94 protein-coding genes, 3 tRNA genes and 1 riboswitch (2 of these 98 only partly in view) are annotated in these 115,343 nt (G+C 72.9%); of the genes, 58 read left to right on the top strand and 39 right to left on the bottom strand.

Going from position 1 to position 115,343, the window contains the following annotated elements; genetic code table 11:
• The 5 genes from ACSTA4_RS07950 to mmsB form a co-directional block, all read left to right on the top strand.
• Positions 1 to 488: the 3' portion of an L-ribulose-5-phosphate 4-epimerase gene (locus ACSTA4_RS07950; RefSeq protein ID WP_444962996.1), read on the top strand. 205 nt of this gene lie to the left of the window's left edge; only the last 488 of its 693 coding nucleotides appear in the window; its start codon lies off the left edge, out of view; the stop codon is at positions 486 to 488.
• Between the two features lie 12 nt (positions 489 to 500).
• The gene (locus tag ACSTA4_RS07955) at positions 501 to 1,937 is read left to right on the top strand and encodes an L-fucose/L-arabinose isomerase family protein (protein WP_444962997.1); all 1,437 of its coding nucleotides are present in this window, start codon (positions 501 to 503) and stop codon (positions 1,935 to 1,937) included.
• Between the two features lie 115 nt (positions 1,938 to 2,052).
• Positions 2,053 to 3,147 carry a multiple monosaccharide ABC transporter substrate-binding protein gene (gene chvE, locus ACSTA4_RS07960; RefSeq protein WP_444962998.1) on the top strand — a complete coding sequence of 365 codons (1,095 nt, stop codon included), beginning with the start codon at positions 2,053 to 2,055 and terminating at the stop codon, positions 3,145 to 3,147.
• A gap of 44 nt (positions 3,148 to 3,191) precedes the next feature.
• Positions 3,192 to 4,721: an ATP-binding cassette domain-containing protein gene (locus tag ACSTA4_RS07965; protein WP_444964116.1), complete on the top strand. Its 1,530-nt coding sequence runs from the start codon at positions 3,192 to 3,194 to the stop codon at positions 4,719 to 4,721.
• Complete coding sequence (gene mmsB / locus ACSTA4_RS07970; RefSeq protein WP_444962999.1) at positions 4,718 to 6,016, top strand: multiple monosaccharide ABC transporter permease; 1,299 nt, start codon at positions 4,718 to 4,720, stop codon at positions 6,014 to 6,016. Before ACSTA4_RS07965 ends, mmsB begins: the two co-directional genes overlap by 4 nt.
• A 28-nt stretch (positions 6,017 to 6,044) precedes the next feature.
• On the opposite strand, the gene ACSTA4_RS07975 is transcribed toward mmsB, so the two are convergent.
• Both ACSTA4_RS07975 and ACSTA4_RS07980 read right to left on the bottom strand, forming a co-directional pair.
• Positions 6,045 to 7,682, bottom strand: coding sequence for a substrate-binding domain-containing protein (locus ACSTA4_RS07975; protein ID WP_444963000.1), 1,638 nt, complete (start codon positions 7,680 to 7,682; stop codon positions 6,045 to 6,047).
• 33 nt (positions 7,683 to 7,715) lie between these two features.
• Positions 7,716 to 8,888 carry a hypothetical protein gene (locus tag ACSTA4_RS07980; RefSeq protein WP_444963001.1) on the bottom strand — a complete coding sequence of 391 codons (1,173 nt, stop codon included), beginning with the start codon at positions 8,886 to 8,888 and terminating at the stop codon, positions 7,716 to 7,718.
• Positions 8,889 to 9,099: 211 nt separating this feature from the next.
• Between ACSTA4_RS07980 and dnaG the strand changes: the two genes are divergently transcribed.
• The 5 genes from dnaG to ACSTA4_RS08005 all read left to right on the top strand — a co-directional run bounded on the left by dnaG (position 9,100) and on the right by ACSTA4_RS08005 (position 18,145).
• Entirely contained in the window at positions 9,100 to 10,971 is a 1,872-nt protein-coding gene (dnaG, locus tag ACSTA4_RS07985; RefSeq protein ID WP_444963002.1) for a DNA primase, read from the top strand.
• Positions 10,972 to 11,090: 119 nt separating this feature from the next.
• Entirely contained in the window at positions 11,091 to 12,185 is a 1,095-nt protein-coding gene (gene rpoD, locus ACSTA4_RS07990) for an RNA polymerase sigma factor RpoD (RefSeq protein WP_444964117.1), read from the top strand.
• Between the two features lie 214 nt (positions 12,186 to 12,399).
• The gene (locus tag ACSTA4_RS07995; protein ID WP_444963003.1) at positions 12,400 to 13,719 is read left to right on the top strand and encodes a glycoside hydrolase family 18 protein; all 1,320 of its coding nucleotides are present in this window, start codon (positions 12,400 to 12,402) and stop codon (positions 13,717 to 13,719) included.
• A 273-nt stretch (positions 13,720 to 13,992) separates the two neighbouring features.
• Positions 13,993 to 16,956, top strand: a complete 2,964-nt coding sequence (locus ACSTA4_RS08000; protein WP_444963004.1) for an FAD-binding and (Fe-S)-binding domain-containing protein — start codon at positions 13,993 to 13,995, stop codon at positions 16,954 to 16,956.
• A gap of 301 nt (positions 16,957 to 17,257) precedes the next feature.
• Entirely contained in the window at positions 17,258 to 18,145 is an 888-nt protein-coding gene (locus ACSTA4_RS08005; RefSeq protein WP_444963005.1) for an endo alpha-1,4 polygalactosaminidase, read from the top strand.
• Positions 18,146 to 18,229: 84 nt separating this feature from the next.
• Here the strand turns inward: ACSTA4_RS08005 and ACSTA4_RS08010 are convergent, their stop codons facing one another.
• Positions 18,230 to 18,751 carry a hypothetical protein gene (locus tag ACSTA4_RS08010; RefSeq protein ID WP_444963006.1) on the bottom strand — a complete coding sequence of 174 codons (522 nt, stop codon included), beginning with the start codon at positions 18,749 to 18,751 and terminating at the stop codon, positions 18,230 to 18,232.
• A complete protein-coding gene (locus ACSTA4_RS08015) occupies positions 18,751 to 19,092 on the bottom strand; it encodes a hypothetical protein (protein ID WP_444963007.1) in 342 nt (113 codons plus the stop codon). Before ACSTA4_RS08015 ends, ACSTA4_RS08010 begins: the two co-directional genes overlap by 1 nt.
• Positions 19,093 to 19,247: 155 nt before the next feature.
• Here ACSTA4_RS08015 and ACSTA4_RS08020 point away from each other — a divergent pair.
• Positions 19,248 to 19,320: transfer RNA gene (locus ACSTA4_RS08020), tRNA-Asn, on the top strand.
• Between the two features lie 166 nt (positions 19,321 to 19,486).
• Positions 19,487 to 19,559: transfer RNA gene (locus tag ACSTA4_RS08025), tRNA-Asn, on the top strand.
• Positions 19,560 to 20,156: 597 nt separating this feature from the next.
• Here the strand turns inward: ACSTA4_RS08025 and ACSTA4_RS08030 are convergent.
• Positions 20,157 to 21,044, bottom strand: coding sequence for an SAM-dependent methyltransferase (locus ACSTA4_RS08030; RefSeq protein ID WP_444963008.1), 888 nt, complete (start codon positions 21,042 to 21,044; stop codon positions 20,157 to 20,159).
• 647 nt (positions 21,045 to 21,691) lie between these two features.
• Between ACSTA4_RS08030 and ACSTA4_RS08035 the strand changes: the two genes are divergently transcribed.
• Both ACSTA4_RS08035 and ACSTA4_RS08040 read left to right on the top strand, forming a co-directional pair.
• On the top strand, positions 21,692 to 22,396 hold the full coding sequence (locus tag ACSTA4_RS08035) for a RibD family protein (RefSeq protein WP_444963009.1): 705 nt from the start codon (positions 21,692 to 21,694) through the stop codon (positions 22,394 to 22,396).
• Positions 22,393 to 22,863 carry a dCMP deaminase gene (locus ACSTA4_RS08040; protein ID WP_444963010.1) on the top strand — a complete coding sequence of 157 codons (471 nt, stop codon included), beginning with the start codon at positions 22,393 to 22,395 and terminating at the stop codon, positions 22,861 to 22,863. Before ACSTA4_RS08035 ends, ACSTA4_RS08040 begins: the two co-directional genes overlap by 4 nt.
• Before the next feature lie 27 nt (positions 22,864 to 22,890).
• On the opposite strand, the gene ACSTA4_RS08045 is transcribed toward ACSTA4_RS08040, so the two are convergent.
• The 3 genes from ACSTA4_RS08045 to ACSTA4_RS08055 all read right to left on the bottom strand — a co-directional run bounded on the left by ACSTA4_RS08045 (position 22,891) and on the right by ACSTA4_RS08055 (position 27,339).
• Positions 22,891 to 23,235: a hypothetical protein gene (locus tag ACSTA4_RS08045; protein ID WP_274976818.1), complete on the bottom strand. Its 345-nt coding sequence runs from the start codon at positions 23,233 to 23,235 to the stop codon at positions 22,891 to 22,893.
• Between the two features lie 466 nt (positions 23,236 to 23,701).
• Positions 23,702 to 26,194, bottom strand: a complete 2,493-nt coding sequence (locus ACSTA4_RS08050) for a DEAD/DEAH box helicase (protein ID WP_444964118.1) — start codon at positions 26,192 to 26,194, stop codon at positions 23,702 to 23,704.
• Between the two features lie 155 nt (positions 26,195 to 26,349).
• Positions 26,350 to 27,339 carry a malate dehydrogenase gene (locus tag ACSTA4_RS08055; RefSeq protein WP_248774094.1) on the bottom strand — a complete coding sequence of 330 codons (990 nt, stop codon included), beginning with the start codon at positions 27,337 to 27,339 and terminating at the stop codon, positions 26,350 to 26,352.
• A 267-nt stretch (positions 27,340 to 27,606) separates the two neighbouring features.
• Between ACSTA4_RS08055 and ACSTA4_RS08060 the strand changes: the two genes are divergently transcribed.
• Both ACSTA4_RS08060 and ACSTA4_RS08065 read left to right on the top strand, forming a co-directional pair.
• A tRNA-Ile gene (locus ACSTA4_RS08060) sits at positions 27,607 to 27,680 on the top strand.
• A gap of 653 nt (positions 27,681 to 28,333) precedes the next feature.
• Complete coding sequence (locus ACSTA4_RS08065) at positions 28,334 to 30,253, top strand: GDSL-type esterase/lipase family protein (protein ID WP_444963011.1); 1,920 nt, start codon at positions 28,334 to 28,336, stop codon at positions 30,251 to 30,253.
• Positions 30,254 to 30,293: 40 nt separating this feature from the next.
• Here ACSTA4_RS08065 and ACSTA4_RS08070 read toward each other — a convergent pair whose 3' ends face one another.
• Both ACSTA4_RS08070 and ACSTA4_RS08075 read right to left on the bottom strand, forming a co-directional pair.
• Complete coding sequence (locus tag ACSTA4_RS08070) at positions 30,294 to 30,914, bottom strand: TetR/AcrR family transcriptional regulator (RefSeq protein WP_416024512.1); 621 nt, start codon at positions 30,912 to 30,914, stop codon at positions 30,294 to 30,296.
• Positions 30,915 to 30,999: 85 nt separating this feature from the next.
• Complete coding sequence (locus ACSTA4_RS08075) at positions 31,000 to 31,719, bottom strand: glycerophosphodiester phosphodiesterase (RefSeq protein WP_444963012.1); 720 nt, start codon at positions 31,717 to 31,719, stop codon at positions 31,000 to 31,002.
• Between the two features lie 245 nt (positions 31,720 to 31,964).
• On the opposite strand from ACSTA4_RS08075, the gene ACSTA4_RS08080 reads away from it, so the two are divergent.
• Complete coding sequence (locus ACSTA4_RS08080; protein WP_013151829.1) at positions 31,965 to 32,735, top strand: DeoR/GlpR family DNA-binding transcription regulator; 771 nt, start codon at positions 31,965 to 31,967, stop codon at positions 32,733 to 32,735.
• A gap of 103 nt (positions 32,736 to 32,838) precedes the next feature.
• Here ACSTA4_RS08080 and ACSTA4_RS08085 read toward each other — a convergent pair whose 3' ends face one another.
• Both ACSTA4_RS08085 and ACSTA4_RS08090 read right to left on the bottom strand, forming a co-directional pair.
• On the bottom strand, positions 32,839 to 33,306 hold the full coding sequence (locus ACSTA4_RS08085) for a VOC family protein (protein ID WP_047868282.1): 468 nt from the start codon (positions 33,304 to 33,306) through the stop codon (positions 32,839 to 32,841).
• A 108-nt stretch (positions 33,307 to 33,414) separates the two neighbouring features.
• The gene (locus ACSTA4_RS08090) at positions 33,415 to 34,668 is read right to left on the bottom strand and encodes an MFS transporter (protein ID WP_444963013.1); all 1,254 of its coding nucleotides are present in this window, start codon (positions 34,666 to 34,668) and stop codon (positions 33,415 to 33,417) included.
• Positions 34,669 to 35,001: 333 nt separating this feature from the next.
• Here ACSTA4_RS08090 and ACSTA4_RS08095 point away from each other — a divergent pair, with 333 nt between their 5' ends.
• The 3 genes from ACSTA4_RS08095 to ACSTA4_RS08105 are packed head-to-tail and all read left to right on the top strand — an operon-like array spanning position 35,002 to position 38,017.
• Complete coding sequence (locus ACSTA4_RS08095) at positions 35,002 to 36,612, top strand: sensor histidine kinase (RefSeq protein ID WP_444963014.1); 1,611 nt, start codon at positions 35,002 to 35,004, stop codon at positions 36,610 to 36,612.
• A 40-nt stretch (positions 36,613 to 36,652) separates the two neighbouring features.
• The gene (locus tag ACSTA4_RS08100; RefSeq protein ID WP_444963015.1) at positions 36,653 to 37,315 is read left to right on the top strand and encodes a response regulator; all 663 of its coding nucleotides are present in this window, start codon (positions 36,653 to 36,655) and stop codon (positions 37,313 to 37,315) included.
• Positions 37,316 to 37,360: 45 nt separating this feature from the next.
• Positions 37,361 to 38,017, top strand: a complete 657-nt coding sequence (locus tag ACSTA4_RS08105) for an HD domain-containing protein (RefSeq protein WP_444963016.1) — start codon at positions 37,361 to 37,363, stop codon at positions 38,015 to 38,017.
• 10 nt (positions 38,018 to 38,027) lie between these two features.
• On the opposite strand, the gene ACSTA4_RS08110 is transcribed toward ACSTA4_RS08105, so the two are convergent.
• Positions 38,028 to 38,309: a DUF4031 domain-containing protein gene (locus tag ACSTA4_RS08110; protein ID WP_013151835.1), complete on the bottom strand. Its 282-nt coding sequence runs from the start codon at positions 38,307 to 38,309 to the stop codon at positions 38,028 to 38,030.
• A 100-nt stretch (positions 38,310 to 38,409) separates the two neighbouring features.
• A complete protein-coding gene (locus ACSTA4_RS08115) occupies positions 38,410 to 39,192 on the bottom strand; it encodes an SDR family NAD(P)-dependent oxidoreductase (protein ID WP_444963017.1) in 783 nt (260 codons plus the stop codon).
• A gap of 86 nt (positions 39,193 to 39,278) precedes the next feature.
• Between ACSTA4_RS08115 and ACSTA4_RS08120 the strand changes: the two genes are divergently transcribed.
• On the top strand, positions 39,279 to 40,130 hold the full coding sequence (locus ACSTA4_RS08120) for a helix-turn-helix transcriptional regulator (RefSeq protein ID WP_444963018.1): 852 nt from the start codon (positions 39,279 to 39,281) through the stop codon (positions 40,128 to 40,130).
• 136 nt (positions 40,131 to 40,266) lie between these two features.
• Here the strand turns inward: ACSTA4_RS08120 and ACSTA4_RS08125 are convergent, their stop codons facing one another.
• Entirely contained in the window at positions 40,267 to 40,740 is a 474-nt protein-coding gene (locus ACSTA4_RS08125) for an Lrp/AsnC family transcriptional regulator (RefSeq protein WP_444963019.1), read from the bottom strand.
• Positions 40,741 to 40,948: 208 nt separating this feature from the next.
• Between ACSTA4_RS08125 and ACSTA4_RS08130 the strand changes: the two genes are divergently transcribed.
• The 5 genes from ACSTA4_RS08130 (at position 40,949) to ACSTA4_RS08150 (ending at position 46,420) form a co-directional block, all read left to right on the top strand.
• Positions 40,949 to 41,836 carry a tryptophan 2,3-dioxygenase gene (locus ACSTA4_RS08130; RefSeq protein WP_444963020.1) on the top strand — a complete coding sequence of 296 codons (888 nt, stop codon included), beginning with the start codon at positions 40,949 to 40,951 and terminating at the stop codon, positions 41,834 to 41,836.
• Positions 41,837 to 41,874: 38 nt separating this feature from the next.
• A complete protein-coding gene (kynU, locus tag ACSTA4_RS08135) occupies positions 41,875 to 43,113 on the top strand; it encodes a kynureninase (protein WP_444963021.1) in 1,239 nt (412 codons plus the stop codon).
• A 749-nt stretch (positions 43,114 to 43,862) separates the two neighbouring features.
• A complete protein-coding gene (locus ACSTA4_RS08140; protein ID WP_444963022.1) occupies positions 43,863 to 44,744 on the top strand; it encodes a hypothetical protein in 882 nt (293 codons plus the stop codon).
• 366 nt (positions 44,745 to 45,110) lie between these two features.
• Complete coding sequence (locus ACSTA4_RS08145; RefSeq protein WP_130396955.1) at positions 45,111 to 45,548, top strand: Lrp/AsnC family transcriptional regulator; 438 nt, start codon at positions 45,111 to 45,113, stop codon at positions 45,546 to 45,548.
• Positions 45,549 to 45,628: 80 nt separating this feature from the next.
• Positions 45,629 to 46,420 (top strand): PhzF family phenazine biosynthesis protein, encoded by a 792-nt coding sequence (locus tag ACSTA4_RS08150; protein ID WP_444963023.1) that lies wholly within the window; start codon positions 45,629 to 45,631, stop codon positions 46,418 to 46,420.
• Positions 46,421 to 46,888: 468 nt separating this feature from the next.
• Here ACSTA4_RS08150 and ACSTA4_RS08155 read toward each other — a convergent pair whose 3' ends face one another.
• The 6 genes from ACSTA4_RS08155 to ACSTA4_RS08180 are packed head-to-tail and all read right to left on the bottom strand — an operon-like array spanning position 46,889 to position 54,895.
• Entirely contained in the window at positions 46,889 to 48,112 is a 1,224-nt protein-coding gene (locus ACSTA4_RS08155) for a beta-ketoacyl-[acyl-carrier-protein] synthase family protein (protein ID WP_444963024.1), read from the bottom strand.
• Complete coding sequence (locus ACSTA4_RS08160; protein ID WP_444963025.1) at positions 48,112 to 50,259, bottom strand: ABC transporter permease; 2,148 nt, start codon at positions 50,257 to 50,259, stop codon at positions 48,112 to 48,114. Before ACSTA4_RS08160 ends, ACSTA4_RS08155 begins: the two co-directional genes overlap by 1 nt.
• On the bottom strand, positions 50,253 to 50,942 hold the full coding sequence (locus ACSTA4_RS08165; protein ID WP_444963026.1) for an ABC transporter ATP-binding protein: 690 nt from the start codon (positions 50,940 to 50,942) through the stop codon (positions 50,253 to 50,255). Before ACSTA4_RS08165 ends, ACSTA4_RS08160 begins: the two co-directional genes overlap by 7 nt.
• Positions 50,939 to 52,153 carry an SAM-dependent methyltransferase gene (locus ACSTA4_RS08170; RefSeq protein WP_444963027.1) on the bottom strand — a complete coding sequence of 405 codons (1,215 nt, stop codon included), beginning with the start codon at positions 52,151 to 52,153 and terminating at the stop codon, positions 50,939 to 50,941. The genes ACSTA4_RS08165 and ACSTA4_RS08170 overlap by 4 nt, the downstream gene beginning before the upstream one ends.
• Complete coding sequence (locus tag ACSTA4_RS08175; RefSeq protein WP_444963028.1) at positions 52,150 to 53,613, bottom strand: aminotransferase class I/II-fold pyridoxal phosphate-dependent enzyme; 1,464 nt, start codon at positions 53,611 to 53,613, stop codon at positions 52,150 to 52,152. Before ACSTA4_RS08175 ends, ACSTA4_RS08170 begins: the two co-directional genes overlap by 4 nt.
• A 19-nt stretch (positions 53,614 to 53,632) precedes the next feature.
• Positions 53,633 to 54,895 (bottom strand): glycosyltransferase, encoded by a 1,263-nt coding sequence (locus ACSTA4_RS08180; RefSeq protein ID WP_444963029.1) that lies wholly within the window; start codon positions 54,893 to 54,895, stop codon positions 53,633 to 53,635.
• A gap of 520 nt (positions 54,896 to 55,415) precedes the next feature.
• Between ACSTA4_RS08180 and ACSTA4_RS08185 the strand changes: the two genes are divergently transcribed.
• The 3 genes from ACSTA4_RS08185 (at position 55,416) to ACSTA4_RS08195 (ending at position 59,610) form a co-directional block, all read left to right on the top strand.
• On the top strand, positions 55,416 to 57,167 hold the full coding sequence (locus tag ACSTA4_RS08185) for an ABC-ATPase domain-containing protein (RefSeq protein WP_444963030.1): 1,752 nt from the start codon (positions 55,416 to 55,418) through the stop codon (positions 57,165 to 57,167).
• A gap of 350 nt (positions 57,168 to 57,517) precedes the next feature.
• Positions 57,518 to 58,444 carry a proteasome assembly chaperone family protein gene (locus tag ACSTA4_RS08190; RefSeq protein ID WP_212640897.1) on the top strand — a complete coding sequence of 309 codons (927 nt, stop codon included), beginning with the start codon at positions 57,518 to 57,520 and terminating at the stop codon, positions 58,442 to 58,444.
• Positions 58,441 to 59,610, top strand: coding sequence for a quinone-dependent dihydroorotate dehydrogenase (locus ACSTA4_RS08195; protein WP_444963031.1), 1,170 nt, complete (start codon positions 58,441 to 58,443; stop codon positions 59,608 to 59,610). The genes ACSTA4_RS08190 and ACSTA4_RS08195 overlap by 4 nt, the downstream gene beginning before the upstream one ends.
• 224 nt (positions 59,611 to 59,834) lie before the next feature.
• On the opposite strand, the gene ACSTA4_RS08200 is transcribed toward ACSTA4_RS08195, so the two are convergent.
• Positions 59,835 to 61,394 (bottom strand): polysaccharide deacetylase family protein, encoded by a 1,560-nt coding sequence (locus tag ACSTA4_RS08200; protein ID WP_444963032.1) that lies wholly within the window; start codon positions 61,392 to 61,394, stop codon positions 59,835 to 59,837.
• Positions 61,395 to 61,673: 279 nt separating this feature from the next.
• Entirely contained in the window at positions 61,674 to 63,254 is a 1,581-nt protein-coding gene (locus ACSTA4_RS08205) for a polysaccharide deacetylase family protein (RefSeq protein WP_444964119.1), read from the bottom strand.
• Positions 63,255 to 63,534: 280 nt separating this feature from the next.
• Positions 63,535 to 63,695: riboswitch (cobalamin riboswitch) on the top strand.
• Positions 63,696 to 63,860: 165 nt separating this feature from the next.
• Here ACSTA4_RS08205 and metE point away from each other — a divergent pair.
• Positions 63,861 to 66,161 (top strand): 5-methyltetrahydropteroyltriglutamate--homocysteine S-methyltransferase, encoded by a 2,301-nt coding sequence (gene metE / locus ACSTA4_RS08210; protein ID WP_444963033.1) that lies wholly within the window; start codon positions 63,861 to 63,863, stop codon positions 66,159 to 66,161.
• A gap of 323 nt (positions 66,162 to 66,484) precedes the next feature.
• Here metE and ACSTA4_RS08215 read toward each other — a convergent pair whose 3' ends face one another.
• Both ACSTA4_RS08215 and ACSTA4_RS08220 read right to left on the bottom strand, forming a co-directional pair.
• Positions 66,485 to 67,588, bottom strand: coding sequence for a DUF3558 domain-containing protein (locus tag ACSTA4_RS08215; protein WP_444963034.1), 1,104 nt, complete (start codon positions 67,586 to 67,588; stop codon positions 66,485 to 66,487).
• A gap of 453 nt (positions 67,589 to 68,041) precedes the next feature.
• On the bottom strand, positions 68,042 to 69,091 hold the full coding sequence (locus tag ACSTA4_RS08220; RefSeq protein ID WP_444963035.1) for a coiled-coil domain-containing protein: 1,050 nt from the start codon (positions 69,089 to 69,091) through the stop codon (positions 68,042 to 68,044).
• A 656-nt stretch (positions 69,092 to 69,747) separates the two neighbouring features.
• On the opposite strand from ACSTA4_RS08220, the gene ACSTA4_RS08225 reads away from it, so the two are divergent.
• From ACSTA4_RS08225 to ACSTA4_RS08255, 7 genes are all read left to right on the top strand, one after another.
• The gene (locus tag ACSTA4_RS08225; protein ID WP_150253816.1) at positions 69,748 to 70,704 is read left to right on the top strand and encodes a methionine ABC transporter ATP-binding protein; all 957 of its coding nucleotides are present in this window, start codon (positions 69,748 to 69,750) and stop codon (positions 70,702 to 70,704) included.
• Positions 70,701 to 71,441 carry a methionine ABC transporter permease gene (locus tag ACSTA4_RS08230; protein ID WP_047870942.1) on the top strand — a complete coding sequence of 247 codons (741 nt, stop codon included), beginning with the start codon at positions 70,701 to 70,703 and terminating at the stop codon, positions 71,439 to 71,441. Before ACSTA4_RS08225 ends, ACSTA4_RS08230 begins: the two co-directional genes overlap by 4 nt.
• Positions 71,442 to 71,512: 71 nt before the next feature.
• Positions 71,513 to 72,373: a MetQ/NlpA family ABC transporter substrate-binding protein gene (locus ACSTA4_RS08235; RefSeq protein WP_444963036.1), complete on the top strand. Its 861-nt coding sequence runs from the start codon at positions 71,513 to 71,515 to the stop codon at positions 72,371 to 72,373.
• Positions 72,374 to 72,583: 210 nt separating this feature from the next.
• On the top strand, positions 72,584 to 73,984 hold the full coding sequence (locus ACSTA4_RS08240; protein WP_444964120.1) for a GH1 family beta-glucosidase: 1,401 nt from the start codon (positions 72,584 to 72,586) through the stop codon (positions 73,982 to 73,984).
• Positions 73,985 to 74,232: 248 nt separating this feature from the next.
• A complete protein-coding gene (locus tag ACSTA4_RS08245) occupies positions 74,233 to 75,267 on the top strand; it encodes a LacI family DNA-binding transcriptional regulator (RefSeq protein WP_444963037.1) in 1,035 nt (344 codons plus the stop codon).
• Positions 75,268 to 75,411: 144 nt separating this feature from the next.
• On the top strand, positions 75,412 to 75,630 hold the full coding sequence (locus ACSTA4_RS08250; protein WP_026337935.1) for a hypothetical protein: 219 nt from the start codon (positions 75,412 to 75,414) through the stop codon (positions 75,628 to 75,630).
• A 43-nt stretch (positions 75,631 to 75,673) separates the two neighbouring features.
• Positions 75,674 to 76,339: a hypothetical protein gene (locus tag ACSTA4_RS08255; RefSeq protein ID WP_444963038.1), complete on the top strand. Its 666-nt coding sequence runs from the start codon at positions 75,674 to 75,676 to the stop codon at positions 76,337 to 76,339.
• Between the two features lie 302 nt (positions 76,340 to 76,641).
• On the opposite strand, the gene ACSTA4_RS08260 is transcribed toward ACSTA4_RS08255, so the two are convergent.
• Complete coding sequence (locus ACSTA4_RS08260; protein WP_444963039.1) at positions 76,642 to 77,892, bottom strand: D-alanyl-D-alanine carboxypeptidase family protein; 1,251 nt, start codon at positions 77,890 to 77,892, stop codon at positions 76,642 to 76,644.
• A 679-nt stretch (positions 77,893 to 78,571) separates the two neighbouring features.
• On the opposite strand from ACSTA4_RS08260, the gene ACSTA4_RS08265 reads away from it, so the two are divergent.
• From ACSTA4_RS08265 to ACSTA4_RS08325, 13 genes are all read left to right on the top strand, one after another.
• Positions 78,572 to 81,820 carry a sensor histidine kinase gene (locus tag ACSTA4_RS08265; protein WP_444964121.1) on the top strand — a complete coding sequence of 1,083 codons (3,249 nt, stop codon included), beginning with the start codon at positions 78,572 to 78,574 and terminating at the stop codon, positions 81,818 to 81,820.
• 232 nt (positions 81,821 to 82,052) lie between these two features.
• Positions 82,053 to 82,454 carry a roadblock/LC7 domain-containing protein gene (locus ACSTA4_RS08270; protein ID WP_013151865.1) on the top strand — a complete coding sequence of 134 codons (402 nt, stop codon included), beginning with the start codon at positions 82,053 to 82,055 and terminating at the stop codon, positions 82,452 to 82,454.
• Between the two features lie 98 nt (positions 82,455 to 82,552).
• Positions 82,553 to 82,969, top strand: coding sequence for a DUF742 domain-containing protein (locus ACSTA4_RS08275; RefSeq protein ID WP_223839293.1), 417 nt, complete (start codon positions 82,553 to 82,555; stop codon positions 82,967 to 82,969).
• A gap of 34 nt (positions 82,970 to 83,003) precedes the next feature.
• Positions 83,004 to 83,597 carry a GTP-binding protein gene (locus ACSTA4_RS08280; RefSeq protein WP_013151867.1) on the top strand — a complete coding sequence of 198 codons (594 nt, stop codon included), beginning with the start codon at positions 83,004 to 83,006 and terminating at the stop codon, positions 83,595 to 83,597.
• 121 nt (positions 83,598 to 83,718) lie between these two features.
• Positions 83,719 to 85,359: a DUF885 domain-containing protein gene (locus ACSTA4_RS08285; protein ID WP_444964122.1), complete on the top strand. Its 1,641-nt coding sequence runs from the start codon at positions 83,719 to 83,721 to the stop codon at positions 85,357 to 85,359.
• 965 nt (positions 85,360 to 86,324) lie between these two features.
• Positions 86,325 to 86,900 (top strand): HIT family protein, encoded by a 576-nt coding sequence (locus ACSTA4_RS08290; protein ID WP_444963040.1) that lies wholly within the window; start codon positions 86,325 to 86,327, stop codon positions 86,898 to 86,900.
• 502 nt (positions 86,901 to 87,402) lie between these two features.
• Positions 87,403 to 88,032 (top strand): phosphatidylinositol phosphate synthase, encoded by a 630-nt coding sequence (gene pgsA, locus ACSTA4_RS08295; protein ID WP_019606993.1) that lies wholly within the window; start codon positions 87,403 to 87,405, stop codon positions 88,030 to 88,032.
• 61 nt (positions 88,033 to 88,093) lie between these two features.
• Positions 88,094 to 89,395 (top strand): phosphatidylinositol mannoside acyltransferase, encoded by a 1,302-nt coding sequence (locus ACSTA4_RS08300; protein ID WP_444963041.1) that lies wholly within the window; start codon positions 88,094 to 88,096, stop codon positions 89,393 to 89,395.
• Entirely contained in the window at positions 89,392 to 90,597 is a 1,206-nt protein-coding gene (locus tag ACSTA4_RS08305) for a glycosyltransferase family 4 protein (protein WP_444963042.1), read from the top strand. Before ACSTA4_RS08300 ends, ACSTA4_RS08305 begins: the two co-directional genes overlap by 4 nt.
• A 310-nt stretch (positions 90,598 to 90,907) precedes the next feature.
• Complete coding sequence (locus tag ACSTA4_RS08310; protein ID WP_444963043.1) at positions 90,908 to 91,411, top strand: hypothetical protein; 504 nt, start codon at positions 90,908 to 90,910, stop codon at positions 91,409 to 91,411.
• Positions 91,412 to 91,593: 182 nt separating this feature from the next.
• Complete coding sequence (pdxS, locus tag ACSTA4_RS08315; RefSeq protein WP_378636349.1) at positions 91,594 to 92,505, top strand: pyridoxal 5'-phosphate synthase lyase subunit PdxS; 912 nt, start codon at positions 91,594 to 91,596, stop codon at positions 92,503 to 92,505.
• A gap of 137 nt (positions 92,506 to 92,642) precedes the next feature.
• Positions 92,643 to 93,251, top strand: coding sequence for a pyridoxal 5'-phosphate synthase glutaminase subunit PdxT (pdxT, locus tag ACSTA4_RS08320; RefSeq protein ID WP_444963044.1), 609 nt, complete (start codon positions 92,643 to 92,645; stop codon positions 93,249 to 93,251).
• Positions 93,248 to 93,997: a YebC/PmpR family DNA-binding transcriptional regulator gene (locus ACSTA4_RS08325; protein WP_212640880.1), complete on the top strand. Its 750-nt coding sequence runs from the start codon at positions 93,248 to 93,250 to the stop codon at positions 93,995 to 93,997. The genes pdxT and ACSTA4_RS08325 overlap by 4 nt, the downstream gene beginning before the upstream one ends.
• 8 nt (positions 93,998 to 94,005) lie before the next feature.
• Here the strand turns inward: ACSTA4_RS08325 and ACSTA4_RS08330 are convergent, their stop codons facing one another.
• The 4 genes from ACSTA4_RS08330 to ACSTA4_RS08345 form a co-directional block, all read right to left on the bottom strand.
• The gene (locus ACSTA4_RS08330; protein ID WP_444963045.1) at positions 94,006 to 94,878 is read right to left on the bottom strand and encodes an alpha/beta fold hydrolase; all 873 of its coding nucleotides are present in this window, start codon (positions 94,876 to 94,878) and stop codon (positions 94,006 to 94,008) included.
• Between the two features lie 300 nt (positions 94,879 to 95,178).
• Positions 95,179 to 96,438, bottom strand: a complete 1,260-nt coding sequence (locus ACSTA4_RS08335) for an NAD(P)/FAD-dependent oxidoreductase (RefSeq protein WP_444963046.1) — start codon at positions 96,436 to 96,438, stop codon at positions 95,179 to 95,181.
• A gap of 141 nt (positions 96,439 to 96,579) precedes the next feature.
• Entirely contained in the window at positions 96,580 to 97,638 is a 1,059-nt protein-coding gene (locus ACSTA4_RS08340; RefSeq protein WP_416024573.1) for a tartrate dehydrogenase, read from the bottom strand.
• 216 nt (positions 97,639 to 97,854) lie between these two features.
• Complete coding sequence (locus ACSTA4_RS08345; RefSeq protein ID WP_444963047.1) at positions 97,855 to 98,751, bottom strand: alpha/beta fold hydrolase; 897 nt, start codon at positions 98,749 to 98,751, stop codon at positions 97,855 to 97,857.
• An 84-nt stretch (positions 98,752 to 98,835) separates the two neighbouring features.
• Here ACSTA4_RS08345 and ACSTA4_RS08350 point away from each other — a divergent pair, with 84 nt between their 5' ends.
• A complete protein-coding gene (locus ACSTA4_RS08350) occupies positions 98,836 to 99,708 on the top strand; it encodes a LysR family transcriptional regulator (RefSeq protein WP_444963048.1) in 873 nt (290 codons plus the stop codon).
• 41 nt (positions 99,709 to 99,749) lie between these two features.
• Here the strand turns inward: ACSTA4_RS08350 and ACSTA4_RS08355 are convergent, their stop codons facing one another.
• Entirely contained in the window at positions 99,750 to 99,995 is a 246-nt protein-coding gene (locus tag ACSTA4_RS08355; protein ID WP_444963049.1) for a hypothetical protein, read from the bottom strand.
• Between the two features lie 10 nt (positions 99,996 to 100,005).
• Positions 100,006 to 100,431, bottom strand: coding sequence for a PPOX class F420-dependent oxidoreductase (locus tag ACSTA4_RS08360; protein ID WP_013151882.1), 426 nt, complete (start codon positions 100,429 to 100,431; stop codon positions 100,006 to 100,008).
• A 144-nt stretch (positions 100,432 to 100,575) separates the two neighbouring features.
• Between ACSTA4_RS08360 and ACSTA4_RS08365 the strand changes: the two genes are divergently transcribed.
• Positions 100,576 to 101,085 (top strand): hypothetical protein, encoded by a 510-nt coding sequence (locus ACSTA4_RS08365; protein ID WP_444963050.1) that lies wholly within the window; start codon positions 100,576 to 100,578, stop codon positions 101,083 to 101,085.
• 232 nt (positions 101,086 to 101,317) lie between these two features.
• On the opposite strand, the gene ACSTA4_RS08370 is transcribed toward ACSTA4_RS08365, so the two are convergent.
• From ACSTA4_RS08370 to ACSTA4_RS08385, 4 genes are all read right to left on the bottom strand, one after another.
• On the bottom strand, positions 101,318 to 102,796 hold the full coding sequence (locus tag ACSTA4_RS08370; protein ID WP_444963051.1) for an adenylosuccinate synthetase: 1,479 nt from the start codon (positions 102,794 to 102,796) through the stop codon (positions 101,318 to 101,320).
• Complete coding sequence (locus ACSTA4_RS08375) at positions 102,793 to 103,788, bottom strand: hypothetical protein (RefSeq protein WP_444963052.1); 996 nt, start codon at positions 103,786 to 103,788, stop codon at positions 102,793 to 102,795. Before ACSTA4_RS08375 ends, ACSTA4_RS08370 begins: the two co-directional genes overlap by 4 nt.
• Before the next feature lie 91 nt (positions 103,789 to 103,879).
• A complete protein-coding gene (locus ACSTA4_RS08380) occupies positions 103,880 to 104,974 on the bottom strand; it encodes a molecular chaperone DnaJ (protein ID WP_444963053.1) in 1,095 nt (364 codons plus the stop codon).
• Positions 104,975 to 104,991: 17 nt separating this feature from the next.
• Positions 104,992 to 105,783, bottom strand: a complete 792-nt coding sequence (locus tag ACSTA4_RS08385) for an NrtR DNA-binding winged helix domain-containing protein (protein ID WP_444963054.1) — start codon at positions 105,781 to 105,783, stop codon at positions 104,992 to 104,994.
• A gap of 298 nt (positions 105,784 to 106,081) precedes the next feature.
• Between ACSTA4_RS08385 and ruvC the strand changes: the two genes are divergently transcribed.
• The 6 genes from ruvC to ACSTA4_RS08415 all read left to right on the top strand — a co-directional run bounded on the left by ruvC (position 106,082) and on the right by ACSTA4_RS08415 (position 112,687).
• Positions 106,082 to 106,630, top strand: a complete 549-nt coding sequence (ruvC, locus tag ACSTA4_RS08390; RefSeq protein ID WP_212640868.1) for a crossover junction endodeoxyribonuclease RuvC — start codon at positions 106,082 to 106,084, stop codon at positions 106,628 to 106,630.
• Between the two features lie 50 nt (positions 106,631 to 106,680).
• On the top strand, positions 106,681 to 107,301 hold the full coding sequence (ruvA, locus tag ACSTA4_RS08395; protein ID WP_416024589.1) for a Holliday junction branch migration protein RuvA: 621 nt from the start codon (positions 106,681 to 106,683) through the stop codon (positions 107,299 to 107,301).
• Positions 107,302 to 107,319: 18 nt separating this feature from the next.
• Positions 107,320 to 108,471, top strand: a complete 1,152-nt coding sequence (gene ruvB, locus ACSTA4_RS08400; protein WP_444963055.1) for a Holliday junction branch migration DNA helicase RuvB — start codon at positions 107,320 to 107,322, stop codon at positions 108,469 to 108,471.
• Between the two features lie 320 nt (positions 108,472 to 108,791).
• Positions 108,792 to 109,157, top strand: coding sequence for a preprotein translocase subunit YajC (gene yajC / locus ACSTA4_RS08405; protein ID WP_249351987.1), 366 nt, complete (start codon positions 108,792 to 108,794; stop codon positions 109,155 to 109,157).
• Positions 109,158 to 109,366: 209 nt separating this feature from the next.
• Complete coding sequence (locus ACSTA4_RS08410) at positions 109,367 to 109,921, top strand: adenine phosphoribosyltransferase (protein WP_444963056.1); 555 nt, start codon at positions 109,367 to 109,369, stop codon at positions 109,919 to 109,921.
• A 588-nt stretch (positions 109,922 to 110,509) separates the two neighbouring features.
• Positions 110,510 to 112,687, top strand: a complete 2,178-nt coding sequence (locus ACSTA4_RS08415; protein WP_276578075.1) for a RelA/SpoT family protein — start codon at positions 110,510 to 110,512, stop codon at positions 112,685 to 112,687.
• A 133-nt stretch (positions 112,688 to 112,820) separates the two neighbouring features.
• Here ACSTA4_RS08415 and ACSTA4_RS08420 read toward each other — a convergent pair whose 3' ends face one another.
• The 3 genes from ACSTA4_RS08420 to ACSTA4_RS08430 all read right to left on the bottom strand — a co-directional run.
• Complete coding sequence (locus ACSTA4_RS08420; protein WP_019607014.1) at positions 112,821 to 113,288, bottom strand: nitroreductase/quinone reductase family protein; 468 nt, start codon at positions 113,286 to 113,288, stop codon at positions 112,821 to 112,823.
• 141 nt (positions 113,289 to 113,429) lie between these two features.
• Positions 113,430 to 114,620: an acyl-CoA dehydrogenase family protein gene (locus ACSTA4_RS08425; protein ID WP_248774153.1), complete on the bottom strand. Its 1,191-nt coding sequence runs from the start codon at positions 114,618 to 114,620 to the stop codon at positions 113,430 to 113,432.
• A gap of 177 nt (positions 114,621 to 114,797) precedes the next feature.
• Positions 114,798 to 115,343, bottom strand: the 3' end of a protein-coding gene (locus ACSTA4_RS08430) for a CaiB/BaiF CoA transferase family protein (protein WP_444963057.1). 792 nt of this gene lie beyond the right edge of the window; only the last 546 of its 1,338 coding nucleotides appear in the window; its start codon lies off the right edge, out of view; the stop codon is at positions 114,798 to 114,800.

A 115,343-nucleotide genomic window follows, 5' to 3' on the forward strand; every position in this document is an offset into this window, starting at 1 on the left:
CCGACATGGTCGTCTGCGACCTGGAGGGCCGCCTGGTGGAGGGGGAGCACAAACCCTCCAGCGACACCTCCGCCCACGCCTACGTCTACCGGGCCCGCCCCGACGTCGGCGGCGTCGCGCACACCCACAGCCCCTACGCCACCGCCTGGGCCGCGCGCGGGGAGGCCATCCCCTGCGCCATCACCGCGATGGCCGACGAGTTCGGCGGCGACATCCCCGTCGGCCCCTTCGCCCTCATCGGCGGCGACGACATCGGCAGGGGCGTGGTCGCCACCCTGGAGGGCCACCGCTCGCCCGCCGTCCTCATGCGCGGCCACGGCGTGTTCACCGTCGGAGCGGGTGCCAAGGCTGCGGTCAAGGCCGCCGTGATGTGCGAGGACGTCGCCCGGACCGTCCACATCGCCCGCCAGGGCGGACCCCTCCAACGCCTTCCCCAGGAGCACATCGACGCGCTCCACGACCGCTACCAGAACGTCTACGGCCAGTAAGGAAGTACCACCGTGCCCGTACCCACGCCCCCCGCCACCGAGCATCCCCCCGTGCGCGCCCGTGCCCCCCGCGTCGGCCTGCTCGGCATCATGCAGCCGCTCTACGACGACATGATCCCCGGCATCACCGAGCACCAGGCGGCGTACGCGGCCCGGGTGGCCGAACGCCTCTCCGGCGTCGCCGAGTGGACCGTGGCCCCGCCGGTGCGCGGGCGCGCCGACGCCGAGGAGGCGATCCGCGGCTTCGAGGCCGCCGGACTCGACGGGATCCTGGTCGTCATGCTCACCTACGGGCCCTCCCTGCGCGTCACCCGCGCGCTGGCCCGCACCCACCTGCCCCTGGCGCTGGCCAACATCCAGCCCGACCCCGCGGTCAGCCCGTCCTGGGACATGGACGACATGACCTACAACCAGGGCATCCACGGGGCCCAGGACACCGCCAACGCCATGGTGCGGGCGGGGCTGCCCTTCGAGGTCCTCACCGGCGAGTGGCAGAGCCCGGAGTTCGCCGCGCGCGTGGACCGCTGGGCGCGGGCCTCCCGCGCCGTCACCGCCCTGCGCGGGCTGCGGGTCGGCGTGTTCGGCTACCCCATGAACGGCATGGGCGACGCCCGGGTGGACGAGACCGCGCTGCTGCGCAGGCTCGGCCCCGAGGTCCACGTCATCGCGCCCGGAGCCCTGCACCGGACCATGGCCGACCTGCCCGAACAGGCCGTGCGCGACCTCATGGCCTGGGAGGACGGGGCCCTGGAGGTGGACGGCCGCCTGTCCGAGGAGGAGCGCGAGGACCACGCCCGCATGCAGCTGGGCATCGAACGGCTGCTGGAGGAGGCCGGGTGCGGCGCCTACTCCACCCACTTCGACGCGATCGGGGAGGACGGCCGCTTCGCCCGGCTGCCGATGGCCGCCGCCTCCACCCTGATGGCCCAGGGGTACGGGTTCGCCGGCGAGGGCGACGTCCTGGCCGCCTCGATCGTCTACGCCGGGCACCAGCTCGCCGGGGACGGCCACTTCACCGAGATGTACGCGATGGACTTCCCCACCGACTCCATCCTCATGAGCCACATGGGCGAGGGGAACTGGAGGGTGGCGCGCGATGACGAGCCCGTCCGGCTGGTCAAGCGCCCGCTGGGCATCGGCGGCCTGGGCGACCCGCCCACCATCGTGTTCCGCTACCGGCCGGGCCCGGCCACCCTGGCTTCCCTGGTCGCCCTCGGCGGAGAGGAGTTCCGCCTGGTCGTGGCCGAGGGCGAGGTCATCGACGCCCCCCAACTGCCGTCCCTGGAGATGCCCTACGGCCAGTTCCGCCCCGACACGGGCGTGCGGGCCTGCATGGACGCCTGGCTCCGCGCGGGCGGCACCCACCACATGGTCATGAACACCGGGGCCCGCGCCGAGGACTGGCGGGTCCTGTGCGAGCTGGCCGGAATCGAGTACGTCCGGGTCTGACCCGGACGCCCTGCGCCCCGGCGCGCCCCCGCCCCCACCGCCCCCACCAGCCGGAACCGACCGCAACCCCCCCGGCGCGCACCCGCGCCCGGACCACCCCCGGAAAGGCGAACGCATGACCCCCCACCCCCGACGCACACCCCTTCTGGCAGCCGCGCTGTGCGGCACACTCCTGCTCACCGCCTGCGGAGGCGTCGGCGACGCCGCGCGGCCCGAGGGCGACGCCGGCGTCGTCGGCATCGCCATGCCCACCCAGTCCTCGGAGCGCTGGATCAACGACGGCGAGAACATGGTCGCCGAGTTCGAGGCCCGCGGCTTCGGCACCGACCTCCAGTACGGCGAGGACGTCGTGGAGGACCAGGTCTCCCAGATCGAGAACATGATCACCCGGGGCGCCGACGTCCTGGTCATCGCCTCCATCGACGGCGAGGCCCTCGGCGACGTGCTGGACATGGCCGCCTCCAGCGACATCCCCGTCATCGCCTACGACCGCCTCATCCTCGGCAGCGAGCACGTCGACTACTACGCCACCTTCGACAACTTCCAGGTGGGCGTCCTCCAGGGCGAGTACATCGTGCAGGCCCTCGACCTGGAGAACGAGGAGGGGCCCTTCAACATCGAGCTGTTCGGCGGCTCGCCCAACGACAACAACTCCTCCTACTTCCTCGACGGGGCGATGTCGGTGCTCCAGCCCCACATCGACGACGGCCGCCTCGTCGTCCGCAGCGGCCAGACCTCCATGGAGCAGATCGCCACCCAGGAGTGGTCCGGCGCCATCGCCCAGGACCGCATGGACAACCTGCTCAGCGCCCACTACTCCGACGAGGAGGTGCACGCGGTCCTGTCGCCCTACGACGGCATGAGCCTCGGCGTGATCGAGTCCCTGCGCGCCGTCGGCTACGGCACCGAGGCCCGGCCCCTGCCCGTCATCACCGGACAGGACGCGGAGGCCGCCTCGGTCCGGTCCATCATCGCCGGGGAGCAGACCCAGACCGTCTTCAAGGACATCCGGAGCCTGGCCACCCAGACCGTGGACATGGTCGAGGCCCTGGTCCAGGGCGAGGAGGTCCCGGTCAACGACACCGAGAGCTACGACAACGGCGTCAAGGTCGTCCCCTCCTACCTGCTCGACCCCGTCTCGGTGGACGCCGACAACTACCACGAGGTCCTGGTCGAGAGCGGCTACTACGAGGAGGCCGAACTCCAGTGACGGCGGAGGAGAGGCGGCCCGCCCCCGGCGGGCCGCTCCTGACGATGCGCGACATCCGCAAGGACTTCCCCGGGGTGCGGGCCCTGGACGGGGTGTCGCTGACCGTCGGCCACGGCCGCGTCCACGCCCTGATGGGGGAGAACGGCGCGGGCAAGTCGACGCTGATGAAGGTGCTCAGCGGGGTCCACCCCACGGGCTCCCACAGCGGCGAGATCCTCATGGACGGGCAGCCCTGCGCCTTCTCCGGCGTGGCCGACAGCGAGCGCGCGGGCATCGCCATCATCCACCAGGAACTCGCCCTCATCCCGCAGCTGTCCATCAGCGAGAACGTCTTCCTCGGCCACGAGCAGGCCCGCTACGGCGTCCTGGACTGGGGCGCCACCCACGCCCGGGCCCGCGAACTCCTGCGCCGGGTCGGCCTGGACGAGAACCCGGCCACGCCCGTCTCGGCGCTGAGCGTGGGCGCCAGACAGCTCGTGGAGATCGCCAAGGCCCTGGCCAAACGGGTGCGGCTGCTCATCCTGGACGAGCCCACCTCCGCGCTGAACGAGGCGGAGAGCACCCGGCTGCTCGAACTCCTCCTGGACCTGCGCGACCAGGGCGTCACGTGCATCCTCATCTCGCACAAGCTCGGCGAGGTGGTGCGCGTGTGCGACGAGGTCACCATCCTGCGCGACGGCCGCGCCATCGAGACCCTCGCCGTGGAGCGCGACGCCGACGGCAACCCCTCCGTCGACGAGGACCGCATCATCCGCGGGATGGTCGGCCGCGCGCTGGACCAGCGCCACCCGCCGCGCACCGGCGAGGTCGGCCGGGTGCGCTTCGAGGTCCGCGACTGGACGGTGGACCACCCCACCCAGGCCGGGCGGCGCGTGGTGGACGGGGTCGGCCTGACCCTGCGCGCCGGGGAGGTCGTGGGCATGGCCGGACTCATGGGCGCCGGGCGCACCGAGTTCGCGATGAACCTGTTCGGCCGCTCCTACGGGCGCCGCGTCCGCGGCACCCTGCTCAAGGACGGCGCCGAACTCGCGACCGCCAGCGTCGCCGACGCCGTCCGCGGCGGCCTCGCCTACGTGCCCGAGGACCGCAAGACCCTCGGCCTGATCCTGGACGACGACATCCGCCACAACACCACGCTGGCGGCCCTGGACCGCGTGTCCGCGCGCGGCGTCCTCGACCCCGGCCTGGAGGCGGTGGAGGCCGCCAGGATGAGCGAGAGCATGCGGGTCAGGAGCCGGGGCACCACCCAGACCGTGCGCACCCTCAGCGGCGGCAACCAGCAGAAGGTCGTCCTGGGCAAGTGGATGTTCACCCGGCCCGAACTGCTGATCCTCGACGAGCCCACCCGCGGCATCGACGTCGGCGCCAAGTACGAGATCTACCTCATCATCCGCCGCCTCGCCGCGGAGGGCGCCTGCGTGCTGCTGATCTCCTCCGAACTCCCCGAGATCCTCGGCATGTGCGACCGGATCTACACGATGTGCGAGGGACGCATCACCGGAGAGGTCCCCGGTGAGGGGGCCGACCAGGAAACCCTCATGAGACTGATGACGCGAACCGGGGGACACCCGTGAAAGAGCCCACCGCAACCTCCCGACTCTCCCGGCTCGGCGGCGCGCTGACCCGCGGCAACTCCCGCCAGTACGGCATGGCCGCCGCCCTGGTGGCCATCATCGTGCTGTTCCAGATCCTCACCGGGGGCCTGCTCCTCACCCCGCTCAACGTCACCAACCTGATCATGCAGAACTCCTACATCCTGATCCTGGCGATCGGGATGATGCTGGTCATCGTCACCGGCCACATCGACCTCTCGGTCGGCTCGGTGGTGGCCTTCACCGGCGCGGTGTCGGCCATCATGCTCACCTCCTGGGGGCTGCCCACGGTCGTGGTCGTGCCCGTCGCCCTGCTGCTCGGCGCGCTCATCGGCGCCTGGCAGGGCTTCTGGGTGGCCTACGTGCGGGTCCCGGCGTTCATCGTCACCCTCGCCGGGATGCTCGTCTTCCGCGGCGCGACCCTGGCCGTCCTGGGAGGGGAGTCCGTGGCGCCGCTGCCGCCCTCCCTGCGCGACATCGCCAGCGGGTTCCTGCCCTGGCAGGCCGGGGACGGCCTCCACATGCCCACCCTGCTGCTGGGCGCGGCGGGGGCCGCCGCCCTGGTGTGGATCCAGTGGCGCTCGCGGTCCCGCTCGATCGGGTACGGGCTCCCGGTCCAGCCCGCGCCGGTCACCGCCGCCTCCTCGGCCGTGATCGTCGCGGCCATCCTGGCGTTCACCTACGTGCTCGCCGACTACAACGGGCTGCCCGTCGTGGGCGTGCTGCTCGTCGCGCTCATCGCGGGGTACTCGTTCGTCATGCGCTCCACGACCATGGGCAGGAGGGTCTACGCCGTCGGCGGCAGCGAGCAGGCCGCCGCGCTGTCGGGCATCCGCACCCAGCGCACCACGTTCTGGGTGTTCGTCAACATGGGCGTGCTCTCGGCGCTGGCCGGGCTCGTCTTCACCGCCCGGCTCAACGCCGCCACGACCGGCGCCGGGACCATGTTCGAACTCGACGCCATCGCCGCGGCCTTCATCGGCGGCGCCTCCGCCTCCGGGGGCGTGGGCACCGTCGTCGGAGCCGTCATCGGCGCCCTGGTCATGGGCGTGCTCAACAACGGCATGTCCCTGATCGGCCTGGGCGTGGACTGGCAGCAGCTCATCAAGGGGCTGGTGCTGCTCCTGGCGGTCGCCTTCGACATCTACAACAAGCGCCGCGTCAGCGCCGGGCCCGTCACCGTCTCCGTCCCCTCGCCCTCCTCCGGTGCGGGCAGGGGCGGTGACGGGGCCCAGGGGCCGCCGCCCACGGCGGACCGGGCCCGGGCCTCCTCCTGAGGAGGCCGTCTCCGGGGGGTCCGGGGCTTCACTGGTAGCCCCGGATCTCCCGGAAGACCTGCTCCAGCTCCTGCTCGCGGGCGTCGAACACCCGGCCGCCCGTCAGCTCCGCGAGCTCGGTCATCTCCGGCACGTCCGACTCGCCGAACAGCACCGTGAACACCGGTACCCGCGCCACCGACTCCGACCGCGCCGCCAGCGACTCCCGGAAGCCCTCCAGCCCCACGCCCCGGTTCACCTCGCCGTCGGTCATCAGCACCACCGACATCAGGGGTTCAGCGCCGTCCGAGCCCGTGTCGCCCTCCAACAGCTCGTACGCCCGCACCAGGGCGTCGTAGGCGGCAGTGTCGCCCTCGGCCTCCAGCTCCTCCACCGCCTCGGACAGGTCCGCGCCGGCCTCGTCCACCGAACCCGTCTCCACCACGAAGGTCCGCGGGTCGGCGGGCCACGTGGAGAACGGCAGCAGCGTCACCACCTCCCGCTCCTGGAAGGCCTGCGTGCTCCGGGCCAGCGAACCGCCGTCCGCGCCGGTCAGCGCGCCCAGGGCCGACTGGAGCTCGGCGAGCCGGTCGCCCTCCATCGACCCCGACACGTCCAGCACGTACACGGTGCGCGCCGGACGGCGCAGCGAGGCCGCGTAGTCCGCGACCAGCCCGTCCACGACCTCCCGGCTCGCCGGGAACGGCAGCTCCACCAGCGAGGGCACCGGCGGGGACAGCTCGGCCCCGGCCGTGACCGGGCGCCGCCGGGTCCGGTCGGCGATCTGCTGTTGGGTCCCCTCCGACGTCAGGTCCTCCACCAGCCGCTCGTACCCGTCCAGCGCCTGCTCGGAGGGGTCCGACAGCAGCGTCAGCGGGTAGTCGGCCGTCACCACGCCGTCGGCCGGGTACACGACCGTCAGGGGCTCCTCCAGCGCGCCGGAGGCGTTCAGCGACAGGATCACCGACTCGTAGTTGACCAGGCCGTCCACCGGCCCGCCGCTCTCCGCGCGCCGCACGAACGCGTCCGTGAGCCACCCCGAGGACCCAGCCGTCACCTCCTGGCCCGCGAAGAACTCCGCCAGCTCCGGCCCCACCCGCTCCACGTCCTCCGACCGCAGCGCCGCGCCCGTGTCGGCTAGCGCCGAGGCCACCCCGATCAGCGCGGAGAAGCCCGAGTTGGAGGCGCCCGGGTTGGTCATCCCGTAATTCAACCCTTCTTCCACGACCGCCCGGTGCACGTCCGACCAGGTCACCTCCGCGCCCCCGTCCCAGCCCAGCTCCCGCGCGCGGTCGGCGGCCACGCCCAGCACCACCGGGGAGACCATGACCGGCGTCTCCTCGTGCACCGCGGACCGGCCGTCGCCGTCCAGGTTGAGGTAGCGGTTGGAGGCGAACCACACCGCGTCGTACTCCCCGCCCTCGCCCCGCCGGTCGCCCGCGGCGATCCGGGCCATGCCGTCCAGCGTGCCGGTGTACTCCAGCTCCACGGTCACCCCGGTGCGCTCCCCGGCCTCCTCCAGCAGCGGCTCCAGGTCGGCGATCTCGCTCCCGGCCAGGATCCGCAGCGTCACGTCCGGGGCGGCCTCCGGGGCGGAGCAGCCCGCCGCCGCCAGGGCCGCCGCGAGCACCGCCGCGCACGCGCCGCGGACACCGCGGCCCCTCCCGGTCCCCGTTCCAGCCGCCATCGCCGTCCCGCCTCCGTGTCCGCGCCCCATGCTCTAGCCTCCGCTCCCGGCGCCGCCGTCGCGCACCGACGCGTCGGGGGCGGGCGGGCGCATCCCGTTGCTGCTGTAGGAGTCCTCGATCCCCGTCAGCAGCGTCTCCAGGACCTCGTAGGTGGGCGTGTTCACCACGTCCGCCACCCGGGTGCGCACCGGCAGCCCGTGCTCGGCCACCAGGTCCTCGAACTGGGTGCCGCCCTCGGTGCGGAATCCGTGCGCGGCGGCCAGCTCCTGGAGCCGCGGGTCCTCGGTGAGCAGGCGGCCGACCGCGTCGCCCGCCTCCGTGAACGGCACGACGGTGTGCACGGCGTACACGGTCGGTCCGGGGTAGAGCACCACCGCGTCGTCGGCGAGCGCGGGCCCGTTGACCATCGCGTCCACGTACTGCGCCTCGTAGGCCCACAGCAGCGGCGTGTGCCCCGACCCCAGGTCGCGGTACTGGTCGAAGGGCTGCTGGGAGGACTCCGGCGGCTGGCCCTGGGCCAGGAACAGGCGCGACAGCGTCCGGGTGAGCTCCTCGTCCACCCCGCCCGGCGCCACCACCTCCTCACCGTTGAGCAGGTAGGACAGGGCCGCCACGTGCATCGCCGCCGAGTTGGAGGTGCGCGGGTCGGTCGTGCGCACCAGCACCTCGTTGCGGTTGCTGGCGCTGACCGCGTCCCCGGGCAGGTCCCGCCAGCGGGTGCGCTCCTCGGTCAGCTCCAGGTAGGCGGCCAGGTCCAGCGACCACGTGCCGTCCCCGGCCTGTTCGGCGACCCCGGCGCCCTCCAGGGCGTCCACCATCGGCTGGTAGCTCAGCAGCACCATCGGGGTGCTGAAGGGCCGGTACTCGGCGGAGATCCCGTGCCGCTCGCGCACGTGCTCGGAGGCCGGGCCCGATCCGGGTGAGACGAAGTCGGCGCCCTCGGCGTCCTCGGCCATCAGGCGCGAGCCCCGGGGGCGCACCCGCACCTCGTACCCGAGTTCGGCGAAGCGCTCCACGACCAGCTCGTCCTCGAACAGCTCCACCTTCTCCGAGCCGACCACGCCCTCCACGAGGACCGTGCCGCCGCCGGTCAGGCGGTTGACCACGACGAAGCCGAGCGCCACGGCCAGGGCCACCGCGAGGACCGAGGCGACCACGACGAACCAGAAAGCGCCGCGGCCGGACGTGTGGGGGAGTCCGCGCACCTGTGCCGAGCCTCCTCGGGGAACCGGTCATCGGGGGGAGCCCGATGGTCCCAGAGCCCGCGGGCGCGGAACCGACCGGAAGGTGGCCGCCCGGTGGCGCGGCGGGAAACCCCGGCGCCGGGGGCGGAGGAGGCCGCGGGAACGGGCGGGCCCGAGGAACGGACTGCGGACGGCGGTCGCGGCGTCGGCGGGGCGAACTACCCTGGAGACCGTGGCAGGCCGGATCAGAGACGAAGACATCGCCCTCGTACGCGAGCGCGCGCCCATCGCCGACGTGATCGGCGAGTACCTCCAGCTCCGCAACGCCGGGGGCGGGTCGCTCAAGGGCCTGTGCCCCTTCCACGACGAGAAGTCCCCCTCCTTCAACGTCACCCCCTCCAAGAACCTGTTCTACTGCTTCGGCTGCGGGGAGGGCGGGGACACCATCTCCTTCCTCCAGAGGATCGACAGCCTCAGCTTCACCGAGGCCGTCGAGACGCTCGCCCGCCAAGCGGGCATCACCCTGCGCTACGAGGAGGGCGGGCGCAGCGCCGCCAGGCACGACACGGGCAAGCGCCAGCGCATGCTCGACGCCCACCGCGCCGCCGCCGAGTTCTACGCCGAACAGCTCCTCTCCCCGGGCGCGGTCACCGCCCGGCGCTTCCTGGACGAGCGCGGGTTCAACCGCGCGCACGCCGAGCACTTCGGCCTTGGCTACGCCCCCGCCGGATGGGAGAACCTCACCGCGCACCTGCGCCGCAAGGGCTTCACCGACGCCGAGCTGGTCGAGGGCGGCCTGGCCAGCCAGGGGCGGCGCGGCGCCTACGACCGCTTCCGCAACCGGCTGCTGTGGCCCATCCGCGAGGTCACCGGCGAGGTGGTCGGGTTCGGCGCCCGCAAGCTCGACCCCGAGGAGGACGGGCCCAAGTACCTCAACTCCCCCGAGAGCCCCGTCTTCCACAAGGGGCGGCTGCTGTACGGGCTCGACCTGGCCAAGCGCAACATCGCCCGGGAGGGCAAGGCGGTCATCGTCGAGGGCTACACCGACGTCATGGCCTGCCACCTGGCCGGGGAGGACACCGCCGTGGCCACCTGCGGCACCTCCTTCGGCGAGGACCACGTCAAGATCCTGCGCCGCATGCTGCTGGGCCGCACCAACCAGAGCGGCAGGGTCGTGTTCACCTTCGACGGCGACAAGGCGGGCCAGAAGGCGGCCGTGCGCGCCTTCGCCGAGGAGCACGGGTTCGCTTCCGAGACCTTCGTCGCCGTGCAGCCCGACGGGCTCGACCCCTGCGACCTGCGACTCCAGCACGGACCGCAGGCCGTGGTCGACCTCGTCAAGGACGCCGCCCCGCTGTACGAGTTCATGATCCGCAACGTCATGGAGAGCTACGACCTGTCCACCCCCGAGGGGAGGATGGCCGCCCTGGACGCCGCGGCCCCGGTGGTCGCCAGCATCCGCGACGAGGGCGTGCGCCGCGACTACGGCAGGAACCTGGACCGCTGGATCGGCATCCTGGACGAGGCCTTCGTGCTGCGCCGGGTCAACCAGCACATGCGTGGCGCCCGGAGCCGCGGTCCCGGGCCGCGGACGGCCCCCGCGCGGCCCGTGCCCACCCCGGACGCGCAGGAGGCGCCCTACAACCTGGGCGACCCCTCCGTGCAGCGCGAGCGCCAGGCGCTCAAGATCGCCCTGCAGTTCCCCTCGCTGGCCGTGGGCTTCGACGCGTTCACCGAGGAGGACTTCACCGTCCCCCAGCACCGCGCGGTGCTGGGGCTCATCACCGCCGCGGGCGGGGTGGCCGCCGCGCACGACCCCGCCGCGTGGGTGAACGGCCTGCGGGAGGCCGCCCCCAATGACACACAGCGTGATTTCCTCACCCGTTTGGTGGTGGAACAGCTGGAGTTCTACGGAGAACTCGACGAGCATTACGCCCGGCAAATACTGGGCACAATCAAGACTCATTCCATCAACCGGCGCGAGTCAAACCTGAGATCGGAACTGTCCCGCCTGGAGGGAACTCCGCAGGTGGAGGAGCAACAGCGGCTACTGACCGAACTCATGGCGCTCCAACAGCAAAAACGCGCTCTCCAGGAGATGTGACGGGGCGGTATGTAGCACCGGGGTGACAATAGTAGTTCTCCCTTCCCGGGTGCCCGAAAGGGCACAATGGGCGGGTGGCTCCAACAGTTGTGACCAACGAAACGCCGTCCATTCGACAGGTGGTCCGGCTGCTCCCCGACACGGGGCCCATCAGCCGTGAAGAGGTGGCCTCGGCCCTGGACCGGCTGGACGCGCCCCCGGACTACCTGGACCAGGCGGTCGCCCACCTCGCCCGGATCGGCGTGGAGGTCTCCGGCGCCGGCGACACCGGTTCGGAGGACCCCGGTCCCGTCGTCGACGGCGGCAGGCGCTCCGGGTCGGACCTGGTCCGCCTCTACCTGCGCGAGATCGGCCGGGTACCGCTGCTGAGCGCCGAGCAGGAGGTCGAACTGGCCAAGGCGATCGAGGTCGGCCTCTACGCGCAGCACTGCGCGCCCGCGGAGGGCGTGCGCACCGCCGAGGAGCTGGCCTGCCTGGTCGAGGAGGGGCTGCGGGCCAAGAGGAGCCTGATCGAGGCCAACCTGCGCCTGGTGGTGTCCATCGCCAAGAGGTACATGGGCCGGGGCCTGCTCCTGCTCGACCTCGTCCAGGAGGGCAACCTCGGCCTGATCCGCGCCGTGGAGAAGTTCGACTACGGCAAGGGCTTCAAGTTCTCCACCTACGCGACGTGGTGGATCCGCCAGGCCATCACGCGGGCGATCGCCGACCAGGCGCGCACGATCCGCATCCCCGTGCACATGGTCGAGACGATCAACAAGGTCGTCCGGGTCCAGCACCAGCTGCACCAGCAGCTCGGCCGCGAACCCAGCGTCGAGGAGATCTCCTCGGCCGCCGGGTTCGTCGGCCAGCGCGTCGTGGAGATCCAGCGCATCGCCCGGGAGCCCGTCTCGCTCCAGTCGCCCATCGGCGAGGAGGAGTCCGACTTCGGTGACTTCATCGAGGACTCCGACGCGGTCGCCCCCGTCGAGGCGGCGGCCTTCACCGTCCTCCAGGAACAGCTGGGGGCCATCCTCGGCGGCCTGTCCGACCGCGAGCGGCGCATCATCCGGCTGCGCTTCGGGATGGCCGACGGCCACCCGCACACGCTGGAGGAGGTGGGGCGCGAGTTCGGGGTGACCCGCGAGCGCATCCGCCAGATCGAGGCCAAGACCCTGGCCAAGCTCCGCCACCCCTCGCGGGCCGGGAGCCTGCGCGACTTCATCCGCACCGACTGAGTGCGCATCGGCTGAGCCCGCACCTGCTGAGCCCGCACGGGCTGAACGGCGGCACGGGGCGCTCGTCAGCGCCCGACCGAGTCCGGACGGCCGGCGGCCACCACCAACGCGTGGGCCGCCCCCGGGGTTCCCGTCCGGCGGACGGTCGGCCTGATGTGGCCGAACCGGTGTCGACCCACCGCATCCGACGCGCTCGGCGTCTACCGTCGTAGGTGTGAGAACCACGCCAGCCCCGCCGGACGGCGCGCCGCCCCCGCGGCGCCGACCCCTGCTCGTCCTGGGCGCGGTCGTGGCCGCCGCAGTGCTGATCACGGGGGTCTTCGTGGCCGCGACCGGAAGGAACCCCGAGCGCATCGGGTACTTCGCCGACTGGAACGTGGCCAACCGCGGCTACACCGTCAAGGAGCTCGAGGACAGCGGGGCCCCCGAGCACCTGACCCGCCTGATGTGGGCGTTCGGCGACATCAGCTCCGGGGGTCTGTGCCACATCCCGGGCACCCACGACCAGCCCTGGGAGCTGTACCAGCGGCGCTACGACGCCGACGAGAGCGTCAGCGGGCGGGCCGACGAGTACGAGCAGGGGCTCGCGGGCAGTCTCAACCAGCTGCGCCAGCTCCAGGAGAGGCACCCCCGTCTGCGGGCCAGCCTGTCCCTGGGCGGCTGGAACTGGTCCACGCACTTCTCCACCGCGGCCCGCACCCCCGAGTCCCGGGAGGCCTTCGTGGCCTCCTGCCTGGACCTGTGGCTGCGCGGCGACCTGCCGGTGTTCGAGGGCGAGCCGCAGGGCGGCGACGGGGCGGCCGCCGGGATCTTCGACGGCATCGACCTGGACTGGGAGTGGCCCGGGGGAGCGGGCCACGCGGACAACGCGGAGCACCCCGACGACGCGGCCAACTTCACCCTCCTGGCGGCCGAGTTCCGCCGCCAGATGGACGAGCTGTCCCGGGAGACCGGCGAGGAGTACGTCCTGTCCGCGTCGCTGCCCGGCGGGGCCGCGGCCAGCGAGGCCTACGACGCGCGGGTCTTCGAGTACCTGGACTTCGCCACCGTGCAGGGCTACGACTTCGCCGGCCCGTGGAGCGAGCGGACCGCCTACCACTCCAACCTGTACACCTCCGACGCCGACGCCAACAGCGTCGACCGTGCCGTGCGGCGCTACGTGGACCTGGGCGCGCCGCCGGACCGGCTCGTGATGGGCGTTCCGGCCTTCGGCCGCGGCTGGCGGCTGGAGGACCCCGCCGAGCCCGGGCCGGGGCAGCCGGTCGCGGGGCCCGCGGAGGACCGCTACGACGGCCCGACCATGGCCTTCTCCGAACTCCAGGAGATCGAGGGCCCCCGCGCCCTGGACGAGGAGGCGGGCGCCTCCTGGGTCCTGGACGGCGACGAGTGGTGGGCCTACGACAACCCCGAGGTGATCCGCCTCAAGGGCGAGTACGTGCTCGAACAGGGGCTGGGCGGGCTCATGGTGTGGAACCTGGACATGGACCCCCGCGGCGAGCTGGTGCGGGCCATGGACGAGTCCCTCGGGGGCTGATCCCCGGGGCGTACGGCGCGGGCACCGGCTCCGGAGGAACCCGGACACCGTCTTGACTCCCCGACCGGGTTCCCGACCAAGTTCCCGGCCCCGCACTTCCGGACACCGGCCCCGGCTTCGCGCTCCGGGCTCCCAGCCCCGCGCCTTCGACTCAGGGCTCCGGCCCCGCGCCTCCGGCCCCGCGCCCCCGGTTCCGGACGGCGCGGCGGGGCGGTGCGGACGGGCAGCGCGGCACGCTTGCGGCGCCGCGGCCGCAGCCGCCACGCTGGCACCATGGCCGACCCGCACAGCAGCACCACAGCCCGAACCGACGTCGCCGCCCTGCGCCGCGACCTGGAGAGCCGCGTCCGGGGCACGGTCGCCTTCGACGCGGGCACCCGCGCCCTCTACACCTCCGACGCCTCCAACTACCGCCGGGTCCCGCTGGCCGTGGTGGTCCCCGAGACCGTCGAGGACTGCGTCGCGGCGGTCCGCACCTGCGCCGAGCACGGTGCGGCGATCGTGCCCCGGGGCGGCGGCACCTCCATCGCGGGCAACGCCATCGGCACCGGCGTCGTCATCGACACCTCCCGCCACCTGCGCGCCATCGAGCGCATCGACCCCGTGGCGCGCACCGCCACCGTGCAGCCCGGCGTCATCCTCGACGACCTGCGCCGCGCCGCCGCCGAGCACGGGCTCACCTTCGCCCCCGACCCCTCCACCCACAGCCGCTGCACCGTGGGCGGCATGGTCGGCAACAACGCCTGCGGCTCCCACTCGGTCGCCTGGGGCACCACCGCCGACAACATCGTCTCCCTCGACGTGCTGCTCAGCGACGGGACCCGGCTCACGGTCGGCTCCAGCGGCGGCGAGGAGGAGCACCGCGCCCTGGCCGCGCGCCCCGGACGCGAGGGCCGGATCCACGCCGCCCTCGCCCGCCTCGTGGACGCCCACCGCGCCGAGCTGCGCACCGCGATGCCCGACTTCCGCCGCCGCGTGTCCGGCTACTCCCTGGACCGCCTGCTGCCGGAGAAGGGCCGCGACGTCGCCGCCGCCCTCGTGGGCACCGAGGGCACCTGCGTGTTCGTCCTCGGCGCCACCGTGCGCCTGGTCGAGTCGCCGCCCGCCCGCGCCCTAGCCGTCCTCGGCTACCCGGACGCCCCTGCGGCCGCCGACGCCGTCCCCGACCTGCTCGGCCACGGCCCGCTCACCGTCGAGGGCATCAACCACCGCATGGTCGCCTCCCTGGACCGGTTCGGCTCCGGCTCGCGCGTACCGCTGCCCGAGGGCGGGGCCTGGCTCCTGGTGGAGGTCGCCGGGAAGGACCCCGCGGACGCCGCCGACGCCGCGGAGGGCATGCTGGCCGCCCTGGCGGGCGCCTCCCGCCCCCGCGACGCCCTCGTCGTCTCCGACCCCGCCCACCAGAAGGCGCTCTGGCGCATCCGGGAGGAGGGCGCCGGGCTCACCCAGCGCACGCCCTCGGGGGCCGAGGCCTGGTCGGGCTGGGAGGACGCCGCGGTGCCGCCCGAGAACCTGGGCGACTACCTGCGCGACTTCGAGGCGCTCATGGAGCGCCACGGCCGCTTCGGCGTGGTCTACGGCCACTTCGGCGACGGCTGCCTGCACGTGCGCATCGACTTCGAGCTCACTACCGAGCGGGGGTGGCGCGAGTACCGGGAGTTCATGGAGGAGGCCGCCGACACCGTGGTCCGGCACGGCGGCTCCCTGTCGGGCGAGCACGGCGACGGCCAGGCGCGCTCGGAGCTCCTGGCCCGCATGTACCCGGCCTCCCTCATCCGCGCCTTCGGCGAGTTCAAGCGGATCTGGGACCCCGCGGGCCTCATGAACCCCGGCGTCATCGTCGATCCGCTGCCGCTGGACTCCGACGTCCGGGTGGCCGCCGTCCCCGGCCCCTCCGGCTCCGGCCCGGTGCTGCCGCTGCTCTCGCGGGCCGAACTGGCCTACCGCGAGGACGACGGCGACCTCGCCAAGGCGCTGCGCCGCTGCTCCGGGGTGGGCAAGTGCCGCCGCCAGGAGGGGCCGGGCGTCATGTGCCCCAGCTACCAGGTCACCCAGGAGGAGAAGCACTCCACCCGAGGCCGCGCCCACCTGCTGTTCGAGATGGCCAGCGGCGACGTCATCACCGACGGCTGGCGCTCGGAGGAGGTGCGCGAGAGCCTGGACCTGTGCCTGTCCTGCAAGGGCTGCCTGAGCGACTGCCCGGTCAACGTGGACATGGCCTCCTACAAGGCCGAGTTCCTGCACCAGCACTACCGGGGCAGGGTCCGACCGGCCGCCCACTACTCCATGGGCTGGCTGCCCCTCTGGGCGCGCCTGGCCTCGATCGCCCCGGCCGAGGCCAACCGCGCCGCCCGGGTGCCCGGGGTGTCGCGCCTGGCCAAGAGGGTCGCGGGCGTGGCCGCCCAGCGCGACCTGCCGTCGTTCGCCCGCACCACCTTCACCCGCGCGTTCCGGCGCCGCGCCGCGCGCGGGCGGGCCCGCGTCGGCGGACCCCGGGTGGTGCTGTGGCCGGACACCTTCGGAAACCACCTCAACCCGAACGTGCCCGCGGCCGCCGTGCGCGTGCTGGAGGACGCCGGGTTCACCGTGGTGCTGCCCCGGGGGCAGGTGTGCTGCGGCCTGACGTGGGTGTCCACCGGGCAGCTGGACACCGCCCGCGCGGTGATGCGCCGCGCGGTGCGGGCGCTGGAGCCGCTGGTGGAGGAGGGGCTGCCCGTGGTGGGCCTGGAGCCCAGCTGCACCGCCGCGCTCCGCCACGACCTGGTCGAACTGCTCCCGGGGGAGCGGAGCGAGCGGGTGGCCGCGGCCGTGCACACCCTCGCGGGCTTCCTCAACGAGTACGCGCCCGACTGGCGGCCGCCCCGGATCGCGGCCTCGGCCCTGGCGCAGGTGCACTGCCACCAGCACGCGGTGATCGGCTTCGACGCCGACCGCGAGCTGATCGCCCGCGCGGGGATCGACGGCGAGGTGCTGGACTCGGGCTGCTGCGGGCTGGCGGGCGACTTCGGGTTCACCGAGGGCCACTACGAGGTGTCCGCGGCCATCGGCGAACGCGAGCTGCTGCCCCGCGTACGCGGCACCTCCCCGGACACGCTGGTGCTGGCCGACGGCTACAGCTGCCGCACCCAGATCGAGCAGGGGGCTGGCCGCCGGGCGCTGCACCTGGCCGAGGTGCTGGCTCGGGGGCTGGCCGAACGCGATGCGCGGGAGTCGTCCGGGCGACCCGGCCGTGTGTGACTCCTGTCGTGTCCTGAGGCTCGTGTGACCCTGCCGACACCCCCGGCGGGTTCCCGCAGTTCCGGGCCCTCCGGGGAACGCGTCCGGTCGGTGGCACGGAGGCTGAGCCTTTCGCCGGATCGCGTCCGTGGCTAGGGTGACCGTGCGTTCCGGCGCGGGCCCCGCCCGTGACCCCCGGGTTCCGCGGACCGGACCCCGCACCGGGCGCGAGCACCTACCGTAGGCGTCGTCCCGCCCGCGCGGCGGGACCGCCGACCACCAGGCGGCGGAACACCCCACCGCCGCAGAACGGGGTTCCTCCATGTCCACACCCACCGGACTCCGCGCCGCCGCGGCCGTCGGCCTGACGGCGCTCCTGGCCGCGGGCTGCGCGAGCCAGGGCGGTGGCGAACTCGCCTCGTCCACCTCCTCCACCGCGGGCGCCGCCGACACCGCCGCCGCGTCGGCCGCCTTCGAGGGCTTCCCCGAGGGCACGCTGGACTACCAGCTCGGCGCCTCCTACGCCCCGCCCTCGGGCGTGGGCACGGTGGTGCGCGACTCCACCTCCGAACCGGCGGAGGGGACGTACTCCGTCTGCTACGTCAACGGCTTCCAGACCCAGCCCGGCGACCTGGAGTGGTGGCTGGAGGAGCACGCGGACCTGATCCTGCGCGACGCCTCGGGCGAGCCCGTCATCGACGAGGACTGGGACGACGAGCGCCTCCTGGACACCTCCACCGAGGACAAGCGCTCCGACATCGCGGCCATCCTCGGCGAGACCATCGCCGACTGCGCGGACAAGGGCTTCGACGCGGTCGAGTTCGACAACCTCGACTCCAACCTGCGCTCCCAGGGCCTGCTCACGATCGACGACAACCTCGCGCTGGCCGCCGAACTGGTCGAGATCACCCACGGACACGGCATGGCCGCGGGCCAGAAGAACGCCGCCGAGGACACCGAGCGCGGCAGGGACGAGGTCGGCTTCGACTTCGCCGTGACCGAGGAGTGCGCGGTGTGGAACGAGTGCGAGGCCTACACCGGCGTCTACGGTGACAACGTCCTGGCGGTGGAGTACCCCCACGCGCTGGAGGAGGCGGGGATGACCTTCGAGGAGGCCTGCGCCGCCCCGGGCGCGCCCTCCCGGATGATCCTGCGCGACCTGGACCTGGTCGGCCCCGACCACGGGGACTACGTCTACGACGTCTGCTGACCGGTCCCGGTCACCCGGTGCCGGGCGCGCGGGGCCTTCCCGCCGCCCGGCACCGGCGGACGGCGAGGGGCCCTCGGACGCGGCTCACACGCCCATCTGGTCGTGGAGGGCGTCCAGGGAGCGGGAGACGGCGTCGGGCAGGCGCGGATCCCGCTGGTCCACCCCCTCGCCCAGGTGGATGCGCCAGGCCACCTCGGCGCCGCCGGGCGCCCGCCGCGCCACCAGGCGAAAGCCCGTGGAGGAGTCCGGGTCGGGGAAGGGCACGAAGCGGTTGACCAGGATGGTCGCGGTGACCCGTTCGGAGACGGTCTCGGCCAGGCGGCGGTAGTCCACGCCGTCGGCGTCCGGGTCCGAGCGCAGCCGCACCGTGTGCTCGCCCGCGCCCTCCTCCAGGAAGGTGAAGGCGTCGGGGCTCCAACTGGCCCGGTCGATGTCCTGCCAGGGCACCGCGCGCCCGTCGGGCAGGTGCAGGGCCCGGGTGGTGGCGGCCAGGAGGGGCGCCGCCTCCCCGGCCGGAGAGGCGACGGGCGCGTGGGCCAGCACGCGCTCGCCCCGCTCCAGCCGGGCGCGCAGCGCGGCGGGCACGCCCCTGGAGAACAGGGCCACTAGCGTTTCCCGCCGTTGCCGGGGGAGCCGTTCTCGTCCGGAGGCTGGGTGCCGTTGGACCTGTGGTTCTCCCACTCGACGAGTTCGACCTCCTCGTCGGTGGGCCGCGCGAGGAAGTCGCGCACGGACGTGACCGGCATCTTGTCCACGGCCTTGTCGTAGACGGTGCGGCCCGCGTTGCTGACCTGGGCGCCGACCAGACCGGCGACCTCCTGGACGACCGGGCTGTCGGCCACCTTGCGCGCGGTGCGCGCGAGCTGCTCGTAGCGGGCCCTGCCCGCCCGTGCTCCCAGGACGTAACCGATGGCGAGTCCGGCGGCGAACGTGATCCGGTAACGCATGGTCTACCTCTTCACCCTTTGGAGACGATCGGCGTGATCCGTGCTCGACGTTACCCCGTCGCGTCCCCGCCACACATGCCGACACCGGTCACGAGCACTCCGCGGGGACGCTAGGCTTGACGTGTCACCACGGCCCGGCCGTGGGGCACACGCCATCCCGCGTAGCTCAATCGGCAGAGCAGCCGGCTGTTAACCGGCAGGTTATTGGTTCGAGTCCAATCGCGGGAGCGCCCGGAGGGCCCGTCGGAAGCATCCGGCGGGCCCTCGGTCTTTCGGCGGCCGGACGGGCGACCGGAGCCGGTGCGCAGGTGCGAAAACACGTCGCGAGCACCCTTCGGAACACGCTAGGCTAGGGGACGTCGCCGAGCCCCCGGGGGTTCGGGGACGGGTGCGATCCCGCGTAGCTCAATCGGCAGAGCAGCCGGCTGTTAACCGGCAGGTTATTGGTTCGAGTCCAATCGCGGGAGCAGCAGGACAGGGTCCTTTCCCGACAGGGAAGGGGCCCTGTCGTTTTCGTGCCCGGGCCTTCCGGCGCACAGAAAGCACTGGTGCCCACACAGGGCACCGCGGTCCCCGAAATCCCAGTCACCCCGGCTGTCTCGCGTGTTCGCGCGTCGGTGTTTTGTCGCCGCAGGTTTTCCGGAAAACTTCCGTTCCTTCCCTGGAAGTCCGCACGCGGCGAACGCGACGTGCGCCGTGCTCCGGTCGGCCGGTGCCGACGGGTCGGTCGGTGGTGACGGCACGCGTGGGAGCCGGATCCCCGGTCCACCGGGGGCGGCCGCGCCCGGTCATCGGCGAGGAGGGCGGCACCGGGTCCGCGCCCGTGCTCTGGGGCGTCATCCGTCGATGCCGGGGCTCTGCACCGGGGCGGCCGGGTCGCCCCGCCGGACATCCACCATCCGCGCCAGCGGTTCGGGACCGCGGGATTACTCCGAGGGTTCCCGTGGTCGGGACACGGGACCGCTCGGTGTCGGGGCCACTGGGCTGAGTGGCCTGGTGTGCGCGGTGGCGGACCTCGCCCGCTGCCGGTCCGGGCGGCTGCGACGCGGGGCGGAGGTGACGCCTCAGATTCCGGCGACTCCGCCGAGGAGCAGGCGGCGGTTGCGCTGGGGCATCTGGTAGCAGCCGGGTACCGGCGGGGCCACGGGCAGCGTGCGCCACCGCTGGACCTCGATCACGCCGGGTTCGGCGACGCGCCAGCCCTCGAAGAAGTCGAGGATGGCCCGCCGGGAGCGCCAGCGGCCGGAGCGCAGGCGCTCGGCGAACACCTGCTCCAGTTGCTCGGCCCGCGCCGCGTCCTTGGGGAAGACGGCGGAGTCGGGACGGCAGTAGTGGCTGAGGACCATGTGGCTGCCGGGAGCCAGGGCGTCGCGCAGGGCGGCGATGTGCTCGGCCGGGTGGTCGGCGTCGGAGGTGTGCGTGACGGCACCGGTGAGCAGCAGGCCGACGGGCTCGTCCAGGTCGAGGAAGCTCCGGGTCTCGGAGCTGTCCAGGAGCTCGTCCGGACGGGTGAGCGAGGCGCGCACCGCGGTGGTGGTGCGCCGGTCGCGGAGCAGGGCGAGGTGGTGGGTCAGGACCACCGGATCGTCGGTGGCGTAGACGACGCGCGCCCGGGGATCGCTCTCGTGCGCGATCTCGTGCGGGTCGCCCGGTGCGGGCAGCCCCGCGCCGAACTGGATGAACTGCCGGATGCCCAGGTCCGCGCACAGGTGGCGGACGGCGCGCTGGAGGAAGGCCCTCTCGCCCAGTACGAGGTCCTGGAACCCGGGCGCGGCCCGCTCCGCGCGGCCGGCCAGGTCCCGGTCCGCCTCGAAGTGGTCCTTGCCCTTGAGGTGGAAGGAGTGCAGACGGGCCACGCTGGGCCGGGTCAGGTCAACGGCGGGCGGTGGGTGGGCGCGGACGTGTTTGCCCCCCGCCTGCCTCAGGAAAAGGGGGGAGGTGAATCGAGACATCGCCGTCCTCTTGTCTGAGGTGGGAAGAGTGGTCGACCACTGGATTGTATTCCGCGTGAGCGGTGTTGTTAACCGAGTCACAGACTCCGGTCATAAAAATCGGTGTTCGCGGTGCCCGGGAAGTACTGCGGGGTGCGACGAAGGGCGGTCCTGGGCGGGCTAGGGGTTATACACCTAATGTCCATTATGAGAGGAATCGGGATGGGGGTCCGGAGCCCGCAAACCCGTGACTACGGGCTTCCCGGGTTTCGTGAGCGAGCGTGTGTGGCGGTGGAGACGTGTGGGTAAGGGTGGTTGTGTCCCGCCCCCGGAGCAGAGCCGCGGGCTCCTTCCCCGTGCGGGAACGGCGAAAAGCGTTCCCCGCGCATATCGGAGCGAAATTCCGCTCACGTAGTCGCCACCTGCGGAAATTCCTTGCCGTGCCCAGGAATGCGGCGCAACCGGTGAACGGCGGCGCGGCGGTCCGAAAACGCCGGAACACCGCTCGGACGCCGCCCCTTCCAGCCGTTGACCCTTCCGGTCGGGGGCTCTCGCGGAGGTGGACACTCCCCGGGCGCGGGCACTCCCCGGGCACTGACGGCTCCCCGTACGCGGGCACTCTCCAGGCGCGGACCGCCCGGCCCCGCGTCGTGGCCTAGCCTGGGGCCATGGACCGCCCGTACACCATCCTCAGCTGCGCCATGTCGGTCGACGGACGCATCGACGACACCGGGCCCGAGCGGCTGCGCCTGTCCAACGAGGCCGACTTCGCCGAGGTCGACGAACTACGGGCGGAGTGCGACGCCATCCTCGTCGGCGCTGGCACCCTGCGCGCCGACAACCCCAGACTGCTGGTGCGCTCCGCGCGGCTGCGCGAACGCCGCCGGGAGGGCGGGCGCACCGAGCACCTGCTCAAGGTCCTGGTCACCCGCAGCGGGAAGTTCGATCCCGCGGCCCGCTTCTTCTCCACCGGGGACGCGGGAGCCGTCGTCTACACCGGCGGCGCGGGTGTGGACACCGCCCGACGCGCGCTGGCCGACCGCCCCGCCGCCGACCCGCCCGCCGAGGTCGTGGACGCCGGGGACCCGCCCACCGCCCGGGCCGTGCTGGCCGACCTGGCCGCCCGGGGCGTCGCCCGCCTGCTGGTCGAGGGCGGCGGACACATCCACACCCTCTTCCTCACCTCGGGTCTGGTCGACGAACTCCGGTTGGCGGTGGCCCCCTTCCTGGTGGGGCAGGAGGACGCCCCGCGCTTCGTCGTACCCGGCGCCTTCCCGCAGACCCCCGACGCGCCGATGCGGCTGGTGGAGGCCAGGGCGCTGGGCGACGTGGCGGTCCTGCGCTACCGGCTGGACCCGGGGGAGCGGGCGTGAGCGCCGGTCCGCCCCCCGCCGAGGGGGAGTCCGACGCCCGGTGGCTGCGCCGCACCGTCGAGCTGTCCCGCTCCTGTCCGCCCTCGGACACGGCGTTCTCGGTGGGCTGCGCCGTGGTCGCCGCCGACGGCACCATCCTGGGCGAGGGCTACTCGCGCCGTGACGACCCGCACGACCACGCCGAGGAGGCGGCCCTGCGGGAGGTGGACGCCGACGACCCCCGGCTGGCCGGAGCCACCCTGTACTCGTCCCTGGAACCGTGCAGCTCCCGTGCCTCCCGGCCGCTGTCCTGCTCGGCGCTGATCCTGGCCACGCCCGTCGCGCGGGTGGTGTTCGCCTGGCGCGAGCCCTCCGTGTTCGTGGACTGCGACGGCGCCGAACGCCTGCGCGCGGCGGGCCGGACGGTCGTGGAGCGGCCCGACCTGGCCGGTGGCGTGCGCGAGGTCAACGCCCACCTGCTGGGCTGAGCGGGAGCCCGGTGGACGGCGGCCGCTTCATCTGAGGTTGCCCGCGTAGGAGTACAGGCGGCGCGTGCGGGCCTTGGTCTCCTCGTCCTCGTAGGGGTTGGTGACGCGGGCGTGCACCGCCCCGGAGAAGTCGTCCCACTCCTGGGCGCTCATCCGGGGCGCCCTGGCGTCGAGGTGGCGCATGGCGACGGATTCCTCCATCTCCAGGAGTCCGTCGAGTACGTCGCTGGCCGACACCGACCTGCTGAAGGAACCGGCTACCTCGCGAACCCTTCCGGCGAACTCCTCGTCCCTGGACATCCGGCGGGCGACGTAGGCGGCGGCCGCGGCGCCTCCCGCGGCGACGGCCCAGGCGATCAGGGGAAGGGGCATGGTCGAACCTCCTGTGTGTGAAGGTCCGCACGACCGCTGGAACGGGAGGGGTCGGCGGGCAGGGGAGCGGGTCCGGCGGCGCCGGACCCCGTGTCGTCCTTTCTACCCGCCGGAGGCGGCCCGACCCGGGTCGTCCACAGGCCGGAACCGGGGGTGGCGCCGCCCATGGCCGCGGGTGTCTGCTTGATACAGGGGGCCACCCCCCAGACGGCATGAGCGTGCCCGGAAACGGCCGCTCCCGCGCGGCCAGCGGTGCCCGCACGCCCAGCGGTGCCCGCGGCCGACCGCGTTCGCCGTGGTAGCCGGTCACACCCTTCAACTGGTCGCACCCGTCAACAGGCCATACCTGCCGACCGGTCGCACCAGTCAGCAGGCCATACCTGCCGACCGGTCGCGCCTGCCAACCGGTCGTACCCGTCAACCGGTCACCGTCCGCTGCCGCGGCCGGTACCGTTACCGCCCGCCCCTACAGCCGGTCCACGTCCGCCACGTGCACCACCGCGCGCCCCTCGGCGTCGGACGCGGCCAGGTCCACCTCGGCGCTGATGCCCCAGTCGTGGTCGCCCGCCGGGTCGGCGAAGACCTGGCGGACCCGCCACAGCTCCGGCTCCTTCTCGATGAGCAGCATCGCCGGGCCGCGCGCGTCCGGACCGGTCCCGATCGCGTCGTGCTCCTCGAAGTAGGCGTCCAGGGCCTCCTCCCAGGCCTCGGCGTCCCACTCCCCGTCCTCGTCCAGCCGTCCGAGTTCGTCGTGGCGGCGCAGGGCGGCCAGCTCCACGCGGCGGAACATCTCGTTGCGCACCAGCACCCGGAACGCCCGCTCGTTGGTGGTGACGGGCCGTACCTTCTCCTCGGCGGCGGCCGCGTCCTCCGGCACCTCCGCCTCGGGGTTGGTCAGCTGCTCCCACTCGTCCAGCAGACTGGAGTCCACCTGTCGGACCAGCTCGCCCAGCCACTCGATGAGGTCGCGCAGCTCCTCGGTCTTGGCGTCGTCGGGCACCGTCTGGTTGAGCGCCTTGTACGCGCTGGCCAGGTAGCGCAGCACGAGCCCCTCCGAGCGGGCCAGCTCGTAGAAGCCCACGTACTCGGTGAAGGTCATCGCCCGCTCGTACATGTCCCGGGCCACCGTCTTGGGACGGAGCGGGTGGTCGCCCACCCACGGGTGGCCGCGCCGGTACACCTCGTAGGCGTGGCCGAGCAGCTCCTCCAGCGGCTTGGGGTAGTCGACCTCCTCCAGCCGCTCCATGCGCTCGTCGTACTCGATGCCGTCCATCTTCATCTGCTGGACGGCCTCGCCGCGCGCCTTGTTGAGCTGGGCGCCCAGGATCTGCCGCGGGTCGTCCAGGGTGGACTCCACCACACTGAGCACGTCCAGCGGGTACGCGGGCGACTCCTTGTCCAGCAGGTCCAGCGCGGCCAGCGCGAACGTGGACAGCGGCTGGTTGAGCGCGAAGTCGGCCTGGAGGTCCACGGTCAGCCGCGCGGTGCGCCCCTGCGCGTCGGGCTCGGGGAGCGCCTCCACGATCCCGCCGTCCAGCAGCGACCGGTAGATGGCGATGGCCTCGCTGATGTGGCGGCGCTGCCTGGGGCGGTCGTCGTGGTTCTCGGTGAGCAGGTGCTTCATGGCCGGGAAGCAGTCGCCCGGGCGGGCGATCACGCTCAGCAGCATGGCGTTGCTGACCCTGAACCGCGAGGTCAGGGGCTCGGGGTCGGACTCGATGAGCTTGGTGAAGGTGGCCTCGTCCCAGGAGACGAAACCCTCCGGAGCCTTCTTGCGCACCACCTTGCGCCGCTTCTTGGCGTCGTCGCCGACCTTGGCCAGCGCCTTCTCGTTCTCGATGACGTGCTCGGGCGCCTGGGCCACCACGTTGCCCACGGTGTCGAACCCGGCGCGGCCCGCGCGCCCGGCGATCTGGTGGAACTCACGGGCGCGCAGGCGGCGCACGCGCACCCCGTCGTACTTGCTCAGCGCGGTGAACAGCACCGTGCGGATGGGCACGTTCACGCCCACGCCCAGGGTGTCGGTGCCGCAGATCACCTTGAGCAGCCCCGACTGCGCCAGGCGTTCGACCAGGCGCCGGTACTTGGGCAGCATGCCCGCGTGGTGCACGCCGATGCCGTGCCGCACGTAGCGGGACAGGTTGCGGCCGAACTTGGTGGTGAAGCGGAAGTTGCCGATCTCCGCGGCGATCGCCGCCTTCTCCTCCTTGGTGCACATGTTGATGCTGGTCAGCGACTGCGCGCGCTCGACCGCCTGCGCCTGGGTGAAGTGCACGATGTACACGGGGGCGTTGCCGCTGCCGAGCAGCTCCTCCAGCGTCTCGTGCAGCGGGGTGACCCGGTAGTCGTAGTAGAGGGGGACGGGGCGCTCGGCCGAGGCCACCACGGCGGTGGAGCGCCCGGTGCGCTTCTCCAGGTCCTCCTCGAAGCGGCTGACGTCGCCCAGGGTGGCCGACATCAGCAGGAACTGCGCCTGCGGCATCTCCAGCAGCGGCACCTGCCACGCCCACCCGCGGTCGGGCTCGGCGTAGAAGTGGAACTCGTCCATGACGACCGTGTTGATGTCGGCGTTCGCGCCCTCGGCCAGGGCGATCTGGGCCAGGACCTCCGCCGTGCAGCACACGATGGGCGCGTCGGCGTTGACGCTGGCGTCGCCGGTCATCATGCCGACGTTGTCGGTGCCGAAGATCTTGCACAGGTCGAAGAACTTCTCCGACACCAGCGCCTTGATGGGCGCGGTGTAGAACGCGCACTCGTCACGGGCCAGCGCGGCGAAGAGCGCGCCGGTCGCCACCATGCTCTTGCCCGAGCCGGTAGGGGTGTTGAGGATGACGTTGGACCCGGAGACGACCTCGATGAGGGCCTCCTCCTGGTGCGGGTAGAGGGTGAGGCCCCGCTCCTCGGCCCACAAAGCGAACGCCTCGAAGAGGGAGTCGGGTTCTGGTTCGGCCGGAAGCACATCGATGAGACTCACGGTCTCTATACTGCCTGCTTCCCGGCCCCCTTCGGGACGCTGGCCGCCGCGCGCGGGGACTGAGCCCCGCGACGGCGACGGGCGCACCCCGCCGGGGTGCGCCCGTCACGTCACCGGTGTCCCGGTGCGCGTCGCGGTGCTCAGACCAGGCCGAGCTGCTTGACGGTGTCGCGCTCCTCGACCAGCTCCTTGACGGAGGCGTCGATGCGGGCGCGGGAGAAGTCGTCGATCTCCAGGCCCTGCACGATCTCCCACCTGCCGCCGCGCGAGACGACGGGGAAGGAGGAGATGATGCCCTCGGGCACGCCGTAGGAGCCGTCGGAGGGGATGGCCGCGGAGGTCCAGTCGCCCTCGGGGGTGCCGTTGACCCAGTCGTGGACGTGGTCGATGGCGGCGTTGGCGGCGGAGGCCGCCGAGGAGGCGCCACGGGCCTCGATGATCGCGGCGCCGCGCTTGGCGACGGTCGGGATGAAGTCGTTCTCCAGCCAGGCCTGGTCGCCGACGGCCTTGGCCGCGTTGGCGCCGTTGACCTCGGCGTGGAACACGTCCGGGTACTGGGTGGCGGAGTGGTTGCCCCAGATCGTGAGCTTCTTGATGTCGTTGATCGACACGTCGAGCTTCTTGGCGAGCTGGGTGAGCGCGCGGTTGTGGTCCAGGCGGGTCATCGCGGTGAAGCGCTCGGCCGGGACGTCCGGGGCGTGGCTCTGCGCGATGAGGGCGTTGGTGTTGGCGGGGTTGCCCACCACCAGCACGCGGATGTCGTCGGCCGCACCGGCGTTGATCGCCTCGCCCTGGGGCTTGAAGATGCCGCCGTTGGCCTCCAGCAGGTCGCCGCGCTCCATGCCCTTGCCGCGCGGGCGGGCGCCGACCAGCAGGGCGACGTTGGCGCCCTGGAAGGCCTGGGTGGCGTCGTCGAAGATGTCGATGCCCTGGAGCAGCGGGAAGGCGCAGTCGTCCAGCTCCATCGCCGTGCCCTCGGCGGCCTTGACGGCCTGCGGGATCTCCAGCAGGCGCAGCTTCACCGGGGTGTCGGCGCCGAGCAGCTGGCCGGAGGCGATCCGGAACAGCAGCGCGTAGCCGATCTGGCCGGCGGCGCCGGTGACGGTGACGTTGACGGGTGCTTTGGACATGACGTGAACTCTCCCTGACGACGTTTCGCGACCCGCGATGCTCACAACGGGTTCGACGCGGCTTCGGTACCGGGCGCTGGGGGCCGTCCAGGCGCGCGCCGCACCTCACCACCCTAGACCGCGCGCTCCCGCGTGCTGTGACCCAGGTGCGCGGTACGTGTCTTCGCGCCGTCCCGGGTGGATGGCCGGGAGACCCTGTCCGGTAACGGATTTAGGGCGGGGAAACGTCGGACCCACCCTGTTAGGATGGCGTTTGCCGATCACGGCGGGCCGGTAGCTCAGTTGGTTAGAGCAGGGGACTCATAATCCCTGGGTCGCGGGTTCGAGTCCTGCCCGGCCTACCCTCTCCGAACACGAAAAAAGCGCCGCTGACCTGTGGATACAGGGCAGTGGCGCTTTCTTTGCCACGGGCCTGCGCCCGGAAACCGCCTGCGCGGTCCGTGGGCGCGCAATAGGCGCGCGAGTTCGTGCGGCGCACGGTCGGCCGCCGTTCCGCGGCGCGGCGGCCGACCGTTCCGGCCGAAGGCGCCGGACACGCGCGTCACGTGCTCCGCCGCCCCTCGGCACCCCCCGTGACCCGCCCTCTTTCGGGTGCGGGCCGGGGAGGCGGCGCCACGGGCCCGGGGCCGCGGCGTCCGTTTCTTTGTCTGTATTTTGTCTACTTATAGGGCCTTTGGCATGTTCTTTCCTTCCGGGGAAGTCCTCGCTGCGGTATCCGAATAACGGACGTCCGATTTTCCGGGCTGACATCGGGCGAATATGGCGGCACTCCTGCCCGAATCCGAAGCTCCTGCGCGTTTTCCCGTTCCGTGCAGGTCGCAGGCCATACGACCCGCCGTCCAGTACATCCCGGAACCTCCGCGACCGGCGGAGGCGGCTCGTTTACACTGGCGGCCGTTCCGAGGGGCGCGGTGGTCCACGTCTCAACAACCACGGCGCGCGCGGCGGCGTCCGACAGTCGGTGGACAGATGCATTCGGGGGGAGAGGCGAGCGTTGGGAGCGGACGGCACACGGCGGCGCGGAACCCACCGGCACGGGGCGGAGCTCCGTCCCCGCCTGCTGCGCGGCCTGGCCGCGGCGGCCGCGGCGGTACTCCTCGTGGTCGTGGTCAGCACCGCCGTCTCCCGGGACGAGGGCTCCGGGCCCTCCGAGTCCAGGGAGCAGACCGTCCCCGCGGTGAACGCCGTCCCCTTCAGCGGCCTCGTCGACCGGATCGGCGTCTCCCGGGACACCTCCGTCGCCACCGTCGACCTCGACGGCTCCGGGAACAGCCTGTCCTCGCAGGCGCTGGCCGCCGCCGGGTGGACGCCCGGCCGCGAGGTGGTCCTGCTCGGCACGCCCATGGAGCTGCCCGACTACGCTCCCGGCCGCCCCGACCACCTGGTCTCGGACGGCCAGTTCCTGCGGCTCGCGGACGAGCGCTACCGGTCGCTCACCTTCCTGGCCACCGCGACCCGCACCGACGGCGTCCAGGCCGAGGTCACCGGAACCGGCAGGGTGGTCTACGCCGACGGCCGGGAGCAGGAGTTCACCCTGTCGGTGCCGCACTGGACCGCCGGGCCCGCGAGCGAGGCCGCGCTCACCCTGCCCTACGCCAACTCCGCGCGGCACGCCGGTCCCAGCCCCGCCCTCGGCGCGGCACGCCTGTACGCGCGCGGCGTCACCGTGGACCCCGCCCGCGAGATCTCCCACGTGGTGCTGCCCGAGACCGCTGACCAGGCGGGCCGCATCCACGTGTTCTCCGTGGGCGGGCGCGCCGCGGACACGGAGTGGACGGGCACCTGGGCGCGCGCCACCTCCGGCTACATGGAGGTGGGCCCCTGGCAGGACCAGACCCTGCGGCTGTCGGTGCGCACGACCACCGGCGGCCACACGGTCCGCATCCGCCTGGACAACACCTTCGCCGCCGCCCCCGTCACCGTGGGCGCGGCCTCCGTGGCACTGCGCGGAAGCGGCGCCGCCTCCCGCGGCGCCGCGGTCCCGCTCACCTTCGGGGGGCGCTCCGACACCGTCATCCCGGCCGGGGGACAGGTGTTCAGCGACCCCGTCGAGATGCTCCTGCCGCCGCAGACCGACGTGCTGGTCAGCGTCCACCTGCCCGAGCGGGTGACCACCGCGCCGGTGCACTACGCCTCGGTGGACACCAACTACACCAGTGCGCCCGGAAGCGGAGACCTGACCCTGGAGACCACGGGGGAGCCGTTCACCGGCCGGGTCGCGCAGTGGCCCTTCCTCACCGCGGTGGAGGTCTCCGGGGGACCGGGCGCGATCGCCGCCTTCGGCGACTCCATCACCGACGGGATCCGCTCCACCCCCGACGCCCACGCCCGCTGGCCCGACGTGCTCAGCGCCCGGCTGTCCGAGCAGCCGGGGCTGCCCAACCCGGGCGTGCTCAACCTCGGTGTGGCCGGGAACCACGTGATCCGGGACGGCTATCCGGGCGAGGGCGTCTCCACCAACCCCACCGGGGTGGCGCTGACCCACCGGGTGCACCGGGACGTGCTGGCCCAGAGCGGGGTGAACACCCTGGTCGTCTTCGCCGGGATCAACGACCTGCGCTGGAGCACCCCGCCCGAGTCGGTGATCGCCGGGATCGAGGAGATCGCGGGGCTGGCCCGCGAGAACGGCATGCGGGTGTTCGTGGCCACGCTCGGCCCCTGCGGGGGTGAGACGCGCTGCACCGAGGAGGTCGACCGGGCCCGCCAACAGGTCAACGACCACCTGCGGGCGCAGGCGAACGACCCCTTGTCGCCCTTCGACGGCGTGTGGGACTTCGAGGCGGTCCTGCGCGACCCGCAGGACCCCAGCCGCATGCTGCCCGCCTACGACTCGGGCGACCACCTCCACCCGGGGGACGCCGGGCTGCGCGCGCTGGCCGAGTCGGTGGACCTCTACCAGCTCGTCGGCGGCTAGGGGCCCGGCACGGGGCACGGCACCCGCCGCGGCGGTCCGGTCAGCGCGGGCACCCCAGGTGGTGGTGGAGCACGAGGTCGACGTGGACGGCGCCGAGGTCGTCCAGGCTCAGCCCGGCTCCGGGGTCGTACCAGTGCAGCAGGGAGTCGAAGGTCGCCAGCACCTCGTCGGCGACCCGCCCGGGCTCGCGCACCCCGAAGTCCCCGCGGGTCACGCCGTCCAGGATGATGCCGCGCACGTGCTCGCGGTACGCCCGCGTCAGTGAGGTGACCTCGCGGTGTCGGGCCGGGTGGATGGCGCGCAGCACCGGAAGCAGCTCGTGTCCCAGCGCGGTCGCCGCCCGGTGCCGCCAGCCGGTCTCCACGTGCCGTCTGACCAGCGTGGACATGCGTTCCTTCGCGGGCCGGTCCGGCCGGTCCGCGGCCAGTTGCCCGTGCACCCGCTCCCGTGTGGAGCGCAGCACGACGGCGTAGGCCAGGTCGAACCGGGTGGGGAAGGCGCGCCTGAGCGCGGCGGGGTCGGCCCCGGTCTCGTCCGAGATCCGGGAGGTCAGTTCGGACATCGCCAGGCCTTGTGGGCCGTGCTGGGCGAACAGGTGCGCCGCGCAGTCCAGGACGGGTGCCGTGGTGCGGAGCGCGTGAGGGGATGTGTCGGCCGTCATGTGCTGTCTCATCGCTCGGAGTACGCCCCCGGAGGGGTGGGAGGGCGTGTGGTCTTTCACCGGATCGGTTCCGCGCCCCCCGCTCTCAGACCGGACCGGCGGCCGGTGCCCGCCGCTCCCGTCCGCTGGTCAGAGACACCAGGTCCTCGATCCGCTCGGTGGCGAGCGCGTCCACGCCCATGCCCACCACGCGCGCCATCTCGGGGAAGTCGTTCACCGTCCACGCCGTGACGCGGTAGCCGCGCAGGTGCATCTCCGAGACCAGTTCCCGGGTCAGCAGCGTGTAGTGCGTACCGAGGAAGGTCGGACGCAGGGTCCGCACCACGTCCTCGGGCGGAGGGCCCGGCTTGTCCCAGGCCAGCATCAGCCGGGCCTCGGAGCTGCGGTCGCGCAGGGCGTCGAGGGTCTCGGTGGAACCGGTGAAGAGCACCTGGTCGCCGAACCCGCGCGCCCGCAGCAGGCTGTCCGCCGCCAGCGCCGCGTCGGGCGCGCCGGCGTCCACGAGCAGGGGAGGGGGCGCGTCGCCGGTGTACTCGGCGAGCACCTCCATCAGGGTGGGCACGCGCCGCTCCACGTCGTCGCGGGCGGTGGCGATCTCGGCCAGGGTCAGATCCCCCACGGGTCGGGGCGGGGAACCGGGAAGGGCCACGAGCCGTTCGTCCACCAGGACGGGATAGCCGTCGGAGGTGAGGTGGACGTCGATCTTGACCAGGTCAGCCCCGGCACGCGAGGCTGAACGCAGGGCCGGGAGGGTGTTTCCCGGGAAGCGTGCGGTGTCTCCGCGCAGTGCGATGGACAACGTCATGTCGTCAAGGGTGGCAAAGACTTCCGCTTTACGTGGTGCAAACAGGAAAAACGCCCGCCGGGGGCGGGCGCGGACGGGCGTGCGTCGCCCCGCCCGGAACGGTGTTGCCGTTGCGTGGCGCCGCGATTGCGAGCGGACTCACGTCGTCGGGGACGCCGACGGGGTGCGGCGAGCTGGGAAACTTTGTTACACGGCGTCGTGACCGCACGGTGCCCCATGACCGTCCCTGGAGTGTGAGGCGAACGATGATTCCGGACCAGAGACGAGAGCACATCCTCAAGCTCCTTCAGGAGCGCCACGTGCTGAGCATCAACGAGCTCACGTCGATGCTGTCCGTGTCCCACATGACGGTCCGGCGTGACATCCAGGCGCTGGAGAACGACGGCAAGGTGCTGTCGGTCACCGGGGGAGTGCGGCTCGCGGCGCGGCTCAAGAGCGAGCCCTCCTACCTGGCCAAGGCGCAGCTGGAGGTGCCCGCCAAGCGGGCCATAGCGCGCGCGGCGGCCGACCTGGTCCGGGAGAACTTCACCATCTACCTGGACGCGGGCACGACCACGCTGCAGATGGTCCCGCTGCTCACCGACAAGGTCGGCCTGACCGTCATCACCAGCGACTTCAACGTCGTGGGCCACCTGATGGAGTACCCGGGGATCGAGCTGATCCACACCGGCGGGGTGGTCTCGCACTCCGATCACTCCTCGGTCGGGCGCTTCACCGCCGACTTCCTGCGCCAGGTGAACGTCGACCTGGCCTTCATCGCCAGCAGCTCCTGGGACGCCGAGCGCGGGTCGACCACGCCCTCCGAGGCCAAGGTGGTCGCCAAGCAGGCGCTGCTGCGGATCGCCTCCAAGAGCGTGCTCACGGTCGACAGCACCAAGTACGGCAAGTTCGGCACCTTCAGGGTGGCGAGCCTGGAGGAGTTCGACCTGATCATCACCGACGACCGGCTCCCGCGCTCGGCCGTGGACGACCTCGCCGAGCGCGACGTGCGCCTGAAGCTGGTCGAGGTGGAGTAGACAGGGGAGCCCGCCGGGCTTTCCGGAGGCTCGGGGTCCGAACCCGCTCCCCGCCCGGTCGACGGCGCGCGTGGACGAGGCCCGGGCCGCGGTTCCGCGCGGCTCAGTCCTCGTCGGCGTCGAGCTCCGCGTGGGCGAACAGGGCCAGTTCGGTGCCGTCCGGGTCGTAGAAGAGCAGGGTGGAGCCCTCCTCGCCGTGCATCACCGGGGAGTGCTCCACGTCCATCTCCGCGAAGCGCTCCTCCCAGGCCTCCAGTTCACCCAGGTTCTCCACGCCCAGGGTGAGCCGGTCCAGGCCGCAGTGCCTGCGGTCGAACCTGCCCTTGAAGTTGTCGCGGTGCTGGATGAGCGCCAGCAGCAGCCCGGAGGCCGGGTGCTGGCACTCGGTGCGCCGTGTGCCCTCGTGGTCGCGCTTGCCGAGGACCCGGAAACCCAGGACCGTGCGGTAGAAGCGCACACTCTCGTCGCGGTCGCGGACCGACAGGGTGACGCGGGCGAGCCCGTTGAGCTGGGGCACGGGCACCTCTCTGCGGCGGGGGCCGATGGTGGCCAGTAGATCGAGCACGATCATCGAGCCTAGGTCGGAGTCAGAATGATGGGTCCCTCTTTAACGCGGGTTTAACGCCTGATGTTCCCCGAATCACCCCGACACACCCCCTGACCTCCCCCGTCACCCCTCTCAGGCGCCCGGAGTGGAACGTGTCACCGTCGCCGGAGAGGACGGTTCGCCGCGCACGTACCAGCGGGCTCGCATCACCAGGACGGTCACCGCGAAGGAGAGCAGGCCGCCCAGCGTGGCCAGCACGAACGCCCCCTGGTGGCCGTACGCGTCGGCCAGGACGCCCGCGACCGACGACCCCAGCGCCTGCCCCAGGATCAGACAGCTCAGGACGACGGCCATCGACTGCGAAAGGCGGCTGGCCGGGGCGGCCCTCTCGATCAGCCCGAACAGGCTCACGATGTGCGGGCCGATCGCGGCGCCCAGGACGAAGATGGCCACCGCCAGGGCGGCCGCGCCGTGGGCCGCGTACAGCGGCAGGGTGAGCAGGAACAGCGCGCCCGCCGCGATCCGGGTCCGCGCGGTGAGCGGGAAGCCCACGGGGACGGAGGCCATCAGCAGGCCCGCGACGGCGCTGCTGGTGCCCATCACCGCGTACATCAGCCCGGACAGGTCCCCGTGTCCGGAGGCGGCGGAGAACGCGGTCACGCCGGTGGACATGCCGCCGAAGAACAGGCCCTGGCAGAACATGGGGACGGCCAGCACCAGCAGCGCGGGCGTGGCGATGCGGCCCCCGGCGCCCCGCACCGGCGGGGTCCCGGGCGGCGCGGTGGGGTGCAGGGCGAACACGGTCCCGAACACGCCGATGAGCACGGCCGCGCCCAGCACGCTCGCCGCCGGGGAGAGCGTCACGGTGAGCAGGCCCACCAGGGCGGGGCCCAGGACGAAAGCGGCCTCGTCCAGCACGCCCTCGACCGACATCGCCGCGGACACCGAACGCTCGCGCTCCTCGCCCCGGTGCGGCCCCCGCCGGATGAGCACCACCCAGCGCGTGCGCGCCATGGGGCCGATCTGGGGCATGCACAGGCCCGCCACGGCGGCCAGCACGGCCAGGACCGGGGCGGAGGCCTCCGCCAGGACGGCGCTCACGAGCACGGTGATGAGCACGGCGTCCACGAGCGAGGTGACCAGCACCGGGACGCGCTGCCCGCGCCGGTCGGCGAAACGGGCGATGACGGGCCCGCCCACGGTCTCCCCGAGCGCGAAGGCGCCGGTCACCGCACCCGCGGCGGCCACGCTCCCGGTCGTGGTGGTGACCAGGGTGAGCAGGCCGATCAGGGACATGGAGATCGGCAGGCGGGCGAGGAAGGTGCTCAGGAGCAGCGGCCACCCGGCGATGTGGTGCATGCGCCGCAGCGTGTCCAAAGGTGACATCCGGCCCCTGTCCGCGGTCGTGGTTGCCGACCCCCGGATCCCGGCACGGCCGTACGGCTCGGGTCATCGCGAAAGGGCCAAAATTCATCCCATGATATGGCCGTCGTCGGTGGGCGGGCCCTCGCAGCGCCCGCAGGGGGGTCTTTCGGGCCCCGGCGGGCCTCCCGGTACCCGTGCGGGGGCTTCCGCGACCCCGGCGGGCCCCGCGGCGTTCCCACCGGACGCGCCGCGCGGGGAGGGGCGGGCGCGGGCGCCGCCCGCCGGAAAAGGGGTGGCCCGACCCTGACTTTCGACGGTGCCGCCGACCCGCCCCCGATGTGTAGGTTCACCCGCATGGACCTCTCCGTACCGCGCGCGGGCCTTCGGCGTGCGCTGACCCCGCTCGGGGGCTGGCCCACCCGGGGCGCCGTCTGGCGCGACGTGCTGTTCGGGGCCGCGATCGCCGCCCTGTGCCTGGGGGAGATGCTCATCCGCTGGCGCGCCGGGGAGACGTCGGCCGCCGAGGCGCTCGCCACCGCGTGCGCCGCGGTGGCGCTGACCGCGCTGACCGTGGTGCTCTGCCGCCTCTACCCGCTGCTCGCCCTGACCGTGGCGCTGATCGGCTCGTTCTGGGTGTACGGCTTCGGCGTCCTGCTGCTGTGCGTCGCCTACCTGGTGGGCCGCCGCGTCCCCACGGTGTGGTCGGCGCTGGTGCTCTTCACCTCCGTGACCGTCCTGTGGACGGCGGTCGGAGCGCTGCTGTGGCCCGAGGTGCCGGCCGCGTGGCCCGCCACCGTGAGCACCGCCGTGTTCACCGCAGTGCTCCCCTGGCTGGTGGGCGTCTACCGGCGCCAGCACGTGGCCCTGGCCGAGGCCGGATGGGAGCACGCCCGCCAACTCCAGCGCGAGCACCGCCTCACCGTCGACGAGGCCAGGCTGCGCGAGCGCTCCCGCATCGCCCAGGACATGCACGACTCCCTCGGCCACGAGCTCAGCCTCATCGCCCTGCGCGCCGGGGCCCTGGAGGTCAGCCCCGACCTGGACGAGGAGCACCGCCGCTCCGCGTCCGAGCTGCGGATCACCGCGGTCGACGCCACCCACAGCCTGCGGGAGATCATCGGCGTGCTGCGCGCCGACACCGAACCCGCGCCCATGACCCCCGCGGGCGAGGGCGTCCCCGCGCTGGTCGAGCGCGTTCGCGACTCCGGCATGCGGGTCGTGCTGGTGCGCGACGGCGACACCGGCCGCCTGCCTCCGATGGTCGACCGCGCGGTCCACCGGGTCGTCCAGGAGTCGCTCACCAACGCCGCCAAGTACGCCCCCGGCGCCGACGTGACCGTGTGGCTGACCGCCAGCGGGGAGCGGGTGGAGGCCAGGGTCACCAACTCCGCGCCCCCGGGACCGTGCCCCGACACCGGCCCGGGCGGCAGGCGCGGACTCATCGGCCTGCGCGAGCGCGTCCGCCTTACCGGGGGCTCCTTCGCCGCCGGGCCGAACGGCGACGGCGGCTGGGAGGTCTGCGCGACCATGCCGCTGGACGGCACCGCCGGGACGGGGCCCGACGAGGACGGGGAGGCGGCCCAGATCGACCAGCTCCAGCTCGCCGCCCGCCGCCGGGTGCGCGGCTGGACGATGGTCCTGGCCCTGGTCCCGGTCACCGCCGCCGTGGCGATCGTGCTCGGGCTGGGCTGGATCGGCGTCACGAACATGGAGAGCAGCACCCTGACCCCCGAGGAGTTCGCCGACCTGACCGTCGGCGACCCCCAGGCCGAGGTCGAGGAGGCCCTGCCGCCGAACTCGGTGTACATGGACGCGAGCGTGCTGGCGCAGGACGCCGTCCCCCCGGGAGCCACGTGCAGCTACTACCGCAGCGATGGCGTGTTCTTCAGCGAGGAGACGTTCTTCTACCAGCTCTGCTTCTCCGAGGGGCGGCTGCTGAGCAAGGGCGAGGCGCCGCTACGGTGACCACGCGAACCCGCGACGGACACAGGGAAGAGGGACACACGTGATCAGGGTGCTGCTCGCCGACGACGAGGCGATGATCCGCGCCGGGGTACGGGCGATCCTGCGCAGCGATCCGGAGATCGACGTGGTGGCCGAGGCCGCGGACGGCCGCGAGGCCGTGGACCTGGTGCTCTCCCACCGCCCCGACGTGGCGCTGCTGGACATCCGGATGCCCCGGATGGACGGCCTCGCCGCCACGTCGGAGATCCGCAGGGTCGCGCCCGAGACCGCCGTGGTCATCCTCACCACCTTCGGGGAGGACAGCTACATCTCCCAGGCGCTCGGCGGCGGCGCCAGCGGCTTCCTGCTCAAGGCGGGCGACCCGCGCGAGCTGATCGCCGGGGTGCACGCGGTCGCCGACGGCGGCGCCTACCTGTCCCCCCAGGTGGCGCGCCAGGTCATCGCCCGGTTCGGCGGGCCCCGGGCCGCCCGGGAGGCGGCGGCCGTCGCCCGGGTCGAGGAACTCACCCAGCGCGAGCGCGAGGTGCTGGCCCTGGTGGGGGCGGGCCTGTCCAACGCCGACATCGCCGACCGGCTGTTCCTCGTGGAGGGCACCGTCAAGAGCTACGTCAGCGCCATCCTCAACCGGCTGGAGATGCGCAACAGGGTGCAGGCGGCCATCCTCGCCCACGAGGCCGGACTCGTGGACACCTCCGACACCTGACCCGGTGCCGGGCGGACCCGCCGCGACGGGGGGAGAATGGGGAGTATGGACGACGCGTGGCTGGAAGCCGCCTGGCGCGGACTCGCCGGGGACGGACCCGAGGCGGTGGCGGTCGGCGCCGAACTCCTGGGCCGCTGGAACGAGCCGCACCGCCGTTACCACACGCCCGCCCACCTGGAGGCCGTGCTGCGCGCGGTCGACCTGCTGCTCCGCGAGGAGAGGGTGCGCGACGCCGACCTCGTGCGCTACGCGGTCTGGTTCCACGACGCCGTCTACGAGGGGGTCCCGGGCCGCGACGAGCGCGAGAGCGCGCGGCTCGCCGAGCGGCTGCTGTCCCTGACGGGGATGGGGACCGCGCGGGTCCGCGAGGTCGTGCGCCTGGTCGGGGTGACCGCGACGCACCGGCCGGGCAGGTGGGACGCCGACGGCGCGGTGCTCTGCGACGCCGACCTGTCGGTGCTGGCCGCCCCGGCCGACGAGTACCTGGCCTACACCACGGCGGTGCGCGCCGAGTACCGGCACGTTCCCGACGAGGACTTCCGCACGGGCCGGACCGCGGTGCTGCGGTCGCTGCTGGAGGCGCCGCACCTGTTCCACACCACGGCCGGGCGGGCGCGCTGGGAGGCGCGGGCCCGGGTGAACGTGCTCGCCGAACTCGACCGGCTGAACGCCCCGCCCCCGGTGGAGCCGCCCCCGCCCTGAACCGGCCCGGTCAGGCCGTGCCGGTCAGCCGGGCGGCCTTGGGCCGCCGCAGCCCGGACGCGCGCAGACGCGTGACCAGTTCGCGCCCGCTGACGTGCTCGGCGCCCAGCTCCAGGGCCCGCGCGTGCAGGTGCTCGGGGATGTCGTAGTGGTCGCGCTCGAACGCCCGCGGGTCCACCCCGAGCGCACGGGCGAAGGCGTGCAGCTCCTCGTAGGAGCTGTCGCTGACCAGGTGCGCGAACAGCCAGCCGCGCGGCCCCGGCCAGACCGGGGTGTCGATGAGAACGCTCATCCCGAAACTGTAGGTCCTGTCCGGGCGGGACCGGTGCGGCCCGTCTCCGCCCCGGTCCCGCCCCGCCCACTCCGCCCGGCCCCGCTCCCTCCGACCCGCCTCAGGCGCCCAGACCCCCGTCCACGGGCACGATCGCGCCCGTCACCATCGAGGCCCGGTCGCTGAGGAGCCACGCGGCCACCTCGGCCACCTCGCGGGGCTCGGCCAGGCGGCCGAGCGGGGTCGCCGCCCTGTTGTGCTCGATGACGCCGGGGGACACCGCCTCCCACGCGTCGAGCATCTCCGTCGCGGTACCGCCGGGGGTGATGCCGTTCACGCGGATCCCCTGCCGGGCCCAGGTCACGGCGGCGGACTCGGTGATGCTGTTGAGCGCGCGCTTCATCGCGCCGTACGCGGGCAGGGCGGGGTTGGCGCGGCGGCTGCCGACGCTGGAGGTGTTGACGATCGTCCCGCCGCCGTTTCGGCGCATGAGCTCGGCCTCGGCCGTCATCGCGGTCCACTGCCCCCGGAAGTTCACCGTGAACTGCGTCTCGACGTCCTCCTCGCTCGTCGTGTCCAGCGGGCCGGGCTGCTGGACCGCCGCTCCGTTGTTGAACGCGCCGTCGAGTCGGCCGTGCAGCTCCTCCACGCGCCCGACCGCCGCGCGGATGCTCGCCCGGTCGGCCAGGTCCATGGTCACCGCCTCCGCGTCGCCGCCGTCGGCGCGGATCTCGGTGACGATCCGCCGGAGGGCGTCGGTGCCGCGTGCGGCGAGCACGACGGCCGCGCCCTCCCTCGCGAAGAGGCGGGCGGCGGCCGCCCCGATCCCCCGGCTGGCGCCGGTGATGAGGACGACCTTGCCGGTGAGCAGGCCGATGGGTGAGGTTTTGCTGTCGTTCGTCATGTTGACAGTGTCAGCTCGGCCTCCGGGCCGGATACAGGTACAGGCGGTACCAGGATCCGCCGCCGCGCGGCGGGCAGAATCGGGGTATGGACAGACGGGAACTCGGGGCCTTCCTCCGCAGCCGCCGCGAACGGCTGCGGCCGTCGGACGTCGGCCTCCCCTCGGGCCCGCGTCGGCGGACACCGGGTCTTCGCCGCGAGGAGGTGGCGGTCCTCGCGCACATCTCCACGGAGTACTACGTCCGGCTCGAACAGGCCAGGGCGCCGCGGCCGTCGGGCGAGGTCCTCGCCGCGATCGCGGACGCGCTGCGGCTCACGGACGCCGAGTCCGACCACCTCCACGTCCTCGCGGGCACCGCGCCGAACCGCACCCGGCTGCACCGGCGCGACGTGCGCCCCAGCATCCTCACCCTCCTCGAACGCCTGCCCTCGACGGCCGGGATCGTGATGTCCGCCGTGTTCGAGGTCCTCGCCTGGAACGACCTCGCGGCCGCGCTCATGCACGACTTCGGCGAACTCACCCCGAAGGAGCGCAACCTCGCGCGCCAGGCGTTCCTCGGGCCGACGCGGCCCGGCACGGCGCTGTACGGGGACTCCGACGCCGCCGGGTTCCGGCACCACGTGGTCATGGAGCTGCGCGCCGCCCTCGCCCGCTACCCGGAGGACCCCGCGGTGACCGGCCTCGTCGACGAGCTCCGCGAGACCAGCCCCGACTTCGTCCGGCTCTGGGAGCGGCACGACGTGCGGGCCGCGCGGACGCTCACCAAGACCTTCCTGCACCCGGTCGTCGGGGAGGTCACCGTCGACTGCGACGCGCTCGCGCTCACCGACCGCGACCAGCACGTGGTGCTCTACAGCGCGCCGCCGGGGTCCTCCGGCGCCGAGGCCCTGGCCCTGCTGGGCGTCCTCGGCGCCGGGTCCGGCGTCGGACCGCGGTAGCGCCGCGCGGCCCGGTGACCGGGCGATCGCGGCGGCCGAGCCGGGCGGCACCGGGGTAGCGCCGCGCGCGGGCGGGTGACCGGCCCGCCGCCGACGCGGGCGTCAGCGCGGGCGGTCGCGGCCGAGGCCCCCGCGGTCAGGGCCGCCCGGTCACCGGGGCGCTCACCGGGCGCCAGGGCACGGGGCTGGACATCACCATGGTGCTGGAGGGGCGGCCGTGCTCGGCGAGCTTGTCGATGACCTCCTCGAAGTGCTCCATGGAGCGGACCGCGATGAGCAGGACGCAGCAGTCGTCGCCGGTCACCCGGTGCACCTGGAGGATCTCCGGCATCTCCAGCGACGCCTCGTCGCGCAGCAGGCAGTGCGCGCCGAAGCACTCCATGCGCACCAGGGCGGTCACGGGCAGCCCGGCCGCGGCCGGGTCCACGTGCGCGTGGTAGCCGGTGATCACCCCGCGGTCGGTCAGGCGCCGTACGCGGTCGGCGACGGCGGGCGCGGACAGGTTCACCCGGCGGGACAGTTCGTTGAAGGACAGGCGCCCGTCCCGCTGGAGCTCGGCGAGGATGCGCTGGTCGACGCTGTCCAGCGGGGTTGCCAACCGTGAGGCCATGCTTTGCGTTCCCAAAGTCGAGAGTCACAACGACTTACGAATGCTAGGCCAATGTCCCCTTCGCGTGTGCGACGGCCCTTCCTGTTCGGGGCGCGGGTGCCCGATGATGTCACCTCACGCGCCCGGCGGCCGTGCGCGGGGGCGGACCCCTCCGCCCGAGGCGCCGCGGGCGCGCCGCCGTACACGCGATCGCGACAAGGGGTTTCGCATGCTCACCACGACCGCCCAGCAGTGTCCGTACGCCGGTGACCCCGGCGGGGCCGAGGCGGCCCGGAGCGCCGGGGACGACAGCCCGACCCTGTCCTTCGACCGTGCGACCCCCTACGTCGACTACGCCGGCATCGACACCCTGCTGTCCCTGCAGAAGCCGCGCACCGCCGAGCCCGCCGAGCCCTCGTTCATCATCGCCACCCAGGTCATGGAGCTGCTGTTCACCCTGGTCCGGGAGCGCTGGGAGGCCGCCCGCGACGCGCTGGAGGCCGACGACGTGCCCGGCGCCCTGGCCTGGCTGCGCCGCGCCCGCAACGCCCAGGACGTGCTCAACGACTCCTGGGGCCTGCTCGCCGACATGACGCCCACCGAGTTCAACCGCTTCCGCGACTCCTTCGGCGAGGCCTCGGGATTCCAGTCCTACGGCTACCGCAAGCTGGAGTTCCTGCTCGGCAACAAGTCCGCCGCCATGATCCGCCCGCACAAGGCCATGGACGGCGTCGCCGGCGAGCTCACCGCCCTGCTGGAGCGGCCCGGGCTCTACGACGCGGCGCTGCGGCTGCTGCACCGCCGCGGCCTTCCCGTCCCCGAGGACCGCGTCGAGCGCGACTGGACCCTGTCCTACGAGGCCAGCCCCGGCGTGGAGGAGGCCTGGAAGGCCGTCTACGCCCACGACGTGCCCGGCAACGAGCTGTTCCTGCTGGCCGAGGCGCTGCTCGACGTCGCGGAGCGGGTCACCCGGTGGCGCCAGCGCCACCTGGTCGCCGTCAAGCGCACCCTGGGCGGCAGGCCCGGCAGCGGCGGCTCCAACGGCCTGAACTGGCTGGCGCGCAACGCTGAGCAGGACGTCTTCCCCGAGCTGTGGTCCCTCCGCAGTACCGTCTGACCCGTTCCCACCCGCTGCCACGAGGAAGCAGGACCCCGATGACCCCCGCCACCCGCGCGGACTGTGTCGCGCTCGACGCGGCCGACCCCCTCGCTCCCTTCCGGGAGGAGTTCGTCCTCCCCGAGGGCCTGGTCTACCTGGACGGCAACTCGCTGGGCGCGCTGCCGCGCTCCACCCCCGGCCGGGTAGCCGACATGATCGAACGCGAGTGGGGGCGCGACCTCATCCGCAGCTGGAACGACGCCGGGTGGTGGGACAAGCCGCGCACCCTGGGCGCCAAGATCGCGCCGCTGGTCGGCGCGGCGGCCGACGAGGTGATCGTCGGCGACGGGACCTCGGCCAACCTGTTCAAGACCCTGGTCGCGGCGCTGCGCATGTCCGACCGCTCTGTGGTGCTGGGCGAGGCGGGCAACTTCCCCACCGACCTGTACGTCGCGGAGGGGGCGGCCTCGCTGACGGGCGCCACGCAGAGGCGCGCGGACCCCGACGGCCCCGCGCTGGCCCGGGACCTGGAGCGGGGCGACGTCGCGGTCCTGCTGCTCAGCCACGTGGACTACCGCAGCGGCACCCTGCGTGACATGCCCGGCATCACCCGCCTGGCCCACGAGCACGGCGCCCTGGTGGTCTGGGACCTGTGCCACAGCGCGGGCGCGGTCCCCGTCGACCTGTCCGGCAGCGGCGCCGACTTCGCGGTGGGGTGCACCTACAAGTACCTCAACGCGGGTCCGGGCGCCCCCGCGTTCCTGTACGCCGCACGCCGCCACCACGCCGCGGCCGACCAGCCCCTGAGCGGCTGGCACGGGCACGCGCGCCCCTTCGACTTCACCGCGGACTACGAGCCCGCCGAGGGGGTGTCGCGCTTCCTGAGCGGTTCGCAGCCGCTGGTGGCCGACGCCGCCCTGGAGGCGAGTCTGGACGTGTGGGCGCGGGCGGACATGGAACTGGTGCGCGCCAAGAGCCTGGCCATGACCGACCTGTTCCTGGAGCGCGCGGCCCGGGCGGGGATCTCCTCGATCACCCCGGCGGAGCACGCGCGGCGCGGCAGCCAGGTGGCCCTGGTGCAGCCGGAGGAGGGCGCCGGGTACCCGATCGTGCAGGCGCTCATCGCGCGCGGTGTGGTCGGCGACTTCCGCGCCCCCGACGTCATGCGGTTCGGATTCACCCCGCTCTACCTGCGCTACGTCGACGTGTGGGACGCCGCGCAGGCCCTGCTGGAGGTCGTGGAGACGGGGGAGTGGCGCCAGGAGCGCTTCTCCCGCCGGGGTCAGGTGACCTGAGACCCGGCGCCCGGCCCGGCCCGGGGCCGGGCCGCCGGACCCCGGACCGTCGTGGCGGCCGTGCCCGGCGGTCGGGCGGCCCTCCGGGGCTCCTTCGCCCGTGCCCGGAGCCGGCCGGAGCGGCGCTGACCGTTCCCGTATGTGTGTTTTGCGTGGTCTTGACCACGTTCGCCGGTAACCCGCATCCTCCCCGTCCGCCGCCGCGGCCCGGGGCGCGGGGCTCCCCGTGCCGCTCCACGGCCGTCCTCGGGCGGGTGGAGTCGAAACTATGACGAGGGCCACGGAAAGGCCCCTCCACTGTCCCGGGGCGGTCCGTAAATCCCCTGCCACCGGGGCTTTTCGCGTTTTCGGTCCCTCGCACGACCCGTTTCGTAGCGTATTGCGAGAGACACGCAAAGTCATTTTACCTCGGGGGATTGCGCGCTTTGCCTAAACGTGGGTTAGTGTCCTCGTGATCGGTTCGTTATTGCTGTTTGACGAACCGATGCCGAGCCCTTGACCGGCCGAGAGCCGCAAGGGAGTCGAGACCTCTTTCCCCGGGGACAGGGCCGCGCGAATCCACGCGCCTGCGCCAGCGGAGAAGCCGAATCCCATCGGTACATCCCGTTCCCGCCCGCCACTCGCCGCCAGCGACGCGGGAGAACCCTGCCTTGACCACGCCCTCGCGGGGGCGCACCGAGCGTGCCCGCACGCCGGGCGAGTCATGCCCGCGGTCTTCTCGGCCCTGTCGTCAACCTGGCTTCCTACTTATGAGCAACGACACTCCCATTCAGCACGGCGAAGTTACCGCGACCTACTTCTGGGACGACGGTTCCGGCATCAACGGGGACACAGGAGCCCCCGCGAGCGGGGAACCCATGCAGAAGGGCCTTTTCTCCAGCCCCAGTTGGCCGCTCGGCACCGAGGGCTATGTCGTCTACGAGGGCAAGAAAGCCGAGTTCTTCATCGGCGACCGGGGCCCGGGCGCCCCCTCCGAGGGTTGTGACGTCCTCCTCGACATGGACGGCAAGACCTTCGCCGAGATCACGGGCGAGACCTGGAACGACAGCGACTACACCGTCAGCGGCGGCAACGGCCACCTCGAGGTGGAGTACTACATCACCGAGTGGGGCGACGGCGCGGGCACCGAGGGCGCACCGCACCCCTTCCAGCAGCCCGGCAACAAGTGCGAGGACGCGGTCTCCCCGATCCCCGAGGACGCCCTTCCCGAGGAGGAGACCGAGGAGCCCGCCGAGGAGAGCGCGCAGAAGACCGAGCAGAGCGAGGAGCCCGCCCCGGAGAAGGCCGAGGGCGAGCCCGAGCAGAGCGCCGAGGAGCAGCCCGAGGAGGGCGCCGCCGAGGACGGGAACGAGGACGGCGACGGCGGCGTGACCGCCGAGACCGCGGCCAACGACCTGTCCGGCTTCCAGCTCATGGGCTCCGACGGCGTCATCAGCGGCACCGGGCTGCTGGCCCTGGCCCTCATCCCGGCCGTGCTGCTCGCCGTGCTCTTCGCCTGGACGCGCCGCCCGTCTGGCGCCCACGCCGGAGCCGAGGACGACGGCGGAAGTCTGACGGACGCGAGCAGCGGCCGCCACAGCCTGGGCACGCGGCTCAACTCCGTGATCGACAGGCTGCGCGGCGGGCGCTGACCCGCACAGGACGGCCCGTCGGCCGGGACACGTGTTCCGGCGCACCGCGGGGGCCACGGCCGACCGGCCGCGGCCCCCGTTCGCGTCCGCGGCAGGAAGGTCCGCACCGGCGGGCCCGCCGTTCAGGCCTCCCGCGGCCCGTGGGCCGGGGCCGGGCGCCGGTCCACGAGGCGCACCGGCTCCGCCGAGGGGAGTGGAGGAGCCGGGCCGGATCGCTCATCGGTGTGCTTCATGTCTTGAATATGAGGTGAATCACCCCATATTGTCGATAAGTCCATCCGGATACTGGACGAACTGCCCAGTAGTGCGGCGCGACGGCCCGGATGTTCTCCGTCGATGATCGTGTGAGCGGTACGAGGTAGACACATGGCCGTGCAGTTGGACGACACCGACCGTCGCATCATCTCCCTGCTCCGCGACGACGGGCGCATGTCCATCCGCGCGGTCGCCGAACAGGCGCACATCTCCCGCGCCAACGCCTACTCCCGCCTCGAACGCCTGCGCTCGGAGGGCGTCATCCGCGGCTTCACCGCCGTCATCGACCCCGAGAAGTACGGCACCGCCCTGTCGGCCTACGTGTCGGTGCGTATCGAGCAGCACTCCTGGGAACGCTTCCGCGGCTACCTGCGCGACATCCCCGAGGTCGACCACGCCGCGCTCGTCTCCGGGGACGTGGACCTGCTCCTGCTGGTCCGTGTCACCGACGCCGCGGCCCTGCGCACCTTCGTCCTCGAACGCCTCCAGCGCATCCCCGAGGTCAAGAGCACGCAGACCATGTTCATCCTGGACGAGCCGCCGCTCTAGACGGAGCCGGGGCGAAAGGGGCCACCGCCCCGCGAAGCGGCCCTTGGGGCGGTGCCGGGGAGGGTCCTAGTCTGGGCCCCATGCCTGAGTACCGCGTGGTCGACGCCTTCACCGACCGGCCCCTGGCCGGGAACCCCGCCGCCGTCCTGGTCCTGGACGAGGCCTACTCCGACGACTGGGCGCAGGGCGTGGCCGCCGAGTTCAACCTGTCCGAGACCGCCTTCGCCCGGCCCGTGCGGGAGTCCGGCGCCGACTACGAGCTGCGCTGGTTCACCCCCACCGTCGAGGTCGACCTGTGCGGGCACGCCACCCTGGCCACCGCGCACACCCTGTCCGAACTCGGTGTCCCCGGCCCCTACCGCTTCACCACCCGCAGCGGCGTCCTCACCGTCACCGAGCGGGACGGGCGGCTGTGGATGGACTTCCCCGCCGCGTGGCCCAAGCGCGTCGAGGAGCCCGAGGGACTGGCCGAGGCCCTGGGCTCGCGCCCCCTGTGGACCGGCCTGGGCCTCGGCGGCCAGGACCTGCTGGTCGAGCTCGCCGACGAGGAGGCCGTGCGCGGGCTGTCGCCCGACATCGCCGCGCTGGGGCGGATGCCGTACCACCTGGTCATCGTCACCGCCCGGGCCGACGAGGGCCCCGACTTCGTCTCCCGGGTCTTCGGCCCCAACGTCGGCGTGCCCGAGGACCCGGTCACCGGCAGGGCGCACACCGTGCTCACCCCGTTCTGGGCCGACCGCCTGGGCCGCAGCGAGCTGAGCGCCCACCAGGCCTCCGCGCGCGGCGGCGACCTGCTGGTGGAGGAGCGCAACGGGCGGGTGATCATCGGTGGCGAGGCGGTCACCGTGGCCACCGGCACGCTGCTCCTCTAGGCCCTGGCCAGCTCCGCGCACCCCCAGGGTGCGGGTTCCGGCTGTGCGGGCGGCGGGGCCGGGCGGGACCGAATGTGAGCGCGGGGACGGAGGAATCCGGGTTTCCCCCTCACGGGGCCCCGAGTTCCGGTAGAACTGGTCCGAGGCACCTCCCCACCCCTCCCGGGGAGGTGCCCGCCGCGGCCCCTCCGGCACACCCCCTTGGTATCGGGGGGCCGCGGCGCACCCCCCGGAAGACCGGCCCCGTCGCCCCAGCGGGGCCGGTCCTCTCCGGCGGACGGCCACCGTTGCGGCGTTGCCGGCGGAGCCGTCCCACCGGCGCCGCCCGCCCGGGCGGGCGGGACCGCGGGATTCAGGGCGCGCTGAACCTCCGGTCCTCGTCCGGGCGGGCGACGACCGGAGCGTCCGGTGCGGTTGTCCGCAGGCCCTCTGCGGCGGACCCGCGGAACACCCCCCGGGACGGCTCCCTCACTCCGCCCGGGACAGGAGGAGCGAGGAGTTCTGCCCGCCGAAGGCGAAGGAGTTCGACAGGGCCAGTCCGTCGGGCATCGGCTGCGGGTCCCCCAGGAGCAGGTTGAGGTCGATGTCGGGGTCCACGTCGTCCTTGCCCACGTTCAGGGTGGGAACGGCCACGCCCCTGCCGAGGCTGAGCAGGCACACGATCGCCTCCAGCGCGCCCGCCGCTCCGAGCGGATGGCCGTAGTACGACTTGGTCGACGACACCAGCGGCCGGTGCGGGAACAGGGACGCGATCGCCGACGCCTCCGTCCGGTCGTTGAGCTGGGTGGACGTGCCGTGCGCGTTGACGTATCCGACCTCGGACACCCCGTGGTCGGACCTCGGCGAGAACAGCCCCGCCATCGCACGGGTGACCCCGTCCAGGTCGGGGGCGAGCAGCGAACCCGCGTCCGAGGTGCCGTGGTAGCCCACCACCTCGCCGAGGACGGGCGCGCCCCGCCGACGCGCGTGCTCCCACGACTCCAGGACGAGGACCCCCGCGCCCTCCGCCATCACGAACCCCGAGCGGTTCCCGGAGAAGGGCACCGACGCGCCGTCGGGATCGGACGAGGACGTCATGGCGCCCAGCTTCCTGAACGGTTCGAGGACCTGGTCGATGACACAGGCCTCAGCGCCTCCGGCGACGGCCACTTCCAGATCGCCCGCGCGCACCCTCCGGAACGCCTCGCCGATCGCCACGCTGCCCGAGGCGCACGCGGAGGCGTAGCTGAGCGCCTCGCCCCGCAGCCCGAACTCGATGGAGATGTTCGCCGCGATCATGTTCATGAGCCCCTTGGGCACGATCAGGGGGGAGATCTCCCGCACCCCGTGGACGGCCCCGTCGCCGAACTCGGAGGCGAGGGTCTGCACGCCGCCGATCGAGCTGCCCATGAACAGGCCCGCCCCGTGGAGCACCTCGGGCAGATCGAGCAGGCCCGCACCGGTCAGGGCCTCCTTCGAAGCGCGCAGCGCCAGGCGGGTGACCCGGTCGGTGTGGCGGCGGACGCGGGTGGGGAACCCCTCCTCCCAACCGTCGGGCACCCGGGCGACGAGGGTCACGCCCTCGATGTCCGGTTCGGTGAAGTTCGTCCTGCCGTTGAGCAGCGATCCCCAGAACTCCTCCGTGTCAGCGCCGATCGGGCTCACCACGCCGGTACCGGTCACCACGACGCGTCGTTTCGTTTCGGACACCATCAACTCCTTCTCAGGCGGGATCGCGACCTGATGAGGACGACCGCGAACAGCACGAGCACGGTCGAGCAGGTCAGGGCGAACGGCAGATAGGACGTGCTCGCGGGGACGAAGGTGACGAAGGTGGACATGATCCGGTCGAAGAACGCCCGGACCACGGCCGAGGCGGCGAACGCGGTCAGAGCGACGAGCGACACGACCAGGGGGACCGTGTAGCCGAACACCGCCCGGTTGAGGACGCCGGGCGAGTAGCCGTTCATCCGCATGATCCGGACGAACTCCCCCTGGGTGGCGAAGGTGAAGCGGTAGATGGACAGGAGCATGATGGCCAGAAGGGCCACCGCGATACCGATGAGCAGCGACACCTGGATGTTGATGATCTCGACGATGCTCTCCCCCGAGGAGGCGATGCTCTCCCGCGAGACCGAGGGGACCGCGTCGTGCAGGTCGGGGTGGCGCGACCCGGTGAACGCGACCGGGACGGACGGGGCCCGCGTTCCGGAGTCCTCGATCCGCTGGTCCTCGGGGACGTACACCAGCGCGGAGGTCGCGTTGTCGGTGACGGCGCCGACCTCCAGCGTGTACTCGGCCTCGCCCTCGATGTCGGTGAACCGGAGCTCGCTGCCCTCGCCCACCCCGTACTTGTCGGCGAACGCCTCGGTGACGGTGGGTTCGTCCACCTCACCGAAGAAGCGCGAGTCCGACGGTACGGAGAACACCATCTGCGCGACGTGCTCGTCGTCGTACAGGGTGGTGAGCCGGGCGAGTTCGTCCTCGTCCCGTTCCAGGCCCGCTTCGGCCACGGCGTCCGACAGCACGTACATGTACTCGTAGTCGGTGTCCGTTTCGAGCATCGCCACGTACTCGTCCACCGAGATCTTCAGCATGAACGAGAAGTTCACGAAGAGGCTGACGATCAGCACGAGCGCGACCAGGGACAGTGGCTCCCGGGGGTTGCGCAGGGCCTTGACCAGCCGTAGCCGCAGCCCGAAGTCGGGGATGAACCGCAGCCCCGAGGTGGACACACGGGGCTCCCGGCGTGCCCTGCGGCGCCGGCGGGGCCTTCGGTGGACCATCCGGTAGCAGGCGTAGTCCACGAGGAGCAGCACGGCGAGGGTGACCAGGGAGACGGCGACCAGCACCGGGACGTCGACCGAGAGCGGCGGATAGTTGTAGAGCCTGCCGTTGATCGACATGATCGGTGTCGCCGCCACCGCCGTCAGGGCCGTGCACACGACCCAGGCCGCGACGAGTGTGAGCACCGTCTCGACCCGGTAGTGCCCGCGCAGGCGGGAGGCGAGCCCGAGCCGCTCGAAGGTGGCGATGTCGCGTTGTTCCCTCCTGCGCGTCTCGAAGTGGTACACGGACACCAGGGCGACGATGATGGCCGTGAAGATGACGAAGATGAGCGCGGCCAGGTCGCGCGGGGCGGCGGAGTCCCCGATGACCTGCTGGATCCGGGAGTTGTTGTCCGAGTCGCGTATGAGTGAGGGAGCGTACTCGTCGATGACGGACGCGACGTCGGTGCGCTCGTCGAAGGAGAACTGCCGGGTCGCCTCGTCGAGGAACTCCGCGTCGAAGGTGTCGCCGGTGACGAACGCCATGCCGAAATCGTCCGCGTTCGGCTGGAGGACCAGTTCGCTGCTCTTGGTGGTCATGTAGTCGGGTGCGGTCGCGAAGCCGACCACTTCGAGGTCGAGGGACCCGACGGTGACGCGGTCGCCGACCTCCAGCCCGTGGGCGTTCGCGTACTGCTCGTCGAGCAGCACGTCGTCGTCGGCCTCCAGGTCCCGTCCGGCGACCACCGCGTGCAGGTTGACCGACTCCCGGGGAGGGAACAGCCGCAGAGTGGAGTCGTCCGGTCCCGGCACGTCGGCGCTGAGCACCGACTCCACCCCGTCGGCCACCTCACCCCGTACCCGTTCCCCCTCCCCGCCGTCGGCGACGAGGAAGTACCCCTCCTCCTGGTTGTTCTCCTCGGCGAAGCGTTCGAGGTCGCCGAGCACGCTCGTGGACGCCACGAAGAAGGAGTTGCTCAGGGTGAACCCGATGACCGTGATGAGGAAGAGCGTCACGAGCTCGGGCCAGTTGCGTTTCGCTCGTCGCCGTACCCGCTTGCGCAGCGTGTCGCGGAGGGCGGGGCTCACCATGCGACCGACGAGGCGTCCACGGGTGCCAGGCCCCGGTCGTCGGAGACGACACGGCCGTCGTGCAGGCGCACGACCTGGTGGGAGATCCCCGTGACCAGCTCGTTGTGCGTGATCATCACGATGGTGACACCGAACCGCAGGGTCAGGTCCTGGAGCACCGAGAAGACCTCGCGGGTCGACACCGTGTCGAGCGCGCCCGTGGGCTCGTCGCAGAACAGGATCGCGCACTCCTTGTTGAGCGCCCTCAGGATCGCGCACTTCTGCCGCTGGCCGCCGGAGCACTCACCGGGGAAGCTGTCCACCACGCCGCGCAGGTTCCAGCCGTCGATCAGCTCGTCCACCTTCGGGATGAGCGGCCGGTCGAGCACGATGTTCTCGTGCAGCGTCAGGTCCCCGACCAGGTTGTACTCCTGGAAGACGAACGCGATCTCGTCGCGGCGGAAGCGGTCGACCTCCCGGCGCGACAGGGAGTGGACGTCGCGGTCGGCGACGGTGACGGTGCCGGAGTCGATCCCCTCCAGGCCGGACAGGCAGTTGAGGAGTGTGGACTTCCCGGATCCGGACGGGCCGAGGATGGTGCAGAGCGTCGCCTCCTCGATCTTCAGGGACACCCCCTTGAGCACGGTGGTGCCGTGTTCCCCGCCGACGGGGAACGACTTGACCAGGTCCTCCGCCGCGATCACGAGGCGCCCTCCGCCCGCCGCACGAGCAGGAAGTACGAGTAGTACATGCTGTCGGCCGGAACGATCTCCTCCACGGCCAGGCCGGCCTCCGAGAGCTGGTCCTGGAGTGTGCTCCAGTAGGCCACCGACCGGAAGTCCGACAGCACGCGGTTGAGGAGGGCCTCGGCCTTGACCAGGGAGTTGCCCACACCGGACAGGTAGAGCTGGGTGTTGGGCACCGGCGAGGTCGAGCGTACGAGGACCTCCTGGACGTCCTCGAAGTCGGGGAAGTACTGGCCGATGACGTAGGTGCCCGTCGGCGACAGGACCTCACGGACCCTGCGGAAGAACGGGACGCGTTCCTCCTCGGGCATGTAGAAGATCATGAAGCTGCTCAGGACCATGTCGAAGCGGTCGTCGGTGTCGTGGTCGGTGAACCGGACCGATTCCACGCGTGTGTTCGGATGCCCGGACAGCCGCTGGCGTGTGGCGTCGGCGACCTTCACCTGGGGTTCAAGGCCGACCATCCGGGCGGTGGGCAGGGTGGAGAGCACCGAGCTCATGTGCAGGCCGTCACCGCAGCCGATGTCCAGGACGGACGCGGGGGAGAGGCTGCGGCAGAGCCGTTCGAACGAGCGCTTCGTGTAGAGCTCGTAGGCCAGTGCCCCGAGGTCGGAGTAGAACTTCTCGGAGAAGGAGGGCGCGACCTGGGCGTCGAACCTCATGCCCTCCAGTTCGAGGATGTACCGGCTGAGGACGATCAGGTAGCGCACGTCCGGCCGGTGGAGCGGCCCGGACTCCCCGTCCGCCTCGGCCTTGCGGATGAGCCCTCGGACGAACACGTAGTCCTTCTCGGCCTCGGCGCGCGGGCGCGTGGCCGAGTCGCCGCCGAAGCCGGGGAACCCGGTGGTGTAGGCGGGTTCGGGGACGACGGCGCCGTCCACCCGTGCGGCGACGCCCAGTTCCAGGGCGAGCCGGAGGAAGTCGTCGAGGATCCGGGGGTCCGTGTCCGGGCGCGCGGACAGGTCGCCGTCGGGGAACTCCCGGTCCATGAGGGTGAGCACGATGTGCCGGAGGAACCCCTGGAGCTTGGACAGGAGGAGGAGCTGGAGCAGGGGTCCGCCGCGCAGGCCCAGCCCGTTCGCCGCCGCCAGCGCCGCGCGGACGACGGGCGTCTGCCGGGAGCGCAGCGCCAGGTTGTGCCGCCTGAGGGCGATCTCGCTGTGCCTCATCGGGCGGCCTCCAGCTCGTTCAGGGCCTTGAAGGTCACCTCGAGGTCCTCCTCGGTGTGCAGGCGGGACAGGAAGAAGCGGAGCCTGGCCTCGTCCTCCCGGACCGCCGGGTGCAGGATGGGCGCCACGTTGATGCCGCTGACGTGCAGCTGTTCGGAGAACCTCAGGGCGAGGGCGGAGTCGCCGGTGATGAGCGGGACCACGGGCGTGCCCCCGCTCTTGCCCGTGTCCAGGCCCATGTCCCTCAGGGCGCCGAGGAAGCGCTGGGAGACCTCGTGCAGCTCGTCGATCCAGTGGGGGTTCTCCTGGCACAGGCGGATCGACTCCAGGGCCGCCGCGGTGTTGGCGGGGGTCATACCCACGCTGAAGACGAAGCCGGGGAGGTTGTAGCGCAGGTACTCGACGAACCCGCGGCTTCCGGCGATGTAGCCTCCGCAGCTGTTGAAGGCCTTGCTGAGGGTGCCCATGTGGATGTCGACGCGGCGCGGGTCGACACCGAAGTGGCTGGCCACACCGCGGCCCGCGCGCCCCACGGTGCCGATCGAGTGGGCCTCGTCGATCATGAGGAAGGCGTCGTGGTGCTCCTTGATCCGCAGCAGCTCCGGCAGGGGGCACAGGTCGCCGTCCATGCTGTAGACACCCTCGACGACGATGACGACGTTGCGGAACCTGGGGCGCAGCCGTGCCAGCTCCTGTTCCAGGTTCTCCATGTCGTTGTGCTTGAAGGGCTTGCGTTTGGCGTCGGAGAGCAGCGCGCCCTGGATGAGGCTGTTGTGGGCCAGGGAGTCGTGGAGGATCAGGTCGTCCTCACCGAACAGGTTCCCCAGGATGTTGACGTTGGTGCTGTGCCCGCCGACCTGCACGAGCGCGTCGTCCACGCCGATGAAGTCGGCGATCGTGCGCTCCAGCTCCCCGTGGAGGCCGATCTCGCCGCCGATGAGCCTGCTCGCCGAGACCGAGGTCCCGTGCTCCGCGACGGCGTCGTCGACGGCCTTGCGGATACGGGGGTGGCCGTTGGTGCCGAGGTAGTTGTAGCTGGAGTAGTTCACGAACGTGCGGGCGCCGACACTGATCGTGTTCGCGGCGATCCCGCGGTAGGCGGCGAAGTAGGGCAGGTCCTCCTGTCCGCGGAGGAAGTCCCCGAACTGGACGATCTTCTCCATCCGTGCGATGCCCTCGGGAGCCGCGGGGGCGTCCGCCGGGGTGTCCTCGACCAGTGCGTGCAGACGGAGTTCGAGGTCGGCGTAGGTGATGTCGTCCTGGAAGTCCTCCCACGGGTCGATCGCGCGGATCTGGGGGTAGTTCTTGGCGAGGCTGGAGACGAGGTCCATGATCATGATCGAGTCGAACCCGAGGTCGTCGATCATGAGTTTTCCGGGGTCGATTTCGTGGGTTTCGTACGAGGCTATTTCGGCGACGGTTTTGAGCAGATCGGTACTCATGTTACTCGTGTGACTCATGGGGGCTCCAAGTCGTTCTTCACGGCTTCTGAGACACGTGTTCGTGAATGTGTTCCGCTGCTGATGCCGCCCCGTCGACTCCGGAGAGGAGTCCGCGGAGCTCCTGGGCACGGGAGCGGGTGTAGGGGTCTGTGAGGACCTTCTCCACGGCATTTCGGAAAGAGGTTCCGGAAACGTCCCCGGGAGAGATGGCGACGGCGTTTCCGAAGCGGACGCAGTCCGCCACGTTCCACCGCTGCTCCATCTGCAGACCGATTCCGACGAAGGGTTTTCCGGTCGTGACCGCGGTCTGCACGGTTCCCTCGCCCCCGTGGATCACGGAGGCGTCGATGAGGTCGCCGAGCAGGTGTGCGGGGAGAAGGTCGCGCACGTGGATGTTGTCCGCGACCTCGGGGAGGTCGCTCTCCTTGAGGTAGGAGGCGACGGGGGCGATGACGGTGACGGGCATCCGGGAGAGCTCGGTGAGGACCCGGAGCACCACCTCCCGGTTCCCCGAACTGCCCATGGCGAAGTAGACCACCGGGCGTTTCGCCCGCGCCGAGGCCTCGGCGACGCGGACCACGTCCGGAGGGACCTCCCGGTCGATCCGGGCGAAGACCGGGCCGACCAGGCGGTAGTTCGCGGGCATCCGGTAGGGGCGCAGGTAGCAGGAGAGGGAGGTGATCAGGTTGAGGTCGGCGTCGAGCGCCTGGATGGTGCGACCGGGCAGCCTGACCCCGTGCTCGCGCGCTACCGCCCGGAAGGCCGCGGGCTTGTAGGTGGTCATCCGGGCGGCTTCCCGCAGGAGGGCGGCGGCGCCGGTGTTGACCGCCCGGGGGAGCGCGCCGCCCCCTTCGAAGAGCGGCAGCGACCGCGTCTGGAGGATGTGGGGCCAGCTGTAGGCGAAGGGCTTGACGTAGACGAGCGGCACGCCGGCGGCACGGGCGGAGACGAACTGGCTGAGCGTCGTGCCGATCACGACCGCCGCCGGGCGGAGCGTGCCGATGAGGGCGAGTTCACTGGCGACGCGGGTGCGGAGCATCGCGGTGGTGAAGGGGTGCCGGACCGCCTTCCCCTGATCGACGCGGATCAGCTGGTCCGCGTCTTCGTCGGTCAGCGCGGGGGCCAGACGGTGAAACGTGAACCCGGCCTCTTCAATGAGACCCGAGTATCTTTCGGAATACCCGGAAAAGACGCATTCATATTTTCCGCGGAGGTGCTTCGCCACCTCGATGGACCGGGTTGTCTCCGCGAGATTGAATGTCTCGGGGGCGAACAATATAACGCGCACCAGTAAACGCACCTAAGCAAAATTTATGGGACGCCCACGAAAGTAGCATTGGCGAATATAAGCGTCAAATGTGACGCGGATCACACTAAAAGTCTCATGTTTTGGAGGGCCAGGTGAGGAAGGCGTGGGGCGGGGGTGTTCCGTCGAGCACGTGCGTGTTCCCTGGTGAAGGTTTTCCGTCCTCGGGGCGGAGGAATCGGTGGGTTCACGTTCTGCTGTCACTTCTTGCAGTATTTCGACCACGAAGAGAAGTGTTGGATTCGTGTTTCTCGCTTTTCTGCGGTCATGTTGCGCGCTTGTTACCGCGAGGCGGCTTCAGTGTGCCACTGCCGGGGCGCGGGGTGTTCGCACCGGTGCGCCGCCCGGGCGGCGGGCGGGACCGCGGCGTCCGGGGCGCGCCGATTTCCGTGTTCTCGTCCGGGCGGGCGTCGACCGGGGCGCCCGGTGCGGTTGTCCACAGGCCCTCTGCGGTGGATCCGCCCAACGCCTAACCTGGCCGGAACAGAGGAAACAGACGTCTGGGGGGACAGCGATGACGGGACGGTACGGGGGCGGCCGGGGGCGCCGGTACGGGGGCGGCGGAGGCCGCGGCGGCGGGCGCGGGCCCGAGCCCGAGCCGATCCGCGGCGTCCGCGACGGGGCCCGGCTCTCCGAGGAACTCCTGCGCATGGACGGCGCCTCCTACGGCCGCTACAAGTCCCTCAAGGGGGACTGGGACTTCGGCGACTTCACCCTGACCGTGCAGCGGGTCCAGGCCGACCCCTTCGCGCCGCCCTCGCGGGTGCGCGTGCTCATCCCGGACGCCGGCATCCCCAAGAGCGCCTGGGGCGACCCGGTGCGCCGCCGCGCCACCGCCGACTACCTGGGGCGGCGCGCCCGCCGGCTCCTGCGCGGATCGCTGCTCAGGATCGACACCGGCGGCCAGGAGGTGATCGAACGCTCCTCCTGCCAGCTCACCGACGGCGGCATCGACCTGCGCATCGGCATCGACCTGCCCGGCCACGGCCGCCGCATCGACGGCCGCACCGCCGAGCGGGAGCTGTGCCGCACGCTGCCCGGCCTGGTGGACGACCTGGACTGGGAGGAGGTCGACACCGAGGAGGCCGCGGCCTTCGCCGACAGCGTCGCCGACACGGTCGCCCTGCGCTCCCGACTGGAGGAGAGGGGTCTGGTGGCCTTCGTCGCGGACGGCGCCGTGCTGCCCCGGCGCAGCGGTGTCAGCGACGAACCCATGACCGGCGGCGCCGTGCCCTTCGCCTCCCCCGAGGGCCTGCGGGTCAGCGTCGACCTGCCGCACCGGGGCACGGTGAGCGGCATGGGCGTCCCCGAGGGCATCACCCTCATCGTCGGCGGCGGCTTCCACGGCAAGTCCACCCTGCTGCACGCCCTGGAGCGCGGTGTCTACGACCACGTCCCCGGCGACGGCCGCGAACTGGTGGTGACCAGGGACGACGCCGTCAAGATCCGGGCGGAGGAGGGTCGCAGGGTCGAACGCGTGGACGTGAGCGCCTTCGTGCGCAACCTGCCCACCGGCGCCGACACGAGCGACTTCCGCACCGAGAACGCCTCCGGGTCCACCTCCCAGGCGGCCAACATCTGCGAGGCGGTCGAGGCGGGGTCGCGCACCCTGCTGGTGGACGAGGACTCCACCGCCACCAACCTGATGATCCGCGACGAGCGCATGCAGGCCCTCGTGCACGGCGACCGGGAACCCCTGGTCCCCTTCATCGACCTCGTCCGGCCCCTGCGCCGCGACCACGGGGTGTCCACGGTCCTGGTCATGGGCGGCAGCGGCGACTACTTCGACGTCGCCGACCACGTCATCATGCTCGACGCCTACCACCCGTACGACGTCACCGAACGGGCCCGCGAGCTCGCCCACGAGCGCGTGGACGCGGACTTCGCCCTGCCGCGCCCCCGCGTGGTCGACCCCGCCTCCGTGGACGACAGCACCTCCCGGGGTCGGGGCCGGATCAAGCGCCGCGACATGGACGTGCTGGTGTTCGGCGACCACGACGTCGACGTGCGCGCGGTGGAGCAGTTCGTCGACCCCGGACAGATCACCGGCGCCGGGCTGGCCCTGCGCGAGCTGGTCGCCGGACGCCACCTGGACGGCGACCGCACCCTCGCCCAGGCGCTCGACTCCCTGGAGGAGGCCCTGGACAGAAGGGGCGTCACCCTGCTGGGCTCCGACTTCGGCGGCGACTACGCCCTGCCCCGCCGCTTCGAGGTCGCCGCCGTCCTCAACCGGTTGCGCTCGCTGCTGGTGGCCGACCCGCGCTGAGCCGCCGGGGCTCGGGCCGGGCCGGCCCGAGCCGGGGTGTGGCGGTCCTCTCATGCCCCGGTTGCAGGAAGCTCCCTCCGCCGGTCGGGGTTGGTAGGGGTGTGGGTGAGCGTCCTCGCACGGCTCAGCCGGTCGGGGGTCCTTGTCCCGCACCGACCGGCGGCGGTGGTGCCGTGGGGCGCGAGCGTCCTCGCGCGGCTCGGTCGGCGGGCTGGTGGGTCGGTATTCTGGAGAAGCAGGGCACAGCCTCCCAGGCGGTGCGAATCGGGCCTTCCCGGCCGTACCCCGGCGTCCGACCGCCGCGTGAGCGCGACCCTGTGACCCCGACCAGTTTTGGAGACGAGAACCCGGTGCGTGACTCCGCAGATCTGTACGAACTCCACCCAGGCTTCGAGGATGTCGCCGGACTGGCGATGCTGGTCTGTCTGGACGGCTTCGTGGACGCCGGACACGCCGGGCGCCAGATGATCACGTCGCTGTTCGACCGGTTCACCGCGGAGGAGGTCGCGACCTTCGACGCCGACCGCCTCGTGGACTACCGCTCGCGCCGCCCGACGATGACCTTCGTCGAGAACACCTGGACCGCCTACGACGCGCCCAAGATCGCCCTGTACCGGATGCACGACGACGAGGGCGCCCCCTTCCTGGTCCTGCACGGCCCGGAACCGGACCGCGAGTGGGAGGCCTTCGTCGCCGCCGTGGGCAGCCTCGTCGACCACTTCTCCGTCACGCTGTCCGTCAGCGTCCACGGCATCCCCATGGCGGTCCCGCACACCCGGCCGGTCACGGTCACCCCGCACTCCACCCGCCCCGAGCTGGTCGAGGGGCACACCCCGTGGATCGGCCGCGTCGAGGTGCCCGGCAGCGCCACCTCGCTGCTGGAGTACCGGCTCGGCGAGCGCGGCCACGACTTCGTGGGCTACGCCGTCCACGTGCCCAGCTACCTGGCCCAGGCCCAGTACCCGCGCGCGGCCATCGCCGCCGCCGAGTACGTGGCCGGGGCCACCGGCCTGGCCCTGACCACCACGGAGATGGAGGAGGTCGCCGCGGCGACCGACGTCGACATCGCCGAACAGGTCATGGCCTCCGAGGAGATCCAGCGCGTCGTGGCCAACCTGGAGCGCCAGTACGACGACATCATGTCCTCGCGGACCGACCCCCAGGAGCGCCCCACGCTCCCGCTGGCCGACGACGACGCCCAGCTGCCCACCGCCGACGAGCTCGGCGCCGAACTCGAACGCTTCCTCGCCGAGCGCGAGGGCGAGGGAAACGGATGACCGTGTTCTACCAGATGCTCTTCCGCTCGGTCCTGCGCCACATGGACGCGGAGAAGGTCCACAAGCTCAGCTTCGCCGCCCTGCGCGGCGTGACCTCCCTGCCCGCCGTGGCCTCCGCCATGAACGGTGTGCTCGGGCCGCGCGAGCCGGAGCTGACCGTGCACGCCCTCGGGCAGGAGTTCCCCGGCCCGCTGGGGCTCGCGGCCGGTTTCGACAAGAACGCGGAGAGCCCCTCCGGGCTGGCCGCGCTCGGCTTCGGCTTCGTGGAGGTGGGCACCGTCACCGCCCAGCCCCAGCCGGGCAACCCCCGGCCGCGCCTGTCCCGGCTGGTGGCCGACCGCGCGATCGTCAACCGCATGGGCTTCAACAACGAGGGGTCGGCCCTGGTCGCCGAACGCCTCCACCACCGGCGCGGCGGCCGCCGTCCCGTGCTCGGCGTCAACATCGGCAAGACCAAGGTCACGCCCGAGGAGGAGGCCCCCGCCGACTACGCCCTCAGCGCCCGGCGCCTGGCCCGCTACGCCGACTACCTGGTGGTCAACGTCAGCTCGCCCAACACCCCCGGGCTGCGCAATCTCCAGGGCGTGGAGCAGCTGCGCCCGCTCCTGGCCGCCGTGCGCGAGGCCCTGGCCGAGGCCGGCCGCCCGGACCTGCCCCTCCTGGTCAAGATCGCCCCCGACCTCGCCGACGAGGACGTCGACGCCGTCGCCGACCTCGCGCTGGCCGAGGGGCTCGACGGCATCATCGCCACCAACACCACCATCTCCCGCGAGGGTCTGACCACCCCCGCGGCGCAGGTGGAGGCGGCCGGTGCGGGCGGCCTGTCCGGCGCCCCCCTCAAGCGGCGCTCCCTGGAGGTGCTGCGCCGCCTGCGCGCCCGCGTGGGCGACCGGGTGACCCTGATCGCCGTCGGCGGCATCGAGACGCCCCTGGACGCCTGGTTCCGTATCCGCGCGGGGGCCAGCCTCGTGCAGGGTTACACCGGTCTCATCTACGGCGGCCCCCTCTGGCCCCGCCGCATCAACCGCGGCCTCGCCCGGCTGGTGCGGGCCTCCGGCCACCGCTCCATCAACGAGGTCGTCGGGGCCGACGTCCCCGCCCCGGTCGCCCCGGCGGCCGGTAACGGGCAGGGGTCGGACCCCGCCGCGGCGACCGCCAGGGGCTGAGCCCGCAGCCGGAGCCCGCACGCGCGGACCCGTCACAAGGGCGGGGTACGCGAACTCATCGAGCGCCCGGAATCCGCACGCGGACCCGTCACCGACGAGGCGGCTCGCGGCCCCGCCGCCCGGGGCCGCATCCGCCACCGAGGGGCGCGGCGCCACCGCACGGACGCGGCGGCCGGTGGGACACCCCACCGGCCGCCGACGCGCGTGCCGGTCCTCCCCGGACCTCAGGAACCGGCGGGCGCGGACAGCCCCTCGGGCGGGTAGCTCTCGCCGGCCTCCGGACCTTCGTAGACCTGGCTGACGGTCGCGAACTCGTACCCGTCGGCCCGCAGCCGCTCGATGATCTCGGGGACCGCGGCCAGGGTCGGCTCCAGGGTGTCGTGCAGCAGCACCACGCCCCCCGGCCGGGCCCCGCCCACCACGCTCTCCACGACCTCGTCGCGGCTCATGCCGGTCCAGTCCTCGCTGTCCTGGCTCCACAGGATCTCGGCCATGCCCTGACGGCCGATCTCCTCCAGCACCCCCGGCGAGCTGTCGCCGAACGGCGGCCGGAACAGTTCCACGGTGTGCCCCGTCTGGCGGCGCACCATCGCGCTCACCGCGGCCACCTGGTGGACCAGCTCCTCGCCCTCGAAGGACTCGGGCATGCGCTCGTGCAGGTGGTTGTGGCTGCCGATCTCGTGCCCCTCCGCGTAGATCTGACGCGTGACGCTGGGCCGGGTCAGCGCCGGGTTGCCGTTGAGGAAGAAGGTGGCCGCCACCTCCTCCTCCGCCAGCAGGTCCAGCAGTCGCGGAGTCGTCGCGACCGGTCCGTCGTCGAAGGTCAGCGCGATGCACTTGGCCTCGGCGCAGTCCAGGTCGGGGTCTCCCGCCGAGACCACCCCCGGCACCCGCGGCTCGGCCGGGGGCTCGCTGTCGGGCGCCTCCACGGTCAGCACGGGCTCCTCCGCCATGGCGGCCTCCCGCGCCCGCTCGCCCAGGCCGGACAGCAGGGGCGCGGCCTCCTCGGCGGGCACCACCGCGACCATCCGCCCCGGCGCCGAGGACGGGGGGTGGCCCTCCACGATCGGGGACAGGTCCCCGTCGTCGAACTCCACCACCAGGTCCCCGTCGGCGTTGAACCCCATCGAGTCGTAGGTGCGCATCACCGGGTGCAGCCCCTGCGCGTCCACCGCCTCCTCGTCGGCGAACGAGGCCCGGACGATCCCGTTGAGCTCCCGGAGCGCCGCGTCGTCGGCCAGCAGCTCCGTGGAGTAGGCGGTGTGGCCGGTGGACGCGTCGTACCAGTACGTCCCGTACCCCTGGCGCAGCCCGTGGAAGTCCTCCTCGGTGCGCACCAGGCGTACGCCCAGAACCCCGTTCCCGGCGGCGACCACCTCCCAGTCGACGCCCAGCTTCACCGGGTCCCGGCTGGCGCCCCGGTAGTCGCGCACCTCCTGGTCCACCCGGGCGGCCAGGTCCTCGGCGAAGGCGTCGGCGCCCGCGAACACGGGGTAGGCGACGTCGATCGTGAGCCCCTCGGGCTTGTAGGGGTGGTCCTCGAAGTCGGAGGCGTCCCCGCGCCACTCGGTGACCCCGTCCTCCGGTTCCGCCGCCACCACCGTGATCAGTTCCGGGTCCTCACCGCCCCCGGAGGCGATCCCCTCGGTGCCGCACGCGGCCAGGGGCAGGACCAGCGCGGCCAGCGCCGCCCCGGGCCACCGGGCTCTGCGCTCCCACGGTCGGTTCCCCCCTGCCCCGGGGCGGGGGGCGGCCTCGTTCGGGTGGACTCGAATCGACGACAACACCGGACTCCCTCATCCCTCAGCGGGTGGCCAACACGGCTGCTGCTGGGAGCAACATAGGGGACGCCCCCACCCGTCCCGGGGCGGTGACCACATGTGGTCACCGCCCCGGGACGGGCGACGCGCCGGAGACCGAGGACGCCCGTGCGGGGCGCCCTACCGGCACCGCCCGGTGCCCTCACACGGCTCCGCGTCCCGTGCGTCCCACCGGCCGCGGCCCCGAAGCCCTCCCGGGGCCATCCTCACCCGGACCGCCCGCCGCGCCGTGACGCCGCGCCCTCAGGCCCCCTCGGAAGCCTCCTCGGCCCCCTCAGCGGGTTCCCCGGAGGGCTCGGCGCTCTCCTCGGGGGCGTCGGGGACCCCGTCCATGTAGGTCTCGCCGGGGGTCGTGGTCCCCAGCAGCTGGGACACCGTGACCATGGTGTACCCCTGCTCGTGCAGTTCCCGGATCGCCGTGAGGGAGGCGTCGACGGTGGTGCCGTGGATGTCGTGCATGAGGATGATCGCCCCGTCCGAAGCGCCCTCCAGCACCCGGTCGTGGATCAACGAGGCCTTGCGGTCCTTCCAGTCGAGGGTGTCCACGCTCCACAGGATCTGGGCCAGGCCCATGTCCGCGGTCACCGAGGCCACGCCATCGTCGGTCGAGCCGTAGGGCGGACGCATGAGGTCCATGGTGTAACCCGTCTCGCGGTACACCAGCGCCTGCACGACGTCCAGGTCCGCGCGCACCCCTCCCGCGCCCAGGCCGGCCAGGTCGGGGTGGTTCAGGGTGTGGTTGGCGATCTCGTGCCCCTCGGCGTAGGCGCGCCGCACCGTGTGCGGGTGCTCCATGACGGGGTTGCCGGTGACGAAGAACGTGGCCCGCGCGTCGTACTCGGCGAGGGCGTCCAGCAGTTCGGGGGTGCGCCCGCCGGGGCCGTCGTCGTAGGTCAGCGCCACGCACTTGGTGTCGGGGTCGGAGCAGCCGACGCCGGGGTCCACCGCGGGCACCTGTCCGGGGACGGCGCCGTCCTCCCGGCCGTCCTTGTCGGCCCGGGGCGGGGCGGCGATGGAGAAGTCGTCCACGCCCACGGTCGCGGCGTCGCGCACGCGCAGGCCCAGCTCGGACAGCAGGCCCTCGGCCTCACCGGCGGCGACCACCGCGCGGGTGCGGCCCTCCCGCGCCGGGGCGACCTGCCCGGCGTCGAACTCCACGACCAGGTCCCCGTCGGGGTTGAAGCCCACCGAGTCGTACAGGGAGCTGATCGGGTGGATGACGTCGGGGTCGGCCGGGCCCTCCCCGCCCTCCCCGCTCCCGACGGCGCCGCGCACCAGTCCGTTGAGCTCCTCCAGCTGCTCCTGACCGCCGACCAGCGCGGCGGAGGGGTGGTGCGCCGCGGTCTCGGTGTCGTACCAGTAGGTGGTGTAACCCTCCCGGGACCCCTCGGAGTCGGTCTCCACCCGGGTCACGCGGACCCCCAGCAGGCCGTCGCGCGCCGCGGTCAGGTTCCACCCCGCCTCGAAGGAGACCGCACCGGGGTTGGCCGCCTCGAAGGCGCGCACCTCGTCGGACAGCTCGCGCTCCAGGAAGTCGGCCAGCGGCTCGGCGTTGGGGATCACCGGGTAGGTCACCGAGACGGAGATCTCCCCGTCGTAGGGCAGCTCGGCCTCCTCCACGCCCGCCACGGCGGCCGCGTCCACCTCGGTGAGCCCGTCGGGCTCGCCGGAGGCCGGGGGAGGCGGCTCGCCCTCGGAGAGCGGCGCTCCCTGCGTCCGCGGCCCGGGCTCGGGCTCTCCGGAGGAGCGGGTGGCAAACAACACCATGCCCGCCAGGATCGCCAGGGCTACCACGACCGTGATCAGGGGGTGGTCCGGTGCCATGGCGAGGCGGGACTGCTTATTCACGAGGGAATCTCCACGTTCATCGCTCAGACGAACGTCCGCGGGGAGCAGAGAGGGCTCACCCGCGCAACGCTTGACTTCGTGTGTGACGCCGACCGAAGGACGGGGGTTCTCACCGTCCGGGCCGGGCGCATGGGGCCGCACGCCGGGTACAGGGGCGAAGGGGGCCCTCCCTATACTTGCAGCCGTGGAAGGTACATGATCCACCCCCGCGTCCCGGGCCCGGCCCGGAACGAACGGGGCGGAACCATGTCGCAAGAGGGAACCCGGTGCGAGTCCGGGACTGCCCCGCAGCGGTATGGGGGAACGAACGTCGCCATGAGCACTGGTAGTGCCGGTCGCCGAGACCGGAAACCGGGAAGCGGCGGCCAGTAGGAGGAGCGGTGTCCGCACCGCCCGCGCCCCCGAGTCCGAAGACCTGCCTCCACCCGGCGACGCGCCCGCGGCGCCGGTGGTCCCGCGCCCCGAGGGAGGGCCGGAGGCGGTGGCAGGTCCGGTGCGCGCCCGCGGCGCGTCCGTCGGCGTGCCCGCCCCTCTTCTCCTCCCCGCGGCCGGTACCCGGCTTTCGACGAGGGAGAGAAGCTCATGACCACGACCCCCGCGCCTTCCGCGGCCCCGGGCGGGCCGCGCCCCTCCGTGCGCTCGACCGTGCACGGCTACCCGCGCATCGGCCCCGACCGCGAGCTCAAGCGCGCCTGCGAGTCCCACTGGAGGGGCCGCACCACCGCCCGGGAACTGGACGCGGTCGCCGCCGACCTGCGCCTGGGCGTCTACGCCCAGCTGCGCGAGGCCGGTGTCGACGACATCCCCTCCAACACGTTCTCCTACTACGACCACGTGCTGGACACAGCGGTCCTGTTCGACCTGGTCCCCTCCCGCTTCGCCCCGCCCGCCGCGGCTCCGGACCGCGAGGAGGAGCTGCGCCGCTACTTCGCGCTCGCCCGCGGCGAGCAGGGCGCCCCTCCGCTGGAGATGACCAAGTGGTTCGACACGAACTACCACTACCTGGTCCCCGAGCTCTCGCCCGGCACCCGTCCGCGCCTGGTGGGCGACAAGCCCGTCGCCGAGTTCCGCGAGGCCGCCGAGGCGGGCTTCCACACCCGCCCGGTCCTGGTCGGCCCGCTCACCTTCCTGCTGCTGGCCAAGCCCGCCGACGGCGCCCCCGAGGGCTGGGAACCCGTCCAGCTGCTCGACCAGCTCCTGGACGCCTACGCCCAGCTGCTCGGCGACCTGCGGGCCGCGGGCGCCACCGAGGTCCAGCTGGACGAGCCGATCCTGGCCACCGACGAGGGCCGCGCCGCCGTCGGCCACCTGGAGCGCGCCTACCAGCGCCTGGGCGCGGTCACCGACCGGCCCTCCCTGCTCGTGTCCACCTACTTCGGCTCCATCGGCTCCGCGGCCCTGCGCGTCCTCAAGGAGTCCGCGGTCGAGGCGGTCGGCCTGGACCTGGTCACCGACGACGAGGGCGTGGACGACCTGGTGCGGATCTCCGGCTTGGGCGCCACCCGCCTGGTCGCGGGCGTGGTGGAGGGGCGCAACGTCTGGCGCACCGACATCCCGGCCGCCGTCGCCGCACTCGGCACCCTGCTCGCCCTCACCGACGAGCTGACCGTGAGCACCTCCTGCTCCCTGCTGCACGTGCCCCTGGACCTGGACGCCGAGACCTCCCTCGCCCCCGAGCTGCGCGGGGCCCTGGCCTTCGCCCGGCAGAAGGCCCGGGAGACGGCTCTGCTCGGCCGTGTGCTGTCCGAGGGGGCCGAGGCCGAGTACACCGGACGGGACGGCGTCCGTCCCCCCGCCTTCACCGACGCGCGCGTGCGCGCCCGCCTCGACGCCCTGGGCCCGGACGCCTACGAGCGCCCGCGGGAGCGCGGCAGGCCCACCGACACCCCGCTCACCACGACCACCATCGGTTCCTTCCCCCAGACCGCCGAGCTGCGCAGCGCCCGCGCCGCGCACCGCAGGGGGGAACTGGCCGAGGACGCCTACAAGGACGTCCTGCGCGAGGAGATCGACCGGGTCGTCGCGCTCCAGGAGGAGATCGGCCTGGACGTGCTCGTGCACGGCGAGCCCGAGCGCAACGACATGGTCCAGTACTTCGCCGAGCAGCTGGAGGGCTACGCCACCACCGAGAACGGCTGGGTGCAGTCCTACGGTTCGCGGTGCGTGCGCCCGCCGATCCTGTTCGGCGACGTCTCGCGCCCGGCGCCGATGACGGTCGAGTGGACCACCTACGCCCAGTCGCGCACCGACAAGCCGGTCAAGGGCATGCTGACCGGTCCGGTCACCATGCTCGCCTGGTCGTTCGTGCGCACCGACCAGCCGCTGGGGGAGACCGCCCGCCAGGTGGCCCTGGCTCTGCGCGACGAGGTCGCCGACCTGGAGCGCGCCGGGATCCGCCACATCCAGGTGGACGAGGCGGCCCTGCGCGAACTGCTGCCGCTGCGCTCGGAGCACCGGGCGCGGTACCTGGACTGGGCGGTGGGCTCCTTCCGCCTGGCCACGTCGGGGGTGTCGCCGTCCACGACCGTCCACACGCACATGTGCTACTCCGAGTTCGGGCTGATCGTCGGCGGCATCGAGGCGCTGGACGCCGACGTCACCAGCGTGGAGGCCGCACGCTCGCGCATGGAGCTGGTGCGGGACCTGGGCGAGCGGGGCTACAGGCGCGGGATCGGCCCGGGCGTGTACGACATCCACTCCCCGCGGGTGCCCTCGGTGGAGGAGATCGAGGGGTCGCTGCGGCTGGCGGTCGCGCACATCGACGCCCAGAACCTGTGGGTGAACCCCGACTGCGGCCTCAAGACGCGCGGTTACGCAGAGGCCGAACAGGCCCTGCGCAACATGGTCGAGGCGGCCCGCCGGGTGCGCGCCGACCTGGCGTGAGCCCGGCGGTGTTTTTTTGGACCTCCGCTTCGCTTCGGTCCGTGTTCGGGCGCCCGGAGAACGGGAATCGGGTTGAAGCAGGCACAGTGGCGCCTCCGGTGAGACGGCTCGTGCCCACACCGTCGCCCGCCACCACCCTCAACGGACGCCTGCGGCGCAGTCCTGCTTGCAGTCTCACCTCCAGCCCCTCCAGAACCCCGTGGGCGCCCGAACCGATCCCCACAAGCTGAGGTCGATTCAAAAAGAGTCCCCAGGAGGCTGAAACGGGGGAGGGGGCCGCGGCGAACGCCGCGGCCCCCTCGTGCCGTGTCCGGTCAGCCGCCTCAGGCGCCGACCAGGGCCAGCGCCTCGGCGCCGGCGTTGAGCATGATCTCCTCGACGTTGTCGGGCATGACCAGGTCCTCGGCGGAGGCGTCCTCGGTGAAGGGCGGGTGCATCTGGTACTGGACCCGGATGTTGAGGTTGGCGCTGCGGATCACCAGCGTGGCCTCGGGGATGTCCTCACCCAGGAAGTCGTACTTGGTGAGGACGTAGTGGGCCTCGTCGCCGAGGTCCACCTCCTTGTCCTCCTCCACGTTCGCGGCGTCGTAGAAGGTGTTGTAGTCACCCTCGCCCCTGAGCTCCTGCACCGCGGTCTGGAAGTCGCTGGTGGCGGCCTCGACGGAGTCGGCGGCGGAGTAGGGGACCTGGTAGCTGATCTCGAACATCGCGTAGCTCTCGGAGGGGTTGCCCTCCGGGGCGGCGCCTTCGAGGCTCTCGCAGTAGGAGTTGTTGTCCTGGACGTACTTGTCGCCCTCGTCCTGGATCAGGAAGTCGGAGAGCACCTGGTCGGTGAAGGCCTGGCAGGGCTCGGCGGGGACGGCGTAGGGGGGCTCGCCCGCGGGGGCGGCGTCGGTGTCGGGCTCGGTCGTCTCACCGCCGCCGGTGGTCTCCTCCGTGCTCGGGGCGGGCTCGGGCTCGGGGGCCACGGTCTGCTGCCCGCCGCCGTTGGTGACGAGCACGACCAGGACCGCGATGACCAGGACGACGATCACGGCGCCGCCGCCGATCACGACCCACAGGCCCGCCTTGTTGCCGCCGCCTTGGGGCTGCTGCGGTGGAGGGGGGTATCCGGGGCCGCCGGGACCGCCGCCGTAGGGCGGCTGGCCGCCCGCGTACATCTGCTGGTCCGGGGAGCCGGGGAAACCCGCGGGACCGCCGTAGGGCGGCTGGCCGCCGGTGCCGGGATCGCCGTAAGGGCCGCCGTGGGGCGGCTGCCCGCCGGTGTTCGGGTCGCCGTAGGGGCCGCCGTGGGGCGGCTGCCCGCCGGTGTTGGGGTCACCGTAGGGGGCGCCGTGGGGCGGGCCGTAGGGCGGTTGGCTCCCACTGTTGTCCCCACCGCCGTATGGGTTCTGCGGCGGCTGGTTGTATGGTCCGTTTTCGCTCATGGCTCCCCTCGCCCGTGTGTGATGACCGTGTTGTCTGGGACGCGTGTGTGCGCCGTTGGGTTCTCACGACTTCCCGTGCGGCCCCGGAAGGGGCCACGGTGGCCGTGTGGGGGAGGCGCACCTGTCGCCACTGCCGTCCCGCGGGCGAGGGCGGGGGAGTGGGCGGGCGTTCCCCGCCTCCGTGCGGAGGTTGCGGTGGACCGGGGGACCGGCCACCGGGGGCGGTGGCCGGACGGAGCCGAAGGCGTCCTTCGGTCCGGGCCGGGACGTGTGCATCCTAGCCGTGAGTGGTGTCCCCTGGGCAGGTCAGACCGGGGGTAGCGGGATGAATCGTCACTGTTTTGTGTCGGTTGTGCAGGAACTCATCCCGCACGTGACGCAATCGTGACGCCGTTCCCCGCGCGGTCGCGCCCCGCGCGGGGTAATGGGGCGTCCGTCGGGGGCGCCGCCGGATCAGAACATCGAGATGTGCACGTGGTCGAAGTGGTTCTCGGTGATGCTGCCGCGGTCGGCCATGTCGCGCCAGCCCTCGTCGCCACGGCGGATGTCCCAGATCTGCTGCCGGTAGATGATGTACATGATGCCGAGGCGGTCGGCGTTCTCCTGGGCCCATTCGGAGATCGCGTAACCGCGGTCGATCTGCTCCTGTGAGGGCGTGTTCCCGTTGGGGTCCACCATGAAGTCGCAGGCGCGGCCCTTGGGGTGCTCGCCGACCACCCAGCCGCCGACCTCCCGGTAGCAGCCCACGCCGCCCACGTCCCTGCCCTCGCCGAACTCCTCGATGATCAGCTCGCGCATCTGCTCGGTGCGCGGGGTGATGTTGTACTGGCCGCCCATCGGCTGCACGGGGTGGTCCGCGATCATCTCCTGGACCTCCTCGCGGCGCCCCTCCAGCTCGTCCAGGTCCTCCTCGGCCGCGGCCAGCTGCTCCTCGGCGTTCTCCTGCGCGGTCTCGTCGCGCTCCAGGGCCTGGCTGAGCTGGTCGATCTTGTCCTGGTTGCTGGTGGACAGGTAGTCGATCACCACCGCGCGGTCGATGATCTCGTCGGGGTCGGCCTCGACGAACAGCGACATGGACAGGCCGATCCCGCTGCTGGTGTAGGTGGCCACCGCCAGGGCGCGCACCTGCTCGCGCGCGTCCTCCACGTCCTCGCGGGTGCTCTGGGCCCGCTCCTCGGCGCGCTCGGCCTCCTGGATGACGCCCTCCATGTCGCGCAGCTCGCCGTTGAACTCCTCGCTCAGGGTGTCCGCGCGGTCCTGGAGGGCGCTCATGTCCTCCGGCTCGGCGGGCACCGGCGCCGCCACCGCCGTGCCCTGGGGTGCGAACAGGAAGCCGCCCAGCACGGCCAGCGCCAGCGCGGCCACACGCGCGCGGCCCGGGCGCGCAGCGGCGGCGAGGAGCCCGGCCAGGGCCCGGGCGCGGTCCGGCCAGCTGAGTTCGGGAGGGTCGGGAGCCCAGAAGTCGGCGAATTCGTCCACTCGGCTCAGGTCGTCGGGCTGCACGGTGTGGTCGCTCCTCGGGCCCGCGCGGCCCCCGGGCACGGGGGCGGAGCGGGCGCTGTTTCTCGTCGTTTCCCCAGAGGGGCCGACAGCCGCGGGAGCGGCCTCCGGCCCTGGCCTCCCGCGCACACCCGGGAGCCGGGGGCGAGAGTAAAGGGACCGTCATGAGTGTAGGCACTCGCGCGGTTATTCGGGAGGGACGGGACGAATCCACCGTGCCGCGAGGGCCCCGATGTGGTGGAGGTAACCCGATCCGAACAGCGAAATCGGGTGAACCGACTCTTTTCCCCGTGGTTGAGTAGGAAACGTGAAGGCTTGTGCGCACGACCCAGCGACCACCGCGCCCACGCGGTCGGACACCGCCGAGCGGTGTCTTCCGCTGCCCGGCGGGCGCTGTCGTGTCCGCCCGGTTCCGTGGACCCGCCCGCAGCCCCCGGACACCGGGGAGTAGGGGGAGACCACCGCCGAGGGCGGCGCGTCCCCCGACCGGCCGCCCCGCGCGGGCGAGCCGCCACCGGCACCCGCCCGACCACCGGCGCGCCGCCGCCCGCGCCCGCGGGGCGCTTCCGTACGCTCGGACGCGGGCGACGGGCCCGCGCCGGACCCCGCCGGGCGCCACACCACCGCCAGACGTCGATGGGAACACCGTGATTGACGCAGTGGGCCTCCACAAGGCCTACAGGTTGAAGAAGCACCGGGTGACCGCCCTGGACGGGGTCGACCTGCACGTCGAGCCCGGCGAGATCTTCGGTGTGGTCGGCCAGAGCGGCGCGGGCAAGAGCACCCTGCTGCGCTCGGTCAACCTCCTGGAGCGCCCCGACGCCGGAACGGTCCGGGTCGACGGCGAGGAGCTGACCGCGCTGCGCGGCGCGCGGCTGCGGGTCGCCCGCCGCCGCATCGGCATGGTGCACCAGCACTTCGCCCTGCTGTCCTCGCGTACCGTCGCGGGCAACGTGGCCTTCCCCATGGAGGTCTCCGGCGTCGACCGCGCCCGCCGCAGGAGGCGCGTGGGCGAACTCCTCGAACTCGTGGGCCTGGGGGACAAGGCGCGCGCCTACCCCTCCCAGCTCTCCGGCGGCCAGAAGCAGCGGGTGGGCATCGCCCGCGCGCTGGCCTCCGACCCCAAGGTGCTGCTCAGTGACGAGGCCACCTCCGCGCTCGACCCGGCCACCACCGACGCCATCCTGGCCCTGCTGCGCCGCCTGCGCGACGAACTGGGCCTGACCATCCTGCTGATCACCCACGAGATGGACGTGATCAAGAGGATCTGCGACTCCGCGGCGATCATGGAGAACGGCGCGTTCCTGGAGTCCGGCCGGGTGCTCGACCTCATCGGCACCCCCGGTTCACTGCTGGCGCGCTCGCTCTTCCCGCTGCCCGCGCACGGCGGACCCGACACGGTCTACGTCACCTACCCGCGCTCCTTCGACGAGCCGCTCATGTCCGAGCTCACCCGCCGCTTCGACGTGGACGTCAACATCCTGGGCGGCGGCGTGGAGGAGGTCGCCGGGCAGTCCGTGGGCCGCCTGAGCGTGGACCTGCGCGGCGACCGCCGCGACCAGGCGCTCGCCTACCTGTCCGAGCACGGCCTGCTGGTCGAGGAGGCCCGCAAGTGAGCACCAACCCCGCCGACGTCCTGCACCTCGCCGCCGCCACCGGGGGCACCGGCCCCTGGGACGCCGTCGTCGCGTTCGTCCAGGCCTGGCCCGCCATGTGGCCGGACCTGTGGCTGGGCACCCTGGACACCGTCTACATGGTGTGGTGGGCCACCGTCGTCAGCGTCCTGTTCGGCCTGCCGCTGGGCGTGCTGCTGGTGGCCACCGACCGGGGCGGACTCATCCCCGCACCCGCCGTGCGCGCCGTGCTCAGCGCCGTCGTCAACATCGGCCGCTCCCTGCCGTTCATCGTGCTGATGGTGGCCGTGCTCTCCCTCACCCGCCTGCTGGTGGGCACCACCCTGGGCCCCACGGCCGCGATCGTGCCCCTGAGCATCGGGGCGATCCCCTTCTTCGCCCGCCTGGTGGAGACCTCCCTGCGCGAGGTGGACCGCGGGGTCGTGGAGGCCGCGCACGCCATGGGCACCCGCCGCGTCACCATCGTGGGCAAGGTGATGCTGCCCGAGGCCATGCCCGGCCTCATCGCGGGTCTGGTGATGACCGTGGTCACCCTCATCTCCTACTCGGCGATGGCCGGCGCCATCGGCGGCGGTGGACTGGGCGACCTGGCCATCCGCGAGGGCTACCAGCGCTTCAACGACCACTACCTGTGGGCCACCGTCATCCTGCTCATCGTCATCGTGCAGATCGCGCAGAGCCTGGGCGACCTGCTGGTGCGTCGCCTGGCGCGGCGCTGACGCGACGGGGTACACCAGAGAACGACCCCCTCCCCCCACGAGTTGTCCCGGCGACACGGAGGGAGACGGCGATGACCGAGGACGCGAGGAGGCGCGCGGTGCGGGGCGCCGCCGCGGCGACGGCGGTGGCCCTGCTGGCGGCCTGCGGCAGCCCCAGCGAACGGGCGCGGGAGGAGACCGGCGGGGAGGACGTGACCGTCCTGCGGATCGGCGCCACGCCGACGCCGCACGCCGAGATCCTGGAGTTCGTCGACGAGAACCTGGCGGCCGACGCGGGGCTGGCCCTGGACGTGTCCGTCTACACCGACTACAACCAGCCCAACGCGGCGCTGGCCGAGGGCGAACTGCACGCCAACTACTACCAGACGCTGCCGTTCCTGGAGGAGTACCTCCAGGGCAACCCGGACGCCGACCTGAGCTACGTGACGGACGTGCACCTGGAGGCCTTCGGTGTCTACTCGCAGGAGCTGACCGACCTGGCGGACCTGCCCGAGGGCGCGCAGATCGGCGTGCCCAACGACACCTCCAACATGGGCCGGGCGCTGGACCTGCTCGACACCGAGGGCGTCATCACCCTGGCCGACACGGGCGAGGAGGCGCCCACGGTCGACGACATCGAGGACAACCCGCTCGGTGTCACGGTCACCCCGGTGGAGGCGGCCCAGCTGCCGCGCTCCCTCCAGGACCTGGACGCGGCGGTGGTCAACGGCAACTACGCCCTGGAGGCCGACCTGGTCTCCACCGCCAACGTGCTGGCCTGGGAGGAGACCGAGGACAACCCCTACGCCAACGGGCTGGTGGTGGCCACGCACGACATCGGCGACGAGGAGATCGCCCGGCTCGACGAGCTCCTGCACAGCGGCGAGGTGCGCGCGTTCATGGAGGAGCGCTGGCAGGGCGTCGTGGTCCCCGTCGGCGGGGAGGGCACCTGAGGGCGGCGTCGGACGGACTACGGGTCTCGCCGCGGGGCGCCGGGGCGGGGCGCTCCGCGGCGTCGCGGAACCGTCTCCGGCACCGCCTGCCCGTAACGTTTGGATTGCGGTGCTGAGGCTGTTGATTGACATCAAGGTACTTCTCTGTTTCTTTTATGGGAGCGCTCCCAAAACGATGTCCCCTCGTCATGGAAGGTGCGTACACCAGCAGTGAACAACCGCAACGATTTCCCTGAGGGCTTCCTCTGGGGGGCGGCCACCGCCTCGTTCCAGATCGAAGGCGCCACGACCGCCGACGGCCGCGGCCGCAGCATCTGGGACACCTTCGCCGAGACCCCCGGCAAGGTCCTGGGCGGAGACACCGGCGACCCCGCCGACGACCACTACAACCGCTACGCCGACGACGTCGCGCTCATGAGCCAGCTCAACCTGGGCGCGTACCGCTTCTCCGTCGCCTGGCCGCGGATCATCCCCGAGGGCACCGGCGCCGTGAACCAGGCCGGGATCGACTTCTACGACCGCCTGGTGGACACCCTCCTGGCGGCCGGGATCCAGCCCTGGGCGACCCTCTACCACTGGGACCTGCCCCAGCCGCTGGAGGACGCGGGGGGCTGGCCCCACCGCGACACCGCCTACCGCTTCCGCGACTACGCCCAGGTCGTGGCCGAGGCCCTCGGCGACCGCGTCAGCGACTGGATGACCATCAACGAGCCCTGGTGCTCGGCCTTCCTCGGCTACGAGAACGGTCACCACGCGCCGGGCCACAAGGACCCGGCCGCGGCCCTGGCCGCCGCCCACCACCTGCTGCTGGGCCACGGCCTCGCCGCCGAGGCGATCCGCTCCACCGGGCACCCCGCCCGGGTGGGCCTGGCCCACAACCAGGCGGTCATCCGCCCCCACGGGCCCAGCGCCGCGGACGCCCGCGCCGCCCGCCGCGCCGACGGCGTGCGCAACCGCATCTTCACCGACCCCCTGCTCAAGGGCCGCTACCCCGCGGACGTCAGGGAGGACCTCGCCGGCGTCACCGACTTCTCCTTCATCCAGGACGGCGACCTGGAGATCACCTCCGCCCCCCTGGACTTCCTGGGCGTCAACTACTACTCGCCCGAGTTCGTCGCCGCCTCCGCCAAGGGCCTGGACCCCGCGCTGGTCAGCGGCGAGGGCGGCGCCTGGCTCGGCGCCGAGCCCGAGGAGGTGCACGTCTCGCAGGGGCTGCCCGTCACGCACATGGGCTGGGAGATCGACCCCACCGGCCTGTTCGACGTGCTCTCCCGCCTGGCGGGGGAGAGCGGCGGCATCGACCTCTACGTCACCGAGAACGGTTGCGCCTTCGAGGACACCGTCACCGAGGCCGGCGAGGTCAACGACACCGACCGGATCGACTACTACGAGGGCCACCTGAGGGCGGCCAAGGAGGCCGTCCTGGCCGGAGTGCCCCTGCGGGGTTACTTCGCCTGGTCGCTCCTGGATAATTTCGAGTGGGCGTGGGGATACTCCCGCCGGTTCGGCATCGTGCACGTCGACTACGAGACGCAGCGCAGGATCATCAAGGACAGCGGTCACTGGTACGCCGAACTGGCCAAGACGGGGCAGTTCCCCGAACGCCGGTAACGCGTCCCGTGGACGCCGCCCGCCGCGCGGCGGGCGGGCGCCCGCGGAGCACGTCCTGGAGTACGCCGGACCTCCGCCGCGCACGCGGCGGAGGTCCGGCGCACCGCGGAAGGACCGTGGGGTGCCCCGAGGGGCACCCCACACAGTCGTTCCGGGCGGGTATGACCGTGGATGCCCGTCGCACACGCCGCCGCCCCGGGGAAGCAGTCCCCGGGACGGCGGGACACGATCCCAGAGGGAGCCTCGAAGTGGCCAAGACCGGTGCTGGTCGGAAGCGTCCGACCCTGGAGATGGTGGCGCAGCGCGCCGGGGTCGGACGAGGGACCGTCTCGCGGGTGATCAACGGGTCCGCGCAGGTGAGCCCCCGCACCCGGGAGGCCGTGCACGCCGCGATCGCCGAACTCGGCTACAGCCCGAACCAGGCCGCGCGCACCCTGGTCACCAGGCGCACCGACACGATCGCGCTGGTCGTCTCCGAGCCCCGGGACCGGCTGTTCTCCGACCCCTTCTTCGCCGACATCATCCGCGGCGTGAGCTCGGTCCTGCACGAGCGCGACCTCCAGCTCATGCTCACCACGGCCCGGACCGAGGCCGAGCACAAGCGCGTGGGCGACTACCTCAGCGGCTTCCACGTGGACGGCGCGCTGCTGATCTCCCTGCACAGCGACAACCCGCTCTCGGCCCGCCTGGCCGAGGCCGGGGTGCCGGTCGTCCACGGCGGTCGCCCGCACTCGCCCGAACAGCCCGCGCCCTACTGCGTCGACATCGACAACATCGGCGGGGCCCGGATGGCCATCCGCCACCTCCTGGAGCGCGGCCGCCGACGGGTGGCCGCCATCACCGGCCCCCTGGACATGAACGCCGGTGTGGAGCGCCTGCGCGGCTACCGCGAGGTCATGGCCTCCGCCGGGCTGGATGTGGACGACCGGCTCGTCGTGCAGGGCGACTTCAGCGTGGAGGGGGGAGCCGAGGCGATGGAGCGGCTCCTGGACACCGGGCTGGAGCCCGACGCGGTGTTCGCCGCCTCCGACATGATGGCGCTCGGCGGGCTGCGGGTGCTGCGCGCACGCGGTCTGAGCGTGCCGGGGGACGTGGCCCTGGTGGGCTACGACGACACCGTCATGGCCCAGCACAGCGACCCGCCGCTGACCACCGTCCACCAGCCCACGGTGCAGATGGGGCAGGAGATGGCGCGGCTGCTGGTGGACGTGGCGATCCCGCGCACGGCGGAGGCCGAGACCGTCATGCTCGGCACCCACATGGTCGTGCGCGAGTCCGCCTGAGCCGCGGGACCTCCCGGCAACGCCCGAGCCCGCGCACCCACCCTCCCGCAGCGCTCTGACCCGCCCGTTCACGCCCTCCCGGGTGGACGCGGCGCGGTGACTGTGCAAGGCTGGTCGCGATTTCGCGGGAGACGGTGGGAGCGCATGGAGCGGGAACCGACACACAGCCGGTGTGCGATTTCCTCGTGCGGATGGTGCGAACGGGACGGCGTCGAGTGCCGGTTCTGCTCCGGCACGGGCTGGTGGCGACCCGAGCGGCCGCATCGCGACGGCAGCGGGGTGATCGTCTGGCTCCGCGTCGACGAGCCCTGCCGCGGGTGCGCGGGCACGGGCAAGGAGCACAGTCCCACCGCCGCCCTCTGAGCGGGGGCGCGCCGCCCCTTCCGCGGTGGACAAGGAGAAGCACATGCGCTGGGTGACCTATCTGTCGCCGAGCGGCGGCAGTGAGCGCGTCGGAGCCCTGGACGACGGCGACGTGCTGGGCAGCCCCGACCCCGTCCGCCTCGCCGACCTGCTGGAGGCGGGCGGTGACGCCCTGGCCGGGGCCCACGAACGCGCCGTCGCCGCGCCGATCGAGATCATCGTCGAGCCGGAGGCGCGCATGTGCGCCCCGCTGGTCCCCGCCGAGCCGGTGCCGGTCCGGGCGGGCGACGACGTCTGGCGGGTCCCCCCGGAACTGGTGCGGGGCTCGGACGACGCCGTGCCGCCCCGGGCGAGGTCGGCCCGCGTGGGCGTGGCCGCCGTCGCCGGGGGAGGGGCGCCGGTGAGCGCCTACACGCCCGCCTGCCTGTGGCTGGACGGCGAGGGGCAGCCGGTGCAGCTGACCCTGGGGCCGGTGCTGACCACCGCCGACGAGGTGCCCGGGGAGCCGCTGAGCGTGAGCGCCTCGGTGGAGGAGGGGGAGCTGGGCCGCGGCCTGGCCGACCCCGCGCACGAGTGGCTGGTGTCGGGTCCCGGGCGGGTGCGCGCGCTGCTGCCGGTGGCGACACCGCCGCTGGAGACCGACGACGAGCTGTTCGTGGACGCCGACGTCCTGGGCACCTTCGAGGTCCGGGTCGGCTCCCAGGTCTGACCGCGACCGCGGGCGGACACGCGTGTTCCCTTTGGGCCTCCGCTCCGCTTCGTCCCACCCGTCGCCCACCACCACTCTCAACGGACGCCTACGGCGCGGTCCTTCTTGTGTTCGGGCGCCCGGAGAGCGGGAACCTCCGGCGCCTACACCGGGTTGGCTCGTGCCCACCCGTCGCCCGCCACCATCCTCAAACGACGCCTACGGCGCAGTCCTTCCGCGAAAACCCGCCTCCGGCACCTCCAGAACCCCGCGGGCGCCCGAACAACCCCTCAGTGCCTGAGACCCGGTTCGAAGAACTGGCTCTACGGGGTGAACTCCCAGTGCCAGGGCTCGAAGCCGCCCCGGGCCCAGGGCGGGTTGTGCCAGCCGTGGGCGGGCGCGTGGGCCAGCATCCACTGGTGCTCGGCCGTGCCGAGGCTGTTCACGCCGCCGCACAGGTCCACGGCCAGGCCCAGGCCGTGCTGGCTGGTCCCGGGCCGGGCGGCCATGCCGGGCAGCATCTCCTGGAACAGGCGCACCTGCTCGTGGTAGGGCCGGTAGGAGTCGGCCACGCACATCGGCCGTCCGAACGCCTCGCGGTAGTCCCCGTCGAGTTCGATGAAGGCCTCGGCCGCGTCGGCGCGCAGCCGCTCGCCGGGCTGGGGCAGGGGGCACAGCACAGACTCCGGGATCCGCCCGTTGGCGTGCGCGGTCGCGACGCCCCCGGTGCAACCGTGGTCGGCGCTTTCCGCGGCCGCGATTTCCTCCCCGCCCTCCTTTTCCCTCTCGTCATCGTGCCAATGGCCATTGTCGTCTTTTTCGTCCTCCGCCGAAACGGCGGTGACGGCGGCCTCCGCCGATCCCCCGGAGGAGTTCGCCGCCCGCGCGTCGCGCAGGGCCTCCTCGCGGCGCCTCTCGGCGGCCTCGGCGTCGCGCACCTCCGCGAGCCGGGCCTCCAGCCGGGTCTGCTCCTCCAGCAGGTCCTCCAGGGCCGCCTCCTGGTCGGCCACGGCCTCCACCGCGTCCTCCCGGGCGCTCTCGGCGTCCTCGACCGCCTCGGCCTGCTCCGCCTGCGCGGTCTCGGCGATCCCGGCGAGGGTGTCGGTGGCCACCCGCGCGGCCTCGGCGCGGCCCACGTCGGCCTCCCGGTGCGAACCGAGCAGGGTGAGGTAGGCGCCCCGTTCGAGCATCCCGGCGGGCCCCTCGGGTCCGGCCCAGGCGGTGACCATGCCCAGCTCACCGCCCTTGTAGGCGGTGGCGGCCTGCCGGGCGGCGGCCAGACGGGCCGCCTCGCCGCGCTCGTCGGCCTCGCCCGCGCGCTCGCGCGCCTCGCCGCTGCGCTCGGTCAGCTCCGTGAGGCGTTCGCGCTCGGCCTCGTAGTGCTCGATCTTCTCCGACGCCTCCCGGCGCAGCGTCTCCATGCCCGCGCGCAGCGCGGCCAGTTCCACCTGTACGCTCCCCAGCGCGGTTCCCGCCGAGTCGCCGTCGGAGGCGGCGCCGGGCGCGGCGGTGGAGAGGCAGAGCAGTACCGCGAGGCCGGCCGGGAGCGCGGTACTGACCGAAAAGGCGCGCACGGAGGGTCCGCGGGTTTTCCCGCGGTCTGAACCCTCCGCTTTCGTAATGTCACCGAGCGTGTGTGATTCAGGGCGTGACGAGGTACGCATTTCCGCTTCCTCCCCGGGACCTGCGTCTACCGTCTTGTCACGATGTCATGTCAGTGGGGTGTTGGTGGGGAAGCTGGCGGTGTGTCCAAAAAGTTACCTCAGTCCCGGGGTGGTTTCGGACGCTATCCCTGACCTGCTGCGTCGGCCATAATGCCGACAATGGCGGGCATTATGTACCGGTCGGGGGAAGAAGATCCCGCCGATCGCCGTCAAACAGCCGAAGCGAGTCCTTCGCGCCCATTGGTACGCTATCCACCGCACGCGCACCTACGGAGATCTTCGGGTGCGCGGCTCCTCTCATCCCAGGCGAGTCCAGCGGACAGTCTTCACATCTCCCCACATTCCCGCCGCTTCCGGCTCGGCGGACCTCCTGGTCTGTACCGGTTTCCCCGAAGAGCCTTCGGACGGAGCGGTCAACCCCTGGGGTCCAACCAGCCGCCCGAAGCGGTGACACGAAAGGTTGCGAGGGTCCGTGTCGACACGAGCGACGAAAAACGGGGCCGGCGCGCAGAGCGAGGCAGCGCAGGCCGAACATGCCGATGCCACGCCCAAGCGCAGAGCCGACTGGTGGCGGCCACGTAACTGGCGGGTGCGCTCCCGACTGGTGGCCCTCATCGTCATCCCCACCGCGGTAGCCCTGGCACTCGGCGGCCTGCGGGTCTACGAGGCGGCGGTCTCCACCGTCACCCACGCGCACATCCAGGACCGCGCCGAGGTCGGCGTCCTCATCGTGGAGCTGGCCAACCAGCTCGGCCACGAGCGCAGCGCCAGCGCGGTCTACATCTCCGACAACGCCGACCCCGCGCGGCGTTCGGACGAGCTTCGCCAGCGGATGGAGGAGGAGCGCGACGCCTCCCGCGACCTGCAGCAGACCCTCACCGCCCGCCTGGACGACATGGGCGAGGTGGACAACGAGACCGCCACGAGCCGCCTGTCCAGCATGCGCACCCAGCTCTCCACGCTGGACGCCCTGCGCACCGAGGTCGACGAGACCCGTATCACCGTCCTGCCGGTGGTCACCAAGTACCGCACGATCACCCGCTCGCTGGCCGAGTTCAACCAGACGATGGCGGACGAGACCGGCGACACCGACCTGCGCGAGAGCGTGCGCACGCTGACCGCACTGTCCACCGCCCGGGACCAGCTCTCCTACGAGACCGCGCTGATGGGCCACTCCCTGGCCCGCAACACGATGACCGGCGGTATCGCCGAGGCCATCGACTCCGCGCGCGCCCGCTACGAGAGCGAGATCTCCAACTTCGTCCAGGCCGCCTCCGAGGAGCAGCGGCAGATCTTCGACGACAACTTCACCGGTCTGGAGGTCAGCCAGGTCTCCACGATGCGCATGCGCGTGATGTACCGCGCCGACCGCAACGACGACCTCACCGGTGTGACCGCCAACGACGGCCCCGAGGACTACCGCGAGATCGCCGACGTGGCCCTGGGACGCCTCCAGACGGTCGAGGAGGGCATCGCCGAGGGCATCGCGGCCGACGCCGACTCCCTGCGTGACGAGGCCATGGGCCGCGCCCTGATCGACCTCTTCGTCGTCGCGGCCGTGCTCCTGGCGGTCTTCGTCCTCACCTCCCTCGTGGTCCGCTCCCTGGTGCGCCCCCTGCGCGCCCTGGAGGACGGCGCGCGCCGGGTCGCCGAGCGCGACCTGCCCGACGCGATCAACCGGATGCAGGAGGCCGGGACGGTCCCCGAGAACGTCAAGGTCACCCCGATCGAGGTCGACACGCACGACGAGATCGGCGAGGTGGCCCGCGCCTTCGACGACGTCCACCGCGTCGCGCTCACCCTGGCCTCCGACGAGGCCGCGCTGCGCAGCAACGTCAACGCGATGTTCGTCAACCTGTCCCGCCGCAGCCAGACCCTGGTGGAACGGCAGCTGCGCCTCATCGACGGTCTGGAGCAGTCCGAGCAGGACGCCGACCGCCTCTCCGACCTGTTCCAGCTGGACCACCTCGCCACGCGCATGCGCCGCAACAACGAGAACCTGCTGGTCCTGTCCGGCCAGGACAACACCCGCAAGTGGGCCCAGCCCGTCCCGCTGGTCGACGTCCTGCGCGGCGCCGTCTCCGAGGTCGAGCAGTACGAGCGCGTCAACGTGCGCGCCCCCTCCCACATCTCGGTGCTCGGCCGCCCCGTCAACGACGTCATCCACCTGGTCGCCGAGCTGGTGGAGAACGCCACCTCGTTCTCCCCGCACGACACCGAGGTCCTGGTCAGTGCCAAGACCCTCGACAACGGCGGCGTCCAGGTCGACGTCACCGACAGCGGCATCGGCATGGCGCCCGAGGACATGGCGGCGATCAACGCCCGCCTGGCCGCCCCGCCGGTCATCGACGTCGCGGTCTCGCGCCGCATGGGCCTGTTCGTGGTCTCGCGCCTGGCCCACCGCCACGGCGTCAAGCTGCGGCTGGAGGAGGCCCACGGCGGCGGAACCACCGCGCACGTCATCTTCCCGCCCGACCTGCTGATCACCCCGGTCGAGGGCCAGCACGCGCTGGGCGGCGCGGACAGCCGCCCCGAGCTCACCTCGGGCGCGCCCAACACCTACGCCGACGCCGAGGCGGCCTTCGCCTCCACCCCGGCGCCCGTCGAGCCGAACGACCCCTGGCAGACCCAGGAGAGCGGCGGCGTCCCCGGCGACCTGGGCGGCCTGCCCAGGCGTCAGCCCACCGGATCCCACACCGAGGAGCACCCGCCCAGCGGCCAGGACCTGTGGGGCAACACCAGCACCGGTTCGGTGTGGGACACCACCAGGGGAGCCGGGACCACCGGAGCCCCCTCCGGCGGCGCCAACGGCCGTCCCGTGGTCGACCCCTACGACGCCTCCGAGGACGACGAGCCCCAGCGCCCGCAGTCCGAGACCGGCGGACGCAACTTCTTCGACCCGAGCCCCCGCGGCGACTCCTTCGGCGGCGGCTCCGTGGGCCGCTCGTCGGACACCGGGGCCTTCAGCAGGCCCTCCGACACGGGGTCCTTCCGCCGCCCCACCGGCGACACGGGCGAGTTCCGCCGGCCCGCCACCGACACCGGCGCGTTCCGCTCCACGGCGAACGAGCCCTACGACGCGTTCGGCGGCGCGGGCGCGCAGTCGGGCGGCCACACCGGAGCCCCCGCCGGCAACGGCGCGTCCTCGGGCAACGGAGCCTTCTCCGACAACGGCTCGGGCCACGTGTTCGGCGGCCGCGACACCGGCGCCCACGAGCGCCCCGCGGCCCGCGAGCGCGACGACAACACCGAGACCTTCCCGGCGGTCCCCTCGTCCCAGGACGGCGGAAACTGGCGCTCCGGCGGCATCGACTCCCGCGAGGGGTACGGCTCGACCGCCTACCTCTCCCGCCGCTACGGTGGCGCCCAGGGGCCGAACAACACCGTCGTGCCGCCCACCCCGTCGGGTGAGGAGAGCGACTCGCTGCCGATCTTCGACGCGATCGAGTCCAACTGGTTCAAGCGCCGCAGCGGCGGCCCCACGGTGGACACGACCGAGACCGGCCCGATCCGGCAGGTTCCGGCGGCCCAGGAGCAGCGCTCCCCGGCCAGCACCGACCAGGCGCCCCGCTCCACCCAGGAGTGGACCTCCGAGGCCGACCGCGGCTGGAAGGCCGCGCGGACCGCGGCGGAGCCCAAGGCGGACGGACTGACCACCTCGGGCTTGCCAAAACGCGTTCCCAAGGCAAACCTTGTTCCGGGGACGGCGCCCAAGCCGGAGAACTTCAAGCAGATGCCCACGCGCAGCGCGGACCGCGTCCGCAACCGCTTCTCCGGCTTCCAGAAGGGCGTCCGCGAGGGACGGGACCGGCTCGGGGAAGGCTCGACGGAGGGGTGACCTCAGTGGAACCTGGCGGGACGGGGTCCCCCTTAATCCCGGGGGCTGGATGCAATAGCATCTACCGAGCTTCTCGGACGCGTCTTACCCACAGCTCGACGAGAGCAGAACACCAGACTCCCGGCCACCCCCACGGGAGGGGCCGGGCAGTTCGTAGAGGCAGTGCTGTCACATGCCGTGCCGGCGGTAGCAGTGCCCAGAGACCAGCCGGCGAAACTGGACAGGAGATCAGATGAGTCGACAGGTGAATGAACTCAACTGGTTGATCACTGACTTTGCCGACCGTGTCCCCGACGTAGCCCACGCGATCGTCGTCTCCTCTGACGGCCTTCCGTTGGCCTCGTCGGCGGGCTTCCCAGCGGACCGGGCCGACCAGCTGGCGGCCATCGCCTCCGGTCTGTCGAGCCTGACGCAGGGTGCTGCCCGGGTGTTCGAGGGTGGAGCGGTCGCCCAGACCGTCGTGGAGATGGAGCGGGGGCTGATGCTCATCATGGCCATCAGCGACGGCTCCTGCCTGGCGGTCCTGGCGTCGGCTGAGAGCGACCTGGGTCTGGTCGCGTACGAGATGACCCTGCTCGTCGAGCGGGCGGGGCGGGCGCTGACACCAACGGCGCGCACCTCGGGAATCCACTGAACCACCACCGACAGGAGGAAGTGGTGGCACCTCACAGTAGAGATGCCGGGAGCGCCTCGTGGTTCGGACAACAGCCGAGCGGTCCCCCCACGGGGGGAATGCCGGCGGTTCCGGGCGGCGGAGATGTTCCCCGACCAATCCAACAACCGTACGACCAACGATCCGCTGCGGGGAGCGCGCCCAGTTCTCTGGTCCGTCCCTACGCGGTGACCAAGGGCCGCACCAAGCCGAAGTCGCAGCTTCCCCTGGAAGCCCTGATCTCGGCCACCGCGGCGGCCCGCAACGAGTCTGGGACGCTGACGCCCGAATGGCAGGCGATCAGCGACCTGTGCCGGGAATGGCGTTCCGTGGCGGAGATCTCCGCGCTGTTGCGGATGCCGCTCGGTGTGGCGCGGGTGCTTGTGGCGGACATGTCCGAGCAGGGACTGGTCCAGATCAGGTCCTCGCTCAACAACGACGCCCGTCCCAACACCAACCTGCTTGAAAGGGTGCTCAGTGGACTTCGCAAGCTCTAGCCCAGCCGAGGAAGGCGGTGCTGGGGGGAACGCGATGACGTCGGTCAAGATCGTCGTCGCCGGGGGCTTCGGTGTCGGGAAGACGACATTCGTTGGCTCCGTCTCCGAGATCGTGCCGCTGACCACCGAGGCGGTCATGACCAGCGCCAGCGTCGGGGTGGACGACCTCGCCAAGACGCCGGACAAGCAGACCACCACCGTGGCGATGGACTTCGGCCGCGTCTCCCTCGACTCCGACCTGATCCTGTACCTGTTCGGCACCCCCGGACAGCACCGGTTCTGGTTCATGTGGGACGACCTGGTCAAGGGCGCCATCGGCGCCGTCGTCCTGGTGGACACCCGCCGCCTGGCGGACTGCTTCCCCGCGATCGACTACTTCGAGGAGGCGCGTCTGCCCTTCATCGTGGGGATCAACGGGTTCGACGGCTACTACCCCCACGCGGCCGACGAGGTCCGGGACGCGCTGACGCTCAGCCCGGAGATCCCGATCGTCCAGGTGGACGCCCGTGACAAGGCCTCCACCAAGTCGACGCTCATCACCCTCGTCGAGCACGCCATCACGGTGGGGGACCCCGAGGGCGCGGCCGGACAGCCCACTTCCACGGGCGGCCAGAGCTCCTGGCGCTAGGAGGGCCACCCGGGCCGGGGTCCCGCACAGAGCACGGCCCGGTTCCCGTCGGACGGGAACCGGGCGTCCGTGCTGGCATCATGGCGCCATGAGCTCTTCCTCCCAGCCCGACCCAGGGGCGATGACCCGGCGGTTCCGCGAGGTGGCCGAGCGCGTGCTCGACTCCCTGCTCCACGACGCCCCCGAGTGGGCGCTGGACCTGGGCGACACCCGTGGCGCCTCCCGCCTGTCCGACCGCTCGGTCGAGGCCGACGTGCGCCGCGTCTCCGTGCTCACCGACGCCCTCGGCTCCCTGGACGAGATCGACCCCGACCTCATCCCCGTCGGCGACCGGGTCGACCTGGAGGTGCTGCGCACCCGCGTCAGCGCCGACCTCTGGCACACCGCGGAACTGCGCCCGCACACGTGGGACCCGCTGCTGTACTCGCCGGGTGAGGCCCTGCACGCCCTCGTGGAGCGCGAGGCCCTGCCCCTGCCCGAACGCCTGTCGGCGCTCGCCGCGCGCTGCGCGGCCCTGCCCGACCACCTCGCCACCGCGCGCTCGCGCCTGTCGGAGGGCCCCGGCATGCCCCGCGTGCACGTGGAGACGGCCCTGGCCCAGGCGGCCGGGGCCCGTGCCATGCTCGTCTCCGACGTGCCCGCGGGAGCGGCGCCCCCCGCCCTGGAACCGGCCCGCGAGGCCGCCCTGGCCGCCGTGGAGGAACACGCCGCCTGGCTGCGGGACCGTCTGGAGACCGCCACCGCCGACCCTCGTCTGGGCGAGCGCGACTTCGCCGCCCAGCTCTGGTACACCCTCGACTCCGAGCTCTCACCCGAGGCGCTGCTGGTGCGCGCCGAGAGCGATCTGCTGGCCACGGAGGAGGCGATCGCCGAGGCGGCGGCGGAGTACTTGGGCGGAACCCGCCGCCGCGAGGGGGTGGCCGAGGCGCTCGCCGAGCTGGCCGCACGGGGCGCCATCGACGCCGACACCGTCCGCCCCGCCTGCGCCGACGCCCTCCTGCACCTGAACGAGCGGGTGCGCGCGCTGGACATCGTGACGGTCCACGACGACCCGGTCCGGATCGTGCCGATGCCCGAGGCCCGCCGCGGGGTGTCGGTGGCCTACTGCGAGCCCCCCGGCCCCCTCGACCCGCGGTCCGGGGAGCAGCCGACCCTGGTCGCGGTGGCCCCGCCGCCCGAGGACTGGCCCGCCGAGCGCCGGGAGTCCTTCTTCCGCGAGTACAACGCGGTCATGCTGCGCGACCTCATGGCCCACGAGGCCGTTCCGGGTCACGCGCTCCAGCTCGCCCACGCCGCCCGGCACGAGGGCGGCACCCGGGTGGGCCGGGCCCTGTGGAGCGGCACCTTCGTGGAGGGCTGGGCGGTCTACGCCGAGGAGGTGCTGGCCCGCCACGGCTGGTCCGGCGACCGGCGCGAGGACCTGGCGCTGCGCCTGGTGCAGCTCAAGATGCGCCTGCGGATGATCATCAACGCGATCCTGGACGTGCGCCTGCACACCGGCGACATCACCGAGGCCGAGGCGATCTCCCTGATGACCCAGCGCGGGCACCAGGAGGAGGGCGAGGCCGTCGGCAAGTGGCGCCGCGCCCAGCTCACCAGCGCCCAGCTGTCCACCTACTACGTGGGCTACGCGGAGGTCTCCGACATCGCCAGCGACCTTGCCTCGGCCCGCCCCGCGCTCACCGAGCGCGAGCGCCACGACGCGATGCTCGCCCACGGCAGCCCGCCCCCGCGCCACCTGCGCACCCTGCTGGAGCTGTAGGGACGCAGTCACCCGCCCGTAGAGCGCACAGCGGCGGCGCACCGTAGGGGTTGGGGTGGCATGTGTGGTGGCCGTTCACCCCTGGGGGGTTGGCGTAGGGCGTGCCGGTGACGGCGACCAGGCACCCGTAGGGCGTGCGCGTTCCACGTCAGCCCCTGGGGGGTGGGTGGTCGTGGTGGGTTCTGGCTTCGAGGTTGAGTGCTGGGGGCGGGGACCGACTGAGAGCAAGTTCGCCCAGCGAACTTGCCGAAGGAGATCCCTGCGCGTCGGTCGTTCGAGGTGTCTGGTGGGCGTCACGAAGGGGTTCGGGAGGTCGCCGGTGGGAACGCCCACCGGGAATCTCCCTCAGCCATCTGGGGTGGGGGGTACACGGTTCAGGCCAAGAGCGACCATGAAGCCCCGCGCGTGACCGCGCGTCGTAGGGGGTCCGCACGTTGTAGAGCGTCGCTGCGTCAGCAACCAGGCACCCGTAGAGCCCGGGCTGGCGCTGGGTACAGCGGGGTTGGCGTAGGGCGTGCTGGTGACGGTGACCAGGCACCCGTAGAGCCCGGGCTGGCGGCGTGCCGTAGGGGGTTGGGGTCGAACGTCGAGTGGGCCGTTCACCCCTGGGGGTTGGCATAGAACGTCCTTGCGTCAGCGACCACGAACCGTCGGCCCCGCAGGGCGCGGTGCGCTGAGGGCCCCACCCAACCACCCCCGCCCGGCGGGCGCGGCACCCGTCCATGTTCCGCCCACCTCGGCCCCGGGGCGAACACCTGCCCGGGCACTCCGCCCGCCCTTCACACGTTGGTACACCGGCGGCCGTGACGGGCACGACCGGTCCCTGCGGGTTCCCGCGGACACCCTCGGCCTCGGATGCCCGCGGAGTTGTCCACAGGCCGGGCCGGGTTCGGCCCGCGGTCGCCGTCGCGCTTCTATGCTGGAGGCGCGAGAGAGTACGGACAGGCGACGGAAACGGACGAGCCATGCGCGGTGCCGACGACGAGCACGGAGACGTTCCCGGCGACCCTCCCGCCGTGGGGACGGGGAGCCCCGACGGTTGGGAGCGGCTGTGGACACCGCACCGCATGGCCTACATCAAGGGCGAGGGTAAGCCCAGCGGTTCGCGCCCCGAGGACGGGTGTCCCTTCTGTCGCGCCCCCGGACTGTCCGACCCCGAGGGCCTCGTGGTCGCCCGGGGCAAGTCGGCCTACGCCGTTCTCAACCTCTACCCCTACAACAGCGGCCACATCCTGATCTGCCCCTACCGCCACGTGTCCGACTACACCGCCCTGGACGAGGAGGAGACCGCGGAGGTGGCCGCCCTCACCCAGGAGGGCATCCGTGCGCTGGGCGCGGCCTACGGGCCGCAGGGCTTCAACGTCGGCATGAACCTCGGCGACGCGGCCGGTGCCGGGATCGCGGCCCACCTGCACCAGCACATCGTTCCCCGCTGGGGCGGCGACGCCAACTTCATGCCCGTGGTCGGTCTGACCAAGGTGCTGCCCGAGATGCTGGAGCAGACCCGGTCCAAGCTGGCCGCGCACTGGCCCAGAGAGTAGGGCGCGCCCACGGGAGCACGCGAAACGCCCTCACCCGAGCACGCGACCGCCCCCCGGACGCCGCCCCGCCCACCCACGCGGCCCCGCCCGCCCAGTCCGACCCCCACGCCTAGTCCGACTCGCCCAACCACCCCGACCCGCCCGACCAGCCCGCTCGACCACTCCGACTCGCCCGCCCAGTCCGACCCGCACATCCAGTCAGCCCCGCCCGACCACTCCGACCCGCCCGCCCCGCCCGACCAGTCCACCCGAGCCCACCCAGCCCGGCCCCCGAGCCGCTCCGCCCGCAGGATTCCGACTTCCCCAGGGTTCCGACTCCCGCGGGATTCCGACTCCCGCGGGATTCCGACTCCGGCGGAATTCCGCATCCTGCAAGATTCCGACTCCCGCAGTCGGCCTCCCACCTCCTCGGTGGGTCCCCACCCCCGCCGGTGCGGTTCCCACCTCCACGACCGTTCCCGCCCTACGATTCCAAGAAGACATGCTGAGAATCCTTCGCCCCATGGTCTCCCGGGTCACCACTCCGCTCGGCCGGAGTCTGGCCCGACTCGGCCTCACACCGAACATCGTCACCATCGTCGGCGCCCTCGGCGTCGTCGTCAGCGCCCTGTTCTTCTATCCGCAGGGACAGCTGTACGCCGGGTCGGTCGTCGTCACGGTCTTCGTGCTCTTCGACATGCTCGACGGGGCCGTGGCCAGGGCCCGCGACAGCGCCAGCGCGTTCGGCGCCTTCCTCGACTCCAGCCTCGACCGGGTGGCCGACGCCGCCATCCTCTCCGGGCTCCTGTGGTGGTTCATCGGTGAGGGCGACGACCCCCTGCTCGCCGGACTCACCCTCTTCTGCCTGGTCAGCGGCTTCATGGTGTCCTACATCAAGGCGCGCGCCGAGGGCCTGGGCGTCAACTGCGACGTCGGCGTCGCCGAGCGCACGGAGCGCCTGGTGGTCATCCTCGTCGCCGTGGGACTCGGCGGCCTGGACGTGCCCTACGTCCTCGCGGGCGGCCTGTGGCTGCTGGCCGCGATGAGCCTGCTCACCGTCCTCCAACGCCTGGTGGAGACCCGCGCCCGACTCAACGACCCCGACTACGTCGAGGGTGCCGCGGGGACCGGCGAAGCCAACGGCGGAGCCTGAGCGTACGAGGCAACGTACGAGGCAACGGAGCCACGGGGAGAACGGCGAACGGGGAGACGACGTGGACGAACGCACGGCCGACCTGGCCTACACGGCGGGGTGGGCGATGATCCGCCGCACGCCCGAGAGCACGGGGCGGGCGCTGTTCCGACGCCTGGCCGACCGCTCCTGGCGCGCCCACGACGAGAGCACGCGCGGTCTGGAGCGCAACCTGAGGCGCCTGGTCGGCCCCGGGGCCACGGACGCCCAGCTGCGCGCGCTCTCCCGCGCGGGCATGCGCTCCTACATGCGCTACTACTACGAGATGTTCCGCCTCCCCGCGATGGGTGAGGAGTACGTTCTGGGCCGGACCCGCGCCACCGGGATCGAGGTCCTGGAGCAGCACGTCCGGTCGGGCCGAGGCGTGGTCGCCGCCCTGCCCCACATGGGCAACTGGGACCACGCCGGGGCCTGGATCGCCCTGAGGGGCACCCCCCTGACCACCGTCGCGCAGCGGCTGCGCCCCGAGAGCCTGTTCCAGCGCTTCACCGCCTACCGCGAGTCCCTGGGCATGGAGGTGCTGCCGCTGACCGGAGGCTCGAACACCGTGGGCACCCTGGCCCGGCGGCTGCGCGAGGGCGGACTGGTGTGCCTGCTCGCCGACCGCGACATCAGCGGCACCGGCCTGGAGGTGGACTTCTTCGGGGAGCGTGCGCGCGTGCCCGCCGGGCCCGCCGCGCTGGCCCTCAACACCGGCGCCGCCCTGATGCCGGTCTCACTCTGGTACGACGGCCCGTACTGGAACATCCGGGTCCACGACGAGATCCCCGTCGCCGGGGGAGCCACCCGCGCCGAGCGGGTCCAGGCCACGACCCAGGAGCTGGTCCGCGTCTTCGAGGGGGCGATCGCCGAGCATCCCGAGGACTGGCACATGCTCCAGCCGGTGTTCAGCGCCGACCACGCGCGCGCCGCGCGCGGCCACGGAGCCGACGGCGGCGTTCCGCCGACCTCGGTCGCCGCCGACCGCGCGCGCGTCTCGCGAGGGGCGACCGCGGAGACCGCTGCGCCTCCGGCGGCGGACGAGAGCACCACGCGGAGAAGGCCGGGCGACGGCACCGCACCGCGCGGCACCGCGCAGGAAGGGTCGGGCGACAGTGCGGTACCGAAGGGCGGAGCGCAGGAAGGCCCGGGCAGCGGCACCGCACTGGGCAGCGCTGGCCCGGAAAGCCCGGACGATGGCACCGCACCGAACGGCGGCGCGCGGAGAGGGCCGGGCGACGGCACCGCACCGGGCGCTCGGGACGGGTTCACCGCTGCGAACGGGGTAGGGGCCCCTCAAGGCAGCGGGGCGAGGCTCCCCGGACGAGACGAACGGAACGGGTGACCGTGGGCATGCGGGTCGGCCTGGTCTGCCCCTACGCCTGGGACGTCCCGGGCGGGGTGCAGCAGCACGTCGGCGACCTCGCCGAGGCGCTCACCGGCATGGGGCACGAGGTGTCGGTACTGGCGCCGGTGGGCGACGCGGACACCGGCGCCCTGCCGGACTACCTCGTTCCCGCCGGAAGACCGGTCCCCGTGCCCTACAACGGCTCGGTGGCCCGGCTCACCTTCGGCCCCAGGGCCGCCTCGCGGGTGCGCCGGTGGATCGCCGAGGGCGGGTTCGACGTCCTGCACATCCACGAGCCGTCCGCGCCGAGCGTCTCGCTGCTGGCGTGCTGGGCGGCGGACGGCCCCGTGGTGGCCACCTTCCACACCGCCAACCCCCGGTCGCGGGCGATGGCGGTGAGCTCCCCGGCGCTGCGTTCGGCGATGGAGAAGATCAACGGCCGCATCGCCGTGTCCGAGGCCGCCCGGCGCACCCTGGTCGAACACCTGGGCGGCGACGCCGTGCTCATCCCCAACGGGGTGGCGGTGCGCAGGTTCGCGCACGCCGAACCCCTGCCCGGCTGGCCGGGGGAGGGCGGCTCGATCGGTTTCCTGGGCCGCCTGGACGAACCCCGCAAGGGGCTGGGCGTCCTGCTGGAGGCCTTCGTGCTCATGGCCCCCGAACGCCCCGGACTGCGCCTGATGGTGGCCGGTCCCGGCGACGCCTCGGCCGCCATGGAGGCCGTTCCCGAGCACCTGCGCGAACGCGTCGTGCTGCTCGGGCGCCTGGACGACGCCGACAAGGCGCGCGCCTACCACTCCGCCGACGTGTTCTGCGCGCCCAACCTGGGCGGGGAGAGCTTCGGCATCGTGCTGACCGAGGCGATGGCCTCCGGTGCGGCCATCGCGGCCAGCGACATCCCCGCCTTCGCCGCGGTCCTGGACGGCGGTGCCGCCGGGGAGCTGTTCGCCGCGGGAGACCCCGCCCACCTGGCCGAACGCGCCGGTGCGCTGCTGGACGCACCCGGGAGGCGTGCCGAGCTCTCGCGCGCGGCCCGCCGAGCCGTGCGCGCCTACGACTGGGACACCGTGGCCGCCGACGTCGCCCACGTCTACCGGACCGTCCTGCTGTGGGACGGGAACGGGGACGGCCACTCCGCCGGGGTGGGCCTGGACGGCGGGCCCCGGGCCACCGCCCTGCTGCGCCGGGGAACGACGTGACCGCGGTCGTCGCAGGGGAGGCGTCCGCCGGGTGCGCGCCGGGATCCGCGGCGCCCTCTCCGCAAACCGCCCTCCGGACGCGCGTCCCGCCCCTTCGTGCGCCCGTCCCGCCCCTTCGTGCGCCCGCCCCGCCCCTTCGTGCGCCCGTCCCCGTCTTCCGGGCGCTTGCTCCGGCTCTGCTCACGTCCGTGTCCGCTGCCAGGACACCCGCCCCGGCGCCGCGCACGCCCAGCCCCGCGGAACGGGGTGAGCGGCCCTGACCGAGGACGTCCTCTTCGCCGCCACCGTCGTCGGCATCCTCCTGGCCCTGGTGCTGTTCGGCTTCTACCTCTCCTGGCGGGCCACCCGCCTGCACCGCCTCCACCACCGGGTCGACACCGCACGCGCGGCCCTGGAGGCCGCCCTGGAGCGGCGCCTGGCCGCCGCGTCGGCGCTGGCCGCCGCCGACGGCACCGACGCCACGCGCGCCCTGCCCGGGGCCGCCGCTGCCGCCGACGGAGCGCGCGACCGGCAACGCGAGCTGGCCGAGAGCGCGCTGTCGCGCACGCTGCGCGCGGCACTGGAATCTCCGGGGCCGCTCGGGCGTTCTGACATGCTGCGGCCCCATCTGATCGAGGTGGAGGCCGCCGCCAAGGGCGTCCACATGGCCCGCACGTTCTACAACGGCGCGGTCTCCGACACCCGCCGCGCCCGCCGTTCCCGGCTCGTCCGGACGTTCCGCCTGGCGGGCACGGCGCCCCTGCCGGACTTCTTCGAGATCGACGACCAGCCGCCGCGGATTCCGCTCCTCCCCGTCGGCCCCGACACCCCGTAGATACGGGCCCCGGGAAAACACCTATCTGGCCAAAACCCTCGAAAGGGGGTGGAAGTAGGATGGGGGGCTGGTCGACCAGGGTGCGCGGCGCCGACGGTGTCCGCGTACCGCCGCGTGGGGCCGCCGACTCCGCTGCCCGAGAGCAGCCCTCAGCAGAACCGAGACAACGGGAGTCCACCACCGTGGCCAACAACGCACCGAACACCTCCGACAACGCCGTCGGCACCGAGCGTGTCAAGCGCGGCATGGCCGAGCAGCTCAAGAACGGCGTCATCATGGACGTCGTCACGCCCGAGCAGGCCAAGATCGCCGAGGACGCCGGAGCCGTCGCGGTCATGGCCCTGGAGCGCGTCCCCGCCGACATCCGCAGGGACGGCGGCGTCGCCCGCATGTCCGACCCCGACATGATCGACGGCATCGTCGAGGCCGTCTCCATCCCGGTCATGGCCAAGGTCCGCATCGGCCACTTCGTCGAGGCCCAGGTCCTGGAGTCGCTCGGCGTCGACTTCATCGACGAGTCCGAGGTCCTCACCCCGGCCGACGAGGCCTACCACATCGACAAGTGGGCCTTCACCGTCCCCTTCGTGTGCGGGGCCACCAACCTGGGCGAGGCGCTGCGCCGCATCGCCGAGGGCGCGGCCATGATCCGTTCCAAGGGCGAGGCCGGAACCGGCAACGTCGTCGAGGCCACCCGCCACATGCGTTCCATCCGCGGTGAGATCAGGCGCCTGGGCACCCTGGACGAGGCCGAGCTGTTCGGCGCGGCCAAGGAGCTGCGCGCCCCCTACGAGGTCGTCAAGGAGGTGGCGGCGCTGGGCAAGCTCCCCGTCCCGCTGTTCTCCGCCGGAGGCGTGGCCACCCCGGCCGACGCCGCGCTCATGCGCCAGCTCGGCGCCGAGAGCGTGTTCGTCGGTTCGGGCATCTTCAAGTCCGGCGACCCGGCCAAGCGCGCCGACGCCATCGTGCAGGCCACCCTGCACTACGAGGACCCCGCGGTCATCGCGCGTGTGTCCCGCGGCCTGGGCGAGGCCATGGTCGGCATCAACCTGGACGAGCTGTCCGACTCCCAGCGCTACGCCGGCCGCGGCTGGTAGCCGCCGCCCGGCGGACGCCTCCCGCGACCGCCGCCCGACGACGCCTCCCGCGTCCGTCGTGCGGGTGGCGGGGCCGCACCGGCCCCGCCACCCGCACCCGGCAGAACACGAGCCTACGTCCACGAGTGAGGCCGTACTTGACCGCCACACCCACCATCGGCGTCCTCGCCCTCCAGGGCGACGTCGCCGAACACCTGCGCGCGCTCCAGGCCCTGGACGCGCGCACCGTGAAGGTGCTCTCCCCCGACCAGCTCGACGCCCTGGACGGGCTGGTCGTCCCCGGCGGGGAGTCCACCACCATGTCCAAGCTGGCCGTGCGCTACGGCCTGATGGAACCGCTGCGCAAGCGGATCGCCGCGGGGATGCCCGCCTACGGCACGTGCGCCGGGATGATCATGCTCGCCGACCGCATCCTGGGCGGGACCGCCGACCAGCAGACCGTCGGCGGGATCGACATGACGGTGCGCCGCAACGCGTTCGGACGCCAGACCGAGTCCTTCGAGGCGGCCGTGGACATCGACGGCCTGGGGGGCGACCCCTTCGACGCGGTGTTCATCCGCGCGCCCTGGGTGGAGTCGGTCGGGCCCGGGGTCGAGGTGCTCGGAGCAGTGCCCGGCCCCGACGAGGCCGGTAGGATCGTCGCCGTACGGCAGGGCGGCCTGTTGGCCACGTCCTTCCATCCCGAACTGACCGGCGACACGCGCATCCACCGCCTCTTCGTCGACATCGTGAAAGGACATTCATGAGCGGCCACTCCAAGTGGGCCACCACCAAGCACAAGAAAGCCGTCATCGATGCCAAGCGCGGCAAGCTCTTCGCCAAGCTGATCAAGAACATCGAGGTGGCCGCGCGGACCGGCGGTGGAGACCCCGACGGGAACCCCACGCTCTACGACGCCATCCAGAAGGCGCGCAAGAACTCCGTGCCGCTCGACAACATCGAACGCGCCCGCAAGCGCGGCTCCGGCGAGGAGGCGGGCGGCGCCGAGTGGCAGACCATCATGTACGAGGGCTACGCCGCCGGTGGCGTCGCCCTGCTGGTGGAGTGCCTGACCGACAACCGCAACCGCGCCGCCTCCGAGGTGCGCGTGGCCGTGACCCGCAACGGCGGCAACATGGCCGACGCCGGTTCGGTGTCCTACCTCTTCAACCGCAAGGGCGTCGTCATCGTGTCCAAGGAGGGCACCACCGAGGACGACGTGACCCTGGCGGTGCTGGACGCCGGTGCCGAGGAGGTCGAGGACCTGGGCGACGTCTTCGAGATCGTCTGCGAGGCCACCGACCTGGTCGCCGTGCGCACCGCGCTCCAGGAGGCGGGCATCGAGTACGACTCCGCCGACTCCAGCTTCCTGCCGACCATGGAGGTCCCGGTCGACGCCGAGACCGCCAAGAAGGTCATGCGGGTGGTGGACGCGCTGGAGGACTCCGACGACGTGCAGAACGTCTTCACCAACGCCGACATCCCCGACGAGGTCATGGCCGAGATCGGCTGACTTCCCGGTCAGGCGACCTCCCGCAGCAGGTCGCGAACGCGCGCGGGCGCCTCGTGGAGTGCGAGGTGGCCCGCGCTCGCGATCGTGCGCACGTCGGTGCCCAGCAGTCTGCGCACCGCTCCGCGCAGCAGCGAGGGTGTGAAGACGCGGTCGTGGGCTCCGGTGGCCACCGTGACGGGCGTGCCCGACCAGTCCCGGAAGTCCTCGCCCCGCAGTATGCCCGGGACCGGGCTGGGGCGGCAGTGCCGTGCGACCAGGGTCGCCCACTCCGTGAGCGGGTGGGTCGCGCCGCCCGCGGCGACGGGCCCGCTGAGCAGGCCCAGGAGCCGCGAACTGGTCCGCTCGCCCGGTGAGAGCCGCCAGGAGAACGTGGCGCGCAGCCTCTCCCCGTCCATGACGGGGGCGGCCAGGCCCGCCGGACCGACCAGCACGAGCCCCGCCACCAGCGGCGAGGGCATCGCCGCCAGGGCGGCCGCGGCGCCCGTGGAGTGCCCGAGCAGGATCACCGGTTCGGAGGTGACCTGGGGTAACAGCGCGTCCAGCCAGGCGCCGTAGGCGTCCGCCCGGCCGAGCAGGGGGCGCCGGGAGTCGCTCGTGCCCGGATGTCCGGGCAGGTCGGCCAGGAGCACGGTCCGGTCGGCGCGCAGTACCCGCGCGGTCGCGACCAGGTTCGCCGACCCCAGGAGGGCCCCGGACAGCAGCAGGACGGGGGTCCCCGGTCCGCCCGGCAGGACGTGCACCCGCGTCGCGCGCCCGGCGGCGGTCACCGCCCCCGGCGACCGCAGGTCGCGGGCCCCGCCCAGTGCGCGCTCGCACCAGGAGCGCACCGCGATCTCACCGGCGTCGGACCGGTAGATCCGGGTGAGGGACAGCGTGGACATCGTTCACCTTCTCGTGGCAGGGACGTCCCCGCTCTGGAGCCGGGACGCGGGGCGGGGCGCGCGGGAACCACGTGCGCGAGGAGGGGCGCCTTCGTCGACGCCTTGGTCGCAGACGCCTGAACAGGAATCCCGCGCCCAAGGGCTGGGCGCTCGTACGGCACGACCGCCTCTGCGCGAGGTCGGACCCCGCGCGAGCGGGAGCCGGTGGGCGGGTGGGTCCGCCCACCGGCTCCGTGTTCGGGGTTCCCGCACGCAAGGGCCGGTGCCCCTCGGGGACACCGGCGCCGGCGGTAGGAGCCCTCAGCGCAGCGGGTCGAGCGCCTCCAGCGCGCCCGGGCGGACGCCGGTCGCGATCTGCTCGGCCAGGAGGTCGCCGGTGACCGGGCCGTGCGTGAGCCCCCACATGCCGTGGCCGCCCGCGACGAATACGCCGGGGGTGCGGGTGGCCCCCACCAGGGGCACACCGTCGGAGGTGACCGGCCTGGGGCCCACCCAGGCGTCGGTGCGCTCCTGCCAGCGCACCCCCCGGAGGTAGGGGTCGGCCGAGCGCTCGATGGCCTCGATCCGCCGCGGGACGAGCGCGTCGTCGGGGCCGCGGAACTCCATCGTTCCGGCGACCCTCAGCGCCCCCTGGTAGGGGGTGCACGCCACGCGGGCCTCCGGCAGGTAGACGGGGCCGGGCACCGGCTCGTCGGTGGGGACGGTGAAGGAGTAACCCCTCCCGGCGCGGACCCGGGCGCGCACGCCGTGCTCGGCGGCCAGCCGGTCGAACCAGGCGCCCGTGCACACCGCGACCGCGTCCGAGCGCAGCCGTTCGCCGTCGCCGGAGACGGTGACGACCGCGCCGCCCTCCCGGTGGACGCCGACCGCCTCGAACCCGGTGCGCACCCGACCGCCGCGCTCGCGCACCGAGGCCGCCAGGTTGCGGACGAGGGTGCCGGGGTCCACGTGGCGCTGTCCGTCCAGGCGCACCGCCGCCCCCACGGCCCCCGAGGCGTGGGGGAGGACCTCGCGGACCGCCGCTCCGGTGAGGGCGGTGTGGTCCACGTCCAGCCCCGAGGCCGCGATCCGGTCCAGCTCGCGCAGGAGCGCGACGGCCGAACGCGGGGAGCGGAACAGCGCGGTGACGGGCGCGCGGACCTCGGTGGTCTCCACGCCGCCCTTGGCCAGGGCGTCGAAGGCGTCCAAGGCCCCGGTGTTGAGGGGCAGGTTGGCGCGTACGGCCCTCTCCCAGGCGTCCCAGCGGCAGTGCGCGGCGAAGCGGGCCAGGAACAGCCACAGGTCCGGCGAGGGCGACAGCGGAACCGACAGGGGCGCGTCGCGGTCGAGCAGGGAGCGCAGGCCGTAACGCAGCACGCCCGGCTCGTTCAGGGGGATGGCCAGGCCCGGCGAGAGCCATCCGGCGTTACCCCACGAGGCCCCGGAGCAGACCCCGTCCCGGTCTACGACGGTGACGCGGACGCCGCGCTCCTGGAGGAACCAGGCCGTCGACAGGCCGACCACCCCCGCGCCCACGACCAGCACGTGCTGGACCCCGCCGACACGCCCCACGTCCGCCATCGCCCCTGTTCCCCCTGTTCACCGTGTCCGTCGGTCCCCACCATGCTCGCTTTCCGTCGTGGGGGCCTTGTCCGGGGACGACAATCGGATACGGGGTTCCTGTGCTGTTCGGACAAGGGGACGGCGGGGCCCGCGTCCGGGTCAGGGCAGGCGGGAGAGCACCTCGGCGGTGAACTCGTCCGTGCCCGCGCTGCCGCCCAGGTCGGCCGTGCGCACGGGGGAGGAGGCCAGCACGGCGCGGACCGCGTCCATGACCTGCGCGCCCGCCTCCGGGTGGCCCAGGTGGTCGAGCATCATCGACGCCGACCAGATGGCCCCCAGCGGGTTGGCCAGCCCCTTGCCCGCGATGTCGGGCGCCGAGCCGTGCACCGGCTCGAACATCGACGGGTACTCGCGCTCGGGGTTGAGGTTGGCCGACGGCGCCACCCCGATACCGCCAGCCACGGCCGCGGCCAGATCGCTGAGGATGTCGCCGAACAGGTTCGAGCCCACGATGACGTCGAACCGCGCCGGGTCCAGGACGATCTTGGCGGCCAGGGCGTCGATGTGCTCCTGCTCCCAGGCCACCTCCGGGTGGCGCGCCGCGCGTTCGGCCACCAGCTCGTCCCAGAACGGCATGGTGTGCACGATGCCGTTGGACTTGGTGGCCGAGGTCAGCCTGCCGCCGCGCCGCCCGGCCAGGGCGAAGGCGTGGTCGAGCACCCGTTCCACGCCCCTGCGGGTGAACACCGACTCCTGGAGGGCCGCCTCGTACGGGGTGCCCTCGTGGATCCGTCCGCCCACGCGCGAGTACTCGCCCTCGTTGTTCTCGCGCACGACCACGAAGTCGACCTCGCCGGGCAGCGCCCGCGCGACCGGGCTGGGCACCCCCTCCAGGACGCTGATCGGCCGCAGGTTGACGTACTGGTGGAAGCCGCGGCGGATGGGGATGAGCAGCCCCCACAGCGACACGTGGTCGGGGACGCCGGGCCAGCCCACGGCGCCCAGCAGGACGGCGTCGTGGTGGCGGATCCGGTCCAGGCCGTCGTCGGGCATCATGGCGCCCTCGGCCAGGTAGCGCGCGCAGGACCAGTCGAACTCGTCGTAGGAGAAGGAGAGTGCGTGGTGGGCGCCGATCCGGTCCAGGACGGCCCTGGCGGGCGGCAGGACCTCCTTGCCGATGCCGTCACCGGGGATCGTGGCGACGCGGTAGTGCTTCATGGCGGTGTCCTTCCGTGGGGTGTGCGGGGTGTTCTGGGGCGTTCGGGCCCGACGGGGCCCTTTTCGTCCCGGCGGGGCCGGTCCGCCCCACCGGGATCGGGAGCGGCGGGGGAGGGCCCGGGGACCGGCCGGGGAGAGGGGCGCGGGAACCGGGTTCGGGGCGCGGCGAACCCGTGGCCGGGACGCGGCGGCCGCGCCCGGCCCGCGGGGGCGTGCTCAGGGCGCGGGGTCCCCGCCCAGGAACGCGCGCAGGTGCCGTGCCGTGGCCTCGGGCGCCTCCTCGGGCACGTAGTGGTCGCAGTCCAGCGCGTGGCCGCGCACGTCGCGGGCGTACCCGCTCCAGGCGTCCGGCACGTCGTAGTGGCGGCCCACGAAGCTGTGCCGCCCCCACAGCAGCAGGACCGGGCACTCCAGGAGGCGCCCGGCGTCGGCCCGGTCGTGCTCCAGGTCGACGGAGGCCGCCGCCCGGTAGTCCTCGCAGGAGGCGTGGATCGCGGCCGGGTCGCTGAAGCAGCGCACGTACTCGTCCACGGCGGCGGGCGCGAAGGGGGTGCCGCCGCGGTGGCGGGCGTTCATGCGGGTGCGGACCCAGAAGCCCGGGTCCTGCCCGATGAGGTGCTCGGGGATGCCGTCGCCCGCCGCCAGGAAGAACCAGTGGTGGTACCCGAGGGCGAACTCGGCGTCGGCGTGCTCGAAGGCGTACCGGGTCGGCACGATGTCCAGCGCGCACAGCGCCGTGACCGCCTCCGGGTGGTCCAGGGCGAGGCGGTGGCCGACCCGGCCGCCGCGGTCGTGGCCCGCCACGGCGAAGGAGTCGAAGCCCAGTTCGCGCATGACGAGGTACTGGTCCCGCGCCATGGCCCGCTTGGCGTAGGGTGCGTGCCGCTCGTCGGAGGCGGGCTTGTCGCTGTCCCCGTAGCCGCGCAGGTCGGTCATGACCAGCGTGAACCGGTCCGCCAGGAGCGGTGCGACGCGGTGCCAGATCAGGTGTGTCTGAGGGTAGCCGTGCAGCAGCAGGAGCGGGGGGCCGTCCCCGCCCATGCGGACGTTGACGCGCACGCCCCCGGCGTCCACGGTGCGGCGGGCGAACCCGGAGGGGAGGAGGTCGCTCATAGGTGGATTCCAGCAGGCCGGGGGCGCGGGCGTCCAAGACGGGCTGTCGATATCGTTGATAGGTCCGGCCTATAAGGAGGATCGGTGGACGTCCGGCAGCTGGAGTACTTCCTGGCCGTGGTCGACCACGGCGGGGTGAACCGGGCGGCCTCGGCCCTGTACCTTTCCCAGCCGTCCCTGTCCCAGGCGGTCCGGGCCCTGGAACGCGACCTGGGCAGCGACCTCTTCCACCGCATCGGCCGCCGCGTGGTGCTGACCGAGGCGGGACGCGCGCTGATCGAGCCCGCCCGCGAGGCGGTGCGCGCCCTGGACCTGGCCCGCTCGGCGGTCGAGTCGGTTCGGGAACTACGCGGTGGACGGGTGGACGTGGCAGTGCTGCCCACCCAGGCGATCGAGCCGCTGACCGGCCTGGTGGCGGGCTTCACCCGGCGCCATCCGGAGGTGTCGGTGTCGGTCCGGAGCGCGCTGACCACGCGCGACGCCGTCGAGATGGTGCGCACCGGCGCCTGCGAACTCGGCGTGGTGGCCACCTCCGAGCCGTTCGCGGGGGCGGGGGTGCGGGCCCATCCGCTGGCGCGCCAGAGCTTCGTGCTGCTCGCCCCGCCCGACGGGCCCTTCGCCGCGGGGGAGCCCGTGCGCGCCGAGCGCCTGGAGGGGCAGAGGCTCATCGTGGGCCAGCACGGCTCGGGCATGCGCCGGTTCGTCGACGAACTGGTCGCGGACGGCCTGGAAGCCCGGGTCGCCGTGGAGAGCGAGCACCGGGTGTCCCTCCTGCCGCTGGTGCTGGGCGGGGCCGGGGTCGCGGTGGTCACCGACGCCTGGCGGGACCTGGCCGAGCGGGCCGGGGCGCTGGTGCTGGACCTGGAGCCCACCGGCCACCTGCACGTGTCCCTGGTCAGCAGGAGGGGACCGCTCACCGCGGCGGCGGAGGCGTTCGTGGCCCACGCGGTGGGCTGAACCCGCAGGGGCGGGCCCGGGACCGCTGGACGGACCCGGGATCAACGCCCCCACCGGTGGTTCGGGCTGATCAGCTCTTCGGGGTCCGACGGGTTGGGTCTGCCCGGGCCGAAATCCGACGCGGTGACCCCGAAACCGTGTCGGCGCAGTACCGCCACCGCGTGGTCCAGGGACTCGCAGTCGGTGATGAAGCCCCGGTCACCCGCGCTGTTCGGCCTGATGCTGTAGTACAGCTTCTTCTCGTCATCGTTGTAGACGAACAGGGTCGCGTCCCCGGGGATGTTCACGGGCGGGCGCTCAGCCGACCATGTCGAAGGCGGAGACCACCCTGGTCGGGCGCAGCCGCACCGCGAGTTCGCCGGGCACGCCGTTGCGCCGCCCGAACTCCTCGGCCCGCTCGGGCCCCATGTAGCGGCGGGCGATCGCGGTGGCGGTGCGCACCAGCTCGTCGGGGTCCTCGGAGACGACGGCCTCTCCCTGCACCTGCACGAAGGCGTACGGCGGTTCGGGAAGGTCCACGGTGAGCGCCACCCTGGGGTCGCGCGCGATGGACCGGCCCTTCGCGGTGGAGGCGCCGGTGTTGAAGACGATGTCGCCGTCCTCGACGACGAACCACACCGGCGCGGCCAGCGGCCGTCCGTCCGAGGCGGTGTAGGCGAGCATGCCGGTGCGGGTGCCCTGGAGCAGGAAGTCGCGGACCCGGGGGTCGGAGAGAGAAGTCACGGGCCCACGCTAGTGGGCGGGTTCCGATCCCTCCGGGAGGAAGGGGCACCGGGGTGCCCGCGTGTCGGCGCGCCCCCGCGTATCGGTACGATCCGCGCAACACGGGCGTCCGCCGAGGGCGGTCGGACACGGGGGAGTGGTGCCATGGACGGGGTCGTGCCGGACGACGGGACGTGGCGGATCGGTGCCCGCGAGGGCGTCGCGCTCTCGGCGCGCTGGTGGAAGTGGGTGTGGTCGGCGCCGGAGGGGTGCGACCCGGTCCGGGACGCCACCGGCGAGCACGCGGCCCGCAACCAGCCGGACGACCTGTGGTTCCTCGCCGGTACCTACGGGGGCAGGGTCGTGCGCCGGTGCGAGGTGCCCACGGGACGCCCCCTGTTCTTCCCGGTGTTCAACATGCAGTTCCCCTTCGAGTACTCCAGGGAGCCGATGGCCATGCCGGTCGCGCGGGCCGACGCGCACCTCAACGGTGTCGCGCTGCCGCTGGAGGAGTTCCAGGGGGTGTTCCGCAGCCCCCTGTGGGTCCGTCGGCACAGCTGGGGGCTGTGGGGCGCGGTCTCGCCCCTGAGCCCCGGCGGGTACGTGCTGGAGATCAGGGCGGACGACGGGCAGGGCTTCCGGGTGGACACCACCTACCACCTGACCGTCGTCTGAGGCGTGCGGGACGGCGCGACCGGGGTCGCGCCACGAGACGGTCGGGCGCGCTGCCCGCACCGCTCGGCACGCGGACCCCGCCGGAGCCGGGCCGCGGGTCGGGCGGGGACGGTGCGACGGGCCCGGGCCCTCCCCGGTACCGCCGTCCGCCGGTGGACCGGACGGCGACGAAGGAGCGCACCGGGAGGTCTCCCCGGTGCCGCCGCCCGCCGGAGCGGACCTCGCCGGTCGGTCAGACACGTGACGGAACGCGGGCGTCGGCGCGGGTCGGACCCGAGAACACCGCCTCCAGGGGCAGCCCCAGCTCCTCGCCGACGGCCTCGGCGGGGGAGTCGGGTGCGGGGGCGAGCACGGGCCGCGCCTCCAGCAGGGCGCGGGCCAGGCGCTCCTGCCGGTCCAGGCGCGCCGCGGCGTCCCTCAGCGCCGCGCCCGTCACGGCGGCGCCTGGCCCGCTGGGCGCCGGGGCCGGTGCGGGAACCGGTTCCAGGCTCGACCCGTCCGGCGCGGTGTAGCCGGTGCACCAGCGCAGCCTCCCTCCCGCCCGCGCGGGGGCGTCGGCGTGCGTGACCACCAGCGAGTCCACCCCGCCGGTGGCGGCGAGCGCGTACCGGTGCGCCACCGCGTCGAAGTGCCCGACCCGGAACTCTCCCTGCCACGGGTGCGTGCCGTTGTGCGCCTCGGCCAGCAGCGCGCCCAGTTCCGGGTCCTCGGCCACGAGCGGGCCCGCGCCGTGCCGGGTGGTGTAGGTGCGCACCACACCGATCCGGCGGGCGTCGCCGGGGCGCCCGGCCTCGGCCAGGAGCGCGAGCGGGTTCGCGGTGGTCGTCGTGGACCAGGTGGTGTACGGGTGGAACCCGTGCCACTCGTCCAGAAGCACCCCCTGCGCCCCCTCGAACACCACGGGGGAGCGAGCGAGCAGCCGGGGCAGGTGGTCCTCGTCCACCAGCCGCACCCGCCGCGCGAAGGCCAGGTAGGCCTCCACGCACTCCTCGACGTCCGGCTCGGGGTCGGGCCGGGCCCCGGCACCGCGGTTCGGGGCCGCGCCGGACCCTGCCACCGTGCCGGAGGCCGCCGACGGCCCGGTTCCGGCCGCCGTGTGCCCGGCGCCGGGGCCGGGGCCCGCGCCCGGGGGCTCCAGGGAGCGGCGCACCGCGTGCAGGTGGTCGGCCAGGCGGCGCAGCTTGCGGCGCAGCGTGTCCGGCCGCGCGCAGTCACCGGCGGTCGGCGCGTCATCCGGGCGGGCCAGGGCGTAGGCCACGGTCTCGCCCACCCCCATCCCGCACGAGCCGTGCCGGTCCTCGCCCCGGGCCCGCTCCCGCGCCCGGTTGGCCGCCCGGTGCCACGGCGTGCTGATCAGCGCCCCGCGGTCCACGGTGACCAGCGCGAACGGGTCGGGCACGCCGAGCGAGGCCAGGTGCCCGGCCTCGGCGGCCAGGGCGAAGGGGTCCACCACCATCCACCGCGACAGGTGCGTGGGCACCGGGCCGCCGGGGGCCAGCGTGCCCGCGCCGAACTGGGCGAACGTGTGGTGGCGGCCGTCGGGGGTCACCACGTTGTGCGCGGCCTGGGCGCCCCCGTTGGCGCGCACGACGGCGCCGAAGCGCCGCCGCGCGCACAGCAGGTCGACCGTCACGCCCTTGCCCGCGTCGCCGAACCCCAGGTCGACGACGACGGCGCTCCCGTCGGCCCACGGGGCGGTCGCGCCGGTCACAGCCGGCCCACCCCGCCCGCTTCGGCCGGGCCGCCGAGCCCGGTCGGGCTGTCGGCCACGACCACGGAGCCGCGGCTCTCGGACAGCGTCCGCAGCGCCCTGCCCACCGCCTCGCCCGCGTCCGAGCCCGCCTCGGCCAGGTCGGCCAGGCCCTTCTCCAGGTCGATGGCCTCCTCGGCGAGTCCGACGGTGACCGCGATGGTCTCCGACACCGCGTCGAGGTCATCCAGGTAGATGACGTTCTGGCCCAGTTGGGTGTCCCAGAAGCCGCGCACCTTGTCGTTGTGGAAGTGCCCGCTGCCGGTCGGCATGATGAAGTACACCTCGAAGCTGCGCCGCAGCTCGGCCAGGATCCGTGGGAACGGGATGTCCTCGGTGATGTCGTCGCCGATCACCTCGCGCACCTCCCGCGCCTTGACCGCCCCGTAGGCCATCTCGTCTCCGATGATGAAGAGGTGGCCGCGCCGTCCGCGCTTCTCCAGGCAGTCCATGGAGGTGTGCCGGGCCATGAAGTACATGGCCAGCTCGTAGGACTCCATCACCTGGCCGCCACCGCCGCCCTCCAGCAGGATGTTGCCCAGGTCGTCCTCCAGTTCGTTGCCGGACTCGAACTGCCCCACCTGGAGCGGGGCCCGGTCGCACGTGGCGTCGCCGATCGCGCCGAAGAGGATCTGCGGGTCCCGCACGTACCCCTTGCGCAGCAGCAGGCCGAACAGGTCGGGCAGCTTGGTCTGGAGTACGCGCGGCACGTTGCGCATGGACCCGGTGACGTCGAAGAGCACCGAGATGGCCAGCGACTCGGGGTGTTCGGCGGAGTCGCGGCTCTCGCGCACGCCCACCCCGTGGGGGTCGAGGCTGTCGTGGACCCGCCAGGCGCTGCGCGGGGTCGAGGCGAGCACGTCGTCGGTGTAGCCGAAGCTGCTGGAGCCGACGGAGGAGTTGTAGGCCTGACGCGCGTGGTAGGCGTCGGTGGACCAGTGGCTGCTTCCCATGGGGTTCTCCTTGGAACGGGGGTGGGCGGATCGGGCCGCCGGGGTCGGGGGCGGGGTTCGTGAGGGGGACGGTGGTCGGGGGAGGGGGTTCTCAGGCCCCGGCGGCCGGTGCCGGGTCCGGCATGGTGAAGGGGCGGAACCGGCGCGGCCCGTAGAGGCGTTCCAGCACGTCGTCCAGTTCGCGGAGCAGGGCGAACCCGTCGCGGGGCCGCCGCTCGGGGGCGGGCAGGGTGCAGCCGCGCGCGAAGGACCGCAGCTGCGGGGGCAGGCGGCCCGCGGTGACGTACTCCACGCACCGGGTCGCCATGTGGATGTCGGTCTGGGCGAGCGCGGGGCGGCGCGCGGCCACCTCGGGCGGGTAGAAGTCCGCGCGGCCGGGCACCATCGCCGGGACGTGCGGCGCGGTGCGCGGGGCGTGCGCCGTCACCGAGTAGCACCAGTCGACCAGGACCAGGCCGTGATCGGCCGGGTGGATCATCACGTGCTCGGGCACGACCGCGCCGTGCACCACCCCCGCCAGGGCGGCGTTGCCGACGGCGACCAGCAGCCGCCGCCACATCCACGCCGCGTCGCGCGGGTCGACGCCGTCGGGGTGGGCGCGGCGCACCTCGGCCAGCGTGTGGAAGCCGTGCAGCCGTCCCAGGACGTTGGCCCGCCGCTCCACTCCGGTGGCGGCGTCGCGGTGTTTGAAGGACTCCACCAGTTCGGGGACGAAGGCCCGGTAGCGCTCGTGGCCGTGCTCCCGGATACGGCGCAGCGCGGTCGCCTCGGCCTCCAGCAGGTCGTTGTCGCGGGGTGCGCGGGGCAGTTTGAGCACCGCGTCGCGCCACTCCGGCGCCCGGTAGCGCACCGGGTGCAGGTCGGCGACGTCGCCGTGGGCCAGCCGCTCCCGGCCGACCCGGTAGGTGTGCGCGCCGGTGGCCAGGGTGAGGTCGTCCAGGCGCAGGTCGCCCGCGGCCATCGCCCGGTACAGGTCCCACAGCCGCGAGAGCCGGGTGAAGGGGCCGGTGCCGCTGCCGGGCGGCGCCGTGTCGGGGTGCAGCGCGCGGGCCAGTTCGCGGTGGCGGGCCGTGGCCGCCGGGGGCACGCCGCCGCCCTCGGGCAGCGGGCCGAACAGCTCCACGGGGTCGCCCGCCAGGGCGACCTGGCGCTCGGCGTCCTCGAAGGCGGGGCCGGTGGCCGTCATCGGACTCCTCTCGGGTATCACTGCGTGCTCCGCAGCAGGGGAGGGTGCAGCAGGGCGGCGCCGCCCGCGCGGTAGAGCCGGGCGCGCCGTCCGCCGCCCGCGCCGCCGCGCTCGGCGAGTTCCCCGGTGTCCTCCACGAACCCGGGCGCGGCGAGGATCTTGCGGTGGAAGTTGGCCGCGTGCAGGGACTGGCCCCACACGGCCTCGTACACTTCGCGCAGCGCCGTGATGGTGAAGGCGGGCGGCAGGAAGGCCGTGGCCAGCGGGGTGTACTCCAGCTTGGAGCGGGCGCGCTCGACCGCGTCGGCCAGGAGGCGGCCGTGGTCGAAGGCCAGGTCGAGTCCTGGGCGGGCGCCGTCGCCGTGGCCGAGGTCGCGCCAGGGGATCCAGGCGGCCTCCTCGGTGCCCCGGCCGGTGTGCGGATCGGGCAGGTCGGGGGCCAGCAGGACGTAGGCGACCGAGAAGACGCGCATGCGCGGGTCCCGGTCCCGGGCGCCGTAGGTGCCCAGCTGCTCCAGGTGCAGTTCGGTGGGCAGCAGGGTCTTCTCCGAGAGCACCCGCAGGGCGGCGTCGGGCAGATCGGGGTCGGCGGGGCCGTCCGGTCCGTCCTGGGCCCGGACGAACCCGCCCGGCAGCGCCCACCAGCCGCGCTGGGGGTGCTCGGCGCGCCGCGTCAGCAGCACGTGCGGCACGCCCGAACGGATGGTGAGGGCGACGACGTCGACGGTGACCGCGGCCGGGGCGAACGCGTGGGGGTCGTAGTCGGCGAGGAACCGGTTCTCGCCCTCCTCGTTGCGCGGGTCGGCCACGTGCGCCTCCAGTTGTTCTCAAGTCGAGTATTTCTCGATCTGAGAGCAACTTAGCACGCGCTCGGTGTTCCGTCCATCCCTTTTCTCCGGAAACCGAAGGCGGCGCGCGGACCCGGGCCGTGCGGCCGCGCCCGGTCGGGCGGCTACGCTCGCGACGGGGCGGCCCGCGGCCGCGGCGGGCTCCGGCCCGGCGGGTGCCCCCGGGGGGTCGACACGCCCGGGCGGGCCGGAGGCGGACGTCGTCGCCCGCCGCTAGCATGTGGGCGAACGGACGTTCGAGAGGACAAGGGTGAGGCGCGTGCGCGTGTTGGGGATCGACCCCGGGCTGACCCGGTGCGGTGTCGCCGCCGTCGAGGGCGCCATCGGCCGACCGCTCGCCCTGCTCGGCGCCGACGCCGTGCGCACCAGCCCCGACACCGACCTGCCCCACCGGCTCGTGGGCATCGAGCGCGGCATCGAGGAGTGGCTGGACCGCTACCAGCCCGACGCCGTCGCCGTCGAGCGCGTCTTCGCCCAGCACAACCTCAGCACCGTCATGGGCACCGCCCAGGCCAGCGGTATCGCCCTGGTCTGCGCCGCCCGCCGCGGCCTGCCCGTGGCCATGCACACCCCCAGCGAGGCCAAGGCCGCCATCACCGGCAACGGCCGCGCCGACAAGGCGCAGGTCGGCACGATGGTGGCGCGTATCCTCGGACTCGACGGACCCCCCAAGCCCGCCGACGCGGCCGACGCCGTCGCCCTGGCCATCTGCCACATCTGGCGCGGCGGGGCCCAGGCCCGCGTCGCCCAGGCCCAGCAGGACTTCGCCCGCAAGGTGGAGCTGGCCCGCCGCACCCGCGGCCGCTAGCGCCCCGCCCCCAGGAAGGAGAGGGGCACCGTCCCCGGTGCCCACACCAGATGATCGCGTTCCTCACCGGCCGGGTGGCCGCACGCGGCGCGGGCACCGCCGTCATCGACGTCGGCGGGGTCGGCATGACCGTGCAGTGCACGCCCTCCGCGCTCTCGCGCCTGCACGTGGGCGAGACCGGGACCGTGGCCACCAGCCTCGTCGTGCGCGAGGAGTCCCTGACCCTGTTCGGGTTCGCCGACGACGACGAGAAGCACCTGTTCGAGCAGCTCCAGACCGCCTCCGGCGTCGGCCCCCGCCTGGCCCTGGCCATGCTCTCGGTCCACAGCCCCTCCAGCCTGCGCCACGCCGTGTCCACCGAGGACACCACCGCCCTCACCCGCGTGCCCGGCATCGGCAAGAAGGGCGCCCAGCGCATCGTCCTGGAACTGCGCGGCAAGCTCGACGCGCCCGTGCTCACCGACGGCACCCTGCCCGGGGCCGAGGCCGCCGGGTCCGGCAGCGAGCCCAACGGCGCCTGGCGCGGACAGGTGGTCTCCGGCCTGGTCAACCTCGGCTGGTCGGCCAAGGACGCCGAGGCCGCCGCCTCCGCCGTGGCGACCGAGGCCGAGCACACCGACGACGTCGCCGTCCTGCTGCGCAGCGCCCTGCGCAGGCTCAGCCGGGCCTAGGAACAGGGAGGAAACCCCGTGTACGACTTCCACGAGGAAGACCCCCGCGGCTCGGCCCCCGTCGGGCCCCCGCCCTACGAGCGCGACGCGGTCTCGCCCGACGCGGGCACGGACGAGCGCCAGATCGAGGGCGCCCTGCGCCCCCGCGCGCTGGACGAGTTCGTCGGCCAGGAACGCGTGCGCGAACAGCTCTCCCTGGTGCTGCACAGCGCCAAGCGGCGCAACCGGGCGCCCGATCACATCCTCATGTCCGGCGGCCCGGGCCTGGGCAAGACCACCCTGGCCATGATCATCGCCGCCGAGATGGGGGCCCCGCTGCGCATCACCTCGGGTCCGGCCATCGAGCGCTCCGGGGACCTGGCCGCGGTGCTCTCCACCCTCCAGGAGGGTGAGGTGCTCTTCCTGGACGAGATCCACCGCATGGCACGTCCCGCCGAGGAGATGCTCTACGTCGCGATGGAGGACTTCCGGGTCGACGTCGTGGTCGGCAAGGGCCCCGGCGCCACCGCCATCCCGCTGGACATCGCGCCGTTCACCCTGGTCGGGGCGACCACCCGCGCGGGCATGCTGCCCGCGCCCCTGCGCGACCGCTTCGGGTTCACCGCGCACATGGACTTCTACACCCCCGGTGAACTGGAGCTGATCCTCCAGCGCTCGGCGGGCCTGCTCGGCGCGCCCCTGGACGCGGACGCCGCCGTGGAGATCGCCGGGCGCTCGCGCGGCACCCCCCGGATCGCCAACCGGCTGCTGCGCCGGGTGCGCGACTACGCCGAGGTGCGCGGGGACGGGCGGCTGTCGCTGGACACCGCCCGCGCCGCCCTCGACCTCTACGAGGTGGACGAACTGGGCATGGACCGGCTGGACCGGGCCATCCTCGACGTGCTCATGAGGAGGTTCCGCGGCGGCCCGGTCGGCCTGTCCACGCTGGCGGTGTCGGTGGGGGAGGAGGCCGAGACGGTGGAGACCGTCGCCGAGCCCTTCCTGGTCCGCTCCGGATTCCTGGCCCGCACCCCGCGCGGCCGGGTGGCCACCCCGCAGGCCTGGGCGCACATGGGGCTCACCCCGCCGCCGGACGCGGCCTTTGGTGCGGCGGCGGCCAACGGCGGCGGCACCACGGGCAACTCCGCCCCCGCGGGCAACGCGGGTCACAACGGCACGGCGAGTCCCTGATCAGTGCGTCTGACACGGAGCCCCGGTCCGGGCACAATGGGTTCCGGCCGCGCGGATCGGGGGCGAACCGTTAACACTCCGATCTCGTCCGGTGGGATACCGGTGACCCACGCCACGTAAGCTGGGACGAAACAGCCGATACGGGGCACGACTCCGTACGTGTCGTTCGACACCGGTGGAACGACTCGGCCCTCTGGCGCGTTGTACGTGCCGGACAGGCCCGGACCACGCGGTTCGTGCCGATGCGAAGAAGGTGGCCGTCGCGGTGTCCCATCCGACAGCGGTCGGCCACACGACGAAACGTCAGGAAGGACGCCCCCGTGCAGGGCCTTTACCACCTCGCTGCCGAAGGAGAGCCCACCGGTGGGCTCTTCAGCATGCTGTTCCCGTTCCTGCTGATCCTCCTGGTGTTCTGGCTGCTCTTCTGGCGCCCGGCCCAGAAGCGCCGCCAGCAGGAGACGCAGATGCACAACGCCCTGGTCCCCGGTGTCGAGGTGATGACCAAGGCCGGCATCTTCGCCACCGTCGTCGAGATCCACGAGCAGGACGTCCTGCTGGAGATCGCGCCCGGGACCCGCATCCGCATGCTCAAGGCCGGTGTCGGAGAGGTCGTCACCCCGGCCGCCGACGACACGCCTGTGGAGGACCGCCCCGACTTCGGCGACGACGACAAGCCCAAGGGCTAGACGTACCCACCTCCTCGGGGGTTCGGGCCTCCGCTCCGCGCCCCGCGCGGTGAGCGGACGGCCCGCGCGCGTCCGACCCCGGTACCGGCCCCCCGCGCGGGGGGCCGGTACCGCCGTGTCCGGCCGTCCGGACCACGGGTCGCCGCCGCGACTCCCGCGAGGGCCCCGGCCCCGACAGCACGAGAACCCAGCAGAAGGCCCATCCCGACATGCCCGACGACACCGCCACCGCGGCGCCCGTCCCCAGCCCGGAGCTCATCCGGGCGCACATCCGCGACATTCCCGACTTCCCGCAGCCCGGCGTCCTGTTCAAGGACATCACGCCGCTGCTCAACCACCGGGAGGCCTTCGCCGCCGCCGTGGAGGGCCTCGCCGCGCCCTTCCGCTCCGCGGGGGTGGACCACGTGGTCGGACTGGAGGCGCGCGGGTTCATCTTCGGCGCCCCGGTCGCCATGGCGCTGGGCTCGGGCTTCGTCCCCGCGCGCAAAGCCGGGAAACTGCCCTCACGAACCATCGGTCAGGCCTATGATCTGGAGTACGGCACCGCGACCGTCGAGATCCACGCCGACGCGGTCTCCCCGGGCAGCCGTGTGCTGATCGTGGACGACGTCCTCGCCACCGGCGGCACCGGCAGGGCCGCGGTGGACCTGGTCCGCAAGGCGGGTGGTACGGTCGTGGGATTCTCCGTCCTGATGGAGCTCTCCGCGCTCCGGGGACGGGACAGGGTGCCCGACGTGGAGCTGCACACCCTCCTCACGGTCTGATCCGGCCGACCCGCGCCGCGGCCGACGCCCCTCCCCACGGGGAATGCGCGACGGCCCGTCATCGTTGACGTACTCCACCACCGGGGGTGAACCCCCGGTGGCCAGTGTCACACCCGCCGCCGGGCGCGGCGGGAGCGGGGAGGCCGAGGCCGTTCCCGACGGGAACGGCCCCACTAGACTGGTGGGAGAGGTACCGCGGCGGCCACGTCACGACTGGCCCTGATGACACGCACGTGCACCGGTGGAGCCGGGCGGCGCTGACGGCGCCCGCGCGACCGGACGGATCCGCGGGAGGTAGGCATGCCAAGCGAAGTGGTTTCGACCGGGGCGGTACCGACGGACGAGACGCGGCGGGGCGCCTCCCAGGAACCGCGGCCGAACGCGCCCCAGGGGCAGGCGGACGGCACCGGCGCGCGGGGCGCCACCACAAGTCCACAGGGAGACCGGCCGGAGGGCGCCGCGAACGGAGCGGCGCCCTCCGACGTCTCCGGAGCGGGGGCCACGCGGCAGCCGTCCCCCTCCACCACGCCCTCCACGGTGCGAGTACGCAGAAGGCTCGCCCGACTCGGCGCCCAGCGGGGAGTGACGATGAACCCGGTGCTCGAACCACTGATCAAGACAGTGCGGGCCACCCATCCCAAGGTGGACGTGCGGCTGGTCGAGCGCGCCTACGAGGTCGCGGCCCACCACCACCGCGACCAGAAGCGCAAGAGCGGCGACCCCTACATCACCCATCCCCTCGCCGTCGCCACGATCCTCGCCGAGCTGGGTATGCAGGAGGCCACCCTGGCCGCCGCCCTCCTGCACGACACCGTCGAGGACACCGACTACTCCCTGGGCGAGCTGCGCTCGGACTTCGGCGACGAGATCGCCGAGCTGGTCGACGGGGTCACCAAGCTCGACAAGGTCAAGTACGGCGAGGCCACCCAGGCCGAGACCGTGCGCAAGATGGTCATGGCCATGGCCCGCGACATCCGCGTGCTGGTCATCAAGCTGTGCGACCGGCTGCACAACATGCGCACCCTGCGCTACCTGCCCTCCCGCGCCAAACGGGAGAAGAAGGCCCGCGAGACCCTGGAGATCTTCGCCCCCCTCGCCCACCGGCTGGGCATGAACACCATCAAGTGGGAGCTGGAGGACCTGGCCTTCGCCACCCTCTACCCCAAGCGCTTCGACGAGATCGCCCGCCTGGTGTCCGAGCGCGCCCCGCGCCGCGACGTCTACCTCCAGGAGGTCATCGAGGCGGTCTCGGCCGACCTGCGCGAGTCCAAGCTCAAGGCCACCGTGCGCGGGCGGCCCAAGCACTACTACTCGATCTACCAGAAGATGATCGCCCGCAACTGCGGCTTCGACGAGATCTACGACCTCATCGCCGTGCGGGTCCTGGTGGACAGCGTCCGCGACTGCTACGCGGCCCTGGGGACCATCCACGCGCGGTGGAACCCGGTGCCCGGCCGGTTCAAGGACTACATCGCGATGCCCAAGTTCAACATGTACCAGTCGCTGCACACGACGGTCATAGGGCCCTCGGGCAACCCGGTCGAGCTCCAGATCCGTACGCGCGCGATGCACCGGCGCGCCGAGTACGGTATCGCCGCGCACTGGAAGTACAAGGAGGACCGGGGCAGCGGGGGCGAGAGCAAGCCCCGGGGCAGCTCCGACATGCAGTGGCTGCGCCAGCTCATCGACTGGCAGCAGGAGACCAAGGACCCGGGCGAGTTCCTGGAGTCGCTGCGCTTCGACCTGTCGGTGCAGGAGGTGTTCGTCTTCACCCCGGGCGGCGACGTCATCTCGCTGCCCCAGGGCGCCACCGCCGTGGACTTCGCCTACGCCGTGCACACCGAGGTCGGCCACCGCACCGTGGGCGCCCGCATCAACGGCCGCCTCGTGCCGTTGGAGAACGAGCTGCACAACGGCGAGACGGTGGAGATCCTCACCTCCAAGACGCCCGACGCCGGGCCCAGTCGGGACTGGCTGAACTTCGTCAAGAGCGCCCGGGCCCGCAACAAGATCCGGCACTGGTTCACCAAGGAGCGCCGCGAGGCCGCCATCGAGCAGGGCAAGGACGAGATCGCCAAGGTCATGCGCAAGCAGGAGCTTCCGGTCAAGCGCCTGTTCAGCGGTGAGGCGATCATCGGCCTGGCCAGCGACCTGCGCTACCCGGACGTGGACTCGCTGTACGCGGCCGTGGGGGAGCGCCAGGTCAGCGCCCAGCACGTGGTCGGCAAGCTCGTCGACTCCATGGGCGGCCTGGAGAGCCACACCGAGGACATCGCCGAGTCGGCGCTGCCCACCAAGGCGGCCACCCGCCAGCGCCAGCACGGCAACCCGGGCGTGGTCGTGGAGGGTGACGCCGACGTGTGGGCGCGCCTGTCCAAGTGCTGTACCCCCGTGCCGGGCGACGAGATCGTCGGCTTCGTGACCCGGGGCAACGGGGTGTCGGTGCACCGCCGGGACTGCGTGAACACCGCGACGCTGGACACCGACCGCATGGTCAAGGTGGAGTGGTCGCCCACCGAGGACTCGATGTTCCTGGTGGCGCTGCACGTGGAGGCCCTGGACCGGTCCCGGCTGCTGTCGGACATCACGCGGGTGCTGAGCGACCAGCACGTCAACATCCTGTCCGCGACCGTCCAGACCAGCCGCGACCGCGTGGCGCAGAGCCGCTTCACCTTCGAGATGGCCGACCCCGCCCACCTGGGCAGCGTGCTGCGCGCGGTGCGGGGCGTGGACGGCGTCTACGACGTCTTCCGCGTCCGCAACTGACCCGGCCGGACGGCGGGGGAGGGGCCGCGGGCACGGGGAACGCCGCGGTCCCGTGTCCGGGGCCGCGCGGGCAGGACCGGACACGGCCGGGCCCCGGACGCCCGCGTGGGGAGCCCGGAGCCCGTGCGCGCCGTCAGATGCGGATCGTGGTCGAGCGCACGATCTCGAACACCGGGTGGCGTTCGGCCTCGGCCGCGAACGCCTCCTCGGGGGCGTCCGGCGGCGTCTCGAAGTACAGGCCCACCATGGCGGCGCGCGGGTGGTCCAGGTACTCCTTGAGCAGCGGGGCGGCCTCCGCGGCCCCCAGTTCGCGCACGCTGATCAGCTCGATCCAGCCGCCCTGGCGCAGCGTCGCGAAGCCGTCCTGACGCAGGTTGCGGACCCAGTCCACCTCCCCGTAGGGGGAGACCAGGAACCGTCCGCGGTCGCTGTCCAGCACACTGAGCGGGATGGTGCGCAGGAAGCCCGACTTGCGCCCACGCGTGGTGAGCAGGTGCAACTCGGGCAGGCACACCCCGTACTTGACGAAGCCGCTGACGACGGCGTTGGCGGTCCGCCGCAGCCCCGTCATCTCGAACCGCTTCGTCGGCTCGTTCCCCATCTCGGCAACTCCCTCGCTCGGCTGCTCCCCATTCTGGTGGCTGTGCGCGCCCGGCGGCACCGGGGGGAGGCGCGCGCCCCGCGGCGGACCACCGCCGACCGGCCCTGACCCGGACCGGAGAGCGGGCCCCGGGGGCGGGATTCAGCGGAAGGCCGAGATCCCCGTCACCGACTGGCCGATGCTGAGCGCGTGGATCTCCTCGGTGCCCTCGTAGGTGGCGACCGTCTCCAGGTTCAGCATGTGCCGCATCACCGGGTACTCCAGGGTGATGCCGTTGGCGCCGTGCACCGAACGCGCCGCCGCGGCCACCCGCTGGGCGGCGGCCACGCACGAGAGCTTGCCGAAGCTCACGTGGTTGTGGTGGCACCGGCCCTCGTCCTTCAGGCGCCCGATCCGCAGCGCGGTCATGGCCGCCTGGTTGACGTCCACCACCATGTCGGCGAGCTTGCGCTGGGTCAGCTGGAACCCGGCGATCGGCCGGCCGAACTGCTCGCGGCTCAGCGCGTACTCCAGGGCCGCCTCGTAGCAGGCGCGCGCGGCACCGGCCGCGCCCCACACGATGCCGTAGCGGGCCTCGTTCAGGCACGACAGCGGCGAGCCCAGGCCGCGCGATTCCGGCAGCACCGCGTCGGCGGGCAGGCGCACGCCCTCCAGCACCAGTTCGGAGGTGATGGACGCGCGCAGCGACAGCTTGCGGTGGATGACGTTGGCCGAGAACCCGGGCGTGTCGGCGGGCACCACGAACCCGAGCACGCCCTCCTCGGTGGCGGCCCACACCACGGCCACGTCGGCGACCGACCCGTTGGTGATCCACATCTTGGTGCCGTCGAGCACCCAGTCCGACCCGTCCCTGCGGGCGCGGGTGCGCATCGAGCCCGGGTCGGAACCGGAGTCGGGCTCGGTCAGTCCGAAGCAGCCGATCGCCTCACCGGCGGCCATGCGCGGCAGCCACTCCTGCTTCTGCTCCTCGGAGCCGAACTTGTGGACGGCCGCCATCGCCAGCGAGCCCTGCACCGACACGAAGCTGCGCAGGCCCGAGTCCACGGCCTCCAGTTCGCGGCAGGCCAGACCGTAGGCGACCGCGCTGGAGCCGCCGCAGCCGTACCCCTCCAGGTGCATGCCCAGCACCCCGAGGGAGCCGAAGGCCCTGGCCAGCCCGCGCGGGTCGGGCAGGGTGCCCGCCTCGAACCACTCGGCCACGTTCGGCGCCAGCTCGCGCGAGGCGAAGTCGCGCACGGCGTCGCGGACGTCGCGCTCGGTGTCGGACAGATCGGCGTCCACGGCCAGGAAGTCGTGCGGGTCCGGGGCGGCGGGCTTGCGGGAGTCGCTCATGGTGGGGTGTCCCTTCGTGGTGCTGACGGCCGGTGCGGCCGTGCGGGAGGTGGACGGTGTCCTCGGATCCGGGTGCGGGACCCGGAGGAGGGACGGGCGGTGGTCCGCGGACCGGGTGCGGGGCCCTGAACGGCCCCGGGGCGCGGCCGGGTGGATCCGGTGCGGTCCGCTGGGACCTCAGGACAGGTCGGGCTGCTGGACGGCGCCGCGCGCGACCATCGCGTCCACGTCGGCCCCGTCCACGCCGAGTTCGGCCAGGATCTGCCGGGAGTGCTGCCCCAGCAGCGGCGGCGCGCCGAGCGGGGGCGGGGTGCCCTCCAGCCGGAACCCCGCGCGGACCTGTTCGATCAACCCGGCGGTGGGGTGCTTGACGGTGCGCAGGACGTCGTCGCCGCTGGCGTCGGCGGTGCGCAGCGCGTCGAGCACTCCGCGCACCCGTCCCACCGGCACCCCGGCCCCCACCAGCAGCTCCATCCAGTGGTCGGCGGGTCGGGAGCGCAGGGTCGCCGACAGTTCGCCGACCAGTTCCTCCCGGTGCGCCACCCGGCCGGGGTTGGTGGCGTAGCGCGGGTCCGCGCCCAGGTCGGGGCGGTCCAGGGCCGCGCACAGCCGCTGGTACAGGGCGTCGTTCCCGGCGGCGACGACGATCTCGGCGTCCGCGGTCGGAAAGGTCTGGTAGGGCACGATCGTGGTGTGCGCGTTGCCGACCCGGGCGGGTTCGGC

It is taken from the genome of Nocardiopsis sp. M1B1 (assembly GCF_052466615.1).

Bases quoted from the DNA above. Each gene is read 5' to 3' on its own strand.
- chvE (WP_444962998.1), top strand. From the start codon at position 2,053: ATGACCCCCCACCCCCGACGCACACCCCTTCTGGCAGCCGCGCTGTGC.
- ACSTA4_RS07965 (WP_444964116.1), top strand. From the start codon at position 3,192: ATGCGCGACATCCGCAAGGACTTCCCCGGGGTGCGGGCCCTGGACGGG.
- ACSTA4_RS07975 (WP_444963000.1), bottom strand. From the start codon at position 7,682: ATGGCGGCTGGAACGGGGACCGGGAGGGGCCGCGGTGTCCGCGGCGCG.
- ACSTA4_RS08000 (WP_444963004.1), top strand. From the start codon at position 13,993: ATGGCCGACCCGCACAGCAGCACCACAGCCCGAACCGACGTCGCCGCC.
- ACSTA4_RS08005 (WP_444963005.1), top strand. From the start codon at position 17,258: ATGTCCACACCCACCGGACTCCGCGCCGCCGCGGCCGTCGGCCTGACG.
- ACSTA4_RS08015 (WP_444963007.1), bottom strand. From the start codon at position 19,092: ATGCGTTACCGGATCACGTTCGCCGCCGGACTCGCCATCGGTTACGTC.
- ACSTA4_RS08030 (WP_444963008.1), bottom strand. From the start codon at position 21,044: ATGTCTCGATTCACCTCCCCCCTTTTCCTGAGGCAGGCGGGGGGCAAA.
- ACSTA4_RS08035 (WP_444963009.1), top strand. From the start codon at position 21,692: ATGGACCGCCCGTACACCATCCTCAGCTGCGCCATGTCGGTCGACGGA.
- ACSTA4_RS08045 (WP_274976818.1), bottom strand. From the start codon at position 23,235: ATGCCCCTTCCCCTGATCGCCTGGGCCGTCGCCGCGGGAGGCGCCGCG.
- ACSTA4_RS08055 (WP_248774094.1), bottom strand. From the start codon at position 27,339: ATGTCCAAAGCACCCGTCAACGTCACCGTCACCGGCGCCGCCGGCCAG.
- ACSTA4_RS08070 (WP_416024512.1), bottom strand. From the start codon at position 30,914: ATGACGGCCGACACATCCCCTCACGCGCTCCGCACCACGGCACCCGTC.
- ACSTA4_RS08075 (WP_444963012.1), bottom strand. From the start codon at position 31,719: ATGACGTTGTCCATCGCACTGCGCGGAGACACCGCACGCTTCCCGGGA.
- ACSTA4_RS08080 (WP_013151829.1), top strand. From the start codon at position 31,965: ATGATTCCGGACCAGAGACGAGAGCACATCCTCAAGCTCCTTCAGGAG.
- ACSTA4_RS08085 (WP_047868282.1), bottom strand. From the start codon at position 33,306: ATGATCGTGCTCGATCTACTGGCCACCATCGGCCCCCGCCGCAGAGAG.
- ACSTA4_RS08090 (WP_444963013.1), bottom strand. From the start codon at position 34,668: ATGTCACCTTTGGACACGCTGCGGCGCATGCACCACATCGCCGGGTGG.
- ACSTA4_RS08095 (WP_444963014.1), top strand. From the start codon at position 35,002: ATGGACCTCTCCGTACCGCGCGCGGGCCTTCGGCGTGCGCTGACCCCG.
- ACSTA4_RS08105 (WP_444963016.1), top strand. From the start codon at position 37,361: ATGGACGACGCGTGGCTGGAAGCCGCCTGGCGCGGACTCGCCGGGGAC.
- ACSTA4_RS08110 (WP_013151835.1), bottom strand. From the start codon at position 38,309: ATGAGCGTTCTCATCGACACCCCGGTCTGGCCGGGGCCGCGCGGCTGG.
- ACSTA4_RS08115 (WP_444963017.1), bottom strand. From the start codon at position 39,192: ATGACGAACGACAGCAAAACCTCACCCATCGGCCTGCTCACCGGCAAG.
- ACSTA4_RS08120 (WP_444963018.1), top strand. From the start codon at position 39,279: ATGGACAGACGGGAACTCGGGGCCTTCCTCCGCAGCCGCCGCGAACGG.
- ACSTA4_RS08125 (WP_444963019.1), bottom strand. From the start codon at position 40,740: ATGGCCTCACGGTTGGCAACCCCGCTGGACAGCGTCGACCAGCGCATC.
- ACSTA4_RS08130 (WP_444963020.1), top strand. From the start codon at position 40,949: ATGCTCACCACGACCGCCCAGCAGTGTCCGTACGCCGGTGACCCCGGC.
- kynU (WP_444963021.1), top strand. From the start codon at position 41,875: ATGACCCCCGCCACCCGCGCGGACTGTGTCGCGCTCGACGCGGCCGAC.
- ACSTA4_RS08140 (WP_444963022.1), top strand. From the start codon at position 43,863: ATGAGCAACGACACTCCCATTCAGCACGGCGAAGTTACCGCGACCTAC.
- ACSTA4_RS08145 (WP_130396955.1), top strand. From the start codon at position 45,111: ATGGCCGTGCAGTTGGACGACACCGACCGTCGCATCATCTCCCTGCTC.
- ACSTA4_RS08150 (WP_444963023.1), top strand. From the start codon at position 45,629: ATGCCTGAGTACCGCGTGGTCGACGCCTTCACCGACCGGCCCCTGGCC.
- ACSTA4_RS08155 (WP_444963024.1), bottom strand. From the start codon at position 48,112: ATGGTGTCCGAAACGAAACGACGCGTCGTGGTGACCGGTACCGGCGTG.
- ACSTA4_RS08160 (WP_444963025.1), bottom strand. From the start codon at position 50,259: ATGGTGAGCCCCGCCCTCCGCGACACGCTGCGCAAGCGGGTACGGCGA.
- ACSTA4_RS08170 (WP_444963027.1), bottom strand. From the start codon at position 52,153: ATGAGGCACAGCGAGATCGCCCTCAGGCGGCACAACCTGGCGCTGCGC.
- ACSTA4_RS08175 (WP_444963028.1), bottom strand. From the start codon at position 53,613: ATGAGTCACACGAGTAACATGAGTACCGATCTGCTCAAAACCGTCGCC.
- ACSTA4_RS08185 (WP_444963030.1), top strand. From the start codon at position 55,416: ATGACGGGACGGTACGGGGGCGGCCGGGGGCGCCGGTACGGGGGCGGC.
- ACSTA4_RS08195 (WP_444963031.1), top strand. From the start codon at position 58,441: ATGACCGTGTTCTACCAGATGCTCTTCCGCTCGGTCCTGCGCCACATG.
- ACSTA4_RS08205 (WP_444964119.1), bottom strand. From the start codon at position 63,254: ATGGCACCGGACCACCCCCTGATCACGGTCGTGGTAGCCCTGGCGATC.
- metE (WP_444963033.1), top strand. From the start codon at position 63,861: ATGACCACGACCCCCGCGCCTTCCGCGGCCCCGGGCGGGCCGCGCCCC.
- ACSTA4_RS08215 (WP_444963034.1), bottom strand. From the start codon at position 67,588: ATGAGCGAAAACGGACCATACAACCAGCCGCCGCAGAACCCATACGGC.
- ACSTA4_RS08235 (WP_444963036.1), top strand. From the start codon at position 71,513: ATGACCGAGGACGCGAGGAGGCGCGCGGTGCGGGGCGCCGCCGCGGCG.
- ACSTA4_RS08250 (WP_026337935.1), top strand. From the start codon at position 75,412: ATGGAGCGGGAACCGACACACAGCCGGTGTGCGATTTCCTCGTGCGGA.
- ACSTA4_RS08255 (WP_444963038.1), top strand. From the start codon at position 75,674: ATGCGCTGGGTGACCTATCTGTCGCCGAGCGGCGGCAGTGAGCGCGTC.
- ACSTA4_RS08270 (WP_013151865.1), top strand. From the start codon at position 82,053: ATGAGTCGACAGGTGAATGAACTCAACTGGTTGATCACTGACTTTGCC.
- ACSTA4_RS08275 (WP_223839293.1), top strand. From the start codon at position 82,553: ATGCCGGCGGTTCCGGGCGGCGGAGATGTTCCCCGACCAATCCAACAA.
- ACSTA4_RS08280 (WP_013151867.1), top strand. From the start codon at position 83,004: ATGACGTCGGTCAAGATCGTCGTCGCCGGGGGCTTCGGTGTCGGGAAG.
- ACSTA4_RS08285 (WP_444964122.1), top strand. From the start codon at position 83,719: ATGACCCGGCGGTTCCGCGAGGTGGCCGAGCGCGTGCTCGACTCCCTG.
- ACSTA4_RS08290 (WP_444963040.1), top strand. From the start codon at position 86,325: ATGCGCGGTGCCGACGACGAGCACGGAGACGTTCCCGGCGACCCTCCC.
- pgsA (WP_019606993.1), top strand. From the start codon at position 87,403: ATGGTCTCCCGGGTCACCACTCCGCTCGGCCGGAGTCTGGCCCGACTC.
- ACSTA4_RS08325 (WP_212640880.1), top strand. From the start codon at position 93,248: ATGAGCGGCCACTCCAAGTGGGCCACCACCAAGCACAAGAAAGCCGTC.
- ACSTA4_RS08330 (WP_444963045.1), bottom strand. From the start codon at position 94,878: ATGTCCACGCTGTCCCTCACCCGGATCTACCGGTCCGACGCCGGTGAG.
- ACSTA4_RS08335 (WP_444963046.1), bottom strand. From the start codon at position 96,438: ATGGCGGACGTGGGGCGTGTCGGCGGGGTCCAGCACGTGCTGGTCGTG.
- ACSTA4_RS08340 (WP_416024573.1), bottom strand. From the start codon at position 97,638: ATGAAGCACTACCGCGTCGCCACGATCCCCGGTGACGGCATCGGCAAG.
- ACSTA4_RS08345 (WP_444963047.1), bottom strand. From the start codon at position 98,751: ATGAGCGACCTCCTCCCCTCCGGGTTCGCCCGCCGCACCGTGGACGCC.
- ACSTA4_RS08365 (WP_444963050.1), top strand. From the start codon at position 100,576: ATGGACGGGGTCGTGCCGGACGACGGGACGTGGCGGATCGGTGCCCGC.
- ACSTA4_RS08375 (WP_444963052.1), bottom strand. From the start codon at position 103,788: ATGGGAAGCAGCCACTGGTCCACCGACGCCTACCACGCGCGTCAGGCC.
- ACSTA4_RS08380 (WP_444963053.1), bottom strand. From the start codon at position 104,974: ATGACGGCCACCGGCCCCGCCTTCGAGGACGCCGAGCGCCAGGTCGCC.
- ruvA (WP_416024589.1), top strand. From the start codon at position 106,681: ATGATCGCGTTCCTCACCGGCCGGGTGGCCGCACGCGGCGCGGGCACC.
- ACSTA4_RS08410 (WP_444963056.1), top strand. From the start codon at position 109,367: ATGCCCGACGACACCGCCACCGCGGCGCCCGTCCCCAGCCCGGAGCTC.
- ACSTA4_RS08415 (WP_276578075.1), top strand. From the start codon at position 110,510: ATGAACCCGGTGCTCGAACCACTGATCAAGACAGTGCGGGCCACCCAT.
- ACSTA4_RS08420 (WP_019607014.1), bottom strand. From the start codon at position 113,288: ATGGGGAACGAGCCGACGAAGCGGTTCGAGATGACGGGGCTGCGGCGG.
- ACSTA4_RS08425 (WP_248774153.1), bottom strand. From the start codon at position 114,620: ATGAGCGACTCCCGCAAGCCCGCCGCCCCGGACCCGCACGACTTCCTG.